The organism is Streptomyces sp. SID14515 (assembly GCF_010548505.1).
GTDB classification, from domain to species: Bacteria; Actinomycetota; Actinomycetes; order Streptomycetales; family Streptomycetaceae; genus Streptomyces; species Streptomyces caviscabies.
The window spans coordinates 1-115,343 of the sequence record NZ_JAAGMH010000040.1; the positions used below are offsets into that span (position 1 = coordinate 1).

Below are 115,343 nucleotides of genomic sequence, written 5' to 3' on the forward strand. Positions count from 1 at the left end.
CCGGTCCGCGGACCGCCTTCGCCCTGCCGCCGGCCGACGCGGACCGGGCGCCGCTCGCTCCCGACGCCCCGGCGGGCCCCGGCGACGAGCCGAGCGGGCACCACGCGCGTACCGCACCGGAGGCCGGTCACACGCCTCCGCAGGCGCACCCCGTCGCCCCGGTGCACACCGGCGCGCAGGCCGACGGAACCTCCGGGCAGGGCATCTCCGGGCAGGGCTTCCCGGCCGCGCCCGAAGCACCGCACGCGCCCGGCCCGTACGCCGACGGCGGCCTCCCGCAGGCTCCGGGCCCCGCGCCGGAGAACGCCTCCTGGGGCGACACCGGACACACAGGCACCGGGCACACCGGCACCGGGCAGACCGACATCGGACACACCGGCACCGGGCACACCGCCCACACCACCGGCGTCGCGGCCGTCGCCGATCCGGTGGCGCACCCGGCCGACGGTGACGCGGGCGTACCGGCCCCGGACGCGCGGCGGCAGCCGCTGCCCGCCGAGGAGCCCATGCCGGAGGGCGGCAACCCCGACTCCACGCAGGGCAGGGCCTTCAGCGTGCGGACGCTGGGCCAGGGCGTGCCGTTCGCCCAGCACCTCGCGCACCAGCAGAACCAGCCGCACCAGAGCCTCGGCGGCGCGGGACGGCGTCGCAAGCTCGCCGCCCCGCCGGAGGGCGACCGCACCCCGGCGCGTACGCCGGGCGGCCAGCAGGTCGCGCCCCAGCAGCCGGCCGGCCCCGCGCCGGCCGGGCCGAGCCCACAGCGGCACCAGCCGCAAGGGCAGGACCAGGACCCGCGGCAGGACCAGGACCCGCGGCAGGACCAGGAACAGGCACAGGTACAGGCACCGGGCCACCACCAGGCGCACGAGGCCGGGCGTCCGGGTCACCCGGCTCAGCCGGCGCAGGGCGGGACCGGCACCGCCTACGGCGAGGGGCAGTTGCTCGCGCCGCCCGTCGCGGAGGGGCGCGCGTACGCCATAGGGGCGCCCGACGAGGGTGCCGAGGGGCCCGAGCCGCTGGACGGGCCCGGTGGCGCGGTCGAGGTCGCCAACCGGCCGCACCCGCACCCGGTCGACGACGAGCTGCCGCCCGAGCCGCTGGACAACCCGCGCCGGCTGCTGGTCTGGCCCGCCCCCGACGTACCGACGCAGCAGGCGCTGAGCGACCGGGGCTACCGCCCGGTGATCGTGAACTCCCGCGAGGAGGTCGACGCCCAGATCGCCGCGTTCCCCGCCGCGCTCTTCGTCGACCCGCTGACCGGGCCCATCACCCGTACCGCGTTGCAGTCGCTGCGCCAGGCGGCCGTCGCGGCCGAGGTTCCGGTGCTGGTCACCGCCGGTCTCGGGCAGGCGACCCGGGAAGCGGCGTACGGAGCCGACCCGGCCGTCCTGCTCAAGGCGCTGGCCCCGCGCGACAGCGAACAGCATCCCTCCCGGGTGCTCCTGATCGAGGAGCACGAGGAGATCGCGGTGGCGCTGACGCAGACCCTGGAGCGGCGCGGCATGCAGGTGGCGCGCGCCGCGACGGACAGCGAGGCCGTCGACCTGGCGGGCCGGATGCGGCCGAACCTCGTGGTGATGGACCTGATGCAGGTACGCCGCCGGCGCGCCGGGATCATCGACTGGCTGCGGGCCAACGGGCAGCTGAACCGCACCCCGCTGGTCGTCTACACCTCGGCCGGGATGGACCATGCGGAGCTGCCGCGGCTCGGATCGGGCGAAACCGTTCTCTTCCTGGCGGAACGGTCGACCAGCGACGAGGTCCAGTCGCGAATCGTCGACCTGCTGGCGAAGATCGGCACCAACTAGCCACGCACGACAGGGCGGGGGCGGTACGGGATTCCCGTACCGCCCCCGCCCTGTTTCACGTGAAACCAGCGGACCGGATCTCAGAGCTGGGTGACGTCCAGCTCGCCTTCCGCGTACTGCTTCCGGATCACCTTCTTGTCGAACTTGCCGACGCTCGTCTTCGGCACGGCGGCGATCACCGACCAGCGCTCCGGCAGCTGCCACTTGGCGATGCCCGACTCGGCGAGGAACGCCTTCAGCGCCTCGTAGTCGACATCGGCGGCGCCCTCCTTGAGGACGACGGTCGCGAGCGGACGCTCGCCCCACTTCTCGTCCGGCACGGCGACGACGGCCGCCTCCGCGACATCCGGGTGGGCCATCAGCGCGTTCTCCAGCTCCACGCTGGAGATCCACTCGCCGCCCGACTTGATGACGTCCTTGGCCCGGTCCGTGAGGGTCAGGAAGCCGTCGGTGCTGATCACGCCGACGTCGCCGGTCTTCAGCCAGCCGTCCTCGCTGAACTTGTCCTCGGGGCGCAGGTGCTCGCCGTCGGCCCCGCCGTAGTAGGCGGCGGCGATCCAGGGGCCCCGGACCTCCAGCTCACCGGCCGACTCGCCGTCCCACGGAAGGTGCTCGCCCGCGGGGCCGACCAGCCGCGCCTCGACACCGGCCGGGAAGCGGCCCTGGGTGACCCGGTAGGGCCACTGCTCCTCGGCGCCCAGTCCGGCGGGCGGGTGGGCCATGGTGCCCAGCGGTGAGGTCTCCGTCATGCCCCAGGCGTGGCAGAGCCGGACGCCGAGCTTGTCGTACGCCTCCATCAGCGAGGGCGGACAGGCCGCGCCGCCGATGGTCACGTTGGCCATGGAGGTGAGGTCGCGCGGGTTGGCGGTGACCTCGGCGAGCAGGCCCTGCCAGATGGTGGGGACCGCGGCCGCGTGCGTCGGGCGCTCACGCTCGATCATGTCGGCGAGCGGGGCGGGCTGCAGGAAGCGGTCAGGCATGAGCATGTTGACGCCGCTCATGAACGTGGCGTGCGGCAGGCCCCAGGCGTTCACATGGAACTGGGGCACGACGACGAGGGTGGTGTCCTTGTCGGTCAGCCCCATCGACTCGGTCATGTTGACCTGCATCGAGTGCAGGTAGATCGAGCGGTGCGAGTAGACGACGCCCTTGGGGTCGCCCGTGGTGCCGGAGGTGTAGCACATGGCCGCGGCCTGGCGTTCGTCCAGCTCCGGCCAGTCGTACGTAGTGGGGCGGTCCGCGATCAGTTCCTCGTACTCGTGCACGCGCGGCGCGACGCCGGCCAGCCCGGAGCGGTCCCCCGGCCCGGACACGACCACGTGCTCGATGCTCGGCAGGTGGGGCAGCAGCGGCACGAGGAGCGGCAGCAGCGAGCCGTTGACGATCACCACCTTGTCGTCCGCGTGGTTGACGATCCAGGCGAGCTGTTCGGGCGGCAGCCGGAGGTTGAGGGTGTGGAGCACGGCCCCCATGGAGGGAATGGCGAGGTAGGCCTCGACGTGGGCGGAGTTGTTCCACATGAGCGTCGCGACCCGCTGGTCGCCGTCGACGCCCAGCTCGTCGCGCAGTGCGTTGGCCAGCCGGGTGGCGCGTGCCCCGATCTCGGCGAAGGTGATGCGGTGCGGCTCGGGTTCGCCGGTCCAGGTCGTGACCTGCGACTTCCCATGGATCGTCATCCCGTGGTGCAGGATGCGGGTGACAGTCAGCGGTACGTCCTGCATGGTGCTCAGCACGGCGTCCTCCCGGGGGCGCTACGCGGCAGTAAGGTTCCGCTGATTCTGCGCACATACCACGCGGTATGTCACTACTCGCGGGAGAAAATTCCTGACCGGGGGCCGTGTGGCGGAGTGTGGCGGAGTGCGCCCGGCGGCCCCGATCAGCGGACCGGCGTCAGCTCCGGGTCCTCGCGGAGCTTGCCGAGGGCGCGGGAGACGGCGCTCTTGACCGTACCGATCGACACACCGAGCACCTCGGCCGTCTGGGCCTCGCTCAGGTCCTCGTAGTACCGCAGGACGACCATCGCGCGCTGGCGGTCCGGGAGCTTGAGCACCGCGCGCCACATCGCGTCGTGCAGCGACTGCTGCTCGGCCGGGTCCGGCGCCGGGAAGGCCTCCCGCTCGGGCAGCTCCTCGCAGGCGAACTCGTCGACCTTGCGCTTGCGCCACTGCGAGGTGCGGGTGTTCAGCAGGGCGCGGCGCACATAGCCGTCCAGCGCCCGGTGGTCCTCGATCCGCTCCCACGCGACGTACGTCTTGGCGAGCGCGGTCTGCAGCAGGTCCTCCGCGTCGCACGGGTTCGCGGTGAGCGAGCGCGCGGTGCGCAGCAGGACCGGTCCGCGGGCCCGGACGTACGAGGAGAACGACGCGTAGGGCGTGTGGGGGTGGCCGGCGGCGGTGGCAGAGGCCGCCCTGGAGGCGCCCGTGCAGACTGGCGTGGTCATGTACTCAACGCTAGGAGCGGGCGCCGCCGAGGGGATCGCCCCCAGGTCCCGAAGCGCCGTCCGCCTCAGGTTGTAGGGGGCGTACACCCTGCACCTCCTGAAGGTGGACGGGCCTCGGCGCGGCCGTCAGGGTCCGTCCCCGAGAGCCCCGGGGGCCGGACGCCGCCGTTCAGCCGTCCGCACCGAGGACCAGGCCCGAGGTCGGGACGCCCGTACCGGCCGTGACCAGCGACCTCTCCGCCCCCGCCACCTGGTTCACCGAGGTTCCCCGGATCTGCCGGACGGCCTCCGCGATGCCGTTCATCCCATGGAGGTACGCCTCCCCCAGCTGACCCCCATGGGTGTTCAGGGGCAGGGCGTCCGCCGCGACGAAGTCGCCCGCCTCCCCCGGCCCGCAGAAACCGAACTCCTCCAGCTGCATCAGGACGAACGGGGTGAAATGGTCGTAGAGGATGCCCACATCGATGTCGGCCGGGGTCAGTCCGGAGCTGCGCCAGAGCTGCCGGGCGACCACGGCGGTCTCCGGCAGGCCCGTCAGCCCGTCCCGGTAGAAGCTCGTCATCTGCTCCTGCGACCGGCCCGCGCCCTGGGCCGCCGCGACGACTACGGCGGGCGGCCGGGGCAGGTCGCGGGCGCGCTCCACGCTGGTGACGACGAGGGCCTGACCGCCGTCCGTCTCCTGGCAGCAGTCGAGCAGCCGCAGCGGCTCCACGATCCAGCGGGAGGCGGCGTGGTCGGCGAGCGTGATCGGTTTCCCGTGGAAGTACGCCGCCGGGTTCCGCGCCGCGTGCCGCCGATCGACCACCGCCACCTGCCCGAAGACCTCCGGGCCCAGGCCGTACGCGTGCAGATAGCGCTGGGCCGCCATCGCCACCCAGGAGGCCGGGGTGAGCAGCCCGTACGGCAGGTTCCAGCCGAGCGCGGCGCCCTCGGCGGTCGGCTCGCGCCGCTGGACGCCGGAGCCGAAGCGGCGGCCGGAACGTTCGTTGAAGGCCCGGTAGCAGACGACGACGTCCGCGATCCCGGCCGCCACCGCGAGGGCGGCCTGCTGCACGGTGGCGCAAGCCGCGCCGCCGCCGTAGTGGATCCGGGAGAAGAACGACAGCTCACCGATGCCGGCCGCCTGGGCGACGGTGATCTCCGGGCTGGTGTCCATGGTGAAGGTGACGAGCCCGTCGACGTCGGCGGGGGTGAGACCCGCGTCGTCGAGGGCGGCGCGGACGGCCTCGACGGCCAGCTTCAGTTCGCTGCGGCCGGAGTCCTTGGAGAACTCGGTGGCCCCGATGCCGACGATCGCGGCCTTCCCGCCGAGCGAGTCGGCCCTGCGGATACTCATGTTCCGCCTCCGCCTTTCCGTGGGAGGGCCACGGTGACCGTGCCGGTGACGTGGCGGCCGATGCCGTTGTCGCCGATGACCTGGACGGTCGCCTCGGCGGCTCCTCCGGCTCCTCCGGCTCCTACGTCGGTTACATCGGCTACATCGGTGATGCGTCCGGTCAACCGCAGGACGTCGCCCGGGTAGTTGGGAGCGCCGAGGCGGATCGCGACCTTGCGGAGGACGGCGGTGGGGCCGAAGTGGTCGGTGATGTAGCGGCCGACGAGCCCGTTGGTGGTGAGGATGTTCATGAAGATGTCGGGGGAGCCCTTCTCCCGGGCCAGTTCCGCGTCGTGGTGCACGTCCTGGTAGTCGCGCGAGGCGATGGCCCCGGCGACGATCAGGGTCCGGGTCACCGGGATCTCCAGGGGCGGCAGCTCGTCGCCGACGCGGTGGGTGCGCGTGTGCGTCACGACGCCTCCTCCCGAGGTCCGGCCGCGAGCAACAGGCCCAGCTCCTCCAGGACTTCGCCGCCGCAGCCGAGATACGCGTCGAGCTGGCGGCCCCAGAGGAAGTGCCGGTGGACCGGGTGGTCGAGGTCGGCGCCGGTGCCGCCGTGCAGATGCTGGCCCGCGTGGACGACCCGCTTGCCCGCCTCCGATCCCCACCAGGCGGCGGTCAACGCCTGTGCTTCGTACGCCTCTTGTGCGTCGTGACGCCAGGCCGCCTCGTACGCGGTGACCCGGATCGCCTCGGTGTCCATATGGGCGTCGGCGGCGCGGAGCAGGACGCCCTGGTTGGTGGAGAGCGGACGCCCGAACTGCTCACGGGTGACGGTGTGCTGGACCGCTCGGGCGAGCGATCCGGCGCACACCCCGGCCTGAAGACCCGCGAAGGCGGTACGGGCGGTGGCGAGGACCGCCGTGTACGCCCACGGCTGCCCGTTCCCCAGCCTCTCCCCGGGTACGCCGTCGAGAACCAGCCGCCCCGCCGCCCAGGGCGCGGTCGTCTCCACCGGCACCACGGTGACGCCCGGCTCGCCGGTCCGGACGATCCACAGACCGCGCTCCGCGTCCGCCACCAGCACCTGGGTGGCGTCGCGCAGCCAGGGTGCCCAGGGCACGACCCCGTACAGCGCACCGTCCGCGAGGTGTACGCCACCCCGCGCCGGGAAGGCGCCCGTCGCCACCTCCGTACCGTCGCGCAGGCCGGGAAGCAGGCGCTCACGCTGCTCCGCCGTACCGTGCTCGGCGATCGCGAGCAGCCCGTACACACAGGTGGCCGCGAACGGGGCCTGGGCGGTGGTCCGGCCCTGTTCCTCCAGGAGCAGGACGAGGCCGAGCAGCCCGATCTCCTCGACCGCGCCGGGCAGTCCCGTCGCACACAGCTCCTTCCACAACTCCGCGTCCGTGCCCGAGCCGGCCGCCGTCAGCCGCTCGTGCGTGGACAGGTCGCCGAAGATCCGCGCGGCCAGCCCCTGTGCCGCCGACTGCTCCTCGCTCGGGGTGAAGTCCATCTCAACCGCCTTCGCTCGCCCGGAAGACGGGCAGTTCCAGGTCGGGGTCCGTGGCAAGGAACTCCAGCTGTACGGGCATGCCGACGCGGACCTTGTCGTACGGCACACCGATCACGTTGCTGACGATGCGGACGCCCTCGGCGAGATCGATCAGCGCGACGGCGTACGGTCCGCCCTCGCCGTCCGGGGCGAAGGCGGGGAAGGGCGGGTGATGCATCACGACATGGCTGAAAACCGTGCCGTCCCCGCCCGCCTCGACCGTGTCCCACTCCGCGCCACCGCAGGCGTTGCAGCCGGGCAGCCAGGGCAGGCGCAGGGTCGCGCAGTCGGTGCAGCGCTGGATGAGGAGCCGGTGCTCGGCGACTCCGTCCCAGAACCCGGCGTTGTCGCGATTGATCACGGGCCGGGGCCGGAGCGCCGGCTCGGAGCTCTTGTTCCTTTGCGCGGGGCGGTACTTGAGGATGCGGAAGCGGTGCGTCCCGGCGGGTTCCCCGTCGGCGCGCACATCCGTGCGGGTGGTGACGAAGTAGCCGGTGCCGAGCTTGGTCGTCTTGCGCGGGGAGACGGACTCGATGACCGTGTCGAAGGTGATCCGGTCGCCGGGGCGGAGTGGCCGCAGGTACTCCTGTTCGCAGTCGGTCGCGACGACGGAGGTGTAACCGGCGCCGTCGAGCAGCGCGAACATCTCGTCGTACGCGGCGGAGCGGTGCTCGGCATGACCGGTCAGCCCGCCCATCGTCCACGCCTGGAGCATCGTCGGCGGGGCGACGGCGTCCGGGCCCCGATAGGCGGCCGAGGTGTCGCCCATCGCCTCGCACCAGTGCCGGATCATCGGGGCGTTGACCGGGTCCTTGCCGCGCCCGGCGGTGGCCGCGGCGCGGCCTTCGTAGACGCTGAGCCGCTCGTACAGCTCGTCGCTCTCCGGCCCCGGCCCTCCCTGCCCCCGCTCGTTCATCGCCTGCCCCGGGTCATCCCGAGCCGGGCCGTCGCGACGATCTCGCGCTGCACCTCGCCGACGCCGCCCCCGAAGGTGTTGATCTGCGCGGCGCGGTTCATCCGCTCCAGCTCGGCGCCGGACCCGAAGCAGCCGGGAGAACCGGCCCGGAGCAGGGCGGTGTCCCCGACGGCCTCCTGGCACATCCGGTAGACCTCGACGGCGCTCTCGGTGCCCGCGAACTTCACCCCGCTGGCCTCTCCGGGGGCGGGTGCGCCGGCGCCGACGGCGTCGACCAGCCGCCAGTTCAGCAGGCGCGTCGCCGCGAGCCGGGCGTACGCCTCCGCGAGCCGGGCGCGCACCCACGGCTCGTCGATCCGGCGGCGCCCGGTCAGGGGGTCGGCGGTACGGGCGTGGGCGAGGGCCTCCTCGTAGAAGTCCTCGGCCTGCATGCCGATGGCGGCCAGGGCCACGCGTTCGTGGTTGAGCTGGCTGGTGATGAGCTTCCAGCCCTCGTTCTCGGTGCCGACGAGGTTGGTGGCGGGGACGCGTACGCCGTCGTAGTAGGTGGCCGTCGTGGTCAGCCCGCCCACGGTCTCGATCGGCGTCCAGGAGAAGCCGGGGGCGTCGGTGGGCACCAGGATGATCGAGATGCCGCGGTGCTTGGGGGCCTCGGGGTCGGTACGGCAGGCGAGCCAGATCCAGTCCGCCTGCTGGGCGTTGCTGGTGAAGATCTTCTGGCCGTCGATGACCCGGTCGTCGCCGTGCCGCACGGCGCGGGTCCGCAGCGCCGCCAGGTCCGTACCGGCCTCGGGCTCGCTGTAGCCGATCGCGAAGACGAGGTCGCCGGCGAGGATGCGGGGCAGGAAGTACGCCTTCTGCTCCTCGGTCCCGTACGCCATCAGGGTCGGGCCGACGGTGTTGAGCGTGACCATGGAGACCGGGGCGCCGGCCCGGTACGCCTCGTCGAAGAAGACGAACTGCTCGTCGGGGCCCCGGCCCCGGCCGCCGTACTCCTCGGGCCAGCCGAGACCGAGCAGACCGTCGGCTCCGATCCGGCGGAGCAGCCGCCGCTGTTCGGCCGGGCCGACGCTCTGCCCTGCGTTCGCGGTGTCGGGCATCAACGCACGAAAATACGAACGGAGTTCGGCACGGAGGCGCTGCTGGCGTTCCGTCGGGGCGAGATGCACGGGAGGGGCCTCCAGAGCTGCGGAATCAGAGCGCCGGAGCGCTCCCGACCGACGTGCGGGCCTTCCGCGTCCCGGCGACCGGCGGTCCTCGCGCCCCAACGTTTCTGACTGTCCGTCAGATATAGGCCCTCTGTCAAGACGACGACAGCCCGCACGAGGACACCGAAGTGCCGTCGCGCGGGCCGCTGTTCAGTCCGCCGGAACCTACCCCCCGGGAGGCCCCGGCGGCCGCGTCACCTGGGGGGCATCACCAGAAGAAGGGCGTGAAGTTCACCGCGACACTGTGGTCCGACTGGTCGATCGGCACGAAGGCCGAGTTGCTCACCTGGGCGGACGTGTTCTGGTTCGACGCACCGGCGCCGACGGCCTGCTGCTGGGTCGTGGCCGAGTTGCCGGAGTTGTTGCCGCCGACACCGCTGCCGCCGACCGTCGCCACCGCCGCGTTCGATCCGTCGTTCGCGAAGGAGCCGTTGTCCGCCATGGCGACCCCGCCGCAGAGCGCGACGGCCAGGGGCAGAGCGGCGACAGCGGCGAGGGCACGAGCGGTACGGATACTTGCCATGTCATTTCCTCCAGGAAACGGAATTGCGGCTTCATATTCGGCTGGTCCCGGGGGAGTTGGCCGACCACCCCGGTGCTGTTCACAACGTCGCGAGACCAGAGTTGCCCAGCACATCCCCGGCGAACCCCTCATCACCGCCCGATTCCCCCTCACGTATGACGAAGAGCCGATAAACCTCCTATGCCGCACGAAAGCCCAGGTCAGCGAGGCGACCGGGGCGAACCGTTGGGGCGCCCGGGAAGAAGCGTTCCGTCGCCCGCCATTTCCCGGACGCCTCCACCCGCCTCCCGCCTCCCCCTCTTCCCTTCCTCGAACACATGTACGAAAATGAATGCATGGCCACCATCGACCGGCAGACCCCCACCCTGGCCCTCGCCCACGCCCTGGCCGCCGCCGGGCGCGGCCTCCCCGTCTTCCCTCTGTCCTCGACCAAACTCCCCGCCCTGCGCTCCCCGCACCGGGGCGAGCAGCCGCCCGCGCACTGCCGGGGCGAGTGCGGGCTGCCGGGCCACGGGGTGCACGACGCCACCACCGACCCCGCGGCCGTCCGCGCCCTCTTCGCCGCCGCGCCCCGGGCCACCGGCTACGGCATCGCCTGCGGACGCGCCCCGCAGCGCCTCATCGGCATCGACCTGGACGTGGACCCCGCGTACGGCAGCGACGCGGCGGGCGCGCTCCGGCAGCTGGCCCTCCAGCACCTGTTCACCATCCCGCCGACGGTCACGGTGCTCACCCCGAGCGGCGGCCGGCACCTCTGGCTGACCGGCCCCGCCGACGCGACGGTCCCCAACTCCGCCGGCCGCCTCGCCCCGGGCATCGACATCCGCGGCAGCGGCGGCTATCTGGTCGGCCCCGGCTCGGTCACCGCCCACGGCCGCTACCGCCTGGCCCCCGGCACCGCCCACCTCACCCCGGCCCCGTGCCCCCGCGCCCTGCTCCGCCTCCTGACCCAGCCGCGGCGCGCACCCGCGGCCACCTCCGGCGCGAGCACGACGCACACCCAGGCCCGCCGGGGCGAGGGCCTGATCCAGTTCGTGCTCGCCGCCCACGAGGGCCAGCGCAACACCCGCCTGTTCTGGGCGGCCTGCCGCGCCTACGAACACGGCTTCGGCGACGCCCTGGCGGACGCGCTCACCGCCGCCGCCGTCCGCACCGGCCTGCCGGAACAGGAGGCCCGCGCCGCGATCGCCTCGGCGGCACGGCTGACGTCGGGGCGGGGCGGGGAGACGGACGGCGCGGCCTGAGACTCGGAGCAGAAACGGGAGGCCACGACTCCACTGCCGACTCCCGGCAGAAACCACTCCCAGAACATGCGGACATCGCCCATAACGCTTCCGCTCTCACCGCCCCAGAATGCAGAGGTGACGACGACACCGAGCAACACGACCGCCCCTGCGCACCGTGGGCCGACGCGCGCCTACCTGGCAGTCGGCATCCTGTTCTCGCTGGTGGCGGCCTGGCTGCTGCTTCTGACCGCGCCGGGCGCACGCGACGACGAGCGCGCGTTCACCACGGCGTCCGAGTGCACGGCCGCCGACGGACGCGGCGCTTCCGACTGCCTGCGCACGGTCAAGGCGGTGATCGACCGCACCGAGCAGGAGACGATGCGCAAGACACCGTCGTACTGGCTGTACATCACCGAGGCCGACGGAACGTCCACCCGCACCCGGATCGAAGGCAACCCGGACCTCACCCCGGCCGCCCGCCCGGGAGCGGCCGTCGAGGTCACGTACTGGCAGGACCAGATCCGGTATGCCGACCTCGGATCCGACCGCCACTACACGAACGCGGACCCGCGCGGCGCCTTCCGTATTCCTCTCGTCGTCGGTCTGGTCGTCGGCATCTTCGGGGCGATGCTCCTGACGTCCGCGGTCGCCACAGCCTGGATCGGCAGACGTTCGCTCAAGGCGTTCCCCTGGCAGGTCGGCCTCATCTTCACCGGCGGGATGTCCCTGATCCTGTTCGGCGCGGTGGCTCCCTGGCTGACCGACGGCATCGCCGAGGCCCTGCAACTCACCGGTCTGGCCACCGTGGTGGTCCTGGCGGCCTGCGCCCTGGCTGTCCCGTTCCTTCGGCGGCGCAACCGCGACGGCGACGACACGATCACACTGGAGCCGTCCGTGCTCACCGAGGAGCTGTGCTTCCCCGGCCTGATCATGGGCGAGGCCCCGTACGCGAGCGACGCCGGCTACCTGATCGCGGGCCCCGGCATCCTGGCCACGACCCCCGACCCCACCGGCGTCTTCCACCGCAAGCCCGTCCCCCGCACCCTGACCCCGCTCCGCCTCCGCCCGCCCTACCTGACGGACCCGGCCGGCCGCCCCGACTACGACGGCCGTGCGGTGGTCCTGGAATGCGAGGACGACGGCGTACCGGTCCTCGTCGTCACGCGGAAGAAGGACGCACCCGCCGTCCTGGGCGCACTCGGTCCGGTCCCGGCGGAGTGACCCGGGCAGACGGCCCCCTACCGCAGAAAAAAGGTGCGGCCGACGCGTGCCCTGCGGCGATACTCCGGCATGAGCAGAATCGCGCAGGTCATCGTCTTGGCACCGTACGCGGACGAGGTCATGGAACCCCTGACCCGCCCCGACGATTCGCGGAGCTGGCAAGGCCACTTCGAACCCCTCGACCTGTTCGTCGGCGGATGGGTCATCGAGTTCAACCGGATGGAACCACGCTCCGGACTCCTGAGACACCTCGAATCGCTGCCCTGGCCCGACCCGGGCCGGGTGCAGGTGCTGATCCACGACGAGGAGGACGACTGCTTCGGGCTGTGGATGATCCATGACGGCAGGCTCGTCGAGGTACAACTCCCACACACCCAGCGCTTCCACGCCCCGGCCCCTCCCTCCGACGAGTTCGCCCCGAGCCCGGGCTACCTGTGGCGAACGGACACGGGCGACAGCGTGCCCGCGAAACTCTCACCGGAACGCCAGGACCCACGCCCGGCCTGGTAGCGCCGCCCCCGGCTGCGCCCACCGCACCCGCCATGAGCCCGCTCGGCGCCATCGCTCGCCCTGTCGTCGGTCGTCGCCGATCGAACGGGCCCAGCCGAGGAGCCGCGACTGCTGACGGCAAGCACAACAAGGAACGGCCCCCGACCGAAGCTGCTGGTCGGGGGCCGTTCATCTGCGGTGGGTGTGGGATTTGAACCCACGGTGACATCGCTGCCACGACGGTTTTCAAGACCGTTCCCTTAGGCCGCTCGGGCAACCCGCCTCCTGCCCCGTCCACCAAGGGTGGAGCGGGACAGACTGCCGGCCTCCGACCACGCGCGGGCATCGTGGTCCACACATGGGTCCACCGAGGCTGCCTCAGAGCAGTGGCGGTCGTGACCCCCGAAGCCATCTCAAGTTTCGCTCTGAAGTCTGCGAACGGGCCACGGACACCGCCCGCCCGGGAGCACAGTGGGCAGGTGATCATTCGATCGGGGCATAAGCGGAAGTTACGGCGCGGAACCAGGCTACGTCGCCTTGCAGTTGGTGGGGGCATCCTCCTCGGGCTGATCGGCTACGCCCTCCTGCTTTGGAAAGGGCCATGGTGGCTCGACGGCTCCCACATCCGACAGAGGGACCTGCAACCAGCAGACGGTGTCGTGATCACAGGCCTTCGGACGATGCTCGTTGCACTCGGCGCCGCCGTAGTGGCGGGCCTCGGCTTGATGTACACACACCTCAACCTTCAACACACACGCGACAAGGACCGGGAACAGGCCGAACTGACGCGTGAAGGCCAGGTCACGGAACGGTATGTGGAGGCAATCAAGCTGCTTGGCTCCGACAGCGAAACGGAACGACTCGGCGGCATCTACGCACTCGAACGGATCATGAAGGATTCCGAGAAGGATCATGGGACGGTGGTGGAGGTTCTTGCCTCGTTCGTCCGCAACCGCTGTGAGCGTCGGGACGACATCCACACGGTTGAGATTGACGGTGAGCACGGCACCCTTACCGTCTCGAATCCACCGTCCCGAGACGGAGTAGTGGCCTTCAAAGTCCTCTGCCGTCGCCCACCCCGAGACGAGGCCCACCGCGTTGATCTGCGCGACGTGACTCTGTACGAAGTGCACATAGAGGGCGGCCGGTTGCAGGACTTCGACCTCTCAGACGCCGACCTGAGCAATGCGACATTCATCGACTGCAATCTCGAATCGGCGCGATTGCATCGAGCATCCCTCGAAAAGGCAACCCTGGCGGAGTGCAACCTGTCGAGTGCAAACCTTGACGGAGCGTCACTCACAGAAGCAAAATTTCACAACACATCACTAAAGAAAGCGAGCTTCCGGTCCGCACAGATGGAGGGAACACATATAGACGAATCCTCAATGGAGCAAGCCGATCTACGTCAAGCGGAGATCATAGATGCCCTATTTTCCGACGTGAGCATGCACGAAACCCGATTCGATGGTGCGACCATCCTCGGAAGAACCGTATTCAGGAACGCGTCCGGGCTGATACCCGAACAGCTTTCTCCGGCCACTGTCGCCTCAGAGACCGAGCTTCCAGGCCCTGTTGTGCGCATGCTAAATCTTCGCTCCGAGATCGAATCCATACCTCGCCACACCCTGGGCCGCGACGAACAGTAAGTCACTCGCGCCGCCCGAACACGGCACGAATGATCAGCAACGCGCGATCCCTTACGGCTGCGTCCGGGTACACCAAAGCAACAATCGCGAGGGCAGCCAGGAGGGCAAAAATACCTGTCGCCGGTATCGAGTAGACGGTTAGCTCCATAACCGTGACCGTATCACCGAATACACGACACAGGATTGAACCACGCCACTTGGATCAGTTTCATTCCTTCATCGCAACGAAATGAAATGAAACGAATTAACGGAATCCTGGATACGGAAATCAGTAAACAGACGGGCATCCGAGTGGCATGAGGGATGCCACTCACCGGCGCACCGGTCTGCGCGGAGCTGAAGCCGCTCTGGCGCCTGGTGCCTCTCTTCGGAGCCCGCCACACCGGCACTCTGGAGAGCCTCTCGCGACCTCTGGGGTCAAGCCTGGTGCACCGGCTGCCTGCTGTCAGGTGTACCTGGCCACCGTGTACGCCGTCGGACCGGTGAGCCCAGCTCCCGAGCCGTCGATCATGTCCAGAATCTCGAATCCGGCGCGCTCCGCGTACTGTTCGAGCTCGCGTGGGAAGAGGACACGTCTGCAGATCTCGTCCTGGGCTTCGTCCCCGAAAGGGAGTGCCCAGTGTCGGTGCATCGTGTTGATCTGGGTCCGCAGGTCCCACTCGTAGCGGATCGTGACGGTCGCCGGGCCGCACGGGGTGTCGACCCTGGCAGTCATGGAATCGGATCCCGTGGCGGGAGCGACCGGGGAACACAGGACAAGCAGACTGCCCGTTCGGGCGTGGGCCGCGAACGTGGCGAAGACCTGAGCGATCTCGTCGTTGTCGTGGACGTAGGCGAGGCTGTTGCCCATGCAGGTCACCACGTCCATGCTCCGACGGAGTCGTGTGGTGCGCATATCTCCGATGCGGATGTCCAGCTCCGGACGGACGTGACGGGCGTAGTCGACCATGCCGGGCTGGAGATCCAGCCCGATGCACTCGAATCGCTCGGCCAGAATCTCCAGGTCCCTGCCGGTGCCGCAACCGAAGTCGACCAGCGTCCGCGCGTCCGGCCGGTGCCGTTCGATGAGGGTTCGGCACATCGCCGCGCCGGTGCTGTCGGACTGGACCACGTCGTACAGCGCCGGGTCCCGGTAGAGCAGATTCGTCGCTTCCACTGGATTCCGCTTCCGTGTGGTGACGGGTCACATGAGGCTTCGCAGTCCGACCTCAAGGGCGAGGACATCGCACAGCAGATCAGGAACGGTCGGAGCGGCATCGACGTCCTTGCGGGCCTGAGCGAGTGCCTTCCCGTCAACGTAGCCGAGATCGACCAGGACGGATTCCTTCAGCATGTCGTCCAGCACGGGCAAACCGTAGGAGCGCAGCCCCTTCTCCAGGACAGCCAGAAAATTCTCCGGTTCGGTCGGCGACGCCACGGACTCCGGCAGTCCCGCCAGCCCGATCCGCTCGCGGAACAGCGCCTTGCCTCGCTTGTGCTCGTACGGCAGTTGCTCCATGAACCGGATGATCCGAGGGTGCGCGAGCGGGCTCACAGGCCAGACTCCGGACCTCAGGAAACCGGGGTTGTGCATCCCGAACGCTATCAGGGTCGGCACTGGCAGGACGGGGATGGGCGCCAGGTGCTCGTTCACCTCGGCCAGGGCCCGAGCCGCCTTCGGGCCGAGCCACGGAACGGGTTCCGGCATGGGCAGTTCCGCGTTCGTTCTGGAGTGGTGGGCATTGACCTCGTCCCCTCCGCTGCCGGTGAACATGACCTCGCAACGCCGCGCGGCTGCCTGCTCCCGTACGACGTCGAAGGCTTCCTGGTAGAACGCTCCAGCCGGATCGTGGGGCCGACCCAGAGCGCGCACGCCACCGGGGCAGAACGGCGGGTGCTGCGTTGCGGGTATGGCCGTATCTCGGAATCCGCAGTGATCCGCGTATGCCTGGCGGCGGACTTGCTGCTGCCTGCCGATGCTTCCCCCGACCAGTAAGCCGAAGCTGTGCACCTGCGGGAGACGCGCCGCCTTCACGGCCAGGGCAACGTTGCCGGAGTCCGCACCGCCCGACAGTTCGACGCCCACGCAACCCGCAGTGTTCGGTGCTTCGCGGATCACGTCGGTCAGCAACTCGTTCAGTACGGCGAGTGGATCAACGCCGGGACGCAGCGTGCGCGGCTCCAGAACGTGCTCGGCAGGTTCCGGGTAGTGGATGCCGAGCCCGGAAACGTTGAACGTGGCCGACGCCCGCTCGGTCAGGCGGTAGACACCCTCGAACAACGTCTCGGAGGTGTAGCGATGTTGTCTGGCAAGCGTCCGGGCCACGACACGTGGCACCAGGCGATCAGCCGCCAGATGCGGCCCCAACTCTGCCACGTCCCATGAGGCATGCAGCTCGCCGGCCTTCTCCACCAGGAACAACGGGGCTGTACCGAAGACGCCCGCCGTTAGACGTACTTCCCCGGCCGCCATGACGACCTCGACGAAGTCGGCGTCGCCTCGCTTGCACTCCTTCACCGTCACCCGTACACGCGGCGTCTCGTCACGGACCTCCATGACCAACGTGGACACATTCGCGGGCTCGATCCAGCTTTCGCCGTTGACCCAGCGGCCCCCTTCCGGCCTCCACCGGAGCTCTCGGAGATCCGCCAGGCGTAGACGCATCGACAGCATGCCGTCCCCTTCCGAAACCGTGCGGCGGGGCGGGACCACGAACGACCCCGCCCCGCCTGGCGTCAGCCCTGGATCACTTGGAGCAGTGGTCACCGTTGTTGTCGCCGCCGCCGGGCATCTTGTCGAGCAGCGTGGCCTCGACGGCCGGAACGCCAGTGATCAGGTCGCCGGCGAACAGTTCGTCCACGTTCATCTCGTTCTCCTCTTACGGTTGAAACGGACTCCGCGGCTGATGCTGCGGGGTTGAACCCGTCCGGCTACCGGTCCCTTACGAAGAAGGCTGGCCGGACGGGTGCCCACCGCCTCCTGCAGTGGGCCCTCCTTCGCCACGCGTGGGGCGGAGTGTGTGACGACGGAGGAATTAGGTTGGGGCTGCGACCGCGCCCAGTACGAAGCCGATCGACAGGGAGATCGAGGTGATCAACAACGGTCCGGCGAAGCGGTCGGCGACTGCAACCAGCCGCCGAACAGACACCCGTTCTCCTCGCGCGCTGCGGCGCGCGGCCACGGTGTCCCGATGGCCGGTACGACTGGGTTGCGGGCGCTGGCGGGGTCGGGCCGCGTTCGATCCCGGCTGCGGGTCGGTGCCCTCGTAGGTGTCGACCCTCAGCACTCCGTCCTAGTCCAGCTCTTCGGTCAACTGGGCCGGTCGAGCCCGCGCTTCGCTTCTCATTTGTCTGTACCCCAGCCCTTCAGACGATTCTTGAAGGACGGCATGAGCGTCTCCCTCATCGCGTTGCTGCAGCAGGAGGGCCCAGCCCCTACTGGCTCGAGCACTCACTGGCTTAAGCCAGTTGAGCATGCAGCGGGAGGGGCCGTCAAGCATCTGGCTTGAGCCAGTTGCTAGGCTGTCGGCATGACCCCGCCCGAGCCCTCTGCTCAGCAGCCGGCAAGCAGACGCATTGCAGAAGAACTACGTCGGCGGATCCGCGCCGGAGAGATCGCGGCTGGAGAAAGGTTGCCTTCGGAGCGCGCACTGGCCGAGGAACATGGGGCCGCCCGCAACACAGCGCGCGAGGCTGTGCGACTGCTTGCGGAGCAAGGTCTGGTGACGGCCAAGCACGGGCGGGGGGTGTTCGTGCGCGAACCCCAGAAGCTGTTCAGGTTCGGGAGTGATCGATACTCGATCAAGAACCGGGAGACTGGGCTGACCCCGTTCCGGCTGGAAGCGCAGCGCCAAGGCAAAGTTCCCAGGATCGAAGTGCTGTACATCGAGCGCGAGGTTCCGCCGCTCGACGTGGCGGAACGGCTCGGCGTGCCTTCGGACGAACACAGCGTCGTGCACCGGGAGAACCACTACTTCGCGGACGACGAACCCATTCAGATCGTCTCGACGTATCTCCGGTGGGATGAAGCCAAGGACACTCCGCTCATGCAGCCCAAGACCGGTAAGGACGGCATCTACGGGCGGCTTGAGGATCTAGGGCACGTCATGACGCGAGTCCGTGACGAGATCAGCGCGCGGATGCCGACGCCAGAGGAAGCCCGGACCCTCCAACTGCTGCCAGGCGTTCCGATCCTGGAGTTGCTTCACACCAGCCTTGACCAGGACTTGCAGCCGTTCGAGGTCTCCAGGTACGTACACCGAGCCGACCAAACAGGGCTGCTCTACGAACTGCCGGTTGAGTAGACGGCGATAGAAGGGGACACCCATGCCAAGGGCCATAGTTCGCCCACGTGAGTCACGTGACCTTGCAGAGGCGGCAACCGTTCTCACCGCCGTACACGAATCCGACGGGTACCCGGTCGAAGGGGTGGAGGCCCCAGAAGCCTGGCTCTCTCCAGAAGGGCTTCTGACGGCATGGGTCGCCGAACTCGATGGAAATCTGGTGGGGCATGTCGCCATCAACAGCCCTCAGCCGGGGGAAGAAGTGGCCCGCATCTGGAGGGAGAAGAGTGGTGACGACAACTCCGGCATCGGTGTCCTGGCCCGACTTTTCGTGGCGCGTGAGGCGCGTAAGGAATCTGCCGGAAAACAGCTTGTGGAAGCCGCTACGACCTACGCCCGCAAGAGACACCTGCGCTTGGTGCTGGAGGTCTTGACGAAGGACGCCGCCGCGATCCGCCTTTACGAGCGCCTTGGCTGGCAACGCATCGGTGAGACCGTCCACACTTTCGACGGCAAGCAGGTCGACGCCGTCTGCTTCGTGGCACCCGCCTGAGGACGAGAGCTGTCACAGGTTTCTCCACCTCATCAAGGCACCCGACTCTGGCCTCGCCCGCTCCTGCTGCCGGGCCAGCTCGTTGAATGCCCGCTCGTTCACCGTTGTCTCCCGGTACAGGAGTGCGAGGGGCACCAGCCACGGAATCCAGCCTGGCCACCCATGCCCACGCACCACCACGCTCAAGATGGCGAACGGTATGACGGATATGCCGAGCACGGCAGCTGCGCCGTGCTGCGCCATGAAGGGAACGCGACTGTCCGGTCTGTACGGAATATCCCTGCGCCACAGCATCGGGGTCCCCACCGGTCCGGAATCGAGTGCGGTGATTCTACGGATCAAAGCCAACCGTGCGGGATGGTTGCCTACCACCGACAGGGCCACATGGGGGCCCTGCGTCTGCGTGCAGCAGTTGAACGCCGTGACCCGATGACCGTGCCCGATCAGCCGGGAACCGACGAGGAAGCAAGGACTCTGACGGACAGGACGCACGAGAACGGCCCCCGACCGAAGCTGCTGGTCGGGGGCCGTTCATCTGCGGTGGGTGTGGGATTTGAACCCACGGTGACATCGCTGCCACGACGGTTTTCAAGACCGTTCCCTTAGGCCGCTCGGGCAACCCACCCCGCGTCGGCGGTCCCGTCGCTGTGCAAGCCGATGGGCCGTCAGGCCCGGGTGGGGCCGGTCGACGCGTGGGACAGCCTAGCCGGTCAGCTGTCGCCCTCGCGCTGGCCCAGGGTGACTTCGGCGGTGGCCGTCTTGCCGTCGCGCTCGTACGTCAGGGTCACCTTCTCGCCCGGCTTGCGGGTCCAGATCTCGCCGATCAGGGTCGGGCCGCTGTCGATCACGGTGTCGTTGAACTTCGTGATCACGTCGCCCGCCTTGAGGCCCGCCTTGGCCGCCGGGCCGTTCGGGGTGACGGCGGGGGTGCCGCCCGCGCCCTCGGCGGAGATGGCCGCGCCGCCCGTCTTCTCCTCCATCGTCACCGTCGCGCCGATCACCGGGTAGACCGGCTTGCCGGTCTTGATCAGCTGCTCGGCGACGTTCTTGGCCTGGTTGATCGGGATCGCGAAGCCGAGGCCGATGGAGCCGGCCTGGGACTGGCCGAGGCCGCCGCCGGTCGACTGGATCGCGGAGTTGATGCCGATGACCGCGCCCGTCGCGTCCAGCAGCGGGCCGCCGGAGTTGCCCGGGTTGATCGAGGCGTCGGTCTGCAGGGCGCTCATGTAGGAGTTCTTGTTGCTCTGGCCGTCCCCGGACGCCACCGGGCGGTTCTTCGCGCTGATGATGCCCGTGGTGACCGTGTTGGACAGGCCGAAGGGCGCGCCGATCGCGATCGTCGAGTCGCCGACCGCCACGCTCTCCGAGTTGCCGAGCGGGAGGGGTGCCAGGCCCGACGGCGGGTTCTTCAGCTTCAGCACGGCCACGTCGTAGCCCTGCGCCCGGCCGACCACCTCGGCGGCGTACTTCTTGCCGTCGGAGAAGGTCGCCGACAGTTCGCCGGACTCCGCGGCGGAGGCCACCACATGGTTGTTGGTGAGGATGTGGCCTTCCTTGTCGTACACGAAGCCGGTGCCCGTGCCGCCCTCGCCGTCGCCGCCCTGTGCGTCGATGGTGACCACGCTGGGGAGCGCCTTCGCCGCGACTCCGGCCACCGTGCCCGCCGGGCGCTTCAGGTCCCTCGGGGTGTCCGACGCCGAGATGGTCGTCGAGTTGCCGGAGGAGCCGTTGTCGTTGCGGTCGGCCGCCCAGTAGCCGAGAGCGCCGCCGATGCCGCCCGCGACGAGCGCGGCCACGGCCACGGCCGCCACCAGACCGCCGGCCCGGCTCTTGCCGTTCTTGCCGCCCGCGGGGTCCGTGCCGGGCGGGACCGGAGCGCCCCAGACCGGGCCGTGGCCGCTGCCGTTGCCGATACCGCCGGACGCGTGACCGGACGCGTGACCGGCGTCCCCGCCGGCGTACGACGGGACGGCGGGCGGGGGCGGCGGCCAGGAGGCGGCGCCTGCGGGGAGTTCGGACGTCGCGCCGTACTCGGGTGCCGCACCGTACGGGGAGTGCTGGGGCGGCTGCGGGGGCGTCGGGTGCGCACCCTGGGCGTACGCGGGCGCTGCCGGGGAGGCGGGGGCGGCCGGGGAGCCCTGGTGCGTGGGGTTGTGGCGCGGCGCTTCGGCGTGCGCCGGGGCACCCGGGGCGTGCGGTGTGGTCTCCGTCGCGCCGGTGTCGTGCACCGGCAGGCGCGCGGTGTCCTGCGCGGGGTCGGGTGCCGCGTCGCGTGCCGTCCCGTGCGCATGGTCGTTCGCCGTCCCGTGCGCGACGTCCTGGGCCGGGGCCGCCGGCGGAGGCGTGGCTCCGTCGGTCGCCGGTTCGGGAGTGTCGGCCGGCACGGGAGGTGCTGACGGAACGGACGGCACGGCCGGTACCGCGTGGTCCTCGTTGCCCTCGTTCTCGGTGCTCACAGCTCTTTACTCCTCGGTTCCACTCGGCATCCAGTCGGCGTTCGGCAAGAAATCCGCTGTGCACGTGTCTACGGTCAGCTTTTCCCACAACACGTCGGGCCACTGTAAGCAGGACCTGTGCATCCGCACACCAATCTTTACATCCGACAAAACAGACCTCCAGGGTGACATGTGCTCAGCCACCCCCGTGGCGGTGACACCATGGCGCGGGTGACCCACGCACGGCAGCGCAGCGCGCACACCTCCATCCAGGTCATCGCCCACCGCGGGGCCTCCGACGACGCCCCCGAGCACACCCTGGCCGCCTACCGCAAGGCGATCGAGGACGGTGCCGACGCGCTGGAATGCGATGTCCGGCTCACCGCCGACGGCCATCTCGTCTGCGTCCACGACCGGCGGGTGAACCGTACGTCCAACGGGCGCGGCGCCGTGTCGGCCCTGGAGCTCGCCGATCTCGCCGCCCTCGACTTCGGCTCCTGGAAGGACCGCGAGGAGTCGCCCGACTGGGATCCGGTGCCGGGCGAGCTCACCTCCGTACTCACCCTGGAACGGCTCCTGGAGCTCTTCACCGAGGTGCGGGCCACCGGGCGGCAGTTGCAGCTGGCCATCGAGACGAAGCACCCCACCCGCTGGGCCGGGCAGGTCGAGGAGCGGCTGCTGCATCTGCTGAACCGCTTCGGGCTGGCCGATCCGCCCGCCGAAGATCCCTCGCCCTCGCCCATCCGCGTCATGAGCTTCTCCGCCCGCTCCCTCCACCGCGTCCAGGCGGCCGCGCCCACGCTGCCCACGGTCTACCTGATGCAGTTCGTCTCGCCCCGGATGCGCGACGGGCGGCTGCCCGCCGGGGCCCGGATCGCCGGGCCCGGTATGCGGATCGTGCGCAGCCACCCCGGATACATCGAACGGCTGCACAGGGCGGGGCACCGGGTGCACGTGTGGACCGTGAACGAACCGGCCGACGTCGAGCTGTGCGCCGAACTCGGCGTCGAAGCGATCATCACCAACCGCCCGAAGCAGGTTCTGTCCCAACTGGGCCGTATTTAGTACGGATGGTGACCCGCCACGCCCCCGACCTCGGCCGTTACGGGGTGTGCACCGGCGCATTCGCTGCGCGTTCGATCGTTACGAGTGCGTCACCGGCAGTGCGTTGGCCGGTTTCCGGTCCAGCCCAGTGGGGCATCCAACCCGTGGCGTGGGGCAAAGGAGGTCTCGGGGGTGGCGTTGGTGGTGGCACAAGAGGTGCCCGCGTCGTCGAGCATGGCCATTCCTCATGGCCCTGCCGGCGTGGGGCAGGCACGACACCGGATGCGTGAGCAGTTGCGCGGCAACGGGGTGTCCGACGCGGTCGTCGACGACGCAGTTCTGATCCTTTCCGAACTTCTCAGCAACGCCTGCCGGCACGGCAGGCCGCTCGGTCGGCACACCGACGTCGGCGACGGAGACATCCGCGCCGCCTGGCGGGTGGACACCGGCGGCGCGCTCACCGTGGAGGTCACGGACGGCGGTGGCCCGACCCGCCCGGTTCCGGCCACCCCTTCGGTGACGGCACGCGGCGGCCGAGGGCTCAACATCATCAGTGCGCTGGCCCAGGAGTGGGGCGTACGGGACGACTCGTCCGGCGAGGTCACCGTCTGGGCCCTGGTCTCCTCGAAGAAGCCGCCCGGCATCGGCGGCAGCGGAAACGGCACTGTCAATGGAAGCGGCTCCGACGCGAACGGCGTCGGTGTGAACGGCGTCGGCGGGCTCACCGGGTTCGAGGGCCTGGACCTCTCCGAGGCCTTCGACGACGTGGGCTGAGCGCACGAACGGCCAGGGCTGAACACACGAACAGCCAGGGCTGAGCGCACGGACGACAACGGCCGAGCACCCGTACGGCGTCGGCCGAGCGCTCGGACCGCACGGGCCGAGCGCGTACGTGGGCCGGGTGAGGCTCCCCGGGCGGCTAGGCTCGCGCCGAGTCCGCACTGTCGCAATCGGGAGAATGCCCACCATGGCCAAGAAGCGCCCTCAGTCCAAGGCCGGGAAGCAGCAGCTCAAGGACGGTGAGATCCCGGTCGTCGGGGCCCGTGAGCCCTGCCCGTGCGGATCGGGCCGCCGTTACAAGGCGTGTCACGGACGCGCCGCCGCCCAGGCCGTGACCGAGCTCGTGCACCGCCCCTTCGAGGGACTCGCGGGCGAGTGCGACTGGGTCGCGCTGCGCGAGCTGGTGCCCGCCGCCACGGTCGAACTGACCCTCAAGGACGGGCTGCCCGAGGGAGTTCCGTCGGTGACGCTCGCCACGGTCCTGCCGATGGCCTGGCCGGCGCTGCGCCGCGACGACGGTTCCGTCCTGCTCGCCCTGCAGAACGACACCTCCTCCGGTGACCTCAGCCGCGATCTCGCGGACACCCTCCAGCGCGCCCTGGAGGCCGAGCCCGGCTCCCCGGTCACCGCCCGCCGCGTGCCGGCCGACGGTCCGCGCCTCCAGGACCTCCTCGCCCCGGACGCCGCTTTCGAGCCGGACGTGCACTCCGGGTTCGAGTTCTGGGTGCCGGACGCGGAGAACGCCACGCCGGAGGTGTCCGCATCGCTGGAGCGCGCGAACGCCGCCGCGATCCCGACGACGCTGCTGTCCGGCGTCGACGCCGCGTACTGGTGCGAGACCCCGGAGAAGAACCACCTGCGCTGGGTCATGCCGCACCCCGAGGAGCAGCTCCTCGACGCGCTCGCCCGGCTGCACGCCGCGGGCACCTCCTCACTCGGCGACGACACGCGGTTGGTCGGCTCGTTCCGGGCGCACGGTCTCGTCGTCCCCGTCTGGGACCTGCCGAGCTCGATGGGCGCCGAGGCGTGCGAGAAGCCCGCCGTCGAGTTCGCCGAGCGGCTGGCGACGGCGCTCGCGTCCGACGCCCCGCTCACCGCCGAGGAACGCCGCGCCCGGGGCGGTCTCACCAACCGCCAGGTGACCCTCAGCTGACAGCGGCCACCGGGCGCCACGGACGGTGACCCGCGTCACAACTAGCCGTACTCGTAAGTAAATCGGCGTCCCTACAGGCGAGATCGAATTTGCGAACGGCAGATCTCTTGTTACGGTTCTAGAAGCCCGGTCGCTGGTGCATCCCCCGTCGCCAGCGACCGGGCGTCCTCGTTTCCGGCTGCGGCCCGCCCTGTGACACCCCCGGGCGCGGCGGCCGTACGCCCCTCTCGCACCCCTCTTGACCCGCCCCGGTCAGTCCTCGGCGCCCGGCGCCCGCTCGGATCCGGCGCGGAGCAGCAGCGGCGCCTCGTCCACCGGCCCCGCGCCCACGAACTCCGCGACCGCCGTGGTGGACCGGGGCGCACCCGAGGAGGGGATGCGCGGCGTCTCGCAGATGCCCGGCTCGTCGTGCGCGGCCGGTGCGCAGTGCAGCTGCACGGTCCGTCCGGCCGGGCCCATCAGCGTGAGCACGGACCGGAGTTCCTCGCCGGTCGTGTTCCGGTAGTAGGTACGCGCCCAGCTCTCGCCGTCCTGGGTCATCACACAGGTCTGCGCCTCGACGCCCTCCGGTGCGACCAGCTCGGGGCCGCACCGCGCGACCGCGCCCGTACGGTCAAACTCGGGCAGGGAACCGGCTTCCGCGCTCATTCTCGATGGCGATTTCGGCAATCCCGAAGAATAGGAGTCGGCAGCTCCTTCTGCGGATAGCCCATCAGAAACCTTTGGGCCACGACTTTCTGGCGATCCGCCAGAAGATTTCGCGTCGGCCGGTGCAGCGGATGGATCAAAGGCCGGGGCAAAGGCCGGGTCGACCGATACGGCATCCGGGTCGACGGCCGGATCCGCGGAAGCGACCAGCGGAACGAGACACCCGAACACCACGGCTGCCGTGAGACCGATCATGCGGAGATTCATGGTGGCCCCACCTGGCGACTGCGCGGAATTCCTGAGGACGGGGCGACGATATCGGCGGAATGCGCGCCGCCGGGCCGCCCGGCACCCGTTTACCGCGGATCCGGTCCGGCTCACACCCGTTCGAGTGAGCCGGACACCCGCCCGCCCGCTCCCGAGGCGTCAGTGGGCGAGCCTGCTGCCGCCGCCCGGGGCGCCGGTGCTCGCCTCGACCAGGGCGTCCAGGACCGCTTCGACGTCCGGGAGCCAGGGCGCCGCGACCGCCGGAGCCTCGCCCTTCGTCCGCCCTCGGGACACCGGGGCGGCGGCGGAGGCCCCCAGCGGCGCGGGGGGCCGTTCCCAGCGGACCTGGCCCGTGCCGGTGCGGGACGGCGGCAGGACGAGGTAGCCGCCCTCGCCGTGGAACCGGAGCGAGCTGGGCACCCAGTCCTTCGCGTACAGCAGTTCGCCGAGCCGTTCCAGGGAGTACGGGGCCACCAGCAGCGACCACCGGGTGGGCGTCGCCACCACGGGGCCGAGCCGCATGCCGAGGACGTCGAGGGCGCTCAGCGCTCTGGCGCCGGCCACGGCGGGCAGGCTCACCGCGCAGGGCGCACGGCCGCCGGTCGCCAGCATCACGGGCGCGGCGGGGCGGTTGGTCCACCACCAGCGCACCATGCGCTCGTCCGTGGTGGCCGCCAGCAGGCCGGGCTCGAAGGGGTGTGCGCCCGGTACGGCGCAGTCGGGTTCGGGGCAGGCGCAGCCGAGGCCGCCGCTCTCGCCGTCCGGGGTGGCCCGCGCCGTCCCCACTCCGGGGACCACGGGCCATTGCCACACGGTGGCGCAGGTCAGGGCCGCGTCGAGCCGGGCGGTCCCCTCCTTGCGCCGGAGCCGGAGCCTGCGTCGCCTTCCGAGGATCTCGCGCATGAGCGCTCGTTCCTTTCCGTTGAACGCCGAGTCCACATGACAGCACGCGTGCGTGACACCACGTGCGTATCTCTTCGCTGTGCGTACGTGCTCATCAGTTCTGCGGTACGGGCGTGCCGTCGATACCGAGCGTGAGCCGAGCCGAGCCGAGTGGAACCGATCCGAATAGAACCGATCAAGAACCGATCTGGGGTGGAACAGAGCCGAATCGAGCAGAGTCGAGCGGAGTCGAACCGAACGGGGCCGAACGGACCGAGCGGAATCGAACTGACCGAGCGGGTCGTGCTGCCCTGGCGGAGTCGTGCGGGTCGAACCGAGCGGGTCGAGCCGGGCCGGCGATCGCTGGGCGAGGGCGGCGTGCGCCTCGCCTGCCGTCCCGGGTGCGAACCCCGCCGTCCGGGGCGGGGGCGTCACCTTCACGGGTAAGGACGCCCGAACCCGCTGCCGGGTTCCTCGGCGATCACAACCGCACCCGCGCATCACCGTTTACGTACCCAGCATGCCCGGAATGACGCTCCTCCGGCGACTTGACCCCGGAGGTACCCCTGTTGAGCAGCCCCAGTCGATCGCAAATAGCGTCCATAGGGTGCATTTTTTGGCCAAGTTAGCCGACACTTGGAGGGCACGAATCGCCCGGTCCCCGAAGGGACAATGCTGGACATCGGGTTACTTGTGCGTGTACATGTGGATGCATTGATAGTGGCGCAGAATCACATGGGGGTTTGCGATGCTATTCGACGAATCGCACCGGTCGGAAAGCTGGCTGCCATGAGCGCCCCACACCTGCCGAAAGTGGCTGGAATCGATCCAGAGGTTCCGGTTTCAACGCACACTTCCGCTCCTCTGACAGAGGTCCCGGGACCGCCCGGAGCCTTCATCCAGGACCGGCTGGCGGGCTGGGTCTCGGACCTCACCACCCTGCACGAACTCACCGAGCGGCTGGCCGGGACGAGCACCCTCGACGACGCCCTGAACGAGCTGCTGCGCGCCGGAGCCGCCCTCGTCGGCGCCCGCCGCGGCCTTCTCGTTCTGGAACCGGCGCACGGCGAAGGCCCCTCCGCCACCCTCGGCCTCGGGCTCTCCCACGCCGAGCTCGGGCACATCGAGACCGTGCCCCGCGCGGCCACCGCCCTCGGCCGCGTCCTCGACGGCGCGCCGGGCACCGCCGACGGGGTCACCAGCCCCGATCTGCTCGGCGAGCAGGACCTGGACCCCCGGCACCGCGAGGTCGCCGTCCGGCTCGGCTACGCCGCGAGCTACGCCCTCCCGCTCTCCTCCGAGGCGGCCGGCCGCCTCGGCGCGGCGCTCTGGCTCTACGACGAACCGGCCGAGCCCGCACAGAAACAGCGCCACCTCGTCGGCCTCTACGCCCGCTACGCCACCGAGCACCTGGCCCGGCTGATCGAGCTGGAGCGGGCCCGCGCGGACGTCGCCGCAGTCGCCGAGGAACTGCTGCCCAGCCGGCTGCCCCGGATCTCCGGCGTCCAGCTCGCCGCCCGGCACCGCACCGGCCCCCGGGGCGGCGGCGACTGGTACGACGCGCTGCCGCTGCCCGACCGCACGCTCGGCCTCGCCGTCGGCTCCGTGGGCGGGTCCGGACCGAGCGCCATGGCCGCCATGGGCCGACTGCGCGCCAGCCTGCGGGCGTACGCCGTGATGGAGGGCGAGGACCCCGTCGCCGTCCTCTCCGACCTGGAACTGCTGCTGCGGCTCACCGAACCCGCGCGGACCGCGACCGCCCTGTTCGCCTACTGCGAGCCCGCCACCCGCAAGGTCGTGCTGGCCGGAGCCGGGCACACCCCGCCGCTGGTGCTGGGCGAGCGGCGCTGCGAGTTCGTCGAGACCACGCTCTCCGCCCCGCTGGGGATGCTCGCCTGCTGGGAAGCGCCGAGCGTGGAGTTCAGCCCCGCACCCGGCGAAACGGTGCTGCTCTACACGGACGGGCTGCTGCGCCGCACCGGGGACCCGATGGACCGCGCCTTCGCCCGGCTGCACTCCGCCGCCGCTTCCGTGCCGAAGGCGGGCCGGCACGATCCGGCGGCCGTCGCCGACCACGTCCTGCGCACGATGCTCCCCGACGGCCTCGACCGGAGCGATTCCGCCGAGGACGTCGTGATCCTCGCCGCCCACTTCGACTGAGCACCCGCCCCGACCGACGCCGAGAGCTCTCTCCGGTAACAGGTCCTTCGGCCCTGGGCCCCCTTCCGTACGCCCGTACGATGGGTGATGGTCCAGTGTCGTATCAAGGAGAGACAAATCGTGTCTGAGGAGCTCATTCCGGAGAACCCGGAGCAGGAGACCGAAGAGAACGAAGCGGCGGAACCGGTCAAGCAGCGGAAGAACGGCCTGTACCCGGCCGTCTCCGACGAGCTCGCCGACAACATGAAGTCGGGCTGGGCCGACACGGAACTGCACGACCTCCAGCCGATCGCCCAGGCCGAGCACACCGCCGCCCGGCGCGCCGCGCTCTCCGCCCGCTTCCCCGGCGAGCGCCTGGTCATCCCCGCGGGCAACCTGAAGACCCGCTCCAACGACACCGAGTACGCCTTCCGCGCCTCCACCGAGTACGCGTACCTCACCGGTGACCAGACCCAGGACGGCGTGCTCGTCCTGGAGCCGACCGGCGACACCGGCCACGAGGCGACCATCTACCTGCTGCCGCGCTCCAACCGGGAGAACGGCGAGTTCTGGCTCGACGGCCAGGGCGAGCTGTGGGTCGGCCGCCGACACTCCCTCACCGAGGCCGAGCAGCTGCTGGGCATCCCCGCGAAGGACGTCCGCGAGCTGCCCGCCGCGCTGACCGAGGCCACCGGCCCGGTCCGCAATGTGCGCGGCCACGACGCCTCCATCGAGGCCGCCCTCACCGACAAGGTCACCGCGGAGCGCGACGAGGAGCTGCGCGTCCACCTCTCCGAGGCCCGCCTGGTGAAGGACGCCTTCGAGATCGCCGAGCTGCAGAAGGCGTGCGACGCCACCGCGCGCGGCTTCGAGGACGTCGTGAAGAGCCTGGACAAGGCCGAGGCGACCAGCGAGCGCTTCATCGAGGGCACGTTCTTCCTGCGCGCCCGCATCGAGGGCAACGACATCGGCTACGGCTCGATCTGCGCCGCCGGTCCGCACGCCACCACCCTGCACTGGGTCCGCAACGACGGCGCCGTCCGCGCGGGCGAGCTGCTGCTCCTGGACGCCGGGGTCGAGACCAACGACCTCTACACCGCCGACGTGACGCGCACCCTGCCGATCAACGGCACGTTCTCGCCGCTCCAGCGCAAGATCTACGACGCGGTGTACGAGGCCCAGGAGGCGGGCATCGCCGCCGTGAAGCCCGGCGCCGACTACCGCGACTTCCACGACGCCGCACAGCGCGTGCTCGCCGAGAAGCTCGTCGAGTGGGGCCTGCTCGGCGACCTGTCCGTGGACAAGGTCCTGGAGCTGGGCCTCCAGCGCCGCTGGACCCTCCACGGCACCGGCCACATGCTCGGCATGGACGTCCACGACTGCGCCGCCGCGCGCACCGAGGCGTACGTCGACGGCACGCTGGAGCCGGGCGTCTGCCTGACGGTCGAGCCCGGTCTCTACTTCCAGGCCGACGACCTGACCGTGCCGGAGGAGTACCGCGGCATCGGCGTCCGGATCGAGGACGACATCCTCGTCACCGAGGACGGCAACCGGAACCTCTCCGACAAGCTGCCCCGCCGGGCGGACGAGGTCGAGGCCTGGATGGCGCAGCTGAAGGGCTGACCCCGTACGCGTACCCGTACGCGTACCCGTACGCACACGAGCGCCGAGGGCGCGCCGCTCACTACACCGTGAGCAGCGCGCCCTCGCGCCATTTCAGGACCTTGTCGAAGCTCACGACCGCGCCGCGGCCCGGGCGGTTGCCGAACTGGACGTGGTCGGAGAGCTGCTGGATGAGGTCGAGACCCCGGCCGCTCTCGGCTTCGTTCTGAGGGGAAGGCGCGGCTGGGCGAAGCGCGCGCCGGGCGGGAAAGCCCGGCCCCGAGTCGCTGACCTCGATACGGCATTTCTCGCCGTCCAGATAGGCCGTGACCCGGTACTGCCCGGAGTCCGCGGCAGGGCGTCCGTACCCGGAATCCCCGGGCTCCCCGAGAGCCGTCCGGTCGCCGCCGTGTTCGACGGCGTTCGCACAGGCCTCGCTGAGCGCGACCGACAGGTCGAAGGAGATGTCCGGATCCACCCCTGCGGTTTCCATGGTGCCGAGCAGAAAACGACGGGCGAGCGGCACGCTCGCAGCTTCGCGCCGCAAATGGAGAGACCACCAGATGCTCATCTTTCAGCCTCCTGGCTGCGGCTCGACGTATCGATACGTATTGCCGCCCTTGGCACTTCGTAAGCACGGATCGGGTGGGAGAGCCCTCATTCGGCGGATGTGGATATTCGGCCGCCCGGTGTATGGACCCGTCCGGCCGCGGGTCGTCGGGGGGCGCGTCCCGGTGGCCCGGGGGGCGCGTCCGGTCGGTCCGGTGCGTGCGCCCCCGGTCCGTACATCCCCCGCGAACAGGCGCAACAAGCGCGGTTGGGGACGGAGCCTGATCTTCCGGACCTGCCGTACGGCCGAGGGGGGCGCAGTGCGATGATGTCCCGGCCATGTCCACGCCTCTCGCACGCGCCGGAGCCGGTCTGCGGCTCATGAGGGCCGCGGTGTTCACCGCGGTCTGCGTCGTGCTGTCCGCGGCCGGGCACGCGTTCGCCGCCGGAACGGCCGTCCCCGCGTGGACCCTGCTCGCCGCGTTCCTCGGCGTCCTCGCCGTCGCCACCGTCCTCGCCGGACGGGAACGCTCCCTTCCGTCGATCGTGGGCGCGCTGGCCGGCGGACAGATCCTCCTGCATGTGCTCTTCGCGTACGGCAGCCACGGCAGTGCTCCGGCCGCCGTCGGCATGTCCACGGGCGGCGACAACCCGCTCATCCGGTTCGCCGCCGGCCTCGTGTGCGGTGAGGCGCCGGCGGGGCTGAACGCGGCCGACGCCCACCGCATCGTCTCCTCCGCCGGCATCGACCCGTCGACGCTCGCGGGCGCCCACGACCATCTCGCGGCGGGCGGCGGAGCCGGAGCGGCGACCGCCGCGGCGGCGGCTCCGGACGGCGCCTCCGGCATCGCGCAGGTCTGCGCCGCGGTCTCCGCGATGCTGCCGAGCCTGCCGATGTTCCTGGCCCACGTCCTCGTCGCGCTCGCCACCGGCTGGCTGCTGCGGCGCGGCGAGATCGCCCTCTTCGGGCTGGCCCGGCTCTCCGCCCACAGCGCCCAGGCGCTGGCGGCCGGGGCCCGGCTGCGGTCCCTGCGGGCCGCGCTCGCCCTCGTCCGCGCGCTGCGCGCCGGGGCACGCGAGCAGCTCATGGCCGGGCCGCGCGTTCCCCGGCACTCCGACGACGTGCCCGTACCGGCCGCCGGAGATCCTCTGCAGCACCTGGTGATCAGGCGCGGGCCTCCGGCCCCGTACGCCCTCGCAGCCTGACGCGACGCCTCCACCGGGCCTCGCGGGCCGTTCGCGCACGTTGCCGTGCACGCGGACTCCCCGCGCGGAACCGCACCGCGAGGTGTCGTGATGCCGCCGCGCATCCGCGCGCCGGACCACCGTGTTCCGTTTCCCTGTGGAGATTCCTGCCATGAAGCTTTCCCGTATCGCCCTCGCCGGCGGCGTCGCCGCGTCCACCGTCCTGCTGATCGCCGGCCCGGCCGCCGCCCACGTCAGCGTCCAGCCGGTGGGCGAGGCCGCCAAGGGCGGATACGCCACGCTCAACTTCAAGGTCCCCAACGAGCGCGACCAGGCCTCGACGGTGAAGCTCGAAGTCAACTTCCCGGCCGACCACCCGCTGTCGTCCGTCACCCCGCAGGCCGTTCCGGGCTGGAAGATCAAGATCGACAAGAGCAAGCTCGACAAGCCCCTCGAAGTGCACGGCAAGAAGATCACCGAGGCCGTCTCCAAGGTGACCTGGACCGCTGACGACAGCGAGATCGCCCCCGGCTACTTCCAGCAGTTCCCGGTCTCCGTCGGCGCGCTCCCCGAGGACGCCGACCAGCTCGTCTTCAAGGCGATCCAGACGTACGACAACAAGGAAGTCGTCCGCTGGATCGAGGAGCCCACGGCCGGCGGCGAAGAGCCCGACAGCCCGGCCCCGGTCCTGAAGCTGTCCGCCGCCTCCGAGGACCACCACGGCGGTGGCGCGGCCGACGACGCCAAGGAGGGCGACGACCACAAGGCCGCCGACACCGCCGCGTCCACCAAGGAGACCCACGCCGCCGCGTCCTCCTCCTCCAGCGACACCACCGCCCGCACCCTGGGCATCATCGGCATCGTCATCGGCGCCGCCGGTGTCGCGTTCGGCGTGCTCGCCGGACGCCGCCGCTCGGCCTGACCGGCCGGATCCCTCACCCGCACCACGTTCAGGACATCTCCTTCATGCGCAACAGAAAAGCAGTGACGGCCGCGGCGTTCGCCGCCGCGGCCGCACTGGCCCTCTCCGCCTGCGGTACCGGTGACGACAAGGCGGGCTCCTCGTCCGTCGCCGACGTCAGCGCCGCGCCGCAGGACAAGGCCGCGACCGTCCTCGACCAGCCGTTCACCAAGCCGAACCTCGTCCTCACCGACACCCACGGCAAGGAGTACGACCTCCGCGAGGTGACCAAGGGCAAGCCGACGCTCATCTACTTCGGCTACACCAACTGCCCCGACGTCTGCCCGCTGACCATGAGCAACATCTCCCTCGCCAAGCGGGAGCTGCCCAAGGCCGACCAGGACAAGCTCCAGGTCGTCTTCGTCACCACCGACCCCGAGCGCGACACCCCCGCCTCGCTCGGCAAGTGGCTCTCCGCCCAGGACCCCACCTTCACCGGTCTCACCGGCGACTTCCCGACCATCCAGGCCGGGGCGCGGCAGATCGGCATCGGCATCGACGCGCCGAAGAAGGAGAAGGACGGCACCGTCGTCTCGATGCACGGCGCCCAGGTCATCGCCTTCTCCCCGAAGACAGACGAGGGGTATGTGCTCTACGGCGAGGACACCACCGCCGAGGAGTACACGAAGGACCTCCCCAAGCTCATCAAGGGTGAGGCACCGTGAACCGCCGCCGCACGGCTCTCGCCGGCGTCCTCGCCCTCACCACGGGGCTGACGCTGGCCGGGTGCTCGTCGGACAGCGGGTCGGGCAGCGAGCCGGAACTGAAGGTCACCGGCGCGTTCATGCCGCAGCCGGTCAGCGACATGGCCGCCGGTTTCCTCGTCGTACAGAACAGCGGCGGTGCCGCGGACCGGCTCACCTCGGTGACCAGTCCGCTCTCCGACGACGTCACGATCCACGAGACGAAGAACCAGAAGATGCGCGAGGTCTCCTCGTTCGAGGTGCCCGCGAACGGCGAGCTCGATCTCGAACGCGGTGGCAACCACATCATGTTCATGAAGCTCAAGCAGAAGCCCAAGCAGGGCGAGAAGGTCTCCGTCGAGCTGCACTTCGAGAAGGCCGACCCCATCAAGGTCGACCTGCCGGTGAAGGAAACCACCCACAACCCGAAGAAGCAGTGAGGGACTGAACCGATGTCTGCCACCGCCCCGTACGCCGGACCGTCCCCGATACGACGGCCCGTCGCCGCCGCCGCGCTCCTCGCCGCGCTGATCAGCCTGGTGTTCGGGCTGCTGCTGGCCGGCGCGGGCCCGGCGTCCGCGCACGCCGCCCTCACCGGGAGCGACCCGCAGGACGGGGCGGTGGTGGACACCGCGCCCAAGGAGGTCACCCTCAGCTTCTCCGAGGCCATCGCCGTGGGCGACGACTCCATCCGGGTCCTCGACCCCAGCGGCAAGCGCGCCGACACCGAGGCCGAGCCCAAGGACCTCTCCGAGGGCGGCATCGTCCGGTACGGCGTCGCGCTCCACTCCGGTCTGCCGGACGGCACCTACACGGTCGCCTGGCAGGCCGTCTCGGCCGACAGCCATCCGATCTCCGGCGCCTTCACGTTCTCCATCGGCGCCCCGTCCGAGACCACGGTCGCGGTGCCCACCCAGGAGGCGGGCGGCGGCCCGGTCGGCGTCGTCTACGACATCGCGCGCTACGCCGCGTACGGCGGATTCGTCCTGCTCGTCGGCGGCAGCGCGTTCGTCCTGATCTGCTGGCAGCGCGGCGCGGCCGCCCTGCCGATGCAGCGGCTCGTGGTCCGCGGCTGGCTCACGCTGACCGCGGCGACCCTGGCCATGCTGCTGCTGCGCTACCCGTACACCGGCAGCGGGAAGTTCGCCGACGCCTTCGACCTCGCCGGACTCCAGTCCGTCCTGGACACCAAGCCCGGCGCGGCCCTCGTCTCCCGGCTGCTGCTGCTCGGGGCCGCCGCCCTGTTCATCGCCGTCCTGTTCGGCACGTACGCGCGGCGCGAGGACGAACGCGAGAAGAAGGACCTCACCTTCGGTCTGGCCGTCGGCGGCGGTGTGGTCGCGGCGGGCATCGCCGCCACCTGGGCGATGTCCGAGCACGCCTCGACCGGCATCCAGACGTCGATCGCCATGCCGGTGGACGTGGCGCATCTGCTGGCCGTCGCCGCCTGGCTCGGCGGACTCGCCTCGCTCCTGGTGGCGCTGTACCGGACCCCGGACATCGGGAGCGCCGCCGTACGACGCTTCTCCACGGTCGCGTTCAGCAGCGTCGTGGTCCTGGCGGCGACCGGGATCTACCAGTCCTGGCGGCAGGTCGGCTCCTGGTCGGCGCTGACCGGGACGCGTTACGGGCAGCTGCTGATCCTCAAGGTGGCGCTGATCGGCGTCCTGCTCGCGGTCGCCTGGTTCTCGCGGCGCTGGACGGGACGACTGACGGACCCGGCGGCGGCTTCCGGAGACGCGGCCGACGAGGAGGGCGCGGAGGCTTTCGAGGAGGCCGAGGAGACCCCGGCCGACGTCGACCCCGAGCGCGCCGCGCAACTGGCCCGGCAGCGGGCCGTCGTGACCGCGACGAAGAAGAAGCGGATACGGGACGCCGACCCGGAGCGCTCCGGACTGCGCCGCTCGGTGCTGGCCGAGGCCGCCGTCGCCGTCGTCCTGCTGGCCGTCACCACCATGCTGACGTCCACCGAACCGGGCCGTACGGAGGAGGAGGCCGCGGGCGGCACCCCGTCCGCGAGTGCTCCCGCCGCCGGGGGGCCGGTCAACCTGAGCATGCCGTTCGACACCGGCGGCCAGAACGGCAAGGGCACCGTCCGGATCGACATCGAACCCGGCGGCACCGGCTCCAACGATCTGCATGTGTGGATCGACGGCAGCGACGGCAAGCCGATGGACGTTCCCGAGCTGAAGCTGGCCCTGACCCTGGAGTCGAAGGACATCGGCCCGCTGCCGGTCGTCCCGGACCGGCTGGCGGAGGGGCACTGGTCGGCGAGCGGGGTACAGATTCCGATGGCCGGGGACTGGAAGATCGACGTGACGGTACGGACGTCGGACATCGACCAGGTCACCATCGACAAGAACGCGAAGATCGGCTGAGCACGGTGAGCAAGACCAGGAAGCAGGCCCCGGACGGGACCGCCACGACCGTCTCCCCGGGTGGCGGCGACGGTGCCGCCGCCACCGGCGTATCGCGGCGGCGGCTGCTGGGCACCGCGGGCGCGGCGGGCGCCACGGGGCTGGTGCTGGGAGCCGGGGGCGGGGCCGCCGGGTACGCCGCCACCCGCCCCGAGGAGCCGGCCGCGCTGACGACCGTCGGGGCGACCGAGGCGATGTTTCACGGGAAACATCAACCGGGGATCACCACTCCGCTTCAGGCCCGGGGCCATCTCGTCGCCTTCGACCTGGTGGCGGGCGCGGGGCGCAAGGAGGCGGCGGCGCTGCTGCGGCGCTGGTCCGCGGTGGCGAAGGAGCTGATGGCGGGCCGCCCTGCGGCGGGCGGGCCGGACGGCCCCGGGCACGACACCGGGATCGCCCTGGACGCGGGGCCGTCCTCCCTGACCGTCACCTTCGGCTTCGGCCGTACGTTCTTCGCGCGCACGGGTCTGACCGACCGGCTGCCCGCGGCGCTCGACCCGCTGCCCGCGTTCTCCGCCGACGCCCTCGACGCCAAGCGGTCGAACGGCGATCTGTGGGCGCAGATCGGCGCGGACGACGCGCTGGTCGCCTTCCACGCGCTGCGGGCCCTCCAGAAGGAGGCCGCGGGCACGGCACGGGTGCGGTGGCAGATGAACGGCTTCAACCGCACGCCCGGCGCCACCGCCCGGCCGATGACCGCCCGCAATCTGATGGGCCAGATCGACGGGACCGGCAACCCGAAGCCCGCCGACGAGGACTTCGACAGCCGCGTGTTCGTCCCCGCCTCCCCCGGGAAGCCGCAGGAGTGGATGGAGGGCGGCTCGTACGCCGTCGTCCGCCGGATCCGGATGCTCCTGGACGACTGGGAGAAGCTTCCGGTGGAGCGCCAGGAGCGGGTCATCGGGCGGCGCAAGGCGGACGGGTCGCCGCTGAGCGGAGGCGCCGAGACCACGGAGATGGACCTCGACAAGGCGGGCCCGGACGGCCGGCTCGTGATCCCCGACAACGCCCACGCCCGGATCTCCTCGCCCGAGAAGAACGGCGGGGCCGCCATGCTGCGCCGCCCGTTCTCGTACCACGACGGCATCGCGGAGGACGGCACTCCGGACGCCGGCCTGCTGTTCATCTGCTGGCAGGCGGACCCGTTCCGGGGCTTCGTGCCGGTGCAGCGCAAGCTCGACCGGGGCGACGCGCTGTCGCCGTTCCTCCGGCACGAGGCGAGCGGGGTGTTCGCGGCCCCGGGCGGGGCGGCGGAGGGCGAGTACGTGGGGCAGCGGCTGCTGGAGTCGTAGGGCACTCCGGGAGGCGCGGGCCCGCATTCTGAGACAGCGCGGCGGGCCTCGCGGGGCGCATTAGGGTGACCGTATGTCAGCCACGCGCTACGCCTATCTCGGCCCCGAAGGCACCTTCACCGAGGTCGCCCTCCGTACGCTCCCGGAAGCCGCCACCCGGGAACTCGTCCCGATGGTGTCCGTGCCGGCCGCCCTGGACGCCGTACGCAACGGCGAGGCGGCGGCGGCTCTCGTGCCGATCGAGAACTCCGTCGAGGGCGGTATCACCGCGACGCTGGACGAGCTGGCCGGCGGGGAACCGCTGATGATCTACCGCGAGGTGCTGCTCTCCATCACCTTCGCGCTGCTGGTACGGCCCGGGACCAAACTGTCGGACATCAAGACGGTCACCGCGCACCCGGCCGCCCAGCCGCAGGTGCGCAACTGGATGGCGGAGAACCTGCCGGGCGCCCTGTGGGAGTCGGCGGCGTCCAACGCGGACGGGGCCCGGCTGGTCCAGGAGGGGCGGTACGACGCCGCGTTCGCCGGTGAGTTCGCCGCCGCCACCTACGGCCTGGAGCCGCTGGTGACGGAGATCCATGACGCGGAGAACGCCCAGACCCGCTTCGTCCTGGTGGGCCGCCCGGCCCGGCCCTCCGCACCGACCGGCGCGGACAAGACCTCCGTGGTGATCCGGCTCGGCGACGACCACCCCGGTGCGCTGCTGGAGCTGCTCCAGGAGTTCGCGGTGCGCGGTGTCAACCTGATGCTGATCCAGTCCCGCCCGACCGGCGAGGGCATCGGCAACTACTGCTTCGCCGTGGACGCGGAGGGGCACATCGCCGACCGGCGGGTCGGGGAGGCCCTGATGGGGCTGAAGCGGATCAGCCCGAATGTGCGGTTCCTCGGCTCGTATCCGCGGGCGGGCGTCTCCCCGGACGAGGTGCGGCCGCTGCGGGCGGGCACATCCGACGCGGCGTTCACGGAGGCCTCCGACTGGCTGGCGCGCAGCCAGGACGGCCGGATCTGACGGGAGTCCTCCGGGAGCGAGGCTTCGGAGGGGCCTTCTTACGCGCTCCGCAGCGGTGCGATCTACAGATAGTCACGCACTCCGGAGAGTTATCCACAGGGCGGCTCTCGACCTGGGGACAAGTCGACACCGCAATACGACATCGTCGACAAATCAACCCAGTCACCTCAGAGCCGTCCACAGAACCACGAGGCGGCGCGAGTCGCCGTGCGTCACCCCAATTCCCTTGATCAACTCTTTAAGATGGCGAATTCCCACCCGAATGAGCGCGCGGAACGGGTTTGGGCGGAGATTCCGTGGGCCTTCGCCCGACTTCCGGAACAATGCCCTCCGGTGTCCACAGAACTTCCACACAGCCTGTGGATAACTATTCCGGTATCGGACCCCCTGTGGACAACAGTGACCGACGCGCCCCCAACTCCCGCCCCGCTCAAGGCCGGTACGTCAAGGCGGAGCGCACCTTCTGCCCTGTTCAGGGGAGTTAACCACCGTTATTGACGCCCTCCGCCTCCTCCGGCGCCGCCGCCATCCGCGATTCCCCCTCAGGAATATCAATTCCGGCAATTCGGTCATAGTGACACGCTCGGCAATATCGGTTCGAGTGCGAGAACCGCGCACCGGTAGCCTGGAGGGGTGATTGACCTTCGCCTGCTCCGTGAGGACCCCGACCGTGTTCGCGCCTCCCAGCGCGCCCGTGGAGAGGACGTCGACCTCGTCGACGCCCTGCTCTCCGCCGACGAGCTGCGCAGGTCGTCCGGCGTCCGCTTCGACGAACTCCGCGCCGAGCAGAGGTCGCTCGGCAAGCTGATCCCCAAGGCCACCCCCGAGGAGCGCACCGAGCTCCTCAAGAAGGCCGAAGAGCTCAAGGCCGACGTCAAGGCGGCCGACGCCGCCCAGGACGAGGCCGCCGCGGACGCCAAGCGGCTGCTGCTCCAGCTCGGCAACATCGTCCACGAGGACGTGCCGGTCGGGGGCGAGGAGGACTTCGTCGTCCTGGAGACCCACGGCACCATCCGGGACTTCGGCGCCGAGGGCTTCGAGCCCAAGGACCACCTGGAGCTCGGCGAGGCGCTCGGCGCCATCGACATGGAGCGCGGGGCCAAGGTCTCCGGCTCGCGGTTCTACTACCTCACGGGCGTCGGCGCGCTCCTGGAGCTCGCCCTCGTCAACGCGGCGATCGCCCAGGCCACCGAGGCCGGCTTCGTCCCGATGCTGACGCCCGCGCTGGTCCGCCCGCGCGCCATGGAGGGCACCGGCTTCCTCGGCCAAGCCTCGGAGAACGTGTACCACCTGGAGAAGGACGACTACTACCTGGTCGGCACCTCCGAGGTCCCCCTCGCCGCGTACCACATGGACGAGATCATCGACGCCGACAAGCTGCCCCTGCGGTACGCCGGGTTCTCCCCGTGCTTCCGCCGCGAGGCCGGCACGTACGGCAAGGACACCCGCGGCATCTTCCGCGTCCACCAGTTCGACAAGGTCGAGATGTTCTCGTACGTCGACCCGGCGGACGCCGAGGCCGAGCACCGCAGGCTCCTGGAGTGGGAGAAGCAGTGGCTCACCGCCCTCGAACTTCCCTTCCAGGTGATCGACGTCGCCACCGGTGACCTCGGCGCCTCCGCCTCGCGGAAGTTCGACTGCGAGGCGTGGATCCCGACGCAGGGCAAGTACCGCGAGCTGACCTCCGCGTCCAACTGCGACGGCTTCCAGGCCCGCCGGCTGTCCGTCCGGATGCGCGAGGGCAAGAAGGTCCAGCCGCTGGCGACGCTGAACGGCACGCTCTGCGCCGTACCGCGCACGATCGTGGCGATCCTGGAGAACCACCAGCTCCCCGACGGTTCGGTCCGGGTGCCCGAGATGCTCCGTCCGTACCTGGGCGGGCGCGAGGTCCTGGAACCGGTCGCCAAGTGACCTTCCCCTACAAGCTCGTCGCGACCGACCTCGACGGCACGCTGCTGCGCGAGGACGACACGGTCTCCGAGCGCACCCGCGCGGCACTGGCCGCCGCCACGGCAGCCGGCGCCGCGCACATCATCGTCACCGGACGCGCGGTCCCCTGGACCCGGCACATCCTGGACGACCTCGGTTACGAGGGGCTCGCGGTCTGCGGTCAGGGCGCGCAGGTCTACCACGCGGGCGAGCGCAAGCTGCTGACCTCGCTGACCCTGGACCGGCAGCTCGCCGGTCTCGCGCTCTCCAAGATCGAGGCGGAGGTGGGCCCGCTCCACCTGGCGGCCAGCCGCGACGGGCTGGACGGCGAGGTGCTGGTGGGCCCCGGCTACCGGGTGCAGGAGGGGCCGCTGCCGTACCTCTTCGTGGACGACGCCGCCGAGATGTGGACCGCCCCGCTCAACAAGGTCTACATACAGCATCCGGAACTGGACGACGACGCGCTGGCGTTCGCGGCGCGGTCGGCCGTCGGCAGCCTGGTCGACGTGGTCATGGCCGGGCCCGGCGTGGTCGAGATCCTGCCGCTGGGCCTGAGCAAGGCGACCGGCCTTTCGCTGGCCGCCCGCCGGCTCGGCGTGAAGGCCGCCGACACGATCGCCTTCGGCGACATGCCGAACGACATCCCGATGTTCGGCTGGGCCCACCACGGCGTCGCCATGGCCAACGCCCACGACGATCTGAAGGCCGTCGCCCACGAGATCACGGCGTCCAACGAGGACGACGGCATCGCGGTGGTGCTGGAGGAACTGCTCCGCACGGCGCCCGTGCAGTAGGACAGTCCGTACGTACGAGGCATCGAGCCGACAGCGGCCCGGCACCGTTTCCACGGTGCCGGGCCGCCGGTCTCAGCTCTGCGCGCGCTGCCCGTTACGGCGGCGCAGATCCTTCAACTGCCGGGCGAAGGAGTCCATCCGCCCGTCCAGACGCACGACGTCCTGCTGGACGTCCGTCAGCCGCAGGCTCATCGCGCCGACCACTTGGTGCGTCATCTCCACTTTCCGGTCGAGGCTGTCGAGCCGCTCCGACATCCGCATCAGCACCGGCCCGAGCTCCTGCAGCGCACTGCCGACGCCGGTGAGGCAGCTCTCGATGCGCGTGACGCGCTGGTCGAGGGAGGCGTACTGCGTGCGCAGCTCCTCCTCGGCGTCGAGGAGGTAGGTGCGCACGCAGCGGGCGATGTCGCTGTCGCGAAGAAGCAGGGCGATGTTGAGGACGGTCCGGCGGGTGTAGAGGGTCAGCTGCGTGGCAGCCTGTGGATAACTTTCCCGCCCCTCCCCCTCCCATAGAGACAACATGTCCCTATGGAAGATTCGCAGCTCAGCGCCGCGCAGCAGGATGAGGCCGTTCTCCTCGACCTCTGCCCGGTGCCGCTGCGTCACCTTCTTCACGGCCTCTGTGGATACTTCGAAGTAACGAGCCACATCCTCTGTGCGAACGTGAATTCCGTCCGGGAGCATGGCAAGGCTCTTCACCTTGTCGAGGATGTCGACGCGCCCCATCTGCTCGCCGCGCAGCGCGCGCGATTCGAGCAGGGCGACTTCCGTGGGCATGGGTGTGCCTTTCGTACGAGGGAATGACGAGGACGGCCCACACCCCGGGCTTCAGGGGTGGAGGACGCTCACGGTTGCCACTCACTCGATGACCGGTCCGGTGGGCTGAGCCTCACTCGGTGCCGGCACTCCCCGATTTCACGATCGCTACGACGCCACGGATTCCAGTTGCCTCCACGCACCCTGCCCAACGACCCGATAAACGTACGGTTACGCGCACACCTGTCCGCTCATACGACGACCCCCGCTCCTCCGGAAGAGCGGGGGTCGTCGAGGCACACGGGCGCTCAGGCCCGGACCTTCACTCCTCGCCCGCCAGCTTCAGCGTGCGCAGCTTCTGGCCCGCGTACCAGGTGGCGGCGGCCGTGACCGCGACCAGCAGGACCGTGGCGAGCGGCAGACCGACCTCCGAGGTCACCGCGCCCTCGCCCGCGACCTTCTGGGCGACCGCGAGCGACCACTGCTGGACGCTCAGCGTCCGCGCACCGGCCACCAGGCTGCCGAAGAGGGCCTCCCAGACCAGGGCGTAGACCAGGCCGAGGACGACCGCGTGCCGGCTGACCGTGCCGAGCAGCAGGAACAGGGCGCTGTACGCGATCGAGGCGACCAGCGCCGCGATCGTGTAGGCGACGGCGACCTGCTGGCCGTTGCCGTTGAGGATGAGGCCCGCGAGCAGCGTCGGCAGGGCGGAGAACACCATGGTCACCGCGATGGCCACGATCAGCTTGGTGAAGATGATCGTGGGCCGCTTCACCGGCTTGGCGAGCAGGTAGACGATCGAGCCGTCGTCGATCTCGGGGCCGATCGCCCCGGTGCCCGCGATCACGCCGATCAGCGGCACCATCGTGGCGATGGCGAAACCGCCGAGGACGTCCGAGGCGATCTGGTCATCGGCTCCGGCGAACATGCGCACGGCCGCGGCGATGATCAGCAGCAGCGCGGGCAGGACGAACAGGATGGCGGCCCGGCGCCGGCCGAGCAGGGCCCGGTAGGTGAGCCGGGCGACTGTGGGGTCGTACATGACGGTGCACAGCTCCTTTCAGGCCACTACTCAGGCCGCTACGAGGTAGGAAAAGACCGATTCGAGGGACTCGTCGGACGGTGAGACGGTGAGCAGCCGGATGCCCTGCTCACGGGCCACCTTCGGGAGCAGTTCGGTGAACCGCCCGAAGTCGACGGCCTGGATGCGCAGCGCCTTCTCGGTCAGGTCGACCTCGATGCCGGCCGTGGACGGGTCGGCGATGAGCGCGGCCGCGAGGGCCCGGTCGTCGCTGGAGCGCACCAGGTAGCGGTGCGGCCGGTCCTTCATCAGCCGGCGGATCTTCCGGAAGTCGCCGGACGCGGCGTGCCGGCCCGCCACGATCACCTCGATGTGCGAGGCCAACTGCTCGACCTCTTCGAGGATGTGGGAGGAGAACAGGACCGTGCGCCCCTCGGCCCCCATCCGTCGCAGCAGCTCCATCAGCTGCATCCGCTGGCGCGGGTCCATTCCGTTGAACGGCTCGTCCAGCAGCAGCACCGAGGGTTCGTGGACCAGCGCGGACGCCATCTTCACGCGCTGACGCATGCCCTTGCTGTACGTGGAGATCTTGCGGTCCTGCGCGTACTCCATCTGCACCGTGGCGAGCGCCTTCCGCGCCTCGGCCCCGCCCAGACCCTGGAGTTCGGCGTTGGCGACGACGAACTCCTTGCCGGTGAGGAAGTCGTACATCCCCTCCCGCTCCGGGACGATGCCGATCTCCTTGTAGACGGCCTCGTTGCGCCAGATCGGCCGTCCGTCGAGCGTGACCTTCCCCGTCGAGGGGGCGAGGAATCCGCCCATCATGTTGATGAGGGTGGACTTTCCGGCGCCGTTCGGGCCGAGGAGTCCGGTGACCCCGGGCCCCACGGTCATGGAGACGTCGTTGACGGCGACCACGTTGCCGAACCAGCGGGAGGTGTGGTCGATCTCGATGGTGGTCACAGCCCGGCCCTCCGGTAACGGCGCATCAGGACGGCGTACGAGCCGGCGACGAGCGCGAGAACAACGAACAGGTAGACCACACCGGTGCCGGCCCCCGGGCCTTCCCCTCCGGGGAAGGCGGAGGTCGCGCCGAGGAACGCGGTCTGAATGCCGTCGATCAGCGTGATCGGCGAGAACAGGCCGAGCCACTGCACGGCCCCTTCCGACCCGGTCTCCCAGGCGATGGCCTGAATCGTGGAGACGGCGCCGTAGGTGATGGTCAGGAGGGCGATCACCGCGGCGACGCCGAAGCCGCGCCGCGGGGTCAGGGCGGCCATCACGAGGCCGAGCCCGGCGAACAGCACGGACAGCAGCGCCACCGACACCAGTCCCTGGCCGAACCACGTGGTCTGGTCGGCGAAGTCGAACTTCGCGAGCAGAGAGCCCACATAGAGGATGAGCAGCGGTGCGCCGGTGAGGATGAAGAGCGCGGTCGCGGTGGCGGCGAACTTCGCCAGCACGTAGTCGGCGCGTTCGATGGGCCGCGAGAAGTACAGCGGGACGGTCTTGAAACGAAGGTCCCGGGAGACCGCCTGCGGTGCCTGGGCGGCGATGAGCAGGCCGATGACGGCCTGGAGGTAGATCGCGTACGAGGTGTACTTGATCACCAGCTTGCTGGCGTCCGGCGTGGCCATGGAGACCGCCACCAGGATCGCCGCGACCAGCGCCATCACGCCGAACAGCAGCATGGGCAGCACCTTGGACTTGGCGGAACGGCCCAGTCCGAAGGAGCCCCGCAGGGTCTGCGAGAACAGGGAGCGGCGGGCGTAGGCCCGGCCGAGCCGCGGTCCGTCGTAGGAGCGGTAGCCGATGTTGTGGATCCGGGAGGCGTCGCGCCCGGCCGCGGCCTTGGTCTCAGTGCTCATCGCGACCGCTTCCCTTCTGCTGGACGACCCCGGCGGTGGCGACGGCGGCCGGGACGGCGGCGGTGTGCGCCTCGCCCTGTTCGGTACGGAAGACCTCGGCGATGTGGTGGCGGCGCTGTTCCATGCGGACCAGGCCGAGCCCGAGCCCGGCGACGCTGTCGCGCACCAGGTCGTACGTCTCCTCGCCCACCGCCTCGATCAGCAGGATGTGGCCCGCGCCCGGCAGCCCCTGTGTGTCGATCCCGTCGAGACCGATGAGCGTGACCCCGGCGTCGGTGAGGACCTTGCGCAGCGCGCCGGTGCCGTCGGGGTGGGTGTCGCTGTCGGTCACCTCGACCGCGAGGGTCGCGGTGGTCTGGGTGAAGTCGCTGGTGGAGCTGGAACGCAGGAGCGTTCCGCCGTCGATGACGACGACGTGGTCGCAGGTGCGTTCCAGCTCGCCCAGGAGGTGCGAGGTCACCAGCACGGAGATGCCGAAGTCGGTGTGGATCCGGCGGATCAGACCGAGCATCTCGTCCCGGCCGACCGGGTCCAGACCGTTGGTCGGCTCGTCGAGCAGGACCAGCTGGGGGTCGTGGACGAGGGCCTGGGCCAGCTTCACGCGCTGCTTCATGCCGGTCGAGTAGCCGCCGATCGGACGGTAGCGCTCCTCGTAGAGGCCGACGTGGCGCAGGGTGTCGGCCGTGCGCTCGCGGGCCGCCGTGGGCGGCAGCCCCGACATGCGAGCCATGTGCACGACAAACTCGGTGGCCGAGACGTCGGGCGGCAGGCAGTCGTGCTCGGGCATGTACCCCACCCTTTCCCGGATGGCGGCGCCGCTGGTCGCGACGTCGAGCCCGAGCACTGCGGCCCGGCCTTCGGTGGCGGGGGAGAGACCCAGCAGGATCTTGATCAGTGTGGACTTGCCGGCTCCGTTGGAACCCACCAGACCGGTCACACCCGGTCCGATGTCCAACGTGAGCCGGTCAAGCGCGGTCACCCGGGGGAACCGCATGCTCAGGGCTTCGGTAGCGATTACGGCTGTCACGGAAACGACGTTAGTGGCGCGGACCACAGAGGTCGTCAGCCCTGACGGCTGGATCCGCGTCAGACTCCAGGCGTACGCGCCCGTAGGGGGACCCCGCGAAGAAGGAGACCGGATCTCCGGGGCCGGGGCCGCGACCGGGGTTCACCAGAGGTGGCGGCCCGGGTTGTCCACAGCCGGAGACGGGCCGGGGGCCGGGTTGTCCACAGGTCGTGCAGCCCTCTTGACGCAGCCGCTGGACATTGTCACATTCATCAGTGTCACGTTACGGACGCGTACCGCACACGGCAGGGAACGGACGGTGGCATGACCGGCATGACCTCGGCGGGGTTCGCCTCGGCAGTGCAGCACGAAATCGCCCCGGAACTGCGGGGGTTCAGAGAAGTCCAACGCCTGGCCTATGCCTGCGCGGAGGCGGTCGCCGGCCAGCTGCGGTCGGGGGTGACCGAGCGCGAGGCGGCCCGGATGCAGCGCGTGTGGCTGCGCGAGCGCGGTGTGCGCGACTGGTTCCACCTGCCGTTCGCCTGGTTCGGGGACCGTACGGCGTTCGCCGGGTTCAAGGTGCCGCTGCAGTTCTTCCCGACCGACCGGAAGCTGGAGCCGGGGATGCCGTTCATCCTCGACATGGCCCCGGTGTACAAGGGGTTCACCGCCGATGTCGGGTATTCGGGGTGCCTCGGTCTCAATCCGCTGCACGACAAGCTGCTGGCCGACCTGGAGGCCCACCGCGGGCTGATCCTGCGGGAGGTGCGCGAGCGCCGCTCCTTGCGCGAGATCTACGAGAACGTGGAACGCCTCATGACCGCACAGGGATACGCGAACAGACACCGGGCCTATCCCTTCGGCGTGATCGCCCACAAGGTCGACCGGGTCGCCGAACGCCGTTGGTCGCCGCAGGTGTTCGGCTTCGGCACCCAGTCCCTCAAGGGGCTGCTGAGCGACGCCCTGCACGGTCACCGGGACGGCTGGTCACCGCTGTGGAGCCCCTACCGCTTCTCCGACCACCCGCCGCAGCCGGGCCTGTGGGCGGTCGAACCCCACCTCGGATTCCGGGGTACGGGCGCGAAGTTCGAGGAGATCCTGGTCGTCACCGACTCCAAGGACCCCGAACAGAGCGCTTTCTGGCTGGACGACGATCTGCCGCACGTGCGGCGCTGGGCCGAGGAGAAGGTGGCGGCGTGAATCTGTCCCAAGCACGTGAGCGACGCGTGGTGACGGGCGGCGTGGAGCTGTGCGTCGCCGAGCTGGGCGACGCGGGCCGGCCGACCGTGGTGCTGGTCCACGGCTATCCGGACAGCAAGGAGGTCTGGTCGGACGTAGCCGCCCGGCTGGCCGAGCAGTGGCACGTGGTGCTGTACGACGTGCGGGGGCACGGCAGGTCCACCGCCCCGAAACCCCTGCGCGGCGGCTTCACCCTGGAGAAGCTGACCGACGACTTCCTGGCCGTGATCGACACGGTCAGCCCGGACCGGCCGGTGCATGTGGTCGGTCACGACTGGGGGTCCGTGCAGGCCTGGGAGTTCGTCACGGTCGGCCGGACCGAGGGCAGGATCGCCTCCTTCACCTCGATGTCCGGCCCGTCCCTGGACCACTTCGGGCACTGGATCAAACGCCGGATGTCCCGCCCCACCCCGCGCAAGGTCGGCCAACTGCTCGGCCAGGGCGCCAAGTCCTGGTATGTGTACATGCTCCATACGCCGGTCCTGCCGGAGCTCGCCTGGCGCGGACCGCTCGGCAAGCGGTGGCCCCGGATCCTGGAGCGGCTGGAGAAGGTGCCCGCGGGCGACTACCCCACCGCCTCCCTGCCGAACGACGCGGCGCACGGGGCCTGGCTCTACCGCGACAACGTCCGCGCCCGCCTCAGCAGGCCCCGCGCGGACGCCTACGCCCACGCACCGGTCCAGCTGATCACGCCGACCGGGGACTCCTTCCTCTCGGAGCGGCTCTACGACGGTCTTGAGGACTGGGTGCCCGCGCTGGTACGCCGCTCGATCCCGGCCAAGCACTGGGTGCCCCGCACCCGGCCGGACCAGCTGGCCTCCTGGATCGACGAGTTCGTCACCGCCAACGAGTCCGCCGGGCGGGACGGCGCGCCCGTGCAGCAAGCGGCGGCCAAGAGCCCCTATGCGCAGCGGTTCGGCGGCCAGCTGGTCCTGGTGACGGGCGCGGCCTCCGGGATCGGGCGGGCCACCGCGTTCGCGTTCGCCGAGGCGGGAGCCCGGATCGTGGCCGTGGACCGCGATGCGGAGGGGGCCGCCCGGACCGCGGAGATGGCACGGCTGATCGGGGCGCCGGCGGCCTGGGGCGAGGCGGTCGACGTCAGCGACGAGGCCGCGATGGAGAAGCTCGCCGCCCGGGTCGCCGCCGAGTACGGCATCGTCGACGTCCTGGTCAACAACGCCGGGATCGGGCTCTCCGGCTCCTTCCTGGAGACCACCAGCGAGGAGTGGAAGAAGGTCCTCGACGTCAATCTGTGGGGGGTCATCCACGGCTGCCGGATCTTCGGCAAGCAGATGGCGGACCGCGGCCAGGGCGGACACATCGTCAACACCGCCTCAGCCGCGGCCTTCCAGCCCTCCCGGGCGCTGCCCGCGTACAGCACGTCGAAGGCGGCCGTGCTGATGCTCAGCGAGTGCCTGCGGGCCGAGCTGGCGGAGAAGTCGATCGGGGTGAGCGCGATATGCCCCGGCATCGTCAACACCAACATCACCGCCACCACGCGCTTCGCCGGAGCGGACGCGGCGGAGGAGGAGCGGCTGCAGAAGCGGACGAGCCGGCTCTACGGGCGTCGCAACTACCCGCCGGAGAAGGTCGCCGACGCGATCCTGCGGGCGGTCGTGCGCAACCAGGCCGTGGTGCCGGTCACCCCGGAGGCGCGCGGCGCCCGGCTGCTGTCCCGGCTGAGCCCCGGAGCCCTGCGCTCCGTCGCCCGGCTGAAGCCTCCGCTGTGACCGGGGCGGGGGCGGGGGCCACGGCCGAGTACCGCATCGAGGACCTGGCCCACGCCAGCGGGGCCACGGTGCGCACGATCCGCGCCTATCAGGACCGGGGGCTGCTTCCGACGCCGGAGCGGCGCGGGCGGGCCAATGTGTACCGGGAGACCCATCTGGCCCGGCTGCGGCAGATCGCGGACCTGCTCGACCGGGGCTACACCCTGGCCAGCATCAAGGAGTTGCTGGAGGCGTGGGACGCGGGGCGGGGGCTCGGCGGGGTGCTCGGGCTCGTCGCGGAGGTGCACGGCCCGTGGACGGACGAGGAGGCCGACCGGATCAGCCGCCGGGAGCTGGACGCGCGGTTCGGCGGCCGTCAGGACGACGAGGCCATCGCCGAGGCGGTGGAGCTCGGCGTGCTGGAGCGCGTGCCGGGCCGGGACGACGAGTTCCTCGTGCCCAGCCCGCAAGAGCTGGCGGTGGCCGTGGAGTTGTACGCGGCCGGGGTGCCGCTGACGGCGATCTCGGGCCATCTGCGGGAGCTTCGCGGCCAGGTCGAGCACATAGCCTCCCGTTTCCTGGAGTTCACCACCGAGCACGTCTTCGCCCGCTACCTGGGCCATCTGCCGCCCACCGACGCGGACGCAGCCGAGGCGGCCGCCCTGGTACGTCGACTGAGGCCGCTCGCCCAGCAGACCGTGGACGCCGAACTGGCGCGCGCCATGAGGACGTTCGCCACCCGCCATCTGCATCACCATCTCGGAGCGGAGGAGAGCACGATCACCGAGGACTCGACCCGCCCCGTGCTGCTCCCGGCCCGGACAACACAGGCCGTTCAGGAGCTGGTTGGCGCAGATCAGTTGGCCGCCTTCGTCACGGCGGCCACCGAACGGGAAGTACAGGCGCGCACGTTGGATCATCTTGCGGCAACTCACGCCAAAGAGGGCAAAATTAACGAAAGCCCCTAAATCTTATGGCCGTTGTCCACAGAATCGCCAAATAGCCTGTGGATAACTCAAGTTGACTGTGGATCAAACCTGATGGAGGAGAAGAACCGAGGAATCACAGAAGAATGAGGGGCTGAAAAACCGAAGAACCGAAGAGGTGACGAGGCGAAATACGGATGCACCGACGAGCTCGCCACGGGCACTCTGACGCCATGGACGAACGTCGCACCGTCAAGGTGTCCAAGTACCTCTCGAAGCATCTGCGGCATCAGCCGGAACGCATCGGCCTCACCCTCGACGAGAACGGCTGGGTGCCGGTCGAGGAGCTGCTGCGCGCCGCGGCCCGGCACGGGTTCGCCTTCTCCCGCGCCGAGCTCGACCACGTCGTCGCCGCCAACGACAAGCGCCGCTTCACCATCGAGAGCGGCGTGGAGGACGGCACCGAGGACGGCGTGGAGGGCGACCGTATCCGCGCCAACCAGGGCCACACCGTCACCGTCGACCTGGACCTGCCGCCGGCCGAGCCGCCCGCGTACCTCTACCACGGCACGGTCGCCCGGGTGATGGACGCGATCCGGGCCGAGGGCCTGCGCCCCATGGCCCGCCACCACGTCCACCTCTCGCCCGACCAGGAGACGGCCACCCGGGTGGGCGCCCGCCGCGGCCGCCCCCTCGTCCTCACCGTGGACGCGGGCGCGATGCACCGCGCCGGCCATGTCTTCCGGGTCAGCGCCAACGGGGTCTGGCTCGCCGACGCCGTACCGCCTCAGTTCCTGCTTCTGCGCGACTGAGGGGCCGCGGAAGCAGAAACCTTACGAATCAAGCCAGTTGAGCGGGCGCCTCGATCGCGATGCGCTCGAAGACCTTCGGGTCGACGTCGAAGTCGGAGTCCGGGATCGGGGCGTGGACGACGATCTCGGTGAAGCCCAGCTCCGCGTGGTGCCCGGCGAAGTCGACGAAGGCGTCCACGGACTCCAGGGGGGCGGTGCGGTCCGGCGTGAAACCGGTCAGCAGGATCCGGTCCGGCTCGGAGGCGTCCCGGCCGATCTCCGCACAGGCCGCCGTGAACTTCTCGTTCTGCGCCCGCAGCGCGGCCCGCGACTCCTCCGGGGTGCCGTTCTCGTACAGCTTGGGGTCGCCGGTGGTGACCCAGGCCTGCCCGTGGCGGGCGGCGAGCTTCAGACCGCGCGGCCCGGTCGCGGCCACCGCGAACGGCAGCCGGGGGCGCTGGACGCAGCCGGGGATGTTGCGGGCCTCCTCCGCGGCGTAGTGCGCCCCGCGCTCGGTCACCGCGTCCTCGGTGAGCAGCCGGTCCAGGAGAGGCACGAACTCCGCGAAGCGGTCGGCCCGTTCGCGCGGGGTCCAGGCCTCCTGGCCCAGCGCGGTGGCGTCGAAGCCGTTGCCCCCGGCGCCGATACCGAGGGTGATCCGGCCGCCCGAGATGTCGTCCAGGGAGATCAGCTCCTTGGCCAGCGTCACCGGGTGGCGGAAGTTCGGCGAGGTAACGAGGGTGCCCAGCCGGAGGCGTTCGGTGGCCGTCGCCGCGGCGGTGAGCGTGGGCAGCGCCCCGAACCACGGGCCGTCCCGGAAGGTCCGCCAGGACAGGTGGTCGTAGGTGTAGGCGGTGTGGAAGCCCAGCTCCTCCGCGCGCTGCCAGCGGTCACGACCGCCCTCGTGCCAGCGGTGGACGGGCAGGATCACGGTGCTCAGGCGGAGGCTCATGCCCACGAGCCTACGGCTGTGCGCGCGCCCGTCGACCCTCAGATGACCCATGACATATGCCGGAGGAATGTTCCGCAGTTCAGAAGCTTACGCACTCAGATGTGCGCCCCTCCGCACGCCCGTGCGCCTTCGTGGGCGAGAATGGCCCGGTGACCTCAGTGACCGATGCGCCTCTTCCCGCCGTGACCCGGCTGATCGCCACCGACCTCGACGGCACCCTGCTGCGCGACGACAAGACGCTGTCCGCGCGCACGGTCGCGGCCCTCGCGGCGGCCGAGGAGGCCGGGCTGGAGGTCTTCTTCGTCACCGGCAGGCCGGCCCGCTGGATGGACGTCGTGCGGAACCACGTACAGAGCCATGGAACGGCGATCTGCGCCAACGGCGCCGTGGTCACCGATCTGCGGACCGACGGCGACCTGCTCTCCGTGCGGCCGCTGGAGCGCGACGCCGCCCTGCACGTCGTGCGCACCCTGCGCGAGACGGCCCCCGGCACCTCCTTCGCCGTCGAGATGACCACCGGCATCAACTACGAACCGGCCTACCCGCCCTTCCACCTGGACCCGGGCGCCACGGTGGCCGTCGCCGAGAAGCTGCTGCACGAGGACGCCCCGGGCGCCGGCGCGCCGGTGATCAAGCTGCTGGCCCACCACACCGAGCTGGCACCCGACGCCTTCCTCGACCTGGCCCGTACGGCGGCCGGCGACCGGGCCGCCTTCACCCGCTCCAGCCCCTCCGCGCTCCTGGAGGTCAGCGGGCTCGGCGTCTCCAAGGCCACCACGCTCGCCGCCTGTTGCGCCGAGCGCGGCATCGCGCCCGCCGAGGTGGTCGCCTTCGGCGACATGCCCAACGACATCGAGATGCTCCGCTGGGCCGGGGCCTCCTTCGCGATGGGCAACGCCCATCCGGACGCGGTGGCCGCCGCCTCTGGCCGGACCGCCACCAACGAGGAGGACGGGGTGGCCCTCGTCATCGAGCGGATCCTCGCCGGCCGAACAGAACCCCGCTGAAACGACTCTGCTGAAACCTTTCGGCAGACCGGACGGGAGAGCCTGCCCCGCCGTCCTCACAGCGGCGCCTCCCACACCACCGTCGTACCGCCGCCGCCCTCCCCGATGCCCGGGTCGATCCGGCTCGACCCGCCCAGCGACTCGGCGCGGCGGGCCAGATTGCGCAGTCCGCTGCGCCGGCCGCCCTCCGGAATGCCCACCCCGTCGTCGGCGACCGACAGACGCACCGCCGCCCGCCCGTCCGGCAGCGTGACCGTCGCGTCGACGACCACATCGATCAGCGACGCCCCCGCGTGCCGGAAAGCGTTGGAGAGAGCCTCGCGCAACGCGGCGACCAGGTTCTTGCCGGTCAGCTCGCCGACGAGCGAGTCCACCGGGCCCAGGAAGCGGTGCGAGGGCTTGAAGCCGAGCGGGACGGCCGCCATGTTGATCTCCCGCAGGACGCGGGTGCGCAGCCCCGACGGGGCCTCGGCCGGTTCCTGCTGGAGCGCGAAGATGGCCGTACGGATCTCCTGGATCGTCACGTCCAGCTCGTCGACCGCCCGGCCCACACCCGTCCGCACCTCGGGCACCACCGAGCGGCGCTGGGCGCTCTCCAGCATCATCCCGGTGGCGAACAGCCGCTGGATGACCAGGTCGTGGAGGTCGCGGGCGATCCGGTCGCGGTCCTCGTACACCGCGAGCCGCTCCCGGTCCCGCTGCGCCTCGGCCATCATCAGCGCGAGCGCCGCCTGGGAGGCGAACTGGGTGGCGAGCGTCCGCTCGCTCTCCGTGAACGGGCGCGCGCCCCGGGACCGGGGGGTGGCCAGCGCCCCGAGCACGCGGCCGCCGCTGTGCAGCGGCAGCATCATGCTGGGGCCGAACCGGCCGGCCAGCCTGGTGATCATCCGGCTGTCGGTGGCCGAGTCGTCGATGAACACCGCCTCGCCCGCGAGCAGTTTCGCCACCACCGCGCTCCGGGCCGGAATGATCACGCCGAGCGAGGACGAGGGGTCGTCGGACGAGACGGCGACGATCTCCAGACCGCCCTCGCCGGTGGGCAGCAGCACGATCCCGGCGGCGGAGTCGGCGAGCCGGCGGGCCTGTTCGGCGACCACGGACAGCGCCTCGTCCGCGTCCCCGCCCGACAGGAGCGCCGTGGTCACCGCGACCGAACCGTCGATCCAGTGCTCCCGCTGCCGCGCCGCCTCGTACAGCCGGGCGTTGCCGATCGCGATCCCGGCCTCCGTGGCGAGCACCCGGACCATGTGGAGGTCGTAGTCGCTGAACTCCGCGCCGTTCCGCTTCTCGGTCAGATAGAGGTTGCCGAAGATCTCCCCCTGGACCCGGATCGGCACCCCCAGGAAACTGCGCATGCGAGGGTGCCCGGCCGGGAATCCCGCGGACCGGGGATCGGTGGACAGGTCGGCCAGACGGACCGGGGCGGGGTCGTGGATCAGCGCGCCGAGCAGGCCGCGGTGGCCGTCGGGCCGCCGCCCGATCGCCTCGGCCACCTCCTGCGGAACGCCGTACGTGACGAAGTCCGAGAGGCCCTCGCCAAGCTCGTCGACGACGCCGATCGCGGCGTACCGGGCGTGGGCGAGCTCGGCGGCCGTCTCGCAGATCCGGTCCAGGGTGGAGTGCAGTTCCAGCCCCGCGCCGACGGAACGCATCGCCTCCAGGAGCTGCGGCACCCGCGCGGTCAGCTCGGTGGACAGCCCCTGGAGGCTGCGGGTGGCCCGGGTGGCGGCGTCGAGGGAGTCCTTCGGGTCGGGCTCTGCCATGGCCCGAGCCTAGTTAGTGGCGATAGGGGGCGAAAGTCGAGAATGCGTGCGATGACCGGAGAACGCTCCCGCGAGGGGCCTGGTTCGCGTCGCCCGCGTCCTCACACCCCCGCCCCCGCCGTCTCCCGTTCGCGCTCCAGCATGCGGCGCAGCGGCCCGTCCTCGGCGGCGAGTTCGGCGTACGGTCCACGCTGCACGACCCGGCCCGCGGCCAGCACCAGCACCTCGTCGACCGCCTCCAGACCGGTCAGCCGGTGGGTGATCAGGACCGTCGCGCGGCCCCGGGTGGCGTCCAGCAGATCGGCGGTGAGGGCGTCGGCGGTCGGCAGGTCGAGGTGTTCGGCCGGCTCGTCCAGGACGAGGACGGGGAAGTCGGCGAGCAGCGCGCGGGCCAGGGCGAGGCGTTGCCGCTGGCCGCCGGAGAGCCGTGCGCCGTGCTCGCCCACCGGGGTGTCGAGCCCCTGCGGCAGGGCCCGCACCCAGTCCAGGAGGCGGGCCTGGGAGAGCGCGTCGCGCAGTTCGGCGTCGGTCGCCCCGGGCCGGGCCAGGCGCAGGTTCTCGCGGATCGTGCTGTCGAAGACGTGCGCGTCCTGGGCGCACAGCCCCACCGAGCTCCGGACCGTGTCCGACTCCAGCGCGGCCGCCTCGACGCCGCCGAGCCGGTACGTCCCCGACGAGGCGTCCAGGAAGCGCAGGAGGACCTGGGCGAGCGTCGTCTTGCCCGAACCGGAAGGGCCCACGACCGCGATGCGCCGTCCGGGCGTCAGCGTCAGGTCGAGCGAGGACAGGGCGTCCCGCGCCGCACCCGGGTAGCGGGCGCTCAGCCCCCGTACCTCCAGCGGGAAGGGCGAGGCGGGCTCCTCGGCGGGGGTCTCGGGCTCCCGTACGGGCACGGGGGCGTCCAGCACCTCGAAGACCCGCTCCGCGCTCCGGGCGACGCGCCGGCGGTACTGCACGGCGAGCGGCAGCCCCGTGACGGCCTCGAAGGCGGCCAGCGGGGTCAGCACCACCACGGCGAGCGCGACACCCGACAGCCGGCCGTCGTGCACGGCGGGGACGGCGACGGCCGCGGCGGCCACCACGGTCAGCCCGCAGACCAGGGCGGACAGACCGCCGCCCAGCGCCGTCGCGGCGGCCGCGCGGGAGGCGATCCGGGTCAGCAGCCGGTCGGCCGTGCGCAGCCGCGCCTGCCGGGCGGGCAGCGCTCCCGCGACGGTCAGCTCGGCGGTGGAGCCGAGGAGGTCGGCGACCCGGGTGGCCAGGGCGGCGCGGGCGGGCGCGAGCTGACGCTCCGTACGGCGGGCGCAGGCGACGCTGACGAGCGGTACGCCGACCCCGGCGATCAGCAGCCCGACGGCCAGGATCACGCCCGCCTCCGGGAGCAGCCAGCCGGTGAACCCGGCGGCCGCGGTGCCCACCACGAGGGCCGTGGCGGCGGGCAGCAGCCAGCGCAGCCAGTAGTCCTGGAGCGCGTCCACATCGGCGACGAGCCGGGACAGCAGATCGCCGCGCCGGGTGGTGCGCAGTCCGGCGGGGGCGATGCGTTCGAGGCCTCGGTAGACGGAGACCCGCAGGTCGGCGAGGAGCTTCAGCACGGCGTCGTGCGAGACGAGCCGCTCGGCGTAGCGGAAGACCGCCCGGCCGATGCCGAAGGCGCGGGTCGCGGTGACCGCCATCATCAGATACATCACCGGCGGCTGTTCGGAGGCGCGGGAGATCAGCCAGCCGGAGACCGCCATGAGCCCCACGGCCGACCCGACGGCCAGGCTGCCCAGCAGCAGGGCCAGGGTCAGTCGGCCGCGCTGCGCCCCGGCGGACGCGCGGACCCGGGCGAGCACCCGTCCGGAGCGGCTGCCGGTCGTCCCGAGGGTGCCGAGTGCCTCCGCCCTCCGGGCGTCCAGGAGTTCACCCCCGGCGAGGGGCTCGGGCACGGCGGGCCCCGGGGCGGCGACGCCCGCGAGCGCCTTCGCGTACGGCTCGGCAGGGACCCCCGCCCCCGTACGCGGTTCCAGCGTCACCACACGATCGGCGACCGCCAGCAGCGCCGGACGGTGGACGACCAGCAGCACGGTCCGCCCGGCGGACAGCCGCCGTACGGCGTCGACGATGCCCGCCTCGCTCTCGCCGTCCAGGCTCGCGGTCGGCTCGTCCAGCAGCAGGACCGGCCGGTCGGCGAGGAACGCCCGGGCGAGGGCGAGGCGCTGGCGCTGGCCCGCGGAGAGCCCGGCGCCGTCCTCGCCGAGCGCCGTCCGCACCCCGTCGGGCAGCGCCGCGACGAAGTCGTACGCGCCCGCGTCCCGCAGCGCCGCGAGGACCGCCTCGTCGTCGGCGTCGGGCCGGGCGAGGCGGACGTTCTCGGCGATCGTGTCCGCGAAGAGGTGGGGCCGCTGAGGGACCCAGGCGATCCGGCTCCGCCAGCGGTCCGGGTCCAGATCCGCGAGGTCCCGGCCCCCGACCCGTACGCGCCCCTCGTCGGGTACGGCGAACCCGAGGAGCACGTTCAGCAGGGTGGACTTGCCGACCCCGCTCGGGCCGACCAGGGCGACGGTCTCCCCCGGCTCCACGGAGAGCGAGGCGTCGTCGAGCGACGGTTCGCCGCGGCCCTCGTGGCGTACGGTCACGTCCGCCAGCTCCAGACGCAGCGTGTCCGGGACGTCCTCGGCGCCCGGGGTGCGGGGTTCGGTCTCCAGGACCGTGAAGATCTCCTCGGCGGCCGAGAGGCCCTCGGCCGCCGCGTGGTACTGCGCCCCGACCTGGCGGATCGGCAGATACGCCTCCGGGGCCAGGATCAGGACCACCAGACCGGTGTAGAGGTCGAGTTCACCGTGGACGAGGCGCATGCCGATCGTGACGGCGACGAGGGCCACCGACAGGGTCGCCAACAGCTCCAGGGCGAAGGAGGAGAGGAAGGCGATCCGCAGGGTGCGCAGGGTGGCCCGGCGGTAGTCCGAGGTGATGGTGCGGATCGACGCGGCCTGGGCCTTGGCCCGCCCGAAGACCTTCAGGGTCGGCAGCCCGGCGACGACGTCCAGGAAGTGCCCGGAGAGCCGGGACAGGAGCTGCCACTGCCGGTCCATGCGGGACTGGGTGGCCCAGCCGATCAGGATCATGAAGAGCGGGATGAGCGGCAGCGTGACGACGATGATCGCCGCCGACACCCAGTCCTCGGTGACGATCCGGGCGAGCACCGCCACCGGCACGACGACCGCGAGGCCGAGCTGCGGGAGGTAGCGGGCGAAGTAGTCGTCGAGCGCGTCGATGCCCCGGGTCGCCAGCGCGACGAGCGAACCGGTGCGCTGTCCGCTCAGCCAGTCGGGGCCCAGCAGCGCGGCCCGCTCCAGGAGCCGGCCGCGCAGTTCGGACTTGACGGCCGCGCTGGCGCGATGGGCCGCCAGTTCGGTGAGCCAGGCGACCAGGGCCCGCCCGACGGCGACGGCGGCGAGCAGCAGGAGAGGGGTGCGCAGCGCGGTGACCGTGAGTCCGCCCTCGAAACCGCCCACCACGATCTCGGCGATGAGCATCGCCTGGGCGATCACCAACAGGGCGCCGACCAGGCCGAGAGCCACCACGGCCGCCAGGAAGAGGCGGGTGGCCCGGGCGTGGTGGAGCAGACGCGGATCGATCGGTTTCACGTGAAACATCCCCCCGGCGGGGTCGGTGAGCTCTGCGGGATCGAGAGCTGCCGCGGGCCTCGCGGGGCCTGCGGCAGCTCACCGGATTCAGTGCGCGTCGGCGATGTGCTGGGTGCCGATGCGCTTGCGGAAGACCCAGTAGGTCCAGCTCTGGTAGAGCAGCACGATGGGCGTGGCGATGCCCGCGCACCAGGTCATGATCTTGAGCGTGTACGGGCTGGACGAGGCGTTGGTGACCGTGAGGTTCCAGGCGTCGTTCAGCGAGGACGGCATGACGTTCGGAAAGAGCGTCAGGAAGAGCATCGCGACCGCCGCCGCGATCGTCACGCCCGAGAACGCGAACGACCAGCCCTCACGCCCCTTGGCGATGGCCCCGATCGCGGCCAGGAGCGCCACCACCGCCACGACCAGGGCGCCCAGGCTCCAGCCGTCCCCGTTCTCGGCCTGGGTCCAGAGCAGGAAGCCCAGCGCGAGCACCGCGGTGACCGGACCGAGCTTCAGCGCCAGGGCGCGGGCCCGGACCCGGATGTCGCCCGCCGTCTTGAGACCGGCGAACACCGCCCCGTGGAAGGTGAAGAGGGTGAGCGTGACCAGGCCGCCGAGGATCGCGTACGGGTTGAGGAGGTCCCAGAAATTGCCGACGTACTCCATGTCGGCGTCGATCTTCACGCCCCGCACGATGTTCCCGAACGCCACGCCCCACAGCACCGCGGGGATCAGCGAGGTCCAGAAGATCGCGGTCTCCCAGTTCGTCTGCCACCGCTCCTCGGACCGCTTGGCGCGGTACTCGAAGGCGACGCCCCGCACGATCAGGCAGAACAGGATGATCAGCAGCGGCAGATAGAAGCCGGAGAAGAGGGTGGCGTACCACTCGGGGAAGGCGGCGAAGGTCGCGCCGCCGGCGGTGAGCAGCCAGACCTCGTTGCCGTCCCAGACGGGCCCGATCGTGTTGATCAGAACCCGGCGCTCCTTGCGGTCGCGGGCCAGCAGCTTGGTGAGGACCCCGATGCCGAAGTCGAATCCCTCCAGGAAGAAGTAGCCGGTCCAGAGGACGGCGATGAGCACGAACCAGACGTCGTGGAGTTCCATCTCTCAGCTCCTGTGCTCAGTACGAGAAGGCCATCGGCCGGTCGGCGTCGTCTTCGTCGTGCCCGCCGATCTTCGTGGGCGGGTTGAGGTCGTCCTCGGTGAGTTCCGGGGGCCCGGCCTTGATGTACTTCACGAGCAGCTTCACCTCGATCACGGCGAGCACCGCGTAGAGCAGGGTGAAGACGATCATCGAGGTGAGCACCTCGCCCTGCGAGACACCGGGGGAGACCCCGGCACGGGTCTGGAGCACCCCGTAGACCACCCAGGGCTGGCGGCCCATCTCGGTGAAGATCCAGCCCCAGGAGTTGGCGATCAGCGGGAAGAGCAGCGTCCAGAGCGCGACCACCCAGTAGAGCTTGGTGAGCCTCGGGCTCAGCGCCTTGTTCCGGAACAGGACCAGATGCGGCACCTCGTCCTCACCGGTCCGCAGCGCCGGTGGCAGCAGGAACTTCTTCCGGGTCAGCCAGAGCCCCAGCAGGCCGAGGCCGAAGGAGGCCATCCCGAAGCCGATCATCCAGCGGAAGCTCCAGAACGCGACCGGGATGTTGGGGCGGTAGTCGCCGGGCCCGTACTTCTCCTGCGACTCCTTGTTGATGTCGTTGATGCCGGGGACATAGGAGTTCGGGTCGTTGTTGGCGAGGAAGGACAGTATTCCGGGGAGCGAGATCTCCACGGAGTTGTGGCCCTTGCTGACGTCCCCGTACGCGAAGATCGAGAACGGCGCCCGCTCCTGACCGTCCCACAGCGCCTCGGCGGCGGCCATCTTCATCGGCTGCTGCCGGAACATGACCTTGGCGAGGCTGTCACCGCTGACGGCGGTGAGCAGTCCGGCGACCACCACGGTGATCAGGCCGAGGCGCAGCGAGGTCCGCATCACCGGGATGTGCTTCTTGCGCGCCAGGTGGAACGCGGCGATGCCGACCATGAAGGCCCCGCCGACCAGGAACGCCGCCGTGATGGTGTGGAAGAACTGGGTGATCGCGGTGTCCTGGGTGAGCACCCGCCAGAAGTCGGTGAGCTCGGCCCGGCCGCGCTCCTCGTTGATCCGGTAGCCGACCGGGTGCTGCATCCAGGAGTTGGCCGCCAGGATGAAGTAGGCGGAGAGGATCGTGCCGATCGAGACCATCCACATGCAGGCGAGGTGGATCTTCTTCGGCAGCTTGTCCCAGCCGAAGATCCACAGACCGATGAAGGTGGACTCGAAGAAGAAGGCGATCAGCGCCTCGAAGGCGAGGGGAGCGCCGAAGATGTCGCCGACGAAGCGCGAGTAGTCGGACCAGTTCATGCCGAACTGGAACTCCTGGACGATTCCCGTGACGACGCCCATGGCGATGTTGATCAGGAACAGCTTGCCCCAGAACTTGGTCGCCCTGAGGTACTTCTCGTTCTCCGTCCGCACCCAGGCGGTCTGCAGGCCGGCGGTGAGCGCGGCGAGCGAGATCGTCAGGGGGACGAAGAGGAAGTGGTAGACGGTGGTAATGCCGAACTGCCATCGCGCCAGGGTCTCCGGCGCCAGAGCTAGGTCCACGTCGTCAGTCTCCTTACATCGCCGTGGTCACACCGGCACTATGCCCCTTTGATCCCACCGATTACGGGAGGAAGCAGGGCACGCTTGTGAACGCGTTCACATTCACAAGCAATTATGGCGCACACACTTTCGGAGTCTTCGTCGGGGGTACCCCTTTTCGGCCCCGGACCGTGCCAACGGCCCCCGCCGCCCACGCAAAGGGCCCCGGACCTCGGTCGATCGAGGTCCGGGGCCACAGGGCCGTACAGGCGGTGCAGCGCCGCAGGTCGGCGCGGCTCTACAGCTCCGCGCGGAACGCCTCCGCCGCCTTCAGGAAGAGGTCGTTGCCCTCGTCCTCGCCGATCGAGACCCGCACGCCCTCGCCCGCGAACGGCCGCACGACCACCCCGGCCCGCTCACAGGCCGCCGCGAAGTCGAGGGTCCGCTCGCCGAGCCGCAGCCAGACGAAGTTCGCGTGCGACTCCGGCACCGTCCAGCCCTGGCGCACCAGCTCCGCGCTCACCCGGGTGCGCTCGGCGACCAGCGAGCCGACCCGGCCCAGCAGCTCGTCCTCGGCGCGGAGCGAGGCCACCGCCGCGTCCTGGGCGAGCTGGCTCACACCGAAGGGGACGGCGGTCTTGCGCAGCGCGGCGGCCACCGGCTCGTGGGCCACCGCGAAGCCGACCCGCAGCCCGGCCAGGCCGTACGCCTTGGAGAAGGTGCGCAGCACCGCCACATTGGGCCGGTCCCGGTAGATCTCGATGCCGTCCGGCACGTCGGCGTCGCGGATGAACTCCTTGTACGCCTCGTCGAGCACCACCAGCACATCGCTCGGCACCCGGTCGAGGAACCGTTCCAGCTCGGCCCGGCGCACCACCGTGCCGGTGGGGTTGTTGGGGTTGCAGACGAAGATCAGCCGGGTCCGGTCGGTGATCGCGTCCGCCATCGCGTCGAGGTCGTGCACATCGCCGTCGGTCAGCGGGACCTTGACCGAGGTCGCTCCGCTGACCTGGGTGATGATCGGGTACGCCTCGAAGGACCGCCAGGCGTAGATGACCTCGTCGCCGGGCCCGGAGGTGGCCTGGAGCAGCTGCTGGGCCACGCCCACCGACCCGGTGCCGGTGGCGAGATGCGAGAGCGGCACACCGAAACGGTCGGCCAGCTCGTTCATCAGGCCGGTGCACGCCATGTCCGGGTAGCGGTTGAAGTTGCCCGCGGCGGCGAGCGCCGACTCCAGGACACCCGGCAGCGGCGGATAGGGGTTCTCGTTGGAGGACAGCTTGTACGCGACCGGTCCGCCGGCCGCCGCCGGCTTCCCCGGCACATAGGCGGGAACGCCGTCCAGCTCGGCGCGCAGCTTGGGGCTCGTCTCGCTCACCGCAGGTCCTCCTCGACCGTCCGTTCACAGCAATACTGCACACCTTATGAGGATTGGGCCCCGCTGCGAATGGCCCGAGCGGGAAATCGACCGCAGTGCCCGGGAATGGGACCCCACACAGGGTCGGTCCGGGGCCTCTGCCCGGGGGAGCGCACCCCGGTCCGGCGCGCGCCGGTGGCTCACGCCGTGGCGCGCGTCCCCCGAACTGGTGAGTTGAGACCTCTTCGAGACATCGCACATTCGGCAGGCTGCCACCCGCCAGCACCTGAAACACGTATGCAATACGGCCCAACTCCCTTATATTCAAAGGAATCTGATGGTCAGTGACCTTGCAGAAACGTGCCTGTCAACGTGCGCATATGCGACCGGACCGACCACCCCTCGGAGCCCTACTATCGGCTCGCCATGACAGCAGCAGGGAAGCACCAGGTGAGCCGGACGGAGACACCCCGGCGCAGCGGCCGGCCGGGACGGGCGGGGATCCGTGATGTGGCCGCCGCGGCCGGAGTCTCGATCACGACCGTCTCCGACGCGCTCAACGGCAAGGGCAGGCTCCCGGACGCCACCCGCCGCCATGTCCGCGAGGTCGCCGAGCGCCTGGGCTACCGCCCGTCCGCCGCGGCCCGAACCCTCCGTACGGGCAAGTCGGGGCTGATCGGCCTGACCGTGACCACGTACGGGAATGAACCTTTCACCTTCACCGAATTCGCGTACTTCGCGGAGATGGCGAGAGCCGCGACCTCCGCGGCGCTCGCCCGCGGCTACGCCCTCGTCATCCTCCCCGCCACCTCCCGGCACGACGTCTGGTCGAACGTCGCGCTCGACGGGACCGTCGTGATCGACCCCTCCGACCAGGACCCGGTCGTCACCGAACTCGTCCGCCAGGGCCTGCCGGTCGTCTCGGACGGCCGCCCGGCCGGAACGCTCCCCGTCACCGCCTGGGTCGACAACGACCACCGGGCCGCCGTGCTCGACCTCCTCGACCATCTCGCCGCCGCCGGAGCCCGCCGTATCGGCCTGCTGACCGGCAACACCACCGACACGTACACCCGGCTGTCCACCACCGCCTACCTCCACTGGTGCGAGCGGGTCGGCCAGGATCCCGTCTACGAGTCCTACCCGGCCCACGACCCCTGCGCGGGGGCGGTCGCCGCCGACCGGCTGCTCGCCCGCCCGGACCGCCCCGACGCGGTCTACGGACTCTTCGACCCCAACGGCACCGATCTCCTCGCGGCGGCCCGCCGCTACGGACTGCGGGTTCCCGAGGACCTGCTGCTGGTCTGCTGCTCCGAGTCCACCGTGTACGCGGCCACCGAGCCGCCCATCACGACGCTCTCGCTGAAGCCCCGCCGCATCGGCACGGCCGTCGTCCAGCTCCTCATCGACGCCATCGAAGGCGTCGAACACGACGGGCCGGTGGAGCAGGTCATACCGACGGAGCTCATCGTCCGGACCTCCTCGCAACGCCGTCCACCACGCACCACGGTCAGTGCGCCGCGCTCCCCCAGCGGGGATTGATCGGCTCTTTTCGGACCAATCGGCCGGTGAACCGTGCGTGCGCCCGGATTCACCACCCCTGGTGCGTCACACAGATCGATCCGCATTCCTATGATGGGCGCACGACACCGCGGACCACCTCTACCAGGCAAGGCCCGTCAGGTGTACGGCGGCGCGACGGTGGTGGAGGGGTCGATGACTCAGGGGGCCGGTCAGGAACCCGTGGTGCGGACGGCGACGTTGCGTGACTTCCGGGTTCCGCCGTATGCGCAGACACCCGTGCCACCACAGGCACAGGTGGCACCTCCTTCCTCGGTGCCGCCCCGTGCGCCGGGCCCGAACCCGCCGGCGCCGGGCGCTCCCGTCCCGCCGGGCGCTTCATTTCCGCAGCGGGCTCCCGCGCCGCCCCGGCCGCCGCATCCCGGCAACGCCGTCGTGGGCGACGAGCAGCCGGAGGGCTACACACCGACCGAACGGGACCTCCCGGTCATCCGGCGCGGCGACACGGTCCAGGTGCAGACCGTCGCCGAGCCGGCCCCCGTGGCCGAGGACGGTCTCGGCCCGCTCTTCGTCGTCGGCGACGTCCACGGCTATCTGGACGAACTGCTGGCCGCCCTCGGCGAGCAGGGCCTCATCGACGCCGACGGGAACTGGGCCGCGGGCAACGCCCGGCTGTGGTTCCTCGGCGACTTCACCGACCGCGGTCCGGACGGCATCGGGGTCATCGATCTCGTCATGCGGCTCTCCGCCGAGGCGGCGGCGGCCGGCGGCTACTGCAAGGCCCTGATGGGCAACCACGAGCTGCTGCTGCTCGGCGCCAAGCGGTTCGCCGACACCCCCGTCAACTCCGGGGCCGGCACCGCCACCTTCCAGGCCGCCTGGCTGCTCAACGGCGGCCAGAAGACCGACATGGAGCGCCTCCAGGACGTCCACCTCCAGTGGATGTCCCGGCTCGACGCGGTCGTCGAGGAGGACGGGCATCTGCTGATGCACTCCGACACGACGGCCTACCTCGACTACGGGTCCACCATCGAGGACGTCAACGACACGATCACGGCCATTCTCACGCGTAACGACGCGGACGAGTGCTGGGACCTCTTCCGCAAGCTGACCAAGCGGTTCGCCTTCCGGGACGAGGGCGGCGCCGACGCGGTGCGCGAGCTGATGGCGACGTACGGCGGACAGCGCGTCGTCCATGGTCACAGCCCTATTCCGTACCTCCTGGGCGAGGTCGGCACGGAGGACGGCGAGGACACGTCGGGCCCCGTGATCAACGGCCCGCACGTGTACGCGGACGGCCTCGCCATCGCCATGGACGGCGGAGTGACCATGGCCGGAAAGCTGCTGGTGGTTCAACTCCCGCTGCATGCCTGAGCGTCGGCGGGGAAGGCGCTTCAGGTTCCGCCTGCACCGACCTCGCCGATCACCGGACCCGTCACCGGGCCCAATTCTGGAAACACACTGTCACCCCGTGCCGTGAGCGCTCTACCATCGGCGTATCAGTGGCAGGCTCTCCTCCGTTTCCGCCCGATCGCCCGGTCCACGCGGGCAGCCGGGCACCGACGGAGCATCGGGGGATGCAGATGACAAGCGCTCCGCACCTGCTGGCCGAGGACGGACCCGAGTACGAGCGGATCCTGGGCGACGCACTGCGCCACGCTCATGAACGCCCGGACCTGGAGGGCGTCGGTGACCGGCTCAACACCGAACAGCTGCGCACGATGGCGCTCAGCGCCACGGCGCTGATCACCGCGGCCGCGGCCACCGAGTACGAGCACTACGTCGAGGCCCGGGGCGAACTGCGCCGGGCGTCGGCCACCGAAGCGGCCGAAGGGATCCCGGCCGTGGACGGGCCGCAGAGCACGGCGGCCGGATCGGGGGCCGGCATAGGCGCGGTCGTCACGGTCCTGACCCCGCTGCTGGCCGGCACCGCGGCCGTCATCTTCCTGCTCGTCGGCTACCTGCTGAAGGCGGTCAGCCCGTCGGTGGCCTTCGGCGACTCGATGGTCGCCGCCGGGTGGTTCTTCGCAGCGGTCGCCGCCGCCGCGATCCTGGTCGCGGCCGTCGGACTGCTCGTCACCGCGCTCCGCAACGGCACGACGTCCCTGGCGGCCGAGGACGAGGAACAGGAGCTTCCGGAGGAGGTCGCGCGGGCCCGGGAGGCCTGGCGCCACGCCCTGCTGGAGCGCGGCATCCTCCCGTTCCTCCGGGACGCCCTGGCCGACCCCACCGCGGGACCCGCCGCGCGGACCCCGCACCGTTCGCCCAACCGCATCCCGAAGATGGGCTACAGCAGGCCGGACTTCTCCGGCCCGGACGACGGACCGGCGGCCGGCCCCCGGCCGACCTTCACCAGCCCCGATTTCACCAGCCCGGACTTCGGCGGCCCGGAGCACCAGCCGGACTGACGGGCGGCGGCCCGGGGCCGACTTCCGCTTCCGGATCCGGTCCCGGCTCCGGCTCCGGTCCCGGACGCACCGCGGGCCGGGGCGGCAAGTGCCGCGCCCGGCCCGGGGAGACGCTCCGGACGGACCGGAGCGGTGGATCAGATGGCCTGCGGAGCCAGCTTCGGGTTCACGCCGTACTGGTTCGTCTCCGGCTTGCCCTCCGAGGCGAGGAAGACGATCAGGATGATGAAGCCGACCAGCGGGACGAACGCTATGAAGAACCACCAGCCCGAGCGGCCGGTGTCGTGCAGCCGGCGCACCAGGACCGCGAGCGACGGGACGAGAATCGCCACGGCGTAGATGTAGGACAGGAAGTCCGCACCGATCAGGCCGCCGACGATCGTGAGCACCAGGCTGATGACGAAGCTGATGAGCGTGAACATCCAGTACTCCTTGCGGCGCGCACGTCCGCTGAAGCCTGCGTAGTTCTTGAGTACTGACAGGTACCAGTCCATGGTGATTCCCCTCCCCGGGCCCCTGTTCAAGGGCCGCCGAATTTCAGCCAAGCAAGCCGGAAAGTAAGCCACGGATAAGGAAAGGGTCAAGCGCAGGTGAGCTGCGGGCCAAACGTACATCCAGCTGCCACACGACTGTGTCCATACTGTCGCTTAACAAGGTGAGTTAACCGGCCAAACAACCGTGAACCAGCTGTAGTTACTCGTAAGGCGCGGAACGCCCGGATGCTTCCGGCCCCGGATCAGGCCTCGGCGGCCCGTGATCGCGGCTGCGGACGGTCCTCCGGAGTCGGCCCCGTGGCCAGAAGTGCCTCACCGGTCGCGTAGAGCTCGATCAGCAACGGCCGCAGCGCCCGGCCGCCGCCGGTCAGGGTGTAGCGGGTACGGACGGGGAATCCGCGCCGGCGCTCCACCGACAGCAGGCCGCGCTCGCGCAGTTCCCGGAGCCGCTGGCTGAGAACCTTCGCCGAGAGCTCCGGCAGTCGCTCCCTCAGCTCGGAGAACCCGAGCGGGCCGCCCATGAGTTCGCGCAGCACCAGGGTGGTCCAGCGGCCCGACACCGCGGCGAGGGCCACCTCGACCGGGCAGTCCGGCTCGGGACGGGCCGTGCGGCCACGGGCGGTCGGCGTCAGTTCCCGGTCGCCGGCCGCGTGGGTATCCGTTGGGTGACTCTCGTCGACGAGCTGTTCACTGACGGCATGACGCATTCCACCAGTGTGCATCTGACCACCGTCGCCGCCGAGCACCCGTACGTCCTGGAGCGGGCGTTCAACACCTTCGACCCCGAGAGCGTCGACCGGCTGTACGAGGCGGACGCGCTGTTCGTGCCCCGGCCCGGTCACCTCACGACCGGCCCCGGCCGGATACCGGCCCCGGCCGGATACCGGCCCACCGGGACTTCCTCGCGCTGCGCGTCCCGATCCGGGTGGCCCCGCGCCGCACCTATGTCTCCGGCGGCCTGGCGCTCCTGATCGTCGACTGGGTGGTGGAGGGCAGGGCGGCGGACGGCGGACAGGTCCGGATCGCGGGCACGGCGACGGACGTCGCCCGCCGGGGCTCCGACGGGTTCTGGCGTTACGTCATCGACAACCCGTTCGGCACGGCGGTGGACGGCCCCGCGGAGGTGGGCCCGGCGGACTCGGCCGCCGGACCCACCTGACCTGCCGGGGTACCGGAGCGGGTCAGTCGGCGATGGGCAGGTAGACCCGGTTGCCGGCGGCCGCGAACTCCTTCGACTTCTCGGCCATGCCCTCCTCGATCTCCTCCTGCGATCCGCCGTGCTGACGGCGGATGTCCTGGGAGATCTTCATCGAGCAGAACTTCGGCCCGCACATCGAGCAGAAGTGCGCCGTCTTCGCGGGCTCGGCGGGCAGCGTCTCGTCGTGGAACTCCCGGGCCGTGTCCGGGTCGAGGGCCAGATTGAACTGGTCCTCCCACCGGAACTCGAACCGCGCGTCGGAGAGCGCGTCGTCCCACTCCTGCGCGCCCGGGTGCCCCTTGGCCAGGTCGGCCGCGTGGGCGGCGATCTTGTAGGTGATCACGCCCGTCTTCACGTCGTCCCGGTTGGGCAGCCCCAGGTGCTCCTTGGGCGTGACGTAGCAGAGCATCGCCGTGCCCCACCAGGCGATCATCGCGGCGCCGATGCCGGAGGTGATGTGGTCGTACGCCGGGGCGACGTCCGTGGTCAGCGGGCCGAGTGTGTAGAACGGCGCCTCCTCGCAGATTTCCTGCTGGAGGTCGATGTTCTCCTTGATCTTGTGCATCGGGACATGCCCGGGGCCCTCGATCATGGTCTGGACGCCGAACCGCTTGGCGATCGTGTTCAGCTCGCCCAGGGTGCGCAGCTCGGCGAACTGCGCCTCGTCGTTGGCGTCCGCGATCGACCCGGGACGCAGCCCGTCGCCCAGCGAGTAGGTGACGTCGTAGGTCGCGAGGATCTCGCAGAGCTCCTCGAAGTGCTCGTAGAGGAACGACTCCTTGTGGTGCGCCAGACACCAGGCCGCCATGATCGAGCCGCCGCGCGAGACGATGCCGGTCTTGCGACGGGCCGTCAGCGGGACGTACGGCAGGCGCACGCCCGCGTGCACCGTCATGTAGTCCACGCCCTGCTCGGCCTGCTCGATGACGGTGTCCTTGTAGATCTCCCAGGTCAGCTCCTCGGCCCGGCCGTCGACCTTCTCCAGGGCCTGGTAGAGCGGGACGGTGCCGATCGGCACGGGGGAGTTGCGCAGCACCCATTCGCGGGTGGTGTGGATGTTGCGGCCGGTGGACAGGTCCATGACCGTGTCGGCGCCCCACTTGGTCGCCCAGGTCATCTTGTCCACCTCCTCCTCGATGGAGGAAGTGACGGCCGAGTTGCCGATGTTGGCGTTGACCTTCACCAGGAACCGCTTGCCGATGATCATCGGCTCGATCTCGGGGTGGTTCACGTTGGCCGGCAGCACGGCCCGGCCCGCCGCGATCTCCTCACGGACGACCTCGGCCTCGACGTTCTCCCGGATCGCCACGTACTCCATCTCCGGGGTGATCTCCCCCCGCCGGGCGTACGCGAGCTGAGTGACGGGACGTCCGTCGCGGCTGCGGCGCGGCTGGCGCGGACGGCCGGGGAACACGGCGTCGAGGTTGCGCAGTCCGCCGCGCGGCGAAGTGTGCTTGAGCCCGTCGTCCTCGGGGCGGACCGGACGGCCCGCGTACTCCGCGGTGTCACCGCGGGCGATGATCCAGTTCTCCCGCAGGGGCGCGAGGCCCCGGCGGACATCGGTGTCGATTCCGGGATCGGTGTACGGCCCCGACGTGTCGTACAGCGTCACGTCCTTGCCGTTGGTGAGGTGCACCTGTCGGACCGGCACCCGGAGGTCCGGGCGCGAGCCCTGGACGTACCCCTTGTGCCAGCCGATGGACTTCCCGGCCTCGTCGTTCGGAACCGTGCCGTTCGGCGTTCCGTCGTTCTGTTTCGAGGCAGGCGTGCGTGCGTCCGCTGTGGTCATGAGACCTACTCCCTACGCCGGCATTACCCGGTAACAGGTTCGGCGGTCGGCGCAGCGTGTCCCGTACGGATGTACGGCGGTCAGCGCCCTCTCAGCCCGGTGCTCCGAGCTCCCGCGTGTGCAAAGGTGCCTCCACGCTAGCGTCCTTTCCGGCGAGCTGACCAGAGGGCCCTCCCGTTCTTGCGATGATCGCCCCGTGACCTCCCCCCAAAGCGACCCCGCGCCCCAGCCGCCCCAGGGCCACTCACACGGCCACACGCACAGCCACGGACCCGCCGCTCCCGTCTCCAAGCATCTGCGCAAGGTCATCGCCGCTGTGGTGATCCCGTTCGCCACGGCGGTCGTCGTCGGCCTGATCGCGTTCTGGCCCGGCGGCGTGCCCGACCACGAGCGCACCGGCGTCGGATTCGACCGGCAGACCCAGGACGGCAAGGTCGTCCAGGTCGTCAAGGTCGACTGCGCGGACGTCAACGCCGCGCAGGTGCCTCCGACCGGGGACACCTCCACGCCCTCGGGCCGGGAGGCCGTCAACGAGCAGGAGGGGGAGTGCGCGAAGGCCACCATCGAGGTGACCAGCGGCGACGAGAAGGGCCGCAGGTTCGTCGAGGTGGTCCAGCCGGACGCGCCCCGGCAACTGAAAGAGGGTCAGGGCGTGGTCGTGGCGTACGCGCCCGACGCGCCGCGCGACCTCCAGTACTCCGTGACCGACGTGGACCGGAAGTTCCCGATGGCGCTGCTGGCCGGGATCTTCGCGCTGGCGGTGGTCCTGGTGGGCAGGCTCCGCGGAGTGATGGCGCTGGTGGCGCTGGCCGTGTCGTTCGCCGTACTGACCCTGTTCATCCTGCCGGCGATCCTTCAGGGATCGAATCCGCTGGTCGTGGCGGTGATCGGGGCCAGCGCGATCATGCTGGCGGCGCTCTATCTCTGTCACGGGGTGACGGCCCGTACATCGGTCGCGGTCGTCGGCACGCTGATCTCGCTGCTGCTGATCGGGCTGCTGGGCTCCCTGTTCATCGGCTGGGCGAGCCTCAGCGGCAACACCGACGACAACACCGGCCTGATCCACGGCCTCTACCCGGACATCGACATGAGCGGTCTGCTGCTGGCCGGCATCATCATCGGTTCGCTCGGGGTGCTCGACGATGTGACGGTCACCCAGACCTCCGCCGTCTGGGAACTGCACCAGGCGGACCCGGAGATGGGTTGGAAAGGGCTGTACCGGGCAGGTATCCGCATCGGGAGGGACCACATCGCCTCGGTGGTCAACACCCTGGTGCTGGCGTACGCGGGCGCGGCGCTCCCGCTGCTGCTGCTCTTCTCCATCGCCCAGAGCAGTGTGGGAACGGTGGCCAACAGCGAGCTGGTCGCCGAGGAGATCGTCCGCACGCTGGTCGGGTCGATCGGCCTGGTCGCCTCGGTGCCGGTGACCACGGTGCTCGCCGCGCTGGTCGTCTCCGCGGACCGCCCGGGGTCCGGCGGCGCACAGACGGCTACGGCCGCGCCCGCGCGGAGCGGCCGGGGCCGTCGGCGCAAGAAGTGATGACGGACCGGCGGCACAGGACGGGATGACGGACCGTCGGCTGTACCCACCCGGTCAGCCGGCGTTCTGCTCCTCGGCGAGGATGCGGCCGAGCGCGTCCTCGAGGTTCCCGTCGAAGTCACCCTGCGTGTGCTCCTGACCGAGCGGCACGAGCTTGTCCGTCCGGTCGAGAAACGCCACCAGTGGCGCCGTCCCCGCCCGGAACAGCGCACGGTCCGCGCCGACCTGGAGCCGGATGTGCACATCGCCGAGGCCCTCGGGCTCGGTCGGACCGATGTGCACATCGCCGTCGCCGCTCGGGCTGTTGAGCCCGTCCAGCAGCAGTTCGCGGCCGAACGCCCAGGTCACAGGGGCATCGCCGGGCAGGTGGAACGTCATCCGGATGGCGTACGGATCGCCGACCTCGTACCGGAGCTCCACCGGAATACGGAACGAGAGCTCCTCGGAGACGAGGAAGCTCATCATGACCTCTGCTTGAACCGACTCGCGCATCGTTCAACCCCGCAGTAGATGAAACTGGCCAGGAATGATCCCCCATGGCCCTATTGACGCCATCGTGGTGCACGCGATAGCAGATCACAAGGAGTGATTTTTCAGATACTGATAGAGAACACGAACGAACGCAAGAGGCTGGCGACTTCGCCACGTAGCTGTTCGACTGCGGGCAGCAACCGATCTTCCCGGTCCAGGGGTACGGAAATGGCCATCGCCGCAATGGTGGCACCGGCCGTGACGGGAATCGCGGCGCACACGGTCCCCAGTGCGTACTCCTGGCGTTCGATGACCGGTTCACCTCGTCGGAGGGTGCGCAGGCGTTCCAGAAGTGTGGCGCGATCTCGCACTGAGTAACGGGTGAGAGGGCGCACGGGGTGCCGGTCGAGGTGGTCCTCGCGGGCCCGCTCGTCGAGTTGGGCGAGCAGACACTGGCCGATGGCGTGCGCGTGGGCGGTCTCCCGGAACGAGGCCCACTCCTCCACCGCCGGGGTGTCGGGGGCGTCCGCGACCGCGATGAGCTCGATCTCGCCGTCGCAGTAGACGGCGCAGTACACCGGAGCGCCGATGACGTCGCGCCAGTGGCCGAGGGAGTCGGCGACGGACGCGGGGCGCGGGCGGCTCCTGACGCCGGGGGCGGCGGTCAGGTTCTCGGCGGCCGCGCCGAAGTGGAAGACACCGTTCTCGCGGCGGAGATAGCCCTCATGGGTGAGGGTCCGCAGCAGGTGGTAGGCGGTCGGCAGCGGAAGCCCCGCCTCACGTGCCAGCTGCTTGGCGGGAGCCCCGTCCCGATGGGCGCCCACAGCCTCCAGCAGCCTCAACGCCCGTTGAACCGAACCGATCAACGTCGGGACAGCGGTGCTCGATGCCGTGGTCAAAGGTCACCCCCAGGCATGGTGACGGGCCGTCGGCCCTCCTGTGGGGGCCGCCCCCACAGGCCTGCCGCGATCCTGAGGACCGGAGGGGACCGGAGATCCGGTGACCCGTGACCGGCGAGGACCGGTCCGGGCGCCGGCGATCGGAGGCCAACGACCGGACTGTCGTACCCAGGACCGATCAGGCGATCGATGTGGTGACGGAAGGTCACATTCCGGATGGCGGCAGCGTTTCGCCACTGTATCGGCCGCTTGCGGCAGACGGGTGGTTTCCTCCGGGACTTAGCTCTGCTGGGCTAATCCGCCCGGGACGCTGACCGCGCCCTCGTCCTTCGGGACCGGGCCGGACGGAGCGGGCCTGGTCGGACGGAACAGGCCGGCCCCCGCGCCGGCCCGGGATCCGTGTTCTACCAGTCACCGCGCGAGGACGACGACATGAACTTGCGGACGACGAAGATCAGACCGCCGACCACGACGACGAAGACCAGCAGCTTGAAGAGCAGGCTGATCACGAAGCCGACCACGCTGGCGATCAGACCGCCGAACACGAAGATCGCAATGACGGGCACCGCGATCCACTTCACCCACCAGGGCATTCCCGCGAATATCTCCCGCACGGCCATCGCCTCTACCTCGTCTCTGTGAAGTCCTTGCCTCGATGCTAAAGGCGCGAGGGCCCCCGATGGGCGGCCGGCAGCCCTTGAAGACCCCTGATCCAGCCCCTAGGGATCCCCGAGAACGGGAGCCCGGGGCCGGCGGCCTCAGCCCTCCGGCGGCGAGAAGACGACCATGACCCTCAGGTCCTCGGTGATGTGGTGGAACTTGTGGGCCACACCCGCGGGCACATAGACGACGCTTCCCCTGCCGACCTGCGTCGTCTCCATCCCCACCGTGATCGCCGCCCGCCCGCTGACGACGAAGTAGACCTCGTCCTGCTGGTGGGGCTGCTGCGGATCGAGCTCGCCCGCGTCCAAGGCGTACAGGCCGACGGACATATTGCGCTCCCGCACGAACTGCAGGTAGGCGCCGTCGTTGGCGGCGCGCTCCGCCTCCAGCTCGTCCAGTCTGAATGCCTTCATGGTCCGTCCCGCCCCTTGTGCCCACGCTGTCGGCTGTACCCGTGCTGCCGGTGTCCACCACCGATCATGTCTGCCACGATCAGACACATGAAGAATTTCGTAGTCAAGACGATCGCCAACGCGGGTGCGCTGGCCGTTGCCATCTGGCTGATCGGCAACATCACGCTGGAGGGCGGCAGCACCGGCCGCAAGGTCCTCACCCTGATACTCGTCGCGCTGATCTTCGGCCTGGTGAACTTCCTGGTGAAGCCGGTGGTCCAGCTGCTGACGTTCCCCTTGTTCATCCTGACGCTGGGGTTGATCACGCTGGTGGTCAACGCCCTGATGCTGATGCTGACCTCCTGGCTGGCCGGCGTGTTCGACCTCAGCTTCCACGTCGACGGATTCTGGACGGCGGTGCTCGGCGGACTGATCATCTCGGTCGTGTCCTGGGCGCTCAACGTCGTCCTGCCCGACGAGGACTGATACCGGTACCGGGATCTGGCGGAGGGCCGCTCCGGGGCCTCTGAGAGAGTGCGGAGGACACCGGTCCACCACCGGATCCACCACCGGATCCACCACCCGGGGAAAGCAGTGAAGGAGCAGCATGAGCACCATGGGCGACGGAACGCGTGCGGTACGCGCCGGGCTTCCTGAACCGGAGCAGTTCGGGCCGACCCTGCCCGGCCCGGTCTTCGCCGCGCACTTCCACCTCTCCGGCGAGCCGGTGGGCCCGTACACCTACGGCCGGGAGACCAACCCGACCTGGACCCACCTGGAGCGGGCCATCGGCGAGCTGGAGGCTCCCGGCGAGGAGGTGGGCACGACGGTGTTCGCCTCGGGCATGGCGGCGATCACCGCGGTGCTGCTCTCCCAGGTCCGCTCGGGCGACGCCGTCGTCCTGCCCGACGACGGCTACCAGGCGCTGCCGCTCGTACGGGAGCAACTGGCCGCGTACGGGGTCGAGGTCCGGACCGCGCCGACCGGCGGCGATGCCCAGCTGGCCCTGCTGGCCGGGGCGAAGCTGCTGTGGATCGAGAGCCCGTCCAACCCGGGCCTGGACGTCTGCGACATCCCGCGGCTGGTGGCGGCCGCGCACGCGGCGGGCGCCCTGGTCGCCGTCGACAACACCCTGGCCACCCCGATCGGCCAGCGCCCGCTGGAGCTGGGCGCCGATTTCTCGGTCGCCAGCGACACCAAGGGCATGACCGGGCACGGCGACATCCTCCTCGGCCATGTGACCTGCCGCGATCCCCGGCTGACAGCGGACGTACGGCGCTGGCGCAAGGTCGTCGGGGCGATTCCGGGGCCGATGGAGGCCTGGCTCGCGCACCGCTCGCTGGCCACCCTCCAGCTGCGGATCGACCGGCAGTGCACCACCGCGCTCGCCCTCGCCGAAACGCTGGCCAAGCGCGCGGAGGTCACCGGGCTGCGGTATCCGGGCCTGCCCACCGACCCGTCGTACGCCGTCGCGGCACGCCAGATGCGGCGCTTCGGCTCCGTGGTCTCCTTCGAGCTGGCCGACCGGGAGACCGCGGAGCGCTTCCTCTCCGCACTGCGCCTGGTCGACGACGCGACGAGCTTCGGCGGCGTCCGGTCCACCGCGGAGCGCCGGGGCCGCTGGGGCGGCGACGCCGTGGCGGAGGGCTTCATCCGCTTCTCGGTCGGCGCGGAGGACCCCGAGGACCTGCTCGCCGACGTCGAACAGGCGCTGGACACGGCGGTCCGGTAGGCCGGAGGAGTTTCAGACGGGCCTCCACGGGCCACTCTCTTGCCATGACCGAACGTCCTGTGGTCAAGCGCACCGCACGCGCCGTCCTGCTCGACGGCGACGATCTCATCCTGATCAAGCGCACGAAGCCGGGAGTCGATCCGTACTGGCTCACGCCCGGCGGTGGGGTCGAGCCGGAGGATGCCACCGTCGTCGAAGCGCTGCACCGCGAGGTCGACGAGGAGCTCGGCGCCAAGATCGTCGATGTGGTCCCGTGCTTCGTCGACACCGTGGAGCACATCGCGGACGGCGGCGTGACGGGAGTGAAGGTCCAGCACTTCTTCGTCTGCCGGCTGGCGTCGATGGACGTCTCCCTGCGGCACGGACCGGAGATCGACGAGCCCACCGGGGAGTACGAGATCGTCCGGGTGCCGTTCAGCCGGGTCGGGATCGCGGCCGTGCACCTCGTACCGCTGTCCCTGCGGCACTACCTGGACGGCAACATCGAAGGCGTACGGGCGATGCACGCCCCCGACCTGGGCTGACGCCCCCCGCCTCGGGCAAGCGCCCCCGTCCCGGCCGGGGCGCGTACTCCCCGGCCGGTACGCGTGGATACTCCCGGTGCCGGACGACCCGGGGTGTCCGGCTCAGCATCGTGTTTCACGTGAAACCACTCAAGCGCCCCGTACGCCGAGGGGTCCTCGTCGCCCATGTCGCCGTCTCCGTCAGCTGGCTCGGTCTGACCGTCGGTCTGCTGACGCTCGGCCTCACCGCCTTCCTCACCGCAGACCCCGCCACCGCGAGCGCCGCCACCCGGGCCATGAAGGTCTTCGGTGACTGGCTGGTGGTCCCGGTGGCGCTGCTCTCCCTGGTGAGCGGCCTGGTGCTGGCGCTGGGCACTCCGTGGGGTCTGGCCCGGCACCGCTGGGTGTGGACCAAATTCTGGCTGACCCTGATCACGACCGGACTGTCGATCTTCTCCCTGCGCCCCGGCATCGACGCGGCGGTCGCCGACGAGGTGGTGGACATCAACCTCGTGATCGCGCCGTCGGTCGCCACGGCCACCTATCTCTTCATCACCGCGATCTCGGTGCTGAAGCCCTGGGGGCTCACTCGGCGCGGCAGGCGGCTGCGGATCTCGGCCAGTTCCGCGAAATCGGTGGACGCGCCATCTCCCCGTCAGACAGCCTGACCCCATGCACAGCCCATCACCCCGCTCCCTCGTCGACCTGCCGATCCGGCGCCTGAACCGGGGAGATCTGGTCCCCTGCGCCGATCTCTGCGAGGACCGCGGCTGGCCGCGCGACGAGCACCGGTGGGGGCTGCTCCTCTCGGCCGGCACCGGCTACGGGATCGACGCCCCGGACGGCAAGGGTCTGGCCGCAACCTGCCTGACCATGCCGTACGGATCCGACCTCACCGCAGTCGGCATGCTGCTCGTCGCCGAACGCTACGGACGTCAGGGGCTCGCCCGGCGGCTCATGCGGTATGTGATGGACGCGGTGGGGGACAGCCCGCTCGCGCTGTACGCCACCGAGCAGGGACGGCCGCTCTACGAAGGCCTCGGCTTCTCCCCCGTGGGCCGGGCCGAACGCGTCGGTGGCCGTTTCGGCGCTCCCGGCCCCGACGGCTCCCCCTCGGCCTCTTCGTCCCGCGCGTCGGTGACCACCCGCCCGGCCGCGGCGGACGACCTGCAGGCGATGGTCCGGCTCGACCTCCCCGTGTTCGGTACCGACCGGACGCATCTCCTCGCCCGGCTGCCCGCCTTCTCCGACCGGCTCCAGGTCGCCGAGGAGCACGGCGACCTGGTCGGCTACGCGGCGCTCTGGCCGAGCGGGCCCGCCGAGGTGGTCGGGCCGCTGGTCGCACGGGACACCGCCACCGCGCAGGCTCTGGTCTCGGCCCTGGCCGAGACGACGGACCGGCCGCTGCGGGCCGATGTCGACGCCCGGCACAAGGAACTGCTCGGCTGGCTGGCGGAGCACGGTCTCGAGCCCCTCTCCGGGACCACTGTGATGACGTACGGCATCTCCGACCTGCCGGGCGACGCCGCCCGCAGGTTCGCCCCGCTCACCGTCGCGACGGGCTGACACGGAACAGCCGCACCGCCACGAGGGCGGTGCGGCTGATGCGCTGCGGGCTGATGCGCGGTGGCTGATGTCCGGTGCGGGTGCCTTTCGATGTGGCTGTTTTTCGGGGCGGCTGTTCGCGATACCCGGGTCAGTGTCGAGCCGCCGCCACGGCGGCCGGTTCGAGGCTGCTCCCGGCCACGATCCGGCCCTTGCCGGTCTCCCGGCGCTCCAGCAGGCTGGAGAGCACGGCCAGGGCCAGCGCGGACGCCGCGAGCACGGCGCCGACCCAGTTGGGGGCGGTGTAGCCGAGACCGGCCGCGATCACGAGGCCGCCGAGCCAGGCGGAGAGGGCGTTGCCGAGGTTGAAGGCCCCGATGTTGACGGCGGAGGCCAGCGTCGGCGCGCCCGACGCCTGGTCGAGGACCCGCTTCTGCAGCGGCGGCACGGTCGCGAAGCCCAGGGCGCCGATCAGGACGATGCTGACGGCCGCGGCGAACTTGTCGTGGGCGGTCACGGTGAACAGGCCGAGGACCACGGCGAGCGCGCCGAGCGAGACGTACAGCAGGGGCATCAGATGGCGGTCGGCGAGCCTGCCGCCGATCAGGTTGCCGCCCACCATGCCGAGGCCGAAGAGAACCAGCAGCCAGGTGACGGACGAGGCGGAGTAGCCGGCGACCTCGGTCATCATCGGGGTGATGTAGGTGATCGCGGCGAAGACTCCGCCGAAGCCCAGGACGGTCATGGCCATCGCCAGCAGGACCTGGACGTTGCGGAACGCGGCCAGCTCGTGGCGGATGCGCACGCCCTCCGGCCTGGGCTGGTCCGGAACGAGCTTGGCGACGCCGAGCAGGCCCACGACGCCGAGAGCGGCGACGACGAGGAACGTGGTCCGCCAGCCCGCGGTCTGTCCGAGATACGTGCCGAGCGGCACGCCGACGACGTTGGCGACGGTGAGCCCGGTGAACATCATCGCGATGGCCCCGGCCTTCTTCTGCGGGGCGACCAGATCGGCCGCGACCACCGAGCCGATGCCGAAGAACGCACCGTGGGCGAGGGAGGCGATCACCCGTCCGGCGAGCATGACGCCGAAGACGGGGGCGAGCGCGGACACCACGTTGCCCACGATGAACAGCCCCATGAGGAGCATCAGCATGCGCTTACGGGTGACGCGGGTGCCGAGCAGCGTCATCAGCGGGGCGCCGAGGACCACACCGAGCGCGTAGCCGGTCACCAGGAAGCCTGCGGTCGGGATCGAGACCTGGAAGTCACCGGCGACCTCGGGGAGCAACCCCATGATCACGAACTCGGTCGTTCCGATCCCGAATGCCCCGATGGCGAGAGCGAGGAGCGCGAGCGGCATGGGTTCACCTTCTCTGGAGATTGCGTCTGCGCCTTACGAGCGTCCACAATAATTGCAGACGCTGGTTAATTGCAAGCGCGGGCTATTGCAGACGTCCTCTATCCTGGAGTCACGCAGCTCCCGCCCGGAGGAGAGAGACATGACAGCGACCGACCCCGCCCTGACCGCCATCGCCCAGAGCTGGTGCGCGCTCTCGCTGCTCCACGGGAAGATCGAGGCCCGTATCGAGCGGGCCCTCCAGGCCGGCCACGGGCTGAGCGCACGCGAGTACTCGCTGCTCGACGTATTGAGCCGGCAGCACAACGGCCCCGGCGGGCATCTCCAGATGAAGCAGGTCGCCGACGCCGTCGTCCTCAGCCAGAGCGCCACCACCCGGCTCGTCACCCGGCTCGAGGACCGTGGGCTGCTGACCCGCTATCTGTGCGACACCGACCGTCGAGGCATCTACACCGACGTCACCGAGGCCGGCCTCACGCTGCTGGAGGCCGCCCGGCCGACGAACGACAGCGCCTTGCGGACGGCCCTGGACGAAGCGGCGGAGAACCCGGAGCTCGCTCCTCTGGTCAGGGCGGTCGAGGAGCTGAAGGTTCCGGTCTGACCGACCCCGGTCGACAGGCCGCCCCCCCTGGGATCGCCAGCCTAGGATGCCGATCATGAGTGATCTCGAAATACGCCCCGTCGCCCCGGACGACCTGGCCGCGGTGGTCGCGATGCTCGCCGACGACCCTCTGGGCGCACAGCGCGAGTCCCCGGACGACCTCACCCCGTACCGGGAAGCGCTCCAGCGGCTGGCCGACGACCCGAACCAGCACGTGGTCGTCGCCGTTCGCGAGGACCGGGTCGTCGGCACCCTGCAGCTGACCATCGTCCCGGGGCTGTCCCGCCGTGGCGCGACCCGTTCGATCATCGAGGGCGTCCGCATCCATGGCGACGAGCGCGGCAGCGGCCTCGGCACCCAGCTCATCCAGTGGGCGGTGGACGAATCCCGCCGCCAGAACTGCCAGTTGGTGCAGCTGACCTCGGATGTCACCCGCGAGGACGCACACCGCTTCTACGAGCGGCTCGGCTTCACTGCCAGCCATGTGGGCTTCAAGCTGGCGCTCTGACGAGGGCGGGCCGGTGGGTGTTTCACGTGAAACACCCACCCGCTCCCAGGGGGCGCCCCATCGGCCGAGACCGCTCGGCCACCCCCGGCCCGGAACTCAGCCGCCGAGCCCGCGCCAGCCCTCCGCGTCCACGCCGCCGGGCACGGCCGCCCCGGTCTCGTAGGGCTCCCGGGTGAAGACGAACGAGCCGAGGTCCAGGTGGTCCACCGAGCCGTCGGCCCGGCGTACGACGCGCAGGGTCTCCCCCGCGTAGTAGTCGTTCTGGCCAGTCCAGGTGCCGTCCGACCGGTACCTGAAGGCCGCACCGCGCCCCTTGCCGCCCAGCGGCGTGAGCCGAAGCCCCCGGTCCCCCGTGAGCGTCAGCGTGAACGTGCTGGTGCCCCAGTGCCAGATCCCGGTCAGCGCGAGCAGTTCGTCGTCCACCTCGGGCAGCGGACGCCAGGGGTCCGGGATCCGCGGCTCGGCGTCGACGACGATCCCCAGCAGTTCGGCGGCCACCGTCGCCGCGGGCAGTCCGGAGGTGGCGTTCGCGAGGACGACCGCCGCCACATCCTCCTCCGCGCAGACCCAGAGGCCGGCGACGAACCCGGGAAGCGAGCCCGAATGCCCGAAGAGCACGCGCCCTTCGCCCCCGACGATCTGGAGCCCGAGACCGTACCCACTGCCGCCCGTCTCGACCGGCGCGGCAGGCGTGCGCATCTCCTGCACGGAGGAGGCCGACAGGACCCGGTCGTCGCCCTCGGTCAGGAAGGCGGCGAACCGCAGCAGATCCGCCGTGGTGGACCAGAGCTGCCCGGCGGGCGCCATGATCCCGAGGTCCTCCGAGGGCTCGCTCAGCATGACGTCGGCCCAGGGATGGACGGCCCAGCCGCCCGCGTGCGGCGCCACCGGCCCGGCCGTCGTCCGGCGCATACCCAGCGGTTCCAGGATCTCGCGGCGCAGCGCCTCCTCCCAGGAGACCCCGCGTACCGCTTCGACCAGCGAACCGAGCAGGGTGTAACCCGGGTTGGAGTAGTGGTGGCGATGCCCGGCCGGATGCATCTGCGGCCGCTCGCCCAGCACATCGGCGAGCTCGGGCCGCAGGCTGCCGGGCGTCCGCTCCCACCAGGGCGCGGGCGTCTCGGCGCCCAGCCCCGCGGTGTGCCCCAGCAGCTGATAGACGGTCGCCCCGCCCGCGCCCGTGCCGGGAAGGTGCTTCTCCAGGGGATCGTCCAGATCGATCAGACCCTCGTCCCGCAGCCGCAGAACCAGAACGGCCGTGAACGTCTTGGTGATCGACCCGATCCGGTACTGCGTATCGGCGTCGGGAGCATGCCCCTCGACGCACGTACGCGCCCCGCTCCAGGCCGTACGCCCCTGTCGCCGCACCGCGGCCACGAGGGACGGCGCTCGGCCGTCCCGCTGTGCGACGGCGATGCGGTGCAACAGGGCACGCCGGGTGGTGGGAAGCAGCTCTTCGTCGATGGAAGTCATGGTCCAACCCCTACCTGACGGCCCGCCCCTTGACGAACCCTTTTCCACGGAGTCGAGCCTTCCGCGCCATGGACGCCCGGCGAGCACACGGGTGGGCGTCCGGCGCGTTCACAGGGCGCCGAGAAACCCTCCGACAGCCTCGGCGAATTCCACCGGCACGGTCTCATGGACGCTGTGCCCGGCCGGAAGCTCCACGAGCCGGGTACGAGGACGCCGTGCCGCCATGCTCCTCGCGTGCTCGGCGCTCAGGACCGTGCTGCGGCCGCCGCGGACGAGCAGGGCCGGGCAGTCGCCGGCCAGCCAGTCGTCCCAGTGGTCACCGTTGAGGAGCCGCTGCGAGGCGTTCATGTCCCGCGGGTCGAAGGCCAGACCCCAGCCGTCCGGATACTCGCGCACGGCGTCCACGAGGTACGACGCCGACGGCCCGAGCCCGTGCAGCAGCCCGGAGCGTGTCGACGCGCGGTGCGGCCAGGACAGGGCGAAGGACAGGTCGTCGTCGACCTGGGCGCCGATGTCCTCGACGATCAGGGCGTCCACCAGGCCCGGGCGCCGGGCCGCCAGCTGGTAGGCGTTGACGCCCCCGAGGGAGTGGCCGAGCACGACCGCGCCGCCGATCCCCAGGTGCTCCAGCACGGCCGCGGCGTCTTCGACATAGCCGGTGCGGGAGTAGTCGGCGGACCGGTCGGAATGGCCGTGCCCCCGCTGGTCGAGCGCGACGACCCGCCAGGCGTCGCCCAGTTCACCGGCGAGACGCGTGAACGTACGCCCCTCCCCGAAGTGCCCGTGCAGAGCCAGCAGCGGACGGCCCGGACCACCGAAGTCGAGAAAGGAAAGCCGCCGCCCGGACACGTACATCGCGCCGCGTTCGGGCTCGGGCGGGGTTCTCGTCGTCATGGCCGCCAGTATGAGCGCTCCTTGACGCGAGGTCAGGAGGCCTCGGTGCGGTGGTCCACCGTGCCACGTGCGGGCGTCGACCTGAACCGACAGTCGGCTCCACTAACGTCATCCCGACAGACATGCGCACCACGGACGTCAGCCCGACGAACTCCCAGGAAGGAAGATCCTCCATTCCCACCAAGACCGTGCAGATCCCCACCGCGGACGGCCTGGCCGACGCCTTCGCCGCCCACCCCGACCACGGCGGGCGGCATCCGGGGGTCCTGATGTACGCGGACGCCTTCGGCATCCGGCCCGCACTGCGGGAGATGGCCCACGAACTGGCCGGCCACGGGTACTACGTGCTCGTCCCCAACTTCTTCTACCGGAACGGGCCGACACCGGTCGTCGACCTTCCCGAACACATCGGAGAGGAGGACCGGCCCGCGCTCATCGGCCGGCTGATGCCCCTGATCCAGGCGCACACCACCGAACGCGTCCAGCGCGACGCCGACGCCTACCTCGGTTTCCTCTCGGCTCAGCCCGAAGTGCAGGCCGGACCGGTCGCGGTGACCGGCTACTGCATCGGCGGCCTCCTGGCGACCCGCACCGCCGTGGCCCATCCCGGACAGGTGGCCGCCGTCGCCGCGTTCCACGCCCCCGTCGCCGCCGACGGGCCCGACAGCCTGCGCCGTCTCACCGCCGAGGTCCACTTCGGCCACGCCGCGACGGACATCACCCCCGAGGCGCTCGGCGAGCTCAACCGGTCCCTGGACGCCGCGGGGATCGACTACACCTCCGAGATCTACCCGGACACCGTCCACGGCTTCACCATGTCCGACACCGATGCCTTCGGCCCGGCCGGACTGCGGCGCCACTGGGACCGTCTGCTGCCCCTGCTCGCCCGCACCCTGGCGCGCGGCTGACGCTCCGGGGGCACGCCCGACCGCAGGCTCCGGCGACGGGCACAGGCGTCCGTCAGGTCTGCGCCATGTCCACGAAGCGGGAGTAGTGCCCCTGGAAGGCCACGGTGATGGTGGCCGTCGGACCGTTACGGTGCTTGCCGACGATGATGTCGGCCTCGCCCGCGCGCGGTGACTCCTTCTCGTACGCGTCCTCGCGGTGGAGCAGGATGACCATGTCGGCGTCCTGCTCGATGGAGCCGGACTCACGCAGGTCGGACACCATCGGCTTCTTGTCCGTGCGCTGCTCGGGGCCACGGTTCAGCTGCGAGAGCGCGATCACCGGGACCTCCAGCTCCTTGGCCAGCAGCTTCAGGTTTCGGGACATGTCCGAGACCTCCTGCTGACGGCTCTCGGACCGCTTCGACCCACCGGCCTGCATCAGCTGCAGATAGTCGATGATCACGAGCTTGATGTCGTTGCGCTGCTTGAGCCGGCGGCACTTCGCGCGGATCTCCATCATCGACAGGTTGGGGGAGTCGTCGATGTAGAGCGGGGCGGCGGAGACCTCGGGCATCCGGCGCGCGAGCCGCGTCCAGTCCTCGTCCGTCATCGTGCCGGACCGCATGTGGTGCAGGGCCACCCGCGCCTCGGCCGACAGCAGACGCATCGCGATCTCGTTGCGGCCCATTTCGAGCGAGAAGATGACGCTGGGCAGGTTGTTCTTGATCGACGCGGCACGCGCGAAGTCCAGCGCCAGCGTGGACTTGCCCATGGCGGGGCGGGCCGCGATGACGATCATCTGGCCGGGGTGCATGCCGTTGGTCAGGGCGTCCAGGTCCGTGAAGCCCGTCGGCACACCGGTCATCTCGCCGCTGCGCGAGCCGATGGCCTCGATCTCGTCGAGCGCGCCCTCCATGATGTCGCCGAGCGGGAGGTAGTCCTCGCTGGTGCGCTGCTCGGTGACCGCGTAGATCTCGGCCTGCGCGGAGTTGACGATCTCGTCGACGTCCCCGTCGGCCGCGTATCCCATCTGCGTGATCTTCGTGCCCGCCTCGACCAGCCGTCGGAGCACCGCCCGCTCGTGGACGATCTCCGCGTAGTACGAGGCGTTGGCCGCGGTGGGGACGGACTGCACCAGGGTGTGCAGATACGGCGCTCCGCCGACCTTGGTGATCTCCCCGCGCTTGACCAGCTCGGCGGCGACGGTGATCGGGTCGGCCGGCTCACCCTTGGCGTAGAGGTCGAGGATCGCCGTGTAGACGGTCTCGTGGGCGGGGCGGTAGAAGTCGTGCCCCTTGATGATCTCCACGACGTCCGCGATGGCGTCCTTGGACAGCAGCATGCCGCCGAGGACCGACTGCTCGGCGTCGAGATCCTGCGGCGGCACCCGCTCGAACCCGGGGGAACCGCCTTCCCAGGCCTCGTCCGAGCCGCGGTCGTGGCGGTCCTCACGCCCCTTGCGGTCCCCGCGACGCTGGCGGGAGACAGGCAGACGGTCCCCGGGACCGGTCTCGGTCCAGGGGTCGTCCAAAGGCTCGGGAATGCTCACCGGGCCGCCTCCTCCCGTCCGCATCGCGGACCTAGCCGTGCCACTCTTTCTTACGGCACGGCACCGACAAACAGGTCGCCCGACTCCACTTCCGGCGCGTCTGGTTCGGTGGATTCCGGTGCCGGAACGGAGTGCGGGCGCCGCACCACGGTAGGCCCCTCCGCACCGTCAGCCAATCTGGTTATCCACAGGGCATGTGGACGACGGACCAGATGCTGTGGAGAACCCCGCCGAACCTGTGCACGGACCGGGGGACAGCACTGTGGACAAACTCATAGCGATATCGGCGTAACCACTCTGACCTGCATCTTCTCCATCCACTGACTGTGGGGGAGAAAAACTTTCGCCCTCATTTCAAGATCACCGCAAACGGCGCGGGAAGGAAGGCCCCGCCGAGCGAGAAGTAAGGGCCAAGGACCGATTGCATCTCTTACCTGTGGAAGATTAGATTGACCCCCATGACCAAGGCCCCCGCGACCTCGAAGAACGGCCGCCGACGACACGACCGCGAGATCATCGCCCTTGCCGTGCCGGCGTTCGGAGCGCTCGTCGCCGAGCCCCTGTTCGTGATGGTCGACAGCGCCGTCGTCGGCCACCTCGGCACCCCGCAACTGGCCGGGCTCGGCATCGCCGCGGCTCTCCTGATGACCGCCGTGAGCATCTTCGTCTTCCTCGCCTACGCGACCACGGCGGCCGTCGCCCGCCGCGTCGGGGCAGGCGATCTGCCCGCCGCCATCCGCCAGGGCATGGACGGCATCTGGCTCGCCCTGCTGCTCGGCGTCGCTGTCGTCGCCCTCGCGGTCCCGACGGCCCCCTGGCTCGTCGACGTCTTCGGCGCGTCCGACACCGCGGCTCCGTACGCCATCACCTACCTGAGGATCTCCATCCTCGGCATCCCGGCCATGCTCGTCGTGCTCGCCGCCACCGGCGTACTGCGCGGCCTCCAGGACACCCGCACCCCGCTGTACGTCGCCATCGGCGGTTTCACGGCGAACGCCGTCCTCAATGTGACCCTCGTCTACGGTGCCGGGCTCGGCATCGCCGGATCCGCGTGGGGCACGGTGATCGCCCAGGTCGGTATGGCCGTCGTCTACCTCGTCGTGGTGGTCCGCGGAGCCCGGAGGCACGGCGCGTCCCTGCGTCCCGACGCGGCCGGCATCAGGGCCAGCGCACGGGCCGGCGTCCCCCTGCTGGTCCGGACCTTGTCTCTGCGCGCCGTCCTGATGATCGCCACCGCCGTCGCCGCCCGGCTCGGTGACGTCGACATCGCCGCGCACCAGATCATCCTCTCCCTCTGGAGCCTGACCGCCTTCGCACTCGACGCCATCGCCATCGCGGGGCAGGCGATCATCGGCCGCTATCTGGGGGCGGACGACGAGAAGGGCGCGCGCGAGGCCTGCCGTCGCATGGTCGAGTGGGGCATCGGTTGCGGCATCGCACTCGGCGTCCTCATCGTGCTCGCCCGCCCTCTGTTCATCCCCCTCTTCACGAGCGACCCCTCGGTGAAGGACACCCTGCTCCCCGCGCTCCTGGTCGTGGCGGTCTCCCAGCCGATCGCCGGAGTGGTCTTCGTCCTGGACGGCGTCCTGATGGGAGCCGGCGACGGACGCTATCTCGCCTGGGCGATGCTGGTGACGCTCGCCGTCTTCGCTCCTGTCGCGCTCCTGGTGCCCACCCTCGGCGGCGGGCTCACCGCGCTCTGGTGGGCGATGACACTGATGATGGCCGTCCGCCTCGTCACGCTCTGGCTGCGTGCTCGATCGGGCCGGTGGATCGTCACCGGCGCTACGCGCTGATCCGCTGATCCGCACACTTCGCGGCACGGGCGGCTTGTTTCACGTGAAACAGGCCGCCCGTTTCACGTGAAACGTCCACGGTGTTTCACGTGAAACACCGTCGCCCCCGGAACACGGCGAAGGGCCGCACCCAACGGGTGCGGCCCTTCACTGACTCAGCTGAGCTCTGCCCTTAGGCAGCAACGACCTCGACGCCGAGCTTCGCTGCGACCTCGGGGTGCAGACGGACGGACACCTGGTGTCCGCCGAGCGTCTTGATCGGCGAGCCGAGCTCGACGCGACGCTTGTCGACGTCGGGACCACCGGCAGCCTTGATCGCCGAAGCGATGTCGGCCGGGGTCACGGAGCCGAAGAGACGGCCGGCGTCGCCGGAGCGAACAGCCAGACGGACCTTCACGCCCTCGAGCTTGGCCTTGATCTCGTTGGCCTGCTCGATCGTCGCGATCTCGTGGATCTTGCGGGCGCGGCGGATCTGCGCCACGTCCTTCTCGCCGCCCTTGGTCCAGCGAATGGCAAAGCCACGCGGAACCAGGTAGTTACGGGCGTACCCGTCCTTGACGTCGACGACGTCGCCGGCGGCACCGAGGCCAGAGACCTCGTGGGTGAGGATGATCTTCATGCTCTTGTCACCCTTCCCTTATCGCGCGGTGGACGTGTAGGGCAGCAGCGCCATCTCACGGCTGTTCTTGACTGCCGTGGCGACGTCACGCTGGTGCTGCGTGCAGTTGCCGGTGACGCGGCGGGCACGGATCTTGCCGCGGTCGGAAATGAACTTCCGCAGCATGTTCGTGTCCTTGTAGTCCACGTACTGGGTCTTGTCCTTGCAGAACGCGCAGACCTTCTTCTTAGGCTTGCGCACAGGCGGCTTCGCCATGGTGTTTCTCCTGTGTGATCAAGAAGTGGGGTACGAGCAGCCCTAGAAGGGAGGCTCGTCCGAGTAGCCGCCGCCAGAGGCACCGCCGGAGCCGGAACCGCCGGAGCTTCCGCCCCAGCCGCCTCCGCCGCCCTGCTGTCCCCCGCCGCCCTGGCCGCCTGCCGGCGCGCCGGTCGCCCACGGGTCGTCGGCGGGTGCACCGCCGCCGCCCTGCTGGCCACCGCCACCGGGACCGCCGCCCCAGTTGCCGCCGCCCTGCTGGCCGCCGCCGTATCCACCCTGACCGCCCTGACCACCGCGACCGGTGGTCTTGGTGACCTTGGCCGTGGCGTTCTTGAGGCTGGGGCCGACTTCCTCGACGTCCAGCTCGTAGACCGTGCGCTTGACGCCCTCACGGTCCTCGTAGGACCGCTGCTTCAGCCGGCCCTGCACGACGACGCGCATGCCTCGCTGGAGCGACTCCGCGACGTTCTCCGCCGCCTGACGCCAGACCGAGCAGGTGAGGAACAGGCCTTCGCCGTCCTTCCACTCATTGGTCTGCCGGTCGAAGATGCGGGGAGTGGACGCGACACGGAACTTCGCGACCGCCGCACCGGACGGGGTGAAGCGCAGCTCGGGGTCGTCGACGAGATTGCCGACGACCGTGATGACGGTCTCGCCTGCCATGGGTGAACCTCTCGGCGGGGATTGCTTCTGGCTGCTTGCTGCTACTCGGACCCGAAAACCGCTGAGCTAGATGCTCAGTGGATCTCGGGACGGAGGACCTTGGTCCGGAGGACCGACTCGTTCAGGTTCATCTGGCGGTCGAGCTCCTTGACGACCGCAGGCTCGGCCTGCAGGTCGATGACCGAGTAGATGCCCTCGGGCTTCTTCTTGATCTCGTAGGCGAGCCGACGACGGCCCCAGGTGTCGACCTTCTCCACCTTTCCGTCGCCCTCACGGACGACGGAGAGGAAGTTCTCGATCAGCGGGGAGACTGCTCGCTCCTCGAGATCGGGGTCGAGGATGACCATCACCTCGTAGTGACGCATGTGGAACCCACCTCCTTTGGACTCAGCGGCCACGGTCGTTCCGTGGCAGGAGGGTCGTGATGCGTGTTGCAACGGTGTTCCCGAGGAGAACACCCGGCACTGACGATCAGCTCCCGAACGATCCCGGAGTGGGGGTTCGGGTAGAGGCTCGCCGTGCTGGCCTGGGCAGACACCGGTGCAGACCGTACAGACTACCTGTAGACCGGCTTCCGGTTGAAATCAGGAGCTCAGAGGGCACAATCGAGACAGACGCGGTGTGAGAGGCGCTACACCCGCCGCAGTGCGGGAGGCCTTGGATCCACCGCCCATCCGTCCGGCCAGGAGGTACTCCATGGCACAGACCATTCGCCCCGCCACCGGCTCGCTCTTCGCGACGGACGGCAAGCCGCACCCGCTCCAGGACACCCTGCTCGCCGTGACCCTCGTGCTGGGCGCTCTCGCCTTCGTGACGGCGATGTTCCATCACCTGCACCTGATCAGCTCGTGGGCCGGGCTGGTCGGCATCCTGACCGGTGGGTACGGGATGTACGTCTCCAGGACCACCGGCGAGCGGTTCGGCCTGGTCATCGGGCTCGGCGCGTCCGCCGTCGGCTTCTTCCTCGGCATGGCCCACGGCGGCCTCTTCGGCGGCGTGATCACCTGACCGGACCACCGGCCGGAGCACGGGCCGGCGCGGGCGCCCAGGGCACCCGCGCCGGTCCGTCGCACGTTCCTGCCCCCGGGGCCAGGCCGGGCGCCCCTCGGTCACAGTAGGCTTCGGCGCGAGAGCCGGAGCCCCTGACCGATGGGGACACACCTGCCGAGGAGCGCCCCGCATGAGCCTGACCCTGAGGACCATCAGCCGAGAGCAGCATCTGGCGTACATCCAGAGCCTGCCCTCGGCCAGTCACTGCCAGGTCCCGGCGTGGGCTGATGTGAAGACCGAATGGCGCTCGGAGAACCTGGGCTGGTTCGACAAGAACGGCGAGATCGTCGGCGCCGGCCTCGTCCTGTACCGCCAGCTGCCCAAGATCAAGCGCTACCTGGCGTACCTCCCCGAGGGCCCGGTCATCAACTGGTACGCACCGAACCTGGACGACTGGCTCCAGCCGATGCTCGCCCACCTCAAGCAGCAGGGCGCCTTCTCCGTGAAGATGGGCCCGCCGGTGGTCATCCGCCGCTGGGACTCGGCGGCCATCAAGTCCGGCATCCAGGACCCGGATGTGAAGCGCCTGCGCGACGTCGAGGCCACCCACATCGAGCCGCGCGCCTTCGAGGTCGCGGACCGGCTGCGGAAGATGGGCTGGCAGCAGGGCGAGGACGGCGGCGCCGGATTCGGTGACGTACAGCCCCGCTACGTCTTCCAGGTGCCGCTGGCCAACCGCTCGCTGGAGGACGTCCTCAAGGGCTTCAACCAGCTGTGGCGCCGCAACATCAAGAAGGCCGACAAGGCCGGCGTCGAGGTCGTCCAGGGCGGCTACGAGGACCTGGCCGAGTGGCAGCGGCTCTACGAGATCACCGCCGTGCGCGACCACTTCCGGCCGCGCCCGCTCTCCTACTTCCAGCGCATGTGGACCGTCCTCAACTCCGAGGACCCCAACCGGATGCGGCTCTACTTCGCCCGCCACAACGGCGTGAACCTCTCCGCCGCCACGATGCTCGTCGTCGGCGGACACGTCTGGTACTCCTACGGCGCCTCCGACAACATCGGGCGCGAGGTCCGGCCGTCGAACGCGATGCAGTGGCGCATGCTGCGCGACAGCTACGCGATGGGCGCGACCGTCTACGACCTGCGCGGGATCAGCGACTCGCTGGACGAGACCGACCACCTCTTCGGCCTGATCCAGTTCAAGGTCGGCACCGGCGGCGAGGCCGTCGAGTACGTCGGCGAGTGGGACTTCCCGCTCAACAAGCTGCTCCACAAGGCGCTCGACATCTATATGTCGCGCCGCTGATCCGCTTCACTGCATACCTGGGCCGGCACCTCTCGGCACCCACCGTTCGTTCCTGATCCACCGCAGCCACCAGAAAGGTTCCGGGCCGCCATGGCGCTCTCCCTCTACGTCGACACCGCGCGCTGGCGGGCGCACCAGAAGTCCGTGATCGACCAGTTCCCCGGTCTCGTACCCGTCTGCAAGGGCAACGGCTACGGCTTCGGCCATGAGCGCCTCGCCGACGAGACGATCCGCTTCGGATCCGACACCCTCGCCGTCGGGACGACCTACGAGGCGGCCCGGATCAAGGACTGGTTCAGCGGCGACCTGCTCGTCCTGACCCCCTTCCGGCGCGGTGAGGAGCCCGTACCGCTGCCGGACCGCGTCATCCGGTCCGTCTCCTCCGTCGACGGGGTGCACGCCCTGGTGGGCGCCCGGGTCGTCATCGAGTGCATGAGCTCGATGAAGCGCCACGGCGTCAAGGAGGAGGAGCTCGGGCAGCTGCACGCGGCGATCGAGGACGTACGTCTCGAAGGCTTCGCCCTGCACCTGCCGCTGGACCGCACCGACGGCTCCGACGCCGTCGAGGAGGTCATCGGCTGGATGGACCGGCTGCGCGCGGCCCGGCTGCCGCTGCACACCATGTTCGTCAGCCATCTGCGCGCCGAGGAGCTGGCCCGGCTCCAGCAGCAGTTCCCGCAGACCCGCTTCCGCGCCCGTATCGGCACCCGGCTCTGGCTCGGCGACCACGAGGCCACCGAGTACCGGGGGGCCGTCCTGGACGTCACCCCCGTCGTCAAGGGCGACCGGTTCGGCTACCGCCAGCAGAAGACCGCGTCCGACGGCTGGCTGGTCGTCGTGGCCGGCGGTACGTCCCACGGGGTCGGCCTGGAGGCGCCCAAGGCGCTGCACGGCGTGATGCCGCGGGCCAAGGGCGTAGCCCGCGCGGGCCTGGCCACGGTCAACCGCAACCTGTCGCCGTTCGTCTGGGCGGGCAAGCAGCGGTGGTTCGCCGAGCCGCCGCACATGCAGGTGTCGATCCTGTTCGTGCCCTCGGACGCCCAGGAGCCCCGGGTCGGTGACGAGCTGGTCGCCCATCTGCGCCACACGACCACCCAGTACGACCGGCTCGTCGACCGCTGAGCCGCCCGGGCGCGGCCCTGAACGGCCGCGCCCGGGCCCCGGCTCAGCCGTCCCGGGTGGGCGTCGCGCCCCACTCCACCTGAGGTCCCGTGACCGTCGGGGCCGTGTGCCCGGACGGTCGGGCCTCGGGCGCCAGCACGAACGTGTCCGGAGCCCCGTCGAGGACTCCGCCCGACGGGTCGTCCGACCCGTCCCTGCGCACCGGGTCCTTCTCCGGCACGAGGATGTCCCGGACGATCAGCGCGCACAGGTAGAGCGTGCCCAGCAGGTGCAGGGCGATCGCGACCTGGTAGCCCTCCTGCGGCAGCCCCTGGTGCTTGTCCCCGCCGCTGGTGTAGGCGAGGTAGAACCAGATCCCGAGGAAGTACATGACCTCGCAGGCCTGCCAGATGAGGAAGTCGCGCCAGCGCGGCCGGGCCAGGACGGCCAGCGGGATCAGCCACAGCACGTACTGCGGTGAGTAGACCTTGTTCGTCAGGATGAACGCGGCCACCACCAGGAACGCCAGCTGGGCGAAGCGCGGGCGGCGGGCCGCGGACAGCGCCAGGCCCGCGATGCCCGCGCAGAACACCACCATCAGGACGACCGACGCGGTGTTGACCGTCTCCACGTCGATGGGCTTGCCGGTGCGCTGGGTGATGATCAGCCAGAACGAGCCGAAGTCGATGGGCCGCTCCTGGCTGAAGGTGTAGAACTTCCGCCACCCCTCGGGCGCGAAGATCATCACCGGCAGGTTCACCACCAGCCAGGCCGCCCCCGCGCCCAGCAGGGCCGTCCCGAACTCGCGCCACCGGCCCGCCCGCCAGCAGAGCACCAGGAGCGGGCCCAGCAGCAGGACCGGATAGAGCTTGGCGGCCGTCGCGAGGCCGATGAGGATGCCGAACGCGAGCACCCGGCCCCGGGACCACATGAGCATCGCCGCGGCCGTCAGGGCGACGGCCAGCAGGTCCCAGTTGATGGTGGCGGTGAGGACGAACGCGGGGGCCAGCGCGACCAGGAGGCCGTCCCAGGGGCGGCGGCGGTGCGTACGGACGGTGCACACGGCGATGACGACCGCGCAGATCATCAGCATGCCCGCGTTGACCATCCAGTACATCTGCTCGCGCTGCTGGATGGGGTCGCTGTCGGGCGTCAGCGTCAGCCAGGCCGCCACCTGCATGAACACCCCGGTCAGCACGGGGTACTCCAGGTACTGCATATCGCCGCTCAGCCGGTCGAAGTACGGCACCAGGCCGTCGGCGAACCCGCGTCCCAGAAAGAGGTGCGGAATGTCGGAGTAGCAGGCGTGCGTGTACTGCGAGGTGGCCCCGCGGAACCAGGCCCATTCGTAACAGGGGATCTTCTGCACCATGCCGAGGGCGAACATCCCGATCATGACCAGCGCGACGACGCGCACCGGCGTGAGCGGACCGTCGCCCAGCCGCGCCCAGCGTCCCACCCGGCCGCCGAACAGCTCGCTGCCGGCCGCCGCGACCTCGTCCTGATCGGTGGGCCGCACGACGGGCCGCTCCTGGTGCACGCTCGTGTCTTCTGCGCTGGGGCTTGGCATGCCGCACATCCTGCCGTACGGGGCTGTGCCCGGGGCAAGGACCGCCCGGGGACACGGCGGGAGCGCCGGGACGCCGTGTGCCGCCGGGAACGCGGCGAGGGCCGCCGCACCCGGATGGGTGCGGCGGCCCTCGTCACTGTGCTCAGCCGGTCCGGCTATCCGGAGGTGCCCCAGATCGAGCCGGTTCCGCCCGGGTTGCCGTTGGCTCCCTGGGCGCCGCCGTTGTCGCTGCCGTCGGTAGCTCCGGAGTTGTCGCCCCCGCCGTCGGCTCCGGTGTTGTCGCCGCCACCGTCGGCTCCGGCGTTCTGGCCTCCGCCGTCCGCCCCGCCGTTCTGGCCTCCGCCGTTGGTCTCCTCGCAGTTCGGGTCGAAGAAGCCGCAGGACTTGGTCGGCGTCGGAGTCGGGCTCGGGGTGGTCTGCGTGGGCGTCGGGGTCGGGCTCGGATCCTCCGATGCCGTCTCCGAAGGCGTGGGACTGGGCGTCGGACTGGGGCTGACCGCGCCACCGCCCCACACCACATCGCCCGGGTCCTGCGGTTCCGGGAAGGGGATGGCCTTCTTGCCCTTCATCGCCGCGGTCATGTAGTCGTGCCAGATGGAGGCCGGGAACGAGTTTCCGTGGATCTTCGCCTCGCCACCGGTGCCGAACATCTTCAAGAACTCGCGGGTGGCGTTCGTCTCGTCGTCGTCGTACCGGAACATGCTGATGGCGGTCGAGACCTGCGGGGTGTACCCGACGAACCAGGCGGACCGGTTGCCGTCGGTCGTACCGGTCTTGCCCGCGGCCTCACGGCCCTCCAGGCGGGCGGGCTGGCCCGTCCCGTTCTCCACGACGTTCTTCAGCACGTCCGTGATGTTGTCGGCGATGAGCGGGGTGAAAGCGCGCTTGGTCTTCTTCTGGTGCTTGAAGACGGTCACGCCGCCCTTCTTGACCTCGGTCACCGAGTACGTGTCGTTCTGCTGGCCGCTGGTGGCGAAGGTGGCGTAGGAGCCGGCCATGCGGATGGCGCTGGGCGAGGAGGTGCCGATGGAGAACGAGGGAACGGTCGCGTCGGCCATGAAGGTGTCGTCCTTCAGACCGGAGGCGACGGCGACGTCCTTGACCTTGTCCGTTCCGACGTCCATGCCGAGCTGCACGAACGGGGAGTTGGCGGACTTCTCCATGGCCGTCCGCAGGTCGATGTCACCGTAGCTCTCGTCGCCGTCGTTGGTCTGACGCCACTCCTCGTCGTCCTGGTTCAGCCAGATCTTGCCCGTGTAGTCCTTGATCCGCAGCCTGTTGTCGCCGTTGTAGATGCTCTTCGGCGAGACCTGGGTGCGCTGGGATTCGCTCTGTTCCTTCCCACCGGACGGGTCGCGCACGCCGTACTGCATGGCCGCCGCCAGCACGAAGGGCTTGAAGGTCGATCCGACCTGGGCGCCGGTGGCGTCGGCGTTGTTCGTGAAGTGCGTGGTGGCGTCCTGGCCGCCGTACGTGGCGATGATGGCGCCGGTCTTCGCGTCCACGGAGGCACCGCCGAACTCGACGTGCGTGTCCGTCTTGGGGCGCTCCTTGGGCCGGATCTTGGCCTTGTAGACCTTGTTCACCGCTGCTTCGAGGTCCTGCACCCGCTTCTTCTGGAAGGTGGTGTGGATCTCGTAGCCGCCCAGTTCGAGCTGCTTGGCGTCGATGCCCTGGTCGTTGTTGGCGAGGAAGTACTTCTTCGCGAGCTCCACCAGATAGCCGGTCTGTCCGCCCAGCTTGGCGTCCTTCTTCGGCGGCAGCGGCATGGGGAACTTCGTGAACTTGGCGCGGTCCTCCGCCGACATGCGCCCGTCCTTGACCTGCTCGTCGAGAATCCACTCCCAACGTTCCTTGGCCCGCGTGGTGTTCTTCTTCTTGGTCGCGTTGACCTTGTCGATGTCGGTCGCGCCGGCCGGGTCGTAGTAGCTCGCGCCCTTGAGCAGGGTGGCCAGGAACGCGCACTCGCTCGCGTCCAGCTGGTTGGCGTCCTTGTTGTAGTACGTGCGGGCCGCTGCCTGCAGACCGGAGGCCCCACGTCCGTAGTAGGAGACGTTCAGGTAGCCCGCCATCACGTCTTCCTTGTCCTCCTCACCGGCGACCTTGAGCGTGATGAAGAGTTCCTGGAACTTCCGCTTCAGCGTCTGGTCCTGGGTGAGCATGGAGTTCTTGACGTACTGCTGGGTGATGGTCGACCCGCCCTGGGTCTCACCACCCGTGGCCATGTTGTACAGCGCGCGCCCTATACCCATCGGGTCGATGCCGCGGTCAGTCTCGAAGCTCTTGTTCTCGGCGGAGATCACGGCGTTGCGCATCGCGACCGGGATCTGCTCGTACTTGAGCTCCTGGCGGTTCACCGCACCACCGGTCGCCACCATCTGCGTGCCGTCGGCCCAGTAGTAGACGTTGTTCTGCGCCTTGGCGGTCTTGTTGATGTCCGGTGGAACCACCCAGGCGTAGGCGATGCCGCCAATGCCCATCAGCACACCGAGGAACCCGAGACAGAGCCCCGACACCAGCTTCCACGAGGGCACCCAGCGGCGGAACCCGTACTTGCCGTAGCGCGGGTAGTCGATGAACCTCTTCTTGCCGGGTCCACCGTTGTCACGCCCCCGGCCCCCCGGTCCGTCCGCACCTCCGCCACCGCGTCGCCGGCCGCCACCGCCGCCCGCGCCGGAGCCCCCGGCGTCGGCACCACGGCGTCGGCCGCCACGCTGGGCCGCGCGGCGGGCCTCGGCGCGACTGCCGTACTGGCGCTCCTCACCGCCCTGCGACTCGTAAGGCGATTCGGAAGGTGATGCCGAAGTGGCTCTGCGTGACGGGACTGCTCGGCGTCCGGTCGACTGCTGGGCGGCTCGTCTGGCCGCGGCACGCCCGCCACCTTGTGGCTGAGGCGTTTTGCGACGGTGCTCGCTCATGGAACGACTACTCCTCGGGCAGGCGAGAGCGCCTGGAAGCGGCAGTTGAGATCCGGTCCCCCCGAATTACGGACAAGCCACTGCGGAAGGCTCATCCGCAGCGCATCCGGCAGTCCGCGAAGACTGACGCGCGAGAGCGCCTCGCGGTTCCCGGTGGTCTGCATGCCGCACAGACTACGCACGGTCAAAACCCGCCTAGGGCCGAACTTCACCCCAAACAACGCAAGTCGAACCCTGGGAATTGTCGATGTGACGCCGTTCACGAAGGTCACCCTTGTCGAACAGGTCGGAGCGATCTATCGTGCTGATGTATCGAGTCGATACATCAGCACGGCATAAGTACGCCGGTGACTCCGGTGGACCGTGCCGACGGAAGCAGCGGGAGAAGGAGGAGGCACCGGTGAGCCGACGCTCCGGCATCCTCGAGTTCGCCGTTCTCGGCCTGCTCCGCGAATCGCCGATGCACGGCTATGAGCTGCGCAAACGCCTCAACACTTCGCTGGGGATCTTCCGTGCGTTCAGCTACGGGACCCTCTACCCCTGCCTCAAGACGCTGGTCGCCAGCGGCTGGTTGATCGAGGAGCCCGCCGGTGACCCGGCGGACACCGCGCCGGTCACCGGGCGCCCGGCCGCTTCCTCCTCCTCGCTGACGGGTCGCCGGGCGAAGATCGTCTACCGGTTGACGGCAGAAGGTAAGGAGCACTTCGAGGAGCTGCTGTCGCACACCGGTCCGGACGCCTGGGAGGACGAGCACTTCGCAGCGCGCTTCGCCTTCTTCGGCCAGACCGAACGCGATGTGCGGATGCGGGTTCTCGAAGGCCGGCGCAGCCGACTGGAGGAGCGCCTGGAGAAGATGCGCGCTTCTCTCGCCCGCACTCGCGAACGACTCGACGACTACACACTTGAGCTGCAGCGACACGGCATGGAGTCCGTGGAGCGCGAAGTGCGCTGGCTGAACGAGCTCATCGAGAGCGAACGGTCGGGACGGGATCGGCGACGATCCTCACCCGACGGCTCCGCTCAGCAGGACACACCTGGAGAGACGGGCGGCCTGCCCCGGCATCGGGACAACACCCCGCCGGATCCGTCCGACGACACCGCCAAGTGAAGTCATCGCACTCCGCGGCGACTTCATCGGAAACACCGATTACACAGGGAGCAACCGGAATGGGTTCGGTTCGCGTAGCCATCGTAGGCGTGGGCAACTGCGCCGCCTCGCTGGTGCAGGGCGTCGAGTACTACAAGGACGCCGATCCGGCCGGCAAGGTGCCCGGTCTGATGCACGTCCAGTTCGGCGATTACCACGTCAGCGACGTCGAGTTCGTCGCCGCCTTCGACGTCGACGCGAAGAAGGTCGGCCTCGACCTCGCGGACGCCATCGGCGCCAGCGAGAACAACACCATCAAGATCGCGGACGTGCCGAACACGGGCGTGACCGTCCAGCGCGGCCACACCCACGACGGTCTCGGCAAGTACTACCGCGAGACGATCGAGGAGTCCGCGGACGCCCCGGTCGACATCGTCCAGGTCCTCAAGGACAAGCAGGTCGACGTTCTCGTCTGCTACCTGCCCGTCGGTTCCGAGGTCGCTGCGAAGTTCTACGCGCAGTGCGCCATCGACGCCAAGGTCGCGTTCGTCAACGCTCTCCCGGTCTTCATCGCCGGCACCAAGGAGTGGGCGGACAAGTTCACCGAGGCCGGTGTCCCGATCGTCGGCGACGACATCAAGTCCCAGGTGGGCGCCACCATCACGCACCGCGTGATGGCGAAGCTCTTCGAGGACCGCGGTGTCATCCTGGACCGCACGATGCAGCTGAACGTCGGCGGCAACATGGACTTCAAGAACATGCTCGAGCGTGAGCGCCTGGAGTCCAAGAAGATCTCGAAGACGCAGGCCGTCACCTCGCAGATCCGTGACCGTGAGCTCGGTGCGGACAACGTCCACATCGGCCCCTCGGACTACGTGGCCTGGCTGGACGACCGCAAGTGGGCTTACGTGCGCCTCGAGGGCCGCGCGTTCGGCGACGTTCCGCTGAACCTGGAGTACAAGCTCGAGGTGTGGGACTCCCCGAACTCGGCCGGTGTCATCATCGACGCCGTCCGCGCGGCGAAGATCGCCAAGGACCGCGGCATCGGTGGCCCGATCCTCTCGGCTTCGAGCTACTTCATGAAGAGCCCGCCGGTGCAGTACTTCGACGACGAGGCCCGCGAGAACGTCGAGAAGTTCATCAACGGCGACGCCGAGCGCTGAACCGGCCTTCTCGGCTGACAGCCACACCGGAGTGCTGAGCGGAGACGCTCACCTCTTCCTGCCGCACGTCGGGGGTCCCCGGGCAATCCGCCCGTGGACCCCCGACGTGTGTGACGCTTGCTCCCATGTCTGTCGCGCGTGATCTGCGCACCCTGCTGCGCCTGCGGAACTTCCGCCGCCTGCTCACCGTGCGGCTCCTGTCCCAGTCCGCCGACGGCGTCTACCAGGTCGCCCTCGCCGCATACGTCGTCTTCTCGCCGGAGAAGCAGACGTCGGCCGCCGCCATCGCCTCCGCGATGGCCGTGCTCCTGCTGCCCTACTCCCTGATCGGCCCCTTCGCGGGGGTGCTGCTGGACCGCTGGCCCCGACGCCAGGTCTTCCTCTACGGAAACCTTCTGCGGGCCGCCCTGGCCTGCTCCACGGCGCTGCTGATCCTCGCCTCGGTGCCCGACTGGCTCTTCTACGCCTCGGCCCTCTGCGTCACCGCCGTCAACCGTTTCGTGCTGGCCGGCCTCTCCGCCGCCCTGCCCCGGGTGGTCGACACCGATCGCCTCGTCGTCGCCAACTCTCTCTCCCCGACCGCCGGCACCCTGGCGGCGACCGCGGGAGGCGGCCTCGCCTTCCTCGTACGACTGCTGGCCGACGAGTCCGACGCGGCGGTCGTGCTGCTGGGGTCGATGCTCTACCTGCTGTCCGCGCTGGCATCCCTGAGCCTGCCCCGCGCCCTGCTGGGACCGGACACCGACGGGAGCCCTCTGCGACTGCGGGCCGCTCTGGCCGTCACCGCACGCGGGCTCGTCGCCGGGCTGCGGCATCTCGCGCAACGGAACCACGCGGCCCGGGCCCTGGCCGCGATGACCGTGATCCGCTTCTGTTACGGCGCCCTCACGGTGATGGTCCTCATGCTGTGCCGCTACGCCTGGTCGGACACCGAGTCCGACGGGCTGGCCCTGCTCGGCCTGGCGGTCGGGGTCTCCGGCGCGGGGTTCTTCGTCGCCGCCGTCCTCACTCCATGGGCGGTGGGGCTGCTCGGTCGGTACGGGTGGATCGTGGGCTGCGCCGGGGCGGCGGCGGTCCTGGTGCCCGCTCTGGGGCTCTCCTTCGCCCCCGTACCGATGCTGATCGCCGCGTTCGTACTCGGCGTCGTGACCCAGGGGTCGAAGATCGCGACCGACACGGTCGTACAGACCTCGGTCGACGATTCCTTCCGCGGCCGGGTCTTCTCGCTCTACGACGTGCTCTTCAACGTCGCGTTCGTGAGCGCCGCGGGGGTGGCGGCGCTGATGCTCCCACCGGACGGCAGATCGGTCTCCGTCGTGGCGGTCGTGTCGGCGCTGTACGCGGTGGTGGCGGTGACGATGTTCCGCTGGCGGCGCACCGATGCCCACCGATAGCCGCTCATGGATGTGCCGAGGGGCGTTGTTTCACGTGAAACAACGCCCCTCGGCACATCCGGCCGGTGATGTTTCACGTGAAACATCACCCCGTCGGACTCAGTCCTGCTGCGCCCACCACTCCTTGAGCGCCGCCACCGCGGCGTCCCGCTCCATGGGCCCGTGCTCCAGGCGCAGCTCCAGCAGGAACCCGTACGCCTTGCCGATCACCGGCCCGGGGCCGACCTCCAGGATCTGCATGATCTCGTTGCCGTCCAGGTCGGGGCGGATCGAGTCGAGCTCCTCCTGCTCCTGCAGCAGGGCGATGCGCTCCTCCAGCCCGTCGTAGGTACGGGAGAGCGCGTTCGCCTTGCGCTTGTTCCGGGTCGTGCAGTCCGACCGGGTCAGCTTGTGGAGACGCTCCAGCAGCGGCCCGGCGTCACGCACGTACCGGCGCACCGCGGAGTCGGTCCACTCGCCGTCGCCGTACCCGTGGAAGCGCAGGTGCAGCTCCACCAGCTTCGACACGTCCTTGACCAGCTCGTTGGAGTACTTGAGCTCGGTCATGCGCTTCTTCGTCATCTTCGCGCCCACCACCTCGTGGTGGTGGAAGGAGACCCTGCCGTCCTTCTCGAAGCGACGGGTCCGCGGCTTGCCGATGTCATGGAGCAGCGCGGCGAGACGGAGTACGAGGTCGGGTCCGTTCTCCTCCAGGGCGATGGCCTGCTCCAGGACGGTCAGCGAGTGCTCGTAGACGTCCTTGTGGCGGTGATGCTCGTCACTCTCCAGGCGCAGCGCGGGAAGCTCGGGCAGCACATGCTCGGCCAGCCCCGTATCGACCAGGAGCCCCAGGCCCTTGCGCGGGTGCTGGGAGAGCAGCAGCTTGTTGAGTTCGTCGCGGACCCGCTCGGCGGAGACGATCTTGATCCGCTCGGCCATCTCCGTCATGGCGGTGACGACGTCGGGGGCGACCTCGAAGTCGAGCTGCGCGGCGAAGCGGGCCGCGCGCAGCATGCGCAGCGGGTCGTCGGAGAAAGACTCCTCGGGCGTGCCCGGAGTGCGCAGCACCCGCTCGGCGAGGTCCTTCAGGCCTCCGTACGGATCGACGAACTCCTTCTGCGGCAGGGCCACAGCCATGGCGTTGACCGTGAAGTCGCGGCGCACGAGGTCGTCCTCGATGGAGTCGCCGTAGGAGACCTCCGGCTTGCGCGAGGTCCGGTCGTACGCCTCCGACCGGTAGGTCGTGACCTCGATCTGGTAACCGTCCTTCTGGGAGCCGACAGTGCCGAAGGCGATCCCGACCTCCCACACCGAGTCGGCCCAGGGGCGGACGATCTTGAGCACATCGTCGGGGCGGGCATCGGTGGTGAAGTCCAAGTCGTTCCCGAGCCTGCCCAGCAGTGCGTCGCGGACCGAGCCGCCGACCAGCGCGAGGCCGAATCCGGCCTCCTGGAATCGACGGGCGAGGTCGTCGGCGACCGGGGACACCCGCAGCAGCTCACTCACCGCGCGGTGCTGCACCTGGCTCAGTGCACTGGCGTTCTCTTCGTTGGCGTTCGGCACAACAGAAAAGGGTACGTGCACGGACCGGTCGCGGCGTCATCGTTTACGGGGACCCTGCGGCGTACCCGCGATCATGTGCGACGGACCCCAGCACTTCGGCCCGCCGCACCTCGTTACCATGCGGGGACGCAGGACCGAACGATCGACAGCATCTGACGACGAAGAGGGACGGGTAGGCGCGTGGCCGAGGCGGCAGACTTCCGGGGGACGCGTCCGTCCCCTGCCCGCCGGTGGCTCCGGCGCACGGCCTCCGCGGTGCTGGGAGCACCGCTGCTGGCCGGTCTCCTGGCCGTTCCGGCCGCCGGTGCCGCCCCGGCCGCCGAGCCCGCCAAGGCGCCCACAGGCTCTCGTACGGTCGATGTGTCCCTGGACACGCTCTCCCCGAGCGTTCCCACGGAGGACGACACCCTGACCGTCTCCGGAACGCTCACCAACAAGGGCAAGGAGACGATCAGCAGCGCCGAGGTCGATCTGCGGGTCGGCCCCCGGCTCTCCGGCCGGGGCGAGGTCGACGACGCCGCCAAGCGCTCCACGTATGTTCCCGGCGCCGACCCGGTCACCGTCGGGGACAAGTACACGGTGAAGTTCCCCAAGCTCGCCAAGGGGATCAGCCAGGACTTCACACTCACCGTGCCCGTCGACAAGCTGGGCCTGGACGACGCGGGCGTCTACCAGCTCGGCGTCTCGGTGTCCGGCCGGACGACCACCACCCCCTACGAGCAGGTGCTGGGCATCGAGCGCTCGTTCCTGCCCTGGCAGCCCGAGGCGAGCGACAGCCGGACGAAGCTCACCTTCCTCTGGCCGCTGATCGCCTCTCCCCACGTCACGGCGGAGACCCGCTCGGACGAGCAGCAGACCCCCGTCTTCACCAACGACGACCTGGCCAAGGAGCTGGCGCCCGGCGGCCGGCTGGAGCAGATGGTGTCCTTGGGCAGCCGGCTCCCCGTGACCTGGGTCGTCGACCCGGACCTCCTGGCGAGCGTCGCGGCGATGGCCGGGAAGTACGAGGTCGAGTCGGGTGACACGACCGTCCCGGGCAAGAACCAGAACGTCGCCAAGGCGTGGCTCACCGCCCTGGAGAAGGTGGTGGAGGACGGCAAGGTGATCGCCCTGCCCTTCGCCGACCCCGACCTGGCCTCCATCGCGCACCGCGGCAAGAACGTCTCCGGAACGCTCAGCCATCTGCAGAACGCCTCCACGGTGGCCACAACCACGGTGGAGACCATCCTCCACGTGAAGCCGTCCACCGACTTCGCCTGGCCCGTGAACGGCGCCGTGGACTCCTCCATCGTCGATGTGGCGACCTCGGCGGGCGCCCACAACGTGATCGCCCGCAGCGACAGCTTCCGGGAGACCGCTGGGCTTCCGTACACGCCGACCTCGGCGCGGCCGATCGGCGGCGGCACCACCGCCGTCGTCGCGGACGCCCGGCTGTCCACCCTGTTCGACGGCGACATGTCGAGGGCGGGCGCCTCCACCCTCGCGGTCCAGAGGTTCCTCGCCCAGACCCTCGCACTGACCGAGCAGGCGCCCGACAACGAGCGCAGCATCGTCGTGGCCCCGCCGCGGATGCCCACCGCCGCGCAGGCCCAGACGATGGCCCGCGCGCTGGAGGGCCTGTCGGGCAACCGCTGGACGCAGCCGCTCGACCTCGTCTCCGCCGCGGAGGTGAAGCCCGACCCGAAGGCCACCGCCAAGGTGCCCCGGGCCGCCGCCTACCCGAAGAAGCTCCGCGCCCAGGAACTGCCCACACAGGCCTTCCAGGACATCCGCACCACCCAGGGCTCGCTCGACAGCTTCGAGACGATCCTGACCCAGCCCGAGCGCGTGGTGACGCCCTTCGGCAACGCCGTCAACCGCTCGATGTCGACGTCCTGGCGCGGCCGGTCCCTGGAGGCGCAGCAGTACCGGGACGCGGTCCGCGACTACCTGCAGAGCCTCACCTCCGAGGTGCAGCTCATCAAGAAGTCCGACGTCACCCTCTCCGGGCGCAGCGCGACGATCCCGGTCACCGTGCAGAACAAGCTGGTGCAGGGCGTGGACCGACTGGTTCTCAAGCTGACCTCGGACAACATCCGGCTCAAGTTCAACGACGACGGCTCCATGGCCGAGCTGCCGGTCAGCATCGCCGGCGGGCACAGCCAGTCGGTGAAGTTCGACACGGCGACCAGCGCCAACGGCCGGGCCCAGGTGACCGCACGGCTGTACACGGAGGACGGCACCCAGTACGGCGAAGAGATGACCTTCACGGTGAAGGTCTCCGAGGTGACGCCCACCGTGCTGCTCGTGATCGCCGGCGGACTGCTGCTGCTGGTGCTGGCGGGCATCAGGATGTACAGCCACCGCAAGCGCGCCGTGGCAAGCGACACGGCGAACGGCAACGGCGACGAACCCGAGCAGCCGAGTGACCCGACTCCGGACACCGGTCCGGAAAGCGGGGCCCCGTCGGGAACGGGTGAGAAAGTGGACCGTTGAGCGATGTCTGTCGTGGCCGGTCGGCCGGGGACGATGAGGTAGGGGTTTCGATGAACGCGCCGTACGACGGTGACCGCGGGCAGGGCGCGGGCGGAGCAGCGTCTCCGGGCGGGCCTCCGGTTCCTCCGGGCGCGGGCCAGGACGGCCCCGTGCCGCCGGACCCGTACCTTCAGCACGCCTACGAGGACGACCCCTACCGGGCACAGGACCTGGCCGCCCAGGACCCGGTGGGCGAGGCCCTCTACGACCGCGCCGCGCACCCGCCGCCGCCTCCCGGCACCTACCAGGAGCCGGCGCCGCTCTACCAGCAGCCGCCCGCCGCCCCGTACGCCCCCGACCCGCGCATCTGGGCCCAGACCCCGCCCCCCGAGCCGGCGGGGCCCTCCCGGCACCTGCCGTACGGGGACCGCCCGGCGACCACGCAGTTCGTCGGCGTCGACGACCTCGTCACCCAGGCATCGGACGACCGGCAGGAGCCGGACGCCTTCGCCCATCTCTTCCGGGACCAGGAAGGATCGGGCAAGCCTCCGGTACCGCCCCAGCCCGAACCGGCTCCCGCCCCCGCGCCCGCCAAGGGCGGCGGCGGCAAGGTCTCCGGGCTCCTCAAGTCCAGCGCGGTCATGGCCGCCGGCACGCTCGTCTCCCGGCTCACCGGCTTCGTCCGGTCCCTGGTGATCACCGCCGCACTCGGCGCCGCGATGCTCGGCGACAGCTTCACCATCGCGTACACCCTGCCGACGATGATCTACATCCTCACCGTCGGCGGCGGCCTGAACTCCGTCTTCGTCCCCCAGCTCGTCCGCGCCATGAAGGACGACGAGGACGGCGGCGAGGCCTTCGCCAACCGGCTCCTGACCCTCGTGATGGTCGCGCTCGGCCTGATCGTCGCCGCCGCGGTCCTCGTGGCGCCGGTGCTGATCCAGCTGATGTCCAACACGATCGCCGACGACGTGGCCGCCAACAGCGTGGCCGTCACCTTCGCCCGGTACTGCCTGCCCACCATCTTCTTCATGGGTGTGCACGTGGTGATGGGTCAGATCCTCAACGCCCGCGGCAAGTTCGGCGCGATGATGTGGACCCCGGTCCTGAACAACATCGTCATGATCATCACGTTCGGGCTGTTCATCTGGGTCTACGGCACCTCCGCCGAATCCCGGATGGGCGTCGACACCATCCCGCCGGAGGGCATCCGGCTGCTCGGCATCGGCACCCTGCTCGGACTCGTCGTCCAGTCCCTGGCGATGATCCCCTACCTCCGCGAGACGGGCTTCCGCTTCCGCCCCCGCTTCGACTGGAAGGGCCACGGGCTCGGCAAGACCGTCAAGCTGGCCAAGTGGACCGTGCTGTTCGTCCTGGCCAACCAGGCGGGCGTCCTGGTCGTCACCCAGCTCGCCACCGCGGCGGGCAAGCTCTCGGGCCGGGACGGCACCGGGTTCCTGGCCTACTCCAACGCCCAGCTGATCTGGGGCATGCCGCAGGCCATCATCACCGTCTCCGTCATGGCCGCGCTGCTGCCCCGCATCTCCCGGGCCGCCCACGACAACGACCCCGGTGCGGTCCGCGACGACATCTCCCAGGGGCTGCGCAACTCGGCCGTCGCCATCGTGCCGGTGGCCTTCACCTTCCTCGCCCTCGGCCTGCCGATGTGCACCCTGCTGTACGCCTCCAGCGGCGCCGAGGCAGCCCGGTCCATGGGCTTCATCCTCATGGCCTTCGCGCTCGGTCTGATCCCGTACTCCGTGCAGTACGTCGTGCTTCGCGGGTTCTACGCCTACGAGGACACCCGGACCCCCTTCTACAACACCGTCATCGTGGCGGCCGTCAACGCCGCCGCCTCCGCGCTCTGTTACGTCGTCCTGCCCGCCCGCTGGGCCGTCGTCGGCATGGCCTTCTCCTACGGTCTGGCCTACGCGGTCGGCGTCGGCGTCGCCTGGCGCCGACTGAGCAACCGGCTGGGCGGCGACCTGGACGGCGCGCACATCGTCCGGACCTACGCCCGCCTCTGCATGGCCGCGGTGCCCGCCGCCCTGGTCGGCGGCGCCGTCGGGTTCGGGATCCTGGAACTCGTCGGCACCGGCGCTCTCGGCTCGCTGGCCGCACTGATCTGCGGCGGCGTCCTCCTCCTGGGCATCTTCTTCGTCGCGGCGAAGAAGATGCGCATCGAAGAGGTCAACGGCCTGGTCGGCATGGTCCGTGGACGGCTCGGACGCTGAATGAGCACCCGCCCGCACAACCATCTCCGCACTCCGCGTGTCGTGCATAGCGCTGGAGTGTGGGCACAATTGGCGTGACTGTGCAGAGCTGGCTGGCATCGCGCAACGGATGGGGAGGCAGGAACGACGGTGGCGGAACGTAGCACGGCCGCCGTCGACGTGGCCGACAACGGCGGCGACGAGCCGCTGACCGCCAAGGCGGACGAGGCCACGACCGACGGGACGGCGCAAGCCGAGGACACCAAGGGCGCGAGCTCCAAGGACACCGAGAACACGGGCGGTGGGCGGGAGCGTTCCGAGGCCGTTCCGGCATCGCCCGACCTGCACAGCGGTCACAAACTCGCCGGGCGCTACCGCCTGGAGGAGTGCGTCACCCGTCTGGACGGGTTCAGCAGCTGGCGCGCGGTCGACGAGAAGCTCCGCCGGGCGGTGGGCGTCCATCTGCTGCCCGCGGACCACCCGCGGGCCCGCTCGGTGCTGGCCGCCGCCCGCTCCTCGGCCCTGCTCGGCGACCCCCGCTTCGTCCAGGTCCTGGACGCCGTCGAGGAGAACGACCTCGTCTACGTGGTCCACGAATGGCTGCCGGACGCCACCGAGCTCACCGCTCTGCTGGCCACCGGACCGATGGAGGCCCACGACGCCTACCAGCTCGTCAGCCAGCTCTCCCAGGCGATGGCCGCCGCCCACCGCGAAGGCCTGTCACATCTGCGCCTCACCCCCGGTGCGGTCCTGCGCAGCTCCACCGGGCAGTACCGCATCCGCGGCCTCGCCGTGAACGCCGCTCTGCGCGGCATCACCGCCGAGCGCCCCCTCCGTACGGACACCGAGGCCATCGGCGCCCTGCTGTACGCCGCGCTGACCCACCGCTGGCCGTACGGGAGCGATGCCCACGGGCTCTCCGGGCTGCCCAAGGGCATGGGACTCATCGCCCCGGACCAGGTCCGGGCCGGCGTCCACCGCGGCCTCTCCGAGCTCGCCATGCGGGCGCTCGCCAACGACGGTGCCACCGCCTCCCGGCAGGAACCGCCCTGCACCACCCCGGACGAGCTGGCCAAGGCCGTCGCGGCCATGCCGCGCATCCTTCCTCCGGAGCCCACGTTCACCGCGCCGCCGGCGTACCAGCGCACGACCTATCAGCAGGGCACGTACGGGCGCCCGTCCTCGCACCCGTCCGCGGTCACCCAGCCCGTCATGCCGGCCCCTCCGGCCCCTCTGCAGAGCCGTACCGGCCGCGTGCTCAAGTGGACCGTCTCGGCGCTCCTCATCGCCGCGCTGGGCCTCGGCAGCTGGCAGCTCGCGGAAGCGCTGCTCGACCGGACCAAGGGCTCCGACGACACCGGCGTCTCCGAGCCGAACGAGGACGACAAGAACAAGGACGACAAGCCCGCGCCGTCCGCCGAACCCCTGGACATCGCGGAAGCCACGGAGTTCATGCCCGACGGCTCCGGCATCAAGCAGCGGGATGTGCCGAACACCATCGACGGAGATCCCGGAACCGCCTGGGTCACCCCGCGGTACGAGACCTTCGCCAACTTCGGCAACCTCCCCCAGCGCAAGCAGGGCAGCGGAATCATCGTCGACCTCGGCAAGGTGCGGGACGTCTCCGGCGTCGACGTGTCCATGTACCGGAAGGGCCAGACGACGACCGTGCTCGCCGCGCCCCCGGATGCCTCGTCCCCGTCCACGACGGCCGACTTCGACCAGCCGATCGTCAAGCAGACCGTCGCGGGCTCGAAGCTGGAAGAGAAGCTCGACAAGCCCGTCCGCACCCGCTACGTCCTGATCCACGTCACGGAGCTCCCGTCGGACGGAACGGGCGGCTACCGGGGCGGCATCAGCGAGATCTCGGTCCTCGGCTGATCCACCACCCCGATACTGTGGGGCGGACCGTTCGCCCACCGAGCGCCCGCGACGCACAGGGTTGCGGCCGTCACACCCGTGACGGCAGGCTTCTCCCCGTCGCACCGCTTCGCCGGGCGCGGCCCGTATACGACATCGGATCCGGTTCGGAGGGGGAGCACGGTGGATTCCGTTCCACCCGAGGCGCCGAGCGACTCGGAGCTGCTCGCCCAGCATGTGGCGGGCGACCCCGACGCCTTCGGTGAACTCGTACGCCGCCACCGCGACCGGCTCTGGGCTGTCGCACTGCGCACCCTGGGGGACAGGGAGGAGGCGGCCGACGCCGTGCAGGACGCCCTGATCTCCGCCTTCCGTGCCGCCCACACCTTCCGCGGCCAGTCCGCCGTCACCACCTGGCTGCACCGGATCACCGTCAACGCCTGCCTCGACCGGGTCCGCAAGGCCGCCTCCCGCAAGACGTCACCGGTGGACGACGCCGAACGCCTCGACCAGCTCCTGGAACCCCACGAATCGGCCGAGGCCCCCGCCGTGCGGCAGGACCTCCACCGCCAGCTCCAGGAAGCCCTGGCCACCCTGCCCGCCGAGCAGCGGGCAGCCCTCGTCCTCGTCGACATGCAGGGCTACCCCGTCGCGGAGGCGGCCAGCATCCTGGAGGTACCGACCGGCACCGTGAAGAGCCGGTGCGCCCGGGGCCGGGCGAGACTGGCCCCTCTGGTCCGCCATCTGCGCGCGGGAACCGGGGGGCAGACCCCCGACGGGGACAAGGACGCCACCGGAAGGAACCGGACGCCCGGAGCATCCGTCCCATCTGCGTCAGGCCCGAGAGACGCAGGAGCAAGCGATCCTGCCGCTACGAAGGGAGGAGGTGGGCGCCCGTGACATCCACGGCCGACACGGCTCAGCACCCGGAGGTCTCCGAGATCTCCGATCTCACCGAGGGGCTGCTCTCCCCTTCCCGTACGGCGGAAGTCCAGCAGCACATCGCGGGCTGCGAGCTCTGCTCGGAGGTACAGGACTCCCTGGAGGAGATCCGCGGGCTGCTCGGAACGATGCCCGCCCCCGAGCCGATGCCCGACGACATCGCCGCCCGCATCGACACGGCCCTCGCGGCGGAGGCCCGCTCCACCGCTCCCGCCGTGGACGAGCCGGTCGTTGTTTCACGTGAAACAACGACCGCCGAAGACACCACACGCGACACCGCGACGCCCGGGCCCGCTTCCGTGGGCGCCGGCGGCACCGCCCCGGACCGCCCCGCAGGCCGGTCCTCGGCTGCCACCGGACCGGGTCGCCGTCCAGCCCGCCGCCGTCGGCGCGCCGTGGTCCTCGGCACCGCGTTCGGTGCGGCGGTCATCGGGATGAGCGTCTTCCTCCTCCAGTCCGTCGCCCCCTCCGGCGATGCCGCCAAGACCTCGGCCGACAGCGGAGTCAGCGCCGCGGACGGTCGCGCACGCACCTACGACGACGGCACGCTCGAAGCCCAGGTGCAGGATCTCCTCGGCGACGAGGCGAGCGCGGAGAGCCCCGGCGTGAAGAAGGTGCCGCCGGGTGCGGACACCAAGTCGACGAGCGAGGCCCTCACCCCCGACACCGAGGCCTCCAACAGCCCCTTCAAGGCCCCTGCCGTCACTGTTCCCCCGTGTGTGCAGCAGGCCACCGGCCGCACCACGCCGGCCCTCGCCCTGGACGAGGGGACGTACAAGGGGGCGGACACCTATCTCGTCGTCCTCCCGCACACGAGCGACCCCTCGCGCGTACAGGCCTACCTCGTGGCCGCCGCCTGCGTGGACGCCGCCCCGGAGTCCACCGGGCAGCTGCTGCTCACCCGCGCCTACAAACGCCCCTGAAGACCGCCCGCGGCCGCCGCGGCACGTTCGGGAATGCAACAGCCGTAGGATCCGTTGGGTGGGGTGAGAGTCGTTGACCGACCCCGTAGGCAGTTAGGCAGTCTGCAGAAACGAGGAAGAAACCCGTGAGCGACGTCCGTAATGTGATCATCATCGGCTCCGGACCGGCCGGGTACACCGCCGCGCTGTACACCGCCCGCGCCTCGCTGAACCCGTTGGTCTTCGAGGGCGCCGTCACGGCCGGCGGTGCGCTGATGAACACCACCGACGTGGAGAACTTCCCCGGCTTCCAGGACGGCATCATGGGCCCCGAGCTCATGGACAACATGCGGGCCCAGGCCGAGCGCTTCGGCGCCGAGCTGATCCCCGACGACGTGATCGCGGTCGACCTCACCGGTGACATCAAGACCGTCACCGACACCGCGGGCACCGTCCACCGCGCCAAGTCCGTCATCGTCACGACCGGCTCCCAGCACCGCAAGCTCGGACTGCCCAACGAGGACGCCCTCTCCGGACGCGGCGTCTCCTGGTGCGCCACCTGCGACGGCTTCTTCTTCAAGGACCACGACATCGCCGTGATCGGTGGTGGCGACACCGCGATGGAGGAGGCGACCTTCCTCTCCCGCTTCGCCAAGTCCGTCACCATCGTCCACCGCCGTGACACCCTGCGTGCCTCCAAGGCCATGCAGGACCGCGCCTTCGCCGACCCGAAGATCAAGTTCGCCTGGGACAGCGAGGTCGCCGAGGTCAAGGGCGACCAGAAGCTCTCCGGTCTGACCCTGCGCAACACCAAGACCGGCGAGACGTCCGAGCTCCCCGTGACCGGGCTGTTCATCGCCGTCGGCCACGACCCGCGCACCGAGCTCTTCAAGGGCCAGCTGGAGCTCGACGACGAGGGCTACCTGAAGGTCGAGGCGCCCTCGACGCGAACCAACCTGGCCGGCGTGTTCGGCGCCGGAGACGTGGTCGACCACACCTACCGTCAGGCCATCACGGCAGCGGGCACCGGCTGCTCCGCCGCCCTGGACGCCGAGCGCTTCCTCGCGGCCCTGGCCGACGCCGAGCCCGCCGAGCCGGAGAAGACCCCGGCCGTCTGAACCTCCGCACCACACCCCACCACCCCGAGAGACTAAGGAGGCCGCCGTGGCCGGCGACCTGAAGCACGTTACGGATGACACCTTCGACGAGGTCGTCCTCAAGAGCGACAAGCCCGTTCTGGTGGACTTCTGGGCAGCCTGGTGCGGCCCGTGCCGCCAGATCGCGCCCTCGCTGGAGGCGATCGCGGCAGAGCACGGCGACCAGATCGAGATCGTCAAGCTCAACATCGACGAGAACCCGGCCACCGCCGCCAAGTACGGCGTGATGTCCATCCCGACCCTGAACGTCTACCAGGGCGGCGAGGTCGCCAAGACCATCGTCGGCGCCAAGCCGAAGGCCGCGATCCTCCGCGACCTCGAAGGCTTCATCAGCGCCTGACCGCACAACAGCGCCTCGGCGCAATGTTTCACGTGAAACGGGCCCACCCCCTCGGGGGTGGGCCCGTTTCGCATGACGGCCGACATCGGACCGGCCTCACAACGGCCGCAACACCGGTTCCTTCTGGACCGCCCCCAGGAGCCGGTCGAGCGCCATCTCCACGTCTTCCTTCCAGGAGAGCGTCGTCCGCAGATCCAGCCTCAGCCGTGGGTACACGGGGTGCGGCCGCACGGTCTTGAAGCCGACCGCCAGCAGATGATCCGCGGGAAGTACGCATGTGGCCTGCTCGGAGCGCGCGTCTCCGAACGCCTCGATCGCCTTGAAGCCCCGGCGCAGCACGTCCTTGGCCACCGTCTGCACCATGACACGGCCCAGCCCCTGGCCCTGGTACTCGGGAATGATCAGCCCGGTGATGAGCTGGACGGCATCCGGGGAGACCGGACTGGTCGGGAAAGCGGTCGAGCGGGGGACGTACGCCGACGGGGCATAGAGCACGAAGCCGACCGGCACGTCGTCCACATAGACCACCCGGCCGCAGGAGCCCCACTCCAGCAGAACCGCGGAGATCCAGGCTTCCTTCTCCAGCTCCGGCTTGCCCGCCTTTACCGCGGCTTCCCCACTGACCGGGTCAAGCTCCCAGAAGACACACGAGCGGCAACGCTCGGGGAGATCCGGAAGGTTGTCCAGGGTGAGTGGTACGAGCCGACGCCCCATGACGGCGATCCCTCATTTCCTTCGCCCGCCGCATCACGTGCGGCTGCCAGCGCGCTCCGTTCATGGAACAGACTGCCGACGAACCCCCCGACGGCGCCCAGGCCCAGCCCGACCGTGACGAGCCGACTGCGGCTCACTCTTCGCAAGGCCTCCGCCCTCCTCTGAGGTAGATCCCCGTGGATGCGCCGTCCCAGAACGCATCGTATCCACCCAGAGGTGATGCGGACACCGAGAGAGAGCAAAGGGCGGGCCGTGTTCCGATGCCTACCGGAACACGGCCCGCCCTTCCGCGGGTCCCGCCGCTCAGCCCTCGTCGTCCTCCTCGGACGTCTCGGCGAGCCGACGCTCCAGCACCCGGCCCTCGCCCGGGGCGAGGCTGCCGAGGATCCGGTCCAGGTCCTCCATCGAGGCGAACTCGACGACGATCTTGCCCTTCTTCTGTCCCAGGTCGACCTTCACCCGGGTCTCGAAGCGGTCCGACAGACGCGTCGCCAGGTCCGTCAGTGCGGGGGACAGACGGCCGCCGGCCCTCGGCCCCTTGGGCTTCGGAGAGCTCGTGGGGCGCGAGCCCATCAGCGTCACGATCTCCTCGACCGCACGCACCGAAAGCCCCTCGGCCACGATGCGGTGGGCCAGCCGGTCCTGCTCCTCGGAGTCGTCCACGGACAGCAGGGCGCGCGCGTGGCCGGCCGAGAGCACGCCCGCGGCGACCCGGCGCTGCACCGGCGGCGAAAGCCGCAGGAGCCTCAGCGTGTTGGTCACCTGCGGACGTGAGCGGCCGATCCGGTCGGCCAGCTGGTCATGGGTGCACTTGAAGTCCTTGAGCAGCTGGTCGTACGCAGCCGCCTCTTCCAGCGGGTTCAGCTGAGCCCGGTGGAGGTTCTCCAGCAGCGCGTCCAGCAGCAGCTTCTCGTCGTCCGTGGCGCGGACGATCGTGGGAATCCGCTCCAGGCCCGCTTCACGGCAGGCCCGCCACCGACGCTCACCCATGATGAGCTCGTAGTTGTCCGGGCCCACCTTCCGGACGACGACCGGCTGGAGAAGGCCGACTTCCTTGATGGAGACGACCAGCTCGGCCAGCGCGTCCTCGTCGAAGACCTCACGGGGCTGGCGCGGGTTCGGGGTGATCTCCCCGATCGGCAGCTCGGCGAAGTACGCGCCGGACGTCCCGGCCTCCTGCTCGGACCGGTCCTCCGGGGCGGACGCCGGCTCAGGCACCACCGGTACGGACGGCAGCGCGGTCACCTTCGCCGCGGCCACCCCGCGCTCCGCCGTCAGCACCGGACCCGCACCGGGCGAGGCCGGGCCGCCTCCGGGCGCCGACACCTGCTTCTCCTGGGGAGCGGCGGGGATCAGCGCACCGAGTCCACGCCCCAGCCCTCTACGACGCTCACTCACTGAATGCCCTCCGAAACGTTCTGCTGGCTGTTCTGACTGCTCGTGTGGGCGTGCTGAGCCTCGTAGTGCACTCCGACGCCCCGCAGGGCGATCTCCCGGGCGGCTTCGAGGTACGAGAGCGAACCGCTGGATCCCGGGTCGTAGGTCAGCACGGTCTGCCCGTAGCTCGGCGCCTCCGAGATGCGCACCGACCGCGGGATGCTCGTCCGCAGCACTTCCTTGCCGAAGTGGGTACGGACCTCCTCGGCGACCTGGGAGGCGAGCCTCGTCCGGCCGTCGTACATCGTCAACAGGATCGTCGAGACATGCAGATCCGGGTTCAGATGGCCCCGCACCAGATCGACGTTGCGCAGGAGCTGACCCAGGCCTTCCAGCGCGTAGTACTCGCACTGAATGGGGATCAGCACCTCGGCCCCGGCCACCAGCGCGTTCACCGTCAGCAGGCCGAGCGAGGGCGGGCAGTCGATGAGGATGTAGTCCAGCGGCTGCTCGTACGCCTGGATGGCCCGCTGGAGGCGGCTCTCCCGTGCCACCAGCGAGACCAGCTCGATCTCCGCACCGGCGAGATCGATGGTGGCGGGCGCGCAGAAGAGACCCTCGACGTCCGGTACGGGCTGGACCACCTCGGAGAGCGGGCGGCTCTCCACCAGGACGTCGTAGATCGAGGGAACATCGGCATGGTGATCGATGCCCAGAGCCGTGGAAGCGTTGCCCTGCGGGTCGAGGTCGACCACCAGAACGCGCGCACCGTGCAGGGCCAGGGAAGCGGCAAGGTTGACCGTCGTGGTCGTCTTGCCGACCCCGCCCTTCTGGTTGGCCACCACCATGACGCGGGTGCGGTCAGGACGGGGCAGCCCTTCGCCGGCGCGGCCGAGGGCCTCGACCGCCAGCTGAGCGGCACGGCCGATGGGTGTGTCGTCCATCGGCGGCGGTGTTTCACGTGAAACACCCTCACCCACGGACTCGGTTCGGGGACCGGGGACCGGGTCGGTCATCGGTCCCGCGATGTTGGCGTCGGACCGCAAGGATTCACTCTCCTCGACTTCAGGCTCGCAATGAACAGAGCCTGCCATGCTTTCGGGGTCGTGAACCAGCGAGGCCCGCTGTTCTGTGGATGAATCCGTGCGTGTGGACAACTCGGCAACCCGTCCGGGCTTGCGGTCGCGCGGCGTGGCAGCCGCACGACCGCGGCCGATGATTCCCTGCAGCAGAGAGCGACGTTTCACGTGAAACACGATGCCCCTGCCGAGCAACTACCAGGCCACGACACTCCGCACAGGGTACGTATCGCTACTTTCCGGTAGCACCACCGGTAAGCGGCACAAGAAGCACCAGACTCCGCATACCGGCCGACCGCCCGGAGCTCTCGACCGGGCGGCGATGCCGTTCCACGACGCCTCTCAGCGACGCCTGCGCGTGCGCCCCGTGCGCGCGGCCTTGGCCCTCTTTGCGGCGAACCTCACACCGCCCGGGCTCTCGCCCACCACGACACGGACCACGGTGGAGAGCGGATCGACCACGCCTTCGCCGACCTGGAGCACCTCGGTCTCCAGCACACCGAGCTTGCTGAGCGCGGCCCTGGCGCCGTTGAGCTCCTCCTCCGCGGTGTCGCCCTTGAGCGCGAGCATCTCCCCGTACGGCTTCAGCAGGGGCACACCCCAGCCCGCCAGCCGGTCCAGCGGCGCCACCGCACGGGCGGTCACCACCTGGACGGGCTGAAGCGTCCCGAGAACCTCCTCGGCCCGGCCGCGCACGACCGTCACATGGTCCAGGCCCAGCAGATCGACGACCTCCTGGAGGAAGTTCGTCCGCCTCAGCAGCGGCTCCAGCAGGGTGATCTTGAGATCGGGGCGCACCAGCGCCAGCGGGATGCCGGGCAGGCCGGCGCCCGAGCCCACATCGCAGACGGTGACGCCTTCGGGCACGACCTCGGAGAGCACCGCGCAGTTCAGCAGGTGCCGCTCCCACAGCCGGGGGACTTCGCGCGGCCCGATCAGGCCTCGCTTGACCCCGGCGTCCGCCAGAAGCTCCGCGTACCGGACAGCCTCCGGGAAGAGCTCTCCGAACACCGCCTGCGCCTCCGCAGGTGCCTGGGGGAGCTCTGCTGCCTCCGTCACGGGGACCGTCCTTCCATACCGCACTAGCGCACTGTGGGTGGCTGACTATCAGGCTGACAAAGATCGGCCCCGCCTGCGAACAGACGGGGCCGACAGTACAAGGATCCGGTCAGGCCGGGAGAACGACGACGAAGCGCTGCGGCTCCTCGCCCTCCGACTCGCTCCGGAGACCGGCCGCGGCGATCGCGTCGTGCACGACCTTGCGCTCGAACGGGGTCATCGGCTCCAGCTTCACCGGCTCGCCCGAGCTCTTGACCTCGTCCGCGGCCTTGGCACCCAGCGCCGCGAGGGTCTCGCGCTTCTTGGCCCGGAAACCGCCGATGTCCAGCATCAGACGGCTGCGGTCACCGGTCTCCCGGTGGACGGCCAGCCGCGTCAGCTCCTGGAGTGCCTCCAGGACCTCACCGTCGCGGCCCACGAGCTTCTGGAGGTCGCGTGCCGATTCGCTGATGATCGACACCGCGGCCCGGTCCGCCTCGACGTCCATGTCGATGTCGCCGTCGAGGTCGGCGATGTCGAGCAGTCCCTCAAGGTAGTCGGCCGCGATCTCGCCCTCCTGCTCCAGGCGGGTCAGGGTGTCGCTGCCGGCCTCAGCGGCGGCCGTGGAAGTGGTGCCTTCCGTCACGGATGGACTCCTTCTTACTTCTTGGACGGGTGCTTGGGCCGCTGCGGGCCCTTGCGCTGTCCGGACTTGGCTTGGCGTGAGGAGCCGGAGGCGGGCTTGCCCGCCGACTTCGGCTTGTCGTCCTGCGGTGCGTCCTGCTTCTCGAGCGAGGTCTTGGAACCGGCTGCCGCGGACTCCGCGTCCTTGGCTCCCGCAGTCGTGTGGCCGGTCGTCTGGCGCTTCGCCTTGGT

Annotated in this window: 103 protein-coding genes, 2 tRNA genes, 1 pseudogene and 1 riboswitch (1 of these 107 running past the window's edge); of the genes and pseudogenes, 54 read left to right on the top strand and 52 right to left on the bottom strand. The window is 70.3% G+C overall.

Features of this window, described 5'->3' with window-relative positions; all coding sequences use genetic code 11:
- A pseudogene (locus G3I54_RS07320) lies at window positions 1-1,808 on the top strand (PAS domain S-box protein); the annotation flags it as partial.
- Window positions 1,809-1,888: 80 nt separating this feature from the next.
- On the opposite strand, the gene G3I54_RS07325 reads toward G3I54_RS07320, so the two are convergent.
- The 8 genes from G3I54_RS07325 to G3I54_RS07360 form a co-directional block, all read right to left on the bottom strand.
- Complete coding sequence (locus G3I54_RS07325) at window positions 1,889-3,541, bottom strand: long-chain fatty acid--CoA ligase (RefSeq protein ID WP_164612287.1); 1,653 nt, start codon at window positions 3,539-3,541, stop codon at window positions 1,889-1,891.
- Window positions 3,542-3,684: 143 nt separating this feature from the next.
- Entirely contained in the window at window positions 3,685-4,248 is a 564-nt protein-coding gene (locus tag G3I54_RS07330) for a SigE family RNA polymerase sigma factor (protein WP_030077401.1), read from the bottom strand.
- Between the two features lie 169 nt (window positions 4,249-4,417).
- On the bottom strand, window positions 4,418-5,584 hold the full coding sequence (locus tag G3I54_RS07335) for a lipid-transfer protein (protein ID WP_164612289.1): 1,167 nt from the start codon (window positions 5,582-5,584) through the stop codon (window positions 4,418-4,420).
- Window positions 5,581-6,036 carry a MaoC family dehydratase gene (locus tag G3I54_RS07340; RefSeq protein WP_164612290.1) on the bottom strand — a complete coding sequence of 152 codons (456 nt, stop codon included), beginning with the start codon at window positions 6,034-6,036 and terminating at the stop codon, window positions 5,581-5,583. Before G3I54_RS07340 ends, G3I54_RS07335 begins: the two co-directional genes overlap by 4 nt.
- The gene (locus G3I54_RS07345) at window positions 6,033-7,079 is read right to left on the bottom strand and encodes an acyl-CoA dehydrogenase family protein (RefSeq protein ID WP_164612292.1); all 1,047 of its coding nucleotides are present in this window, start codon (window positions 7,077-7,079) and stop codon (window positions 6,033-6,035) included. The genes G3I54_RS07340 and G3I54_RS07345 overlap by 4 nt, the downstream gene beginning before the upstream one ends.
- A gap of 1 nt (window position 7,080) precedes the next feature.
- Entirely contained in the window at window positions 7,081-8,034 is a 954-nt protein-coding gene (locus G3I54_RS07350; protein WP_164612294.1) for an OB-fold domain-containing protein, read from the bottom strand.
- Entirely contained in the window at window positions 8,031-9,203 is a 1,173-nt protein-coding gene (locus G3I54_RS07355; protein WP_164612296.1) for an acyl-CoA dehydrogenase family protein, read from the bottom strand. Before G3I54_RS07355 ends, G3I54_RS07350 begins: the two co-directional genes overlap by 4 nt.
- Window positions 9,204-9,450: 247 nt before the next feature.
- Entirely contained in the window at window positions 9,451-9,765 is a 315-nt protein-coding gene (locus tag G3I54_RS07360) for a hypothetical protein (RefSeq protein WP_164612298.1), read from the bottom strand.
- A gap of 335 nt (window positions 9,766-10,100) precedes the next feature.
- Between G3I54_RS07360 and G3I54_RS07365 the strand changes: the two genes are divergently transcribed.
- The 3 genes from G3I54_RS07365 (at window position 10,101) to G3I54_RS07375 (ending at window position 12,722) form a co-directional block, all read left to right on the top strand.
- Window positions 10,101-11,009, top strand: a complete 909-nt coding sequence (locus tag G3I54_RS07365; RefSeq protein ID WP_164612300.1) for a bifunctional DNA primase/polymerase — start codon at window positions 10,101-10,103, stop codon at window positions 11,007-11,009.
- Between the two features lie 117 nt (window positions 11,010-11,126).
- Window positions 11,127-12,212 carry a hypothetical protein gene (locus tag G3I54_RS07370; protein ID WP_164612302.1) on the top strand — a complete coding sequence of 362 codons (1,086 nt, stop codon included), beginning with the start codon at window positions 11,127-11,129 and terminating at the stop codon, window positions 12,210-12,212.
- A gap of 69 nt (window positions 12,213-12,281) precedes the next feature.
- Window positions 12,282-12,722 (top strand): hypothetical protein, encoded by a 441-nt coding sequence (locus G3I54_RS07375; protein ID WP_164612304.1) that lies wholly within the window; start codon window positions 12,282-12,284, stop codon window positions 12,720-12,722.
- Between the two features lie 175 nt (window positions 12,723-12,897).
- On the opposite strand, the gene G3I54_RS07380 is transcribed toward G3I54_RS07375, so the two are convergent.
- Window positions 12,898-12,984: transfer RNA gene (locus G3I54_RS07380), tRNA-Ser, on the bottom strand.
- A 196-nt stretch (window positions 12,985-13,180) separates the two neighbouring features.
- Here G3I54_RS07380 and G3I54_RS07385 point away from each other — a divergent pair.
- Window positions 13,181-14,350, top strand: coding sequence for a pentapeptide repeat-containing protein (locus tag G3I54_RS07385; protein ID WP_343240284.1), 1,170 nt, complete (start codon window positions 13,181-13,183; stop codon window positions 14,348-14,350).
- Window position 14,351: 1 nt separating this feature from the next.
- On the opposite strand, the gene G3I54_RS07390 is transcribed toward G3I54_RS07385, so the two are convergent.
- The 3 genes from G3I54_RS07390 to G3I54_RS07400 form a co-directional block, all read right to left on the bottom strand.
- Complete coding sequence (locus G3I54_RS07390; protein WP_164612306.1) at window positions 14,352-14,498, bottom strand: hypothetical protein; 147 nt, start codon at window positions 14,496-14,498, stop codon at window positions 14,352-14,354.
- A gap of 297 nt (window positions 14,499-14,795) precedes the next feature.
- Complete coding sequence (locus G3I54_RS07395) at window positions 14,796-15,506, bottom strand: class I SAM-dependent methyltransferase (RefSeq protein ID WP_164612308.1); 711 nt, start codon at window positions 15,504-15,506, stop codon at window positions 14,796-14,798.
- 27 nt (window positions 15,507-15,533) lie between these two features.
- On the bottom strand, window positions 15,534-17,003 hold the full coding sequence (locus G3I54_RS07400) for an asparagine synthase-related protein (protein WP_203685640.1): 1,470 nt from the start codon (window positions 17,001-17,003) through the stop codon (window positions 15,534-15,536).
- A gap of 856 nt (window positions 17,004-17,859) precedes the next feature.
- Here G3I54_RS07400 and G3I54_RS07405 point away from each other — a divergent pair.
- Both G3I54_RS07405 and G3I54_RS07410 read left to right on the top strand, forming a co-directional pair.
- Window positions 17,860-18,633, top strand: coding sequence for a GntR family transcriptional regulator (locus tag G3I54_RS07405; RefSeq protein WP_164612310.1), 774 nt, complete (start codon window positions 17,860-17,862; stop codon window positions 18,631-18,633).
- A 22-nt stretch (window positions 18,634-18,655) separates the two neighbouring features.
- Complete coding sequence (locus G3I54_RS07410) at window positions 18,656-19,165, top strand: GNAT family N-acetyltransferase (RefSeq protein WP_164612312.1); 510 nt, start codon at window positions 18,656-18,658, stop codon at window positions 19,163-19,165.
- Between the two features lie 538 nt (window positions 19,166-19,703).
- On the opposite strand, the gene G3I54_RS07415 is transcribed toward G3I54_RS07410, so the two are convergent.
- Both G3I54_RS07415 and G3I54_RS07420 read right to left on the bottom strand, forming a co-directional pair.
- A tRNA-Ser gene (locus G3I54_RS07415) sits at window positions 19,704-19,790 on the bottom strand.
- Window positions 19,791-19,875: 85 nt separating this feature from the next.
- Window positions 19,876-21,621, bottom strand: coding sequence for a trypsin-like peptidase domain-containing protein (locus G3I54_RS07420; RefSeq protein WP_164612314.1), 1,746 nt, complete (start codon window positions 21,619-21,621; stop codon window positions 19,876-19,878).
- Between the two features lie 201 nt (window positions 21,622-21,822).
- Here G3I54_RS07420 and G3I54_RS07425 point away from each other — a divergent pair, with 201 nt between their 5' ends.
- From G3I54_RS07425 to G3I54_RS07435, 3 genes are all read left to right on the top strand, one after another.
- Window positions 21,823-22,665 carry a glycerophosphodiester phosphodiesterase gene (locus G3I54_RS07425; protein WP_164612315.1) on the top strand — a complete coding sequence of 281 codons (843 nt, stop codon included), beginning with the start codon at window positions 21,823-21,825 and terminating at the stop codon, window positions 22,663-22,665.
- Between the two features lie 84 nt (window positions 22,666-22,749).
- Window positions 22,750-23,418 carry an ATP-binding protein gene (locus tag G3I54_RS07430; RefSeq protein ID WP_164612316.1) on the top strand — a complete coding sequence of 223 codons (669 nt, stop codon included), beginning with the start codon at window positions 22,750-22,752 and terminating at the stop codon, window positions 23,416-23,418.
- 193 nt (window positions 23,419-23,611) lie between these two features.
- Entirely contained in the window at window positions 23,612-24,577 is a 966-nt protein-coding gene (locus G3I54_RS07435; RefSeq protein WP_164612317.1) for a DUF5926 family protein, read from the top strand.
- Window positions 24,578-24,829: 252 nt separating this feature from the next.
- On the opposite strand, the gene G3I54_RS07440 is transcribed toward G3I54_RS07435, so the two are convergent.
- Window positions 24,830-25,225, bottom strand: coding sequence for a hypothetical protein (locus G3I54_RS07440; protein ID WP_164612318.1), 396 nt, complete (start codon window positions 25,223-25,225; stop codon window positions 24,830-24,832).
- A 426-nt stretch (window positions 25,226-25,651) separates the two neighbouring features.
- Complete coding sequence (locus G3I54_RS07445; protein ID WP_164612319.1) at window positions 25,652-26,395, bottom strand: bifunctional DNA primase/polymerase; 744 nt, start codon at window positions 26,393-26,395, stop codon at window positions 25,652-25,654.
- A 651-nt stretch (window positions 26,396-27,046) separates the two neighbouring features.
- Here G3I54_RS07445 and G3I54_RS07450 point away from each other — a divergent pair.
- Window positions 27,047-28,534 carry a PP2C family protein-serine/threonine phosphatase gene (locus G3I54_RS07450; protein WP_203685641.1) on the top strand — a complete coding sequence of 496 codons (1,488 nt, stop codon included), beginning with the start codon at window positions 27,047-27,049 and terminating at the stop codon, window positions 28,532-28,534.
- Window positions 28,535-28,654: 120 nt separating this feature from the next.
- Window positions 28,655-30,136: an aminopeptidase P family protein gene (locus G3I54_RS07455; protein ID WP_164612321.1), complete on the top strand. Its 1,482-nt coding sequence runs from the start codon at window positions 28,655-28,657 to the stop codon at window positions 30,134-30,136.
- Window positions 30,137-30,197: 61 nt separating this feature from the next.
- On the opposite strand, the gene G3I54_RS07460 is transcribed toward G3I54_RS07455, so the two are convergent.
- Window positions 30,198-30,686 carry an ATP-binding protein gene (locus G3I54_RS07460; protein ID WP_164612322.1) on the bottom strand — a complete coding sequence of 163 codons (489 nt, stop codon included), beginning with the start codon at window positions 30,684-30,686 and terminating at the stop codon, window positions 30,198-30,200.
- Window positions 30,687-31,003: 317 nt separating this feature from the next.
- Between G3I54_RS07460 and G3I54_RS07465 the strand changes: the two genes are divergently transcribed.
- From G3I54_RS07465 to G3I54_RS07505, 9 genes are all read left to right on the top strand, one after another.
- Entirely contained in the window at window positions 31,004-31,870 is an 867-nt protein-coding gene (locus G3I54_RS07465) for a hypothetical protein (protein WP_164612323.1), read from the top strand.
- A 151-nt stretch (window positions 31,871-32,021) separates the two neighbouring features.
- Entirely contained in the window at window positions 32,022-32,771 is a 750-nt protein-coding gene (locus G3I54_RS07470) for a YcnI family protein (RefSeq protein WP_164612324.1), read from the top strand.
- A 44-nt stretch (window positions 32,772-32,815) separates the two neighbouring features.
- A complete protein-coding gene (locus G3I54_RS07475) occupies window positions 32,816-33,475 on the top strand; it encodes an SCO family protein (RefSeq protein ID WP_164612325.1) in 660 nt (219 codons plus the stop codon).
- A complete protein-coding gene (locus tag G3I54_RS07480) occupies window positions 33,472-33,933 on the top strand; it encodes a copper chaperone PCu(A)C (RefSeq protein ID WP_164612326.1) in 462 nt (153 codons plus the stop codon). The genes G3I54_RS07475 and G3I54_RS07480 overlap by 4 nt, the downstream gene beginning before the upstream one ends.
- Window positions 33,934-33,945: 12 nt before the next feature.
- Complete coding sequence (locus tag G3I54_RS07485; protein ID WP_164612327.1) at window positions 33,946-35,871, top strand: copper resistance protein CopC; 1,926 nt, start codon at window positions 33,946-33,948, stop codon at window positions 35,869-35,871.
- Between the two features lie 5 nt (window positions 35,872-35,876).
- Complete coding sequence (gene efeB, locus G3I54_RS07490) at window positions 35,877-37,202, top strand: iron uptake transporter deferrochelatase/peroxidase subunit (protein WP_343240285.1); 1,326 nt, start codon at window positions 35,877-35,879, stop codon at window positions 37,200-37,202.
- A gap of 73 nt (window positions 37,203-37,275) precedes the next feature.
- Window positions 37,276-38,211: a prephenate dehydratase gene (gene pheA / locus G3I54_RS07495; protein WP_164612328.1), complete on the top strand. Its 936-nt coding sequence runs from the start codon at window positions 37,276-37,278 to the stop codon at window positions 38,209-38,211.
- 633 nt (window positions 38,212-38,844) lie between these two features.
- Window positions 38,845-40,122: a serine--tRNA ligase gene (gene serS, locus G3I54_RS07500; RefSeq protein ID WP_164612330.1), complete on the top strand. Its 1,278-nt coding sequence runs from the start codon at window positions 38,845-38,847 to the stop codon at window positions 40,120-40,122.
- On the top strand, window positions 40,119-40,934 hold the full coding sequence (locus tag G3I54_RS07505) for an HAD family hydrolase (RefSeq protein WP_164612332.1): 816 nt from the start codon (window positions 40,119-40,121) through the stop codon (window positions 40,932-40,934). Before serS ends, G3I54_RS07505 begins: the two co-directional genes overlap by 4 nt.
- 72 nt (window positions 40,935-41,006) lie before the next feature.
- On the opposite strand, the gene G3I54_RS07510 is transcribed toward G3I54_RS07505, so the two are convergent.
- The 5 genes from G3I54_RS07510 to G3I54_RS07530 form a co-directional block, all read right to left on the bottom strand.
- On the bottom strand, window positions 41,007-41,711 hold the full coding sequence (locus G3I54_RS07510) for a hypothetical protein (protein ID WP_164612334.1): 705 nt from the start codon (window positions 41,709-41,711) through the stop codon (window positions 41,007-41,009).
- A 301-nt stretch (window positions 41,712-42,012) separates the two neighbouring features.
- Window positions 42,013-42,732: an ABC transporter permease gene (locus G3I54_RS07515; protein WP_164612336.1), complete on the bottom strand. Its 720-nt coding sequence runs from the start codon at window positions 42,730-42,732 to the stop codon at window positions 42,013-42,015.
- Between the two features lie 30 nt (window positions 42,733-42,762).
- Window positions 42,763-43,674: an ABC transporter ATP-binding protein gene (locus G3I54_RS07520; protein ID WP_164612338.1), complete on the bottom strand. Its 912-nt coding sequence runs from the start codon at window positions 43,672-43,674 to the stop codon at window positions 42,763-42,765.
- Window positions 43,671-44,579: an ABC transporter permease subunit gene (locus G3I54_RS07525; protein WP_164612340.1), complete on the bottom strand. Its 909-nt coding sequence runs from the start codon at window positions 44,577-44,579 to the stop codon at window positions 43,671-43,673. Before G3I54_RS07525 ends, G3I54_RS07520 begins: the two co-directional genes overlap by 4 nt.
- Window positions 44,569-45,573 carry an ABC transporter ATP-binding protein gene (locus tag G3I54_RS07530; RefSeq protein ID WP_164612556.1) on the bottom strand — a complete coding sequence of 335 codons (1,005 nt, stop codon included), beginning with the start codon at window positions 45,571-45,573 and terminating at the stop codon, window positions 44,569-44,571. Before G3I54_RS07530 ends, G3I54_RS07525 begins: the two co-directional genes overlap by 11 nt.
- A 336-nt stretch (window positions 45,574-45,909) precedes the next feature.
- Here G3I54_RS07530 and G3I54_RS07535 point away from each other — a divergent pair, with 336 nt between their 5' ends.
- The 4 genes from G3I54_RS07535 to G3I54_RS07550 all read left to right on the top strand — a co-directional run bounded on the left by G3I54_RS07535 (window position 45,910) and on the right by G3I54_RS07550 (window position 50,271).
- A complete protein-coding gene (locus tag G3I54_RS07535; protein WP_203685643.1) occupies window positions 45,910-46,785 on the top strand; it encodes a M24 family metallopeptidase in 876 nt (291 codons plus the stop codon).
- Complete coding sequence (locus tag G3I54_RS07540; RefSeq protein WP_164612342.1) at window positions 46,782-48,554, top strand: SDR family oxidoreductase; 1,773 nt, start codon at window positions 46,782-46,784, stop codon at window positions 48,552-48,554. Before G3I54_RS07535 ends, G3I54_RS07540 begins: the two co-directional genes overlap by 4 nt.
- Window positions 48,551-49,501: a MerR family transcriptional regulator gene (locus G3I54_RS07545; RefSeq protein WP_164612344.1), complete on the top strand. Its 951-nt coding sequence runs from the start codon at window positions 48,551-48,553 to the stop codon at window positions 49,499-49,501. Before G3I54_RS07540 ends, G3I54_RS07545 begins: the two co-directional genes overlap by 4 nt.
- A 191-nt stretch (window positions 49,502-49,692) precedes the next feature.
- A complete protein-coding gene (locus G3I54_RS07550) occupies window positions 49,693-50,271 on the top strand; it encodes an RNA 2'-phosphotransferase (RefSeq protein WP_164612346.1) in 579 nt (192 codons plus the stop codon).
- A 28-nt stretch (window positions 50,272-50,299) separates the two neighbouring features.
- Here G3I54_RS07550 and G3I54_RS07555 read toward each other — a convergent pair whose 3' ends face one another.
- Window positions 50,300-51,202, bottom strand: a complete 903-nt coding sequence (locus tag G3I54_RS07555; protein ID WP_164612348.1) for an LLM class flavin-dependent oxidoreductase — start codon at window positions 51,200-51,202, stop codon at window positions 50,300-50,302.
- Window positions 51,203-51,351: 149 nt separating this feature from the next.
- Here G3I54_RS07555 and G3I54_RS07560 point away from each other — a divergent pair, with 149 nt between their 5' ends.
- Window positions 51,352-52,209 carry a Cof-type HAD-IIB family hydrolase gene (locus G3I54_RS07560; RefSeq protein ID WP_164612350.1) on the top strand — a complete coding sequence of 286 codons (858 nt, stop codon included), beginning with the start codon at window positions 51,352-51,354 and terminating at the stop codon, window positions 52,207-52,209.
- Window positions 52,210-52,265: 56 nt separating this feature from the next.
- On the opposite strand, the gene G3I54_RS07565 is transcribed toward G3I54_RS07560, so the two are convergent.
- From G3I54_RS07565 to hisC, 5 genes are all read right to left on the bottom strand, one after another.
- Window positions 52,266-53,972 (bottom strand): GAF domain-containing protein, encoded by a 1,707-nt coding sequence (locus G3I54_RS07565; protein ID WP_164612352.1) that lies wholly within the window; start codon window positions 53,970-53,972, stop codon window positions 52,266-52,268.
- A 101-nt stretch (window positions 53,973-54,073) separates the two neighbouring features.
- Window positions 54,074-57,604 carry a thiol reductant ABC exporter subunit CydD gene (cydD, locus tag G3I54_RS07570; protein ID WP_164612354.1) on the bottom strand — a complete coding sequence of 1,177 codons (3,531 nt, stop codon included), beginning with the start codon at window positions 57,602-57,604 and terminating at the stop codon, window positions 54,074-54,076.
- Window positions 57,605-57,691: 87 nt separating this feature from the next.
- Entirely contained in the window at window positions 57,692-58,693 is a 1,002-nt protein-coding gene (cydB, locus tag G3I54_RS07575) for a cytochrome d ubiquinol oxidase subunit II (protein WP_137229481.1), read from the bottom strand.
- 16 nt (window positions 58,694-58,709) lie between these two features.
- Window positions 58,710-60,221 carry a cytochrome ubiquinol oxidase subunit I gene (locus G3I54_RS07580; RefSeq protein WP_164612356.1) on the bottom strand — a complete coding sequence of 504 codons (1,512 nt, stop codon included), beginning with the start codon at window positions 60,219-60,221 and terminating at the stop codon, window positions 58,710-58,712.
- 277 nt (window positions 60,222-60,498) lie between these two features.
- Window positions 60,499-61,578: a histidinol-phosphate transaminase gene (gene hisC / locus G3I54_RS07585; RefSeq protein ID WP_164612358.1), complete on the bottom strand. Its 1,080-nt coding sequence runs from the start codon at window positions 61,576-61,578 to the stop codon at window positions 60,499-60,501.
- A gap of 405 nt (window positions 61,579-61,983) precedes the next feature.
- Between hisC and G3I54_RS07590 the strand changes: the two genes are divergently transcribed.
- The 3 genes from G3I54_RS07590 to G3I54_RS07600 all read left to right on the top strand — a co-directional run bounded on the left by G3I54_RS07590 (window position 61,984) and on the right by G3I54_RS07600 (window position 65,483).
- Window positions 61,984-63,096 (top strand): LacI family DNA-binding transcriptional regulator, encoded by a 1,113-nt coding sequence (locus G3I54_RS07590; protein WP_006126041.1) that lies wholly within the window; start codon window positions 61,984-61,986, stop codon window positions 63,094-63,096.
- A gap of 174 nt (window positions 63,097-63,270) precedes the next feature.
- Window positions 63,271-64,449, top strand: a complete 1,179-nt coding sequence (locus tag G3I54_RS07595) for a metallophosphoesterase (RefSeq protein ID WP_164612360.1) — start codon at window positions 63,271-63,273, stop codon at window positions 64,447-64,449.
- A 203-nt stretch (window positions 64,450-64,652) separates the two neighbouring features.
- Window positions 64,653-65,483, top strand: coding sequence for a hypothetical protein (locus tag G3I54_RS07600; protein WP_164612362.1), 831 nt, complete (start codon window positions 64,653-64,655; stop codon window positions 65,481-65,483).
- A gap of 137 nt (window positions 65,484-65,620) precedes the next feature.
- Here G3I54_RS07600 and G3I54_RS07605 read toward each other — a convergent pair whose 3' ends face one another.
- Window positions 65,621-65,977, bottom strand: coding sequence for a DUF805 domain-containing protein (locus tag G3I54_RS07605; RefSeq protein ID WP_164612364.1), 357 nt, complete (start codon window positions 65,975-65,977; stop codon window positions 65,621-65,623).
- 242 nt (window positions 65,978-66,219) lie between these two features.
- Window positions 66,220-66,684, bottom strand: coding sequence for a helix-turn-helix domain-containing protein (locus G3I54_RS07610; RefSeq protein ID WP_239144274.1), 465 nt, complete (start codon window positions 66,682-66,684; stop codon window positions 66,220-66,222).
- Between G3I54_RS07610 and G3I54_RS39355 the strand changes: the two genes are divergently transcribed.
- Together G3I54_RS39355 and G3I54_RS39360 are read left to right on the top strand one after the other, a co-directional pair.
- A complete protein-coding gene (locus tag G3I54_RS39355; protein ID WP_239144275.1) occupies window positions 66,676-66,948 on the top strand; it encodes a hypothetical protein in 273 nt (90 codons plus the stop codon). The two genes, G3I54_RS07610 and G3I54_RS39355, sit on opposite strands and share 9 nt — an antisense overlap.
- Before the next feature lie 11 nt (window positions 66,949-66,959).
- Complete coding sequence (locus G3I54_RS39360; protein ID WP_239144276.1) at window positions 66,960-67,136, top strand: hypothetical protein; 177 nt, start codon at window positions 66,960-66,962, stop codon at window positions 67,134-67,136.
- Window positions 67,137-67,158: 22 nt separating this feature from the next.
- Here the strand turns inward: G3I54_RS39360 and thiC are convergent, their stop codons facing one another.
- Window positions 67,159-68,964: a phosphomethylpyrimidine synthase ThiC gene (thiC, locus tag G3I54_RS07620; protein ID WP_164612367.1), complete on the bottom strand. Its 1,806-nt coding sequence runs from the start codon at window positions 68,962-68,964 to the stop codon at window positions 67,159-67,161.
- Window positions 68,957-69,090, bottom strand: a riboswitch (TPP riboswitch). (Overlaps the previous gene by 8 nt.)
- A gap of 70 nt (window positions 69,091-69,160) precedes the next feature.
- On the opposite strand from thiC, the gene G3I54_RS07625 reads away from it, so the two are divergent.
- Window positions 69,161-70,504 carry a YibE/F family protein gene (locus G3I54_RS07625; RefSeq protein ID WP_164612368.1) on the top strand — a complete coding sequence of 448 codons (1,344 nt, stop codon included), beginning with the start codon at window positions 69,161-69,163 and terminating at the stop codon, window positions 70,502-70,504.
- 54 nt (window positions 70,505-70,558) lie between these two features.
- Here the strand turns inward: G3I54_RS07625 and G3I54_RS07630 are convergent, their stop codons facing one another.
- The 4 genes from G3I54_RS07630 to G3I54_RS07645 form a co-directional block, all read right to left on the bottom strand.
- Window positions 70,559-70,996, bottom strand: a complete 438-nt coding sequence (locus G3I54_RS07630; protein ID WP_030077310.1) for an SsgA family sporulation/cell division regulator — start codon at window positions 70,994-70,996, stop codon at window positions 70,559-70,561.
- Window positions 70,997-71,097: 101 nt separating this feature from the next.
- Window positions 71,098-71,874, bottom strand: coding sequence for a helix-turn-helix domain-containing protein (locus G3I54_RS07635; protein WP_343240286.1), 777 nt, complete (start codon window positions 71,872-71,874; stop codon window positions 71,098-71,100).
- 404 nt (window positions 71,875-72,278) lie between these two features.
- Window positions 72,279-72,488, bottom strand: coding sequence for a DUF5326 family protein (locus G3I54_RS07640; RefSeq protein ID WP_164612372.1), 210 nt, complete (start codon window positions 72,486-72,488; stop codon window positions 72,279-72,281).
- A gap of 144 nt (window positions 72,489-72,632) precedes the next feature.
- Window positions 72,633-72,950: a cupin domain-containing protein gene (locus tag G3I54_RS07645; RefSeq protein WP_030077305.1), complete on the bottom strand. Its 318-nt coding sequence runs from the start codon at window positions 72,948-72,950 to the stop codon at window positions 72,633-72,635.
- Window positions 72,951-73,037: 87 nt separating this feature from the next.
- Between G3I54_RS07645 and G3I54_RS07650 the strand changes: the two genes are divergently transcribed.
- The 5 genes from G3I54_RS07650 to G3I54_RS07670 all read left to right on the top strand — a co-directional run bounded on the left by G3I54_RS07650 (window position 73,038) and on the right by G3I54_RS07670 (window position 76,730).
- Window positions 73,038-73,415: a phage holin family protein gene (locus tag G3I54_RS07650; RefSeq protein WP_164612374.1), complete on the top strand. Its 378-nt coding sequence runs from the start codon at window positions 73,038-73,040 to the stop codon at window positions 73,413-73,415.
- Window positions 73,416-73,536: 121 nt separating this feature from the next.
- A complete protein-coding gene (locus G3I54_RS07655) occupies window positions 73,537-74,661 on the top strand; it encodes a cystathionine gamma-lyase (RefSeq protein WP_164612376.1) in 1,125 nt (374 codons plus the stop codon).
- Between the two features lie 44 nt (window positions 74,662-74,705).
- Entirely contained in the window at window positions 74,706-75,185 is a 480-nt protein-coding gene (locus tag G3I54_RS07660; protein ID WP_003967847.1) for an NUDIX hydrolase, read from the top strand.
- A gap of 119 nt (window positions 75,186-75,304) precedes the next feature.
- Window positions 75,305-75,832: a DUF2269 domain-containing protein gene (locus G3I54_RS07665; RefSeq protein WP_164612377.1), complete on the top strand. Its 528-nt coding sequence runs from the start codon at window positions 75,305-75,307 to the stop codon at window positions 75,830-75,832.
- A 4-nt stretch (window positions 75,833-75,836) separates the two neighbouring features.
- The gene (locus G3I54_RS07670; protein WP_164612378.1) at window positions 75,837-76,730 is read left to right on the top strand and encodes a GNAT family N-acetyltransferase; all 894 of its coding nucleotides are present in this window, start codon (window positions 75,837-75,839) and stop codon (window positions 76,728-76,730) included.
- Window positions 76,731-76,860: 130 nt separating this feature from the next.
- Here G3I54_RS07670 and G3I54_RS07675 read toward each other — a convergent pair whose 3' ends face one another.
- Complete coding sequence (locus G3I54_RS07675) at window positions 76,861-78,072, bottom strand: MFS transporter (protein ID WP_164612379.1); 1,212 nt, start codon at window positions 78,070-78,072, stop codon at window positions 76,861-76,863.
- Between the two features lie 139 nt (window positions 78,073-78,211).
- Here G3I54_RS07675 and G3I54_RS07680 point away from each other — a divergent pair, with 139 nt between their 5' ends.
- Together G3I54_RS07680 and G3I54_RS07685 are read left to right on the top strand one after the other, a co-directional pair.
- A complete protein-coding gene (locus G3I54_RS07680) occupies window positions 78,212-78,670 on the top strand; it encodes a MarR family transcriptional regulator (RefSeq protein WP_164612380.1) in 459 nt (152 codons plus the stop codon).
- 55 nt (window positions 78,671-78,725) lie between these two features.
- Window positions 78,726-79,178, top strand: coding sequence for a GNAT family N-acetyltransferase (locus tag G3I54_RS07685; protein WP_137229460.1), 453 nt, complete (start codon window positions 78,726-78,728; stop codon window positions 79,176-79,178).
- 96 nt (window positions 79,179-79,274) lie between these two features.
- Here the strand turns inward: G3I54_RS07685 and G3I54_RS07690 are convergent, their stop codons facing one another.
- Window positions 79,275-80,651 (bottom strand): serine hydrolase domain-containing protein, encoded by a 1,377-nt coding sequence (locus G3I54_RS07690; RefSeq protein WP_164612381.1) that lies wholly within the window; start codon window positions 80,649-80,651, stop codon window positions 79,275-79,277.
- 108 nt (window positions 80,652-80,759) lie between these two features.
- The gene (locus tag G3I54_RS07695) at window positions 80,760-81,545 is read right to left on the bottom strand and encodes an alpha/beta hydrolase (RefSeq protein WP_164612382.1); all 786 of its coding nucleotides are present in this window, start codon (window positions 81,543-81,545) and stop codon (window positions 80,760-80,762) included.
- Window positions 81,546-81,718: 173 nt separating this feature from the next.
- Between G3I54_RS07695 and G3I54_RS07700 the strand changes: the two genes are divergently transcribed.
- Window positions 81,719-82,453 (top strand): dienelactone hydrolase family protein, encoded by a 735-nt coding sequence (locus G3I54_RS07700; RefSeq protein WP_164612562.1) that lies wholly within the window; start codon window positions 81,719-81,721, stop codon window positions 82,451-82,453.
- Between the two features lie 52 nt (window positions 82,454-82,505).
- Here the strand turns inward: G3I54_RS07700 and dnaB are convergent, their stop codons facing one another.
- On the bottom strand, window positions 82,506-83,981 hold the full coding sequence (dnaB, locus tag G3I54_RS07705; RefSeq protein WP_026290418.1) for a replicative DNA helicase: 1,476 nt from the start codon (window positions 83,979-83,981) through the stop codon (window positions 82,506-82,508).
- A 458-nt stretch (window positions 83,982-84,439) separates the two neighbouring features.
- On the opposite strand from dnaB, the gene G3I54_RS07710 reads away from it, so the two are divergent.
- Complete coding sequence (locus G3I54_RS07710; protein WP_164612384.1) at window positions 84,440-85,777, top strand: MATE family efflux transporter; 1,338 nt, start codon at window positions 84,440-84,442, stop codon at window positions 85,775-85,777.
- Between the two features lie 172 nt (window positions 85,778-85,949).
- On the opposite strand, the gene rplI is transcribed toward G3I54_RS07710, so the two are convergent.
- The 4 genes from rplI to rpsF all read right to left on the bottom strand — a co-directional run bounded on the left by rplI (window position 85,950) and on the right by rpsF (window position 87,682).
- The gene (gene rplI / locus G3I54_RS07715; RefSeq protein WP_030576021.1) at window positions 85,950-86,396 is read right to left on the bottom strand and encodes a 50S ribosomal protein L9; all 447 of its coding nucleotides are present in this window, start codon (window positions 86,394-86,396) and stop codon (window positions 85,950-85,952) included.
- 18 nt (window positions 86,397-86,414) lie between these two features.
- Window positions 86,415-86,651 carry a 30S ribosomal protein S18 gene (rpsR, locus tag G3I54_RS07720; protein WP_003967857.1) on the bottom strand — a complete coding sequence of 79 codons (237 nt, stop codon included), beginning with the start codon at window positions 86,649-86,651 and terminating at the stop codon, window positions 86,415-86,417.
- A gap of 42 nt (window positions 86,652-86,693) precedes the next feature.
- Entirely contained in the window at window positions 86,694-87,317 is a 624-nt protein-coding gene (locus G3I54_RS07725) for a single-stranded DNA-binding protein (protein ID WP_164612386.1), read from the bottom strand.
- Between the two features lie 74 nt (window positions 87,318-87,391).
- Complete coding sequence (gene rpsF / locus G3I54_RS07730; protein ID WP_018957345.1) at window positions 87,392-87,682, bottom strand: 30S ribosomal protein S6; 291 nt, start codon at window positions 87,680-87,682, stop codon at window positions 87,392-87,394.
- Between the two features lie 331 nt (window positions 87,683-88,013).
- On the opposite strand from rpsF, the gene G3I54_RS07735 reads away from it, so the two are divergent.
- The 3 genes from G3I54_RS07735 (at window position 88,014) to G3I54_RS07745 (ending at window position 90,738) form a co-directional block, all read left to right on the top strand.
- On the top strand, window positions 88,014-88,325 hold the full coding sequence (locus tag G3I54_RS07735) for a hypothetical protein (RefSeq protein ID WP_164612388.1): 312 nt from the start codon (window positions 88,014-88,016) through the stop codon (window positions 88,323-88,325).
- Between the two features lie 172 nt (window positions 88,326-88,497).
- Entirely contained in the window at window positions 88,498-89,616 is a 1,119-nt protein-coding gene (locus tag G3I54_RS07740; RefSeq protein ID WP_030077277.1) for a peptidoglycan bridge formation glycyltransferase FemA/FemB family protein, read from the top strand.
- A gap of 90 nt (window positions 89,617-89,706) precedes the next feature.
- A complete protein-coding gene (locus G3I54_RS07745) occupies window positions 89,707-90,738 on the top strand; it encodes an alanine racemase (RefSeq protein ID WP_137229448.1) in 1,032 nt (343 codons plus the stop codon).
- A gap of 43 nt (window positions 90,739-90,781) precedes the next feature.
- Here the strand turns inward: G3I54_RS07745 and G3I54_RS07750 are convergent, their stop codons facing one another.
- A complete protein-coding gene (locus G3I54_RS07750; RefSeq protein WP_203685647.1) occupies window positions 90,782-92,296 on the bottom strand; it encodes a glycosyltransferase 87 family protein in 1,515 nt (504 codons plus the stop codon).
- Between the two features lie 146 nt (window positions 92,297-92,442).
- Window positions 92,443-95,205 carry a transglycosylase domain-containing protein gene (locus G3I54_RS07755; protein WP_164612392.1) on the bottom strand — a complete coding sequence of 921 codons (2,763 nt, stop codon included), beginning with the start codon at window positions 95,203-95,205 and terminating at the stop codon, window positions 92,443-92,445.
- 400 nt (window positions 95,206-95,605) lie between these two features.
- Between G3I54_RS07755 and G3I54_RS07760 the strand changes: the two genes are divergently transcribed.
- From G3I54_RS07760 to G3I54_RS07770, 3 genes are all read left to right on the top strand, one after another.
- On the top strand, window positions 95,606-96,313 hold the full coding sequence (locus G3I54_RS07760; protein WP_164612394.1) for a helix-turn-helix transcriptional regulator: 708 nt from the start codon (window positions 95,606-95,608) through the stop codon (window positions 96,311-96,313).
- 59 nt (window positions 96,314-96,372) lie between these two features.
- Window positions 96,373-97,455: an inositol-3-phosphate synthase gene (locus G3I54_RS07765; protein ID WP_164612396.1), complete on the top strand. Its 1,083-nt coding sequence runs from the start codon at window positions 96,373-96,375 to the stop codon at window positions 97,453-97,455.
- 125 nt (window positions 97,456-97,580) lie between these two features.
- Window positions 97,581-98,849, top strand: a complete 1,269-nt coding sequence (locus G3I54_RS07770) for an MFS transporter (RefSeq protein WP_164612398.1) — start codon at window positions 97,581-97,583, stop codon at window positions 98,847-98,849.
- Between the two features lie 99 nt (window positions 98,850-98,948).
- Here the strand turns inward: G3I54_RS07770 and G3I54_RS07775 are convergent, their stop codons facing one another.
- Window positions 98,949-100,391, bottom strand: coding sequence for a CCA tRNA nucleotidyltransferase (locus G3I54_RS07775; RefSeq protein WP_164612399.1), 1,443 nt, complete (start codon window positions 100,389-100,391; stop codon window positions 98,949-98,951).
- A 180-nt stretch (window positions 100,392-100,571) separates the two neighbouring features.
- Here G3I54_RS07775 and G3I54_RS07780 point away from each other — a divergent pair, with 180 nt between their 5' ends.
- The 7 genes from G3I54_RS07780 (at window position 100,572) to trxA (ending at window position 110,259) form a co-directional block, all read left to right on the top strand.
- On the top strand, window positions 100,572-102,866 hold the full coding sequence (locus tag G3I54_RS07780) for a DUF6049 family protein (RefSeq protein ID WP_164612401.1): 2,295 nt from the start codon (window positions 100,572-100,574) through the stop codon (window positions 102,864-102,866).
- 50 nt (window positions 102,867-102,916) lie between these two features.
- Window positions 102,917-105,079: a murein biosynthesis integral membrane protein MurJ gene (gene murJ / locus G3I54_RS07785; protein ID WP_164612403.1), complete on the top strand. Its 2,163-nt coding sequence runs from the start codon at window positions 102,917-102,919 to the stop codon at window positions 105,077-105,079.
- Window positions 105,080-105,208: 129 nt separating this feature from the next.
- On the top strand, window positions 105,209-106,939 hold the full coding sequence (locus G3I54_RS07790; protein ID WP_164612405.1) for a serine/threonine protein kinase: 1,731 nt from the start codon (window positions 105,209-105,211) through the stop codon (window positions 106,937-106,939).
- A gap of 162 nt (window positions 106,940-107,101) precedes the next feature.
- Window positions 107,102-107,818: an RNA polymerase sigma factor SigM gene (gene sigM / locus G3I54_RS07795; protein WP_164612407.1), complete on the top strand. Its 717-nt coding sequence runs from the start codon at window positions 107,102-107,104 to the stop codon at window positions 107,816-107,818.
- Window positions 107,815-108,783, top strand: a complete 969-nt coding sequence (locus G3I54_RS07800) for a zf-HC2 domain-containing protein (RefSeq protein ID WP_164612409.1) — start codon at window positions 107,815-107,817, stop codon at window positions 108,781-108,783. The genes sigM and G3I54_RS07800 overlap by 4 nt, the downstream gene beginning before the upstream one ends.
- A gap of 125 nt (window positions 108,784-108,908) precedes the next feature.
- On the top strand, window positions 108,909-109,880 hold the full coding sequence (gene trxB, locus G3I54_RS07805; RefSeq protein WP_164612411.1) for a thioredoxin-disulfide reductase: 972 nt from the start codon (window positions 108,909-108,911) through the stop codon (window positions 109,878-109,880).
- A gap of 46 nt (window positions 109,881-109,926) precedes the next feature.
- Window positions 109,927-110,259: a thioredoxin gene (gene trxA / locus G3I54_RS07810; protein WP_018957328.1), complete on the top strand. Its 333-nt coding sequence runs from the start codon at window positions 109,927-109,929 to the stop codon at window positions 110,257-110,259.
- A 96-nt stretch (window positions 110,260-110,355) separates the two neighbouring features.
- Here the strand turns inward: trxA and G3I54_RS07815 are convergent, their stop codons facing one another.
- From G3I54_RS07815 to yidC, 6 genes are all read right to left on the bottom strand, one after another.
- Window positions 110,356-110,973 carry a GNAT family N-acetyltransferase gene (locus tag G3I54_RS07815; protein WP_164612413.1) on the bottom strand — a complete coding sequence of 206 codons (618 nt, stop codon included), beginning with the start codon at window positions 110,971-110,973 and terminating at the stop codon, window positions 110,356-110,358.
- A 303-nt stretch (window positions 110,974-111,276) separates the two neighbouring features.
- A complete protein-coding gene (locus G3I54_RS07820; protein WP_164612415.1) occupies window positions 111,277-112,371 on the bottom strand; it encodes a ParB/RepB/Spo0J family partition protein in 1,095 nt (364 codons plus the stop codon).
- A complete protein-coding gene (locus G3I54_RS07825) occupies window positions 112,368-113,444 on the bottom strand; it encodes an AAA family ATPase (RefSeq protein WP_078585112.1) in 1,077 nt (358 codons plus the stop codon). The genes G3I54_RS07820 and G3I54_RS07825 overlap by 4 nt, the downstream gene beginning before the upstream one ends.
- Window positions 113,445-113,771: 327 nt before the next feature.
- Window positions 113,772-114,488 (bottom strand): 16S rRNA (guanine(527)-N(7))-methyltransferase RsmG, encoded by a 717-nt coding sequence (gene rsmG, locus G3I54_RS07830; protein WP_164612417.1) that lies wholly within the window; start codon window positions 114,486-114,488, stop codon window positions 113,772-113,774.
- Between the two features lie 109 nt (window positions 114,489-114,597).
- Entirely contained in the window at window positions 114,598-115,113 is a 516-nt protein-coding gene (locus G3I54_RS07835) for a R3H domain-containing nucleic acid-binding protein (protein WP_164612418.1), read from the bottom strand.
- A gap of 14 nt (window positions 115,114-115,127) precedes the next feature.
- Window positions 115,128-115,343 carry the final stretch of a membrane protein insertase YidC gene (gene yidC / locus G3I54_RS07840; RefSeq protein WP_164612420.1) on the bottom strand. It continues 1,050 nt past the right edge of the window, so the window shows 216 of its 1,266 coding nt (coding positions 1,051-1,266); its start codon lies beyond the right edge, outside the window; the stop codon is at window positions 115,128-115,130.

Coding starts and splice junctions, on each gene's coding strand:
- G3I54_RS07410 (WP_164612312.1), top strand. CDS start 18,656: ATGCCAAGGGCCATAGTTCGCCCACGTGAGTCACGTGACCTTGCAGAG.
- G3I54_RS07565 (WP_164612352.1), bottom strand. CDS start 53,972: ATGGCAGAGCCCGACCCGAAGGACTCCCTCGACGCCGCCACCCGGGCC.
- rpsR (WP_003967857.1), bottom strand. CDS start 86,651: ATGGCGAAGCCGCCTGTGCGCAAGCCTAAGAAGAAGGTCTGCGCGTTC.
- G3I54_RS07675 (WP_164612379.1), bottom strand. CDS start 78,072: ATGCCGCTCGCGCTCCTCGCTCTCGCCATCGGGGCATTCGGGATCGGA.
- thiC (WP_164612367.1), bottom strand. CDS start 68,964: ATGACCACAGCGGACGCACGCACGCCTGCCTCGAAACAGAACGACGGA.
- G3I54_RS07350 (WP_164612294.1), bottom strand. CDS start 8,034: ATGAACGAGCGGGGGCAGGGAGGGCCGGGGCCGGAGAGCGACGAGCTG.
- G3I54_RS07680 (WP_164612380.1), top strand. CDS start 78,212: ATGACAGCGACCGACCCCGCCCTGACCGCCATCGCCCAGAGCTGGTGC.
- G3I54_RS07605 (WP_164612364.1), bottom strand. CDS start 65,977: ATGGACTGGTACCTGTCAGTACTCAAGAACTACGCAGGCTTCAGCGGA.
- G3I54_RS07740 (WP_030077277.1), top strand. CDS start 88,498: ATGAGCCTGACCCTGAGGACCATCAGCCGAGAGCAGCATCTGGCGTAC.
- G3I54_RS07345 (WP_164612292.1), bottom strand. CDS start 7,079: ATGGACTTCACCCCGAGCGAGGAGCAGTCGGCGGCACAGGGGCTGGCC.
- G3I54_RS07685 (WP_137229460.1), top strand. CDS start 78,726: ATGAGTGATCTCGAAATACGCCCCGTCGCCCCGGACGACCTGGCCGCG.
- G3I54_RS07360 (WP_164612298.1), bottom strand. CDS start 9,765: ATGGCAAGTATCCGTACCGCTCGTGCCCTCGCCGCTGTCGCCGCTCTG.
- G3I54_RS07375 (WP_164612304.1), top strand. CDS start 12,282: ATGAGCAGAATCGCGCAGGTCATCGTCTTGGCACCGTACGCGGACGAG.
- G3I54_RS07815 (WP_164612413.1), bottom strand. CDS start 110,973: ATGGGGCGTCGGCTCGTACCACTCACCCTGGACAACCTTCCGGATCTC.
- G3I54_RS07610 (WP_239144274.1), bottom strand. CDS start 66,684: ATGCGTCATGCCGTCAGTGAACAGCTCGTCGACGAGAGTCACCCAACG.
- G3I54_RS07390 (WP_164612306.1), bottom strand. CDS start 14,498: ATGGAGCTAACCGTCTACTCGATACCGGCGACAGGTATTTTTGCCCTC.
- cydB (WP_137229481.1), bottom strand. CDS start 58,693: ATGGAACTCCACGACGTCTGGTTCGTGCTCATCGCCGTCCTCTGGACC.
- G3I54_RS07515 (WP_164612336.1), bottom strand. CDS start 42,732: ATGTACGACCCCACAGTCGCCCGGCTCACCTACCGGGCCCTGCTCGGC.
- G3I54_RS07690 (WP_164612381.1), bottom strand. CDS start 80,651: ATGACTTCCATCGACGAAGAGCTGCTTCCCACCACCCGGCGTGCCCTG.
- G3I54_RS07600 (WP_164612362.1), top strand. CDS start 64,653: ATGCAGATGACAAGCGCTCCGCACCTGCTGGCCGAGGACGGACCCGAG.
- G3I54_RS07335 (WP_164612289.1), bottom strand. CDS start 5,584: ATGAGTATCCGCAGGGCCGACTCGCTCGGCGGGAAGGCCGCGATCGTC.
- G3I54_RS07445 (WP_164612319.1), bottom strand. CDS start 26,395: ATGCGCGAGATCCTCGGAAGGCGACGCAGGCTCCGGCTCCGGCGCAAG.
- G3I54_RS07695 (WP_164612382.1), bottom strand. CDS start 81,545: ATGACGACGAGAACCCCGCCCGAGCCCGAACGCGGCGCGATGTACGTG.
- G3I54_RS07460 (WP_164612322.1), bottom strand. CDS start 30,686: ATGAGCATCTGGTGGTCTCTCCATTTGCGGCGCGAAGCTGCGAGCGTG.
- G3I54_RS07630 (WP_030077310.1), bottom strand. CDS start 70,996: ATGCGCGAGTCGGTTCAAGCAGAGGTCATGATGAGCTTCCTCGTCTCC.
- rpsF (WP_018957345.1), bottom strand. CDS start 87,682: ATGCGTCACTACGAGGTGATGGTCATCCTCGACCCCGATCTCGAGGAG.
- G3I54_RS07510 (WP_164612334.1), bottom strand. CDS start 41,711: ATGCCCACGGAAGTCGCCCTGCTCGAATCGCGCGCGCTGCGCGGCGAG.
- G3I54_RS07470 (WP_164612324.1), top strand. CDS start 32,022: ATGAAGCTTTCCCGTATCGCCCTCGCCGGCGGCGTCGCCGCGTCCACC.
- G3I54_RS07330 (WP_030077401.1), bottom strand. CDS start 4,248: ATGACCACGCCAGTCTGCACGGGCGCCTCCAGGGCGGCCTCTGCCACC.
- G3I54_RS07475 (WP_164612325.1), top strand. CDS start 32,816: ATGCGCAACAGAAAAGCAGTGACGGCCGCGGCGTTCGCCGCCGCGGCC.
- G3I54_RS07745 (WP_137229448.1), top strand. CDS start 89,707: ATGGCGCTCTCCCTCTACGTCGACACCGCGCGCTGGCGGGCGCACCAG.
- G3I54_RS07530 (WP_164612556.1), bottom strand. CDS start 45,573: ATGCGGTTCCCCCGGGTGACCGCGCTTGACCGGCTCACGTTGGACATC.
- rplI (WP_030576021.1), bottom strand. CDS start 86,396: ATGAAGATCATCCTCACCCACGAGGTCTCTGGCCTCGGTGCCGCCGGC.
- G3I54_RS07550 (WP_164612346.1), top strand. CDS start 49,693: ATGGACGAACGTCGCACCGTCAAGGTGTCCAAGTACCTCTCGAAGCAT.
- G3I54_RS07645 (WP_030077305.1), bottom strand. CDS start 72,950: ATGAAGGCATTCAGACTGGACGAGCTGGAGGCGGAGCGCGCCGCCAAC.
- G3I54_RS07655 (WP_164612376.1), top strand. CDS start 73,537: ATGAGCACCATGGGCGACGGAACGCGTGCGGTACGCGCCGGGCTTCCT.
- G3I54_RS07825 (WP_078585112.1), bottom strand. CDS start 113,444: ATGGCAGGCTCTGTTCATTGCGAGCCTGAAGTCGAGGAGAGTGAATCC.
- G3I54_RS07590 (WP_006126041.1), top strand. CDS start 61,984: ATGACAGCAGCAGGGAAGCACCAGGTGAGCCGGACGGAGACACCCCGG.
- G3I54_RS07755 (WP_164612392.1), bottom strand. CDS start 95,205: ATGAGCGAGCACCGTCGCAAAACGCCTCAGCCACAAGGTGGCGGGCGT.
- G3I54_RS07670 (WP_164612378.1), top strand. CDS start 75,837: ATGCACAGCCCATCACCCCGCTCCCTCGTCGACCTGCCGATCCGGCGC.
- G3I54_RS07750 (WP_203685647.1), bottom strand. CDS start 92,296: ATGTGCGGCATGCCAAGCCCCAGCGCAGAAGACACGAGCGTGCACCAG.
- G3I54_RS07435 (WP_164612317.1), top strand. CDS start 23,612: ATGGCCAAGAAGCGCCCTCAGTCCAAGGCCGGGAAGCAGCAGCTCAAG.
- G3I54_RS07440 (WP_164612318.1), bottom strand. CDS start 25,225: ATGAGCGCGGAAGCCGGTTCCCTGCCCGAGTTTGACCGTACGGGCGCG.
- G3I54_RS07650 (WP_164612374.1), top strand. CDS start 73,038: ATGAAGAATTTCGTAGTCAAGACGATCGCCAACGCGGGTGCGCTGGCC.
- G3I54_RS07765 (WP_164612396.1), top strand. CDS start 96,373: ATGGGTTCGGTTCGCGTAGCCATCGTAGGCGTGGGCAACTGCGCCGCC.
- G3I54_RS07660 (WP_003967847.1), top strand. CDS start 74,706: ATGACCGAACGTCCTGTGGTCAAGCGCACCGCACGCGCCGTCCTGCTC.
- G3I54_RS07450 (WP_203685641.1), top strand. CDS start 27,047: ATGCTGGACATCGGGTTACTTGTGCGTGTACATGTGGATGCATTGATA.
- G3I54_RS07735 (WP_164612388.1), top strand. CDS start 88,014: ATGGCACAGACCATTCGCCCCGCCACCGGCTCGCTCTTCGCGACGGAC.
- G3I54_RS07770 (WP_164612398.1), top strand. CDS start 97,581: ATGTCTGTCGCGCGTGATCTGCGCACCCTGCTGCGCCTGCGGAACTTC.
- G3I54_RS07365 (WP_164612300.1), top strand. CDS start 10,101: ATGGCCACCATCGACCGGCAGACCCCCACCCTGGCCCTCGCCCACGCC.
- G3I54_RS07465 (WP_164612323.1), top strand. CDS start 31,004: ATGTCCACGCCTCTCGCACGCGCCGGAGCCGGTCTGCGGCTCATGAGG.
- G3I54_RS39355 (WP_239144275.1), top strand. CDS start 66,676: ATGACGCATTCCACCAGTGTGCATCTGACCACCGTCGCCGCCGAGCAC.
- G3I54_RS07405 (WP_164612310.1), top strand. CDS start 17,860: ATGACCCCGCCCGAGCCCTCTGCTCAGCAGCCGGCAAGCAGACGCATT.
- G3I54_RS07400 (WP_203685640.1), bottom strand. CDS start 17,003: ATGCTGTCGATGCGTCTACGCCTGGCGGATCTCCGAGAGCTCCGGTGG.
- G3I54_RS07535 (WP_203685643.1), top strand. CDS start 45,910: ATGACCGGCATGACCTCGGCGGGGTTCGCCTCGGCAGTGCAGCACGAA.
- G3I54_RS07710 (WP_164612384.1), top strand. CDS start 84,440: ATGACCAAGGCCCCCGCGACCTCGAAGAACGGCCGCCGACGACACGAC.
- murJ (WP_164612403.1), top strand. CDS start 102,917: ATGAACGCGCCGTACGACGGTGACCGCGGGCAGGGCGCGGGCGGAGCA.
- pheA (WP_164612328.1), top strand. CDS start 37,276: ATGTCAGCCACGCGCTACGCCTATCTCGGCCCCGAAGGCACCTTCACC.
- G3I54_RS07525 (WP_164612340.1), bottom strand. CDS start 44,579: ATGAGCACTGAGACCAAGGCCGCGGCCGGGCGCGACGCCTCCCGGATC.
- G3I54_RS07725 (WP_164612386.1), bottom strand. CDS start 87,317: ATGGCAGGCGAGACCGTCATCACGGTCGTCGGCAATCTCGTCGACGAC.
- G3I54_RS07425 (WP_164612315.1), top strand. CDS start 21,823: ATGGCGCGGGTGACCCACGCACGGCAGCGCAGCGCGCACACCTCCATC.
- G3I54_RS07595 (WP_164612360.1), top strand. CDS start 63,271: ATGACTCAGGGGGCCGGTCAGGAACCCGTGGTGCGGACGGCGACGTTG.
- G3I54_RS07485 (WP_164612327.1), top strand. CDS start 33,946: ATGTCTGCCACCGCCCCGTACGCCGGACCGTCCCCGATACGACGGCCC.
- G3I54_RS07555 (WP_164612348.1), bottom strand. CDS start 51,202: ATGAGCCTCCGCCTGAGCACCGTGATCCTGCCCGTCCACCGCTGGCAC.